At 57.8% G+C, this 105905-nt stretch carries 97 protein-coding genes and 4 pseudogenes; 26 read left to right on the forward strand and 75 right to left on the reverse strand.

What is annotated here, in order from left to right; all coding sequences use genetic code 11:
- The 13 genes from FJ145_12045 to FJ145_12105 all read right to left on the reverse strand — a co-directional run.
- Positions 1–2023 (reverse strand): hypothetical protein (locus FJ145_12045; protein MBM4262147.1); only part of this gene is annotated, 2023 nt, incomplete at its 3' end.
- Positions 2024–2081: 58 nt separating this feature from the next.
- Positions 2082–3431 (reverse strand): ABC transporter ATP-binding protein, encoded by a 1350-nt coding sequence (locus tag FJ145_12050; GenBank protein ID MBM4262148.1) that lies wholly within the window; start codon positions 3429–3431, stop codon positions 2082–2084.
- A complete protein-coding gene (locus FJ145_12055; GenBank protein ID MBM4262149.1) occupies positions 3428–4228 on the reverse strand; it encodes an ABC transporter permease in 801 nt (266 codons plus the stop codon). The genes FJ145_12050 and FJ145_12055 overlap by 4 nt, the downstream gene beginning before the upstream one ends.
- A 65-nt stretch (positions 4229–4293) precedes the next feature.
- Positions 4294–4851 (reverse strand): NUDIX hydrolase, encoded by a 558-nt coding sequence (locus tag FJ145_12060; GenBank protein MBM4262150.1) that lies wholly within the window; start codon positions 4849–4851, stop codon positions 4294–4296.
- Positions 4852–4870: 19 nt separating this feature from the next.
- On the reverse strand, positions 4871–6400 hold the full coding sequence (locus FJ145_12065; GenBank protein MBM4262151.1) for a radical SAM protein: 1530 nt from the start codon (positions 6398–6400) through the stop codon (positions 4871–4873).
- A 26-nt stretch (positions 6401–6426) separates the two neighbouring features.
- Positions 6427–7629: a CDP-4-keto-6-deoxy-D-glucose-3-dehydrase gene (locus FJ145_12070; GenBank protein ID MBM4262152.1), complete on the reverse strand. Its 1203-nt coding sequence runs from the start codon at positions 7627–7629 to the stop codon at positions 6427–6429.
- 5 nt (positions 7630–7634) lie between these two features.
- Positions 7635–8627: an alpha-ketoacid dehydrogenase subunit beta gene (locus FJ145_12075; GenBank protein ID MBM4262153.1), complete on the reverse strand. Its 993-nt coding sequence runs from the start codon at positions 8625–8627 to the stop codon at positions 7635–7637.
- 60 nt (positions 8628–8687) lie between these two features.
- Entirely contained in the window at positions 8688–9626 is a 939-nt protein-coding gene (locus FJ145_12080; protein ID MBM4262154.1) for a thiamine pyrophosphate-dependent dehydrogenase E1 component subunit alpha, read from the reverse strand.
- A complete protein-coding gene (locus tag FJ145_12085) occupies positions 9607–10569 on the reverse strand; it encodes a GDP-L-fucose synthase (GenBank protein ID MBM4262155.1) in 963 nt (320 codons plus the stop codon). Before FJ145_12085 ends, FJ145_12080 begins: the two co-directional genes overlap by 20 nt.
- 18 nt (positions 10570–10587) lie before the next feature.
- Entirely contained in the window at positions 10588–11664 is a 1077-nt protein-coding gene (locus tag FJ145_12090) for a kinase (protein ID MBM4262156.1), read from the reverse strand.
- A complete protein-coding gene (locus FJ145_12095) occupies positions 11654–12226 on the reverse strand; it encodes an HAD family hydrolase (GenBank protein ID MBM4262157.1) in 573 nt (190 codons plus the stop codon). The genes FJ145_12090 and FJ145_12095 overlap by 11 nt, the downstream gene beginning before the upstream one ends.
- Positions 12223–12951 carry a galactokinase gene (locus tag FJ145_12100; GenBank protein MBM4262158.1) on the reverse strand — a complete coding sequence of 243 codons (729 nt, stop codon included), beginning with the start codon at positions 12949–12951 and terminating at the stop codon, positions 12223–12225. Before FJ145_12100 ends, FJ145_12095 begins: the two co-directional genes overlap by 4 nt.
- A 144-nt stretch (positions 12952–13095) precedes the next feature.
- On the reverse strand, positions 13096–14034 hold the full coding sequence (locus FJ145_12105) for an NAD(P)-dependent oxidoreductase (protein ID MBM4262159.1): 939 nt from the start codon (positions 14032–14034) through the stop codon (positions 13096–13098).
- 230 nt (positions 14035–14264) lie between these two features.
- On the opposite strand from FJ145_12105, the pseudogene FJ145_12110 reads away from it, so the two are divergent.
- Positions 14265–14564, forward strand: a pseudogene (locus FJ145_12110) (putative addiction module antidote protein).
- 592 nt (positions 14565–15156) lie between these two features.
- On the opposite strand, the gene FJ145_12115 reads toward FJ145_12110, so the two are convergent.
- On the reverse strand, positions 15157–16326 hold the full coding sequence (locus FJ145_12115) for a hypothetical protein (protein MBM4262160.1): 1170 nt from the start codon (positions 16324–16326) through the stop codon (positions 15157–15159).
- A gap of 5 nt (positions 16327–16331) precedes the next feature.
- Here FJ145_12115 and FJ145_12120 point away from each other — a divergent pair, with 5 nt between their 5' ends.
- Both FJ145_12120 and FJ145_12125 read left to right on the forward strand, forming a co-directional pair.
- Positions 16332–16862: a hypothetical protein gene (locus FJ145_12120; GenBank protein MBM4262161.1), complete on the forward strand. Its 531-nt coding sequence runs from the start codon at positions 16332–16334 to the stop codon at positions 16860–16862.
- Between the two features lie 32 nt (positions 16863–16894).
- Positions 16895–17827, forward strand: a complete 933-nt coding sequence (locus FJ145_12125) for a glycosyltransferase (protein MBM4262162.1) — start codon at positions 16895–16897, stop codon at positions 17825–17827.
- 10 nt (positions 17828–17837) lie between these two features.
- Here the strand turns inward: FJ145_12125 and FJ145_12130 are convergent, their stop codons facing one another.
- The 11 genes from FJ145_12130 to FJ145_12180 form a co-directional block, all read right to left on the reverse strand.
- The gene (locus FJ145_12130; GenBank protein ID MBM4262163.1) at positions 17838–20186 is read right to left on the reverse strand and encodes an LPS-assembly protein LptD; all 2349 of its coding nucleotides are present in this window, start codon (positions 20184–20186) and stop codon (positions 17838–17840) included.
- A gap of 20 nt (positions 20187–20206) precedes the next feature.
- Positions 20207–21526 (reverse strand): bifunctional folylpolyglutamate synthase/dihydrofolate synthase, encoded by a 1320-nt coding sequence (locus tag FJ145_12135; protein ID MBM4262164.1) that lies wholly within the window; start codon positions 21524–21526, stop codon positions 20207–20209.
- Positions 21527–21624: 98 nt separating this feature from the next.
- Positions 21625–22443: a tryptophan synthase subunit alpha gene (locus tag FJ145_12140; GenBank protein ID MBM4262165.1), complete on the reverse strand. Its 819-nt coding sequence runs from the start codon at positions 22441–22443 to the stop codon at positions 21625–21627.
- 29 nt (positions 22444–22472) lie between these two features.
- Positions 22473–23693, reverse strand: coding sequence for a tryptophan synthase subunit beta (gene trpB / locus FJ145_12145; GenBank protein ID MBM4262166.1), 1221 nt, complete (start codon positions 23691–23693; stop codon positions 22473–22475).
- Positions 23650–24276, reverse strand: coding sequence for a phosphoribosylanthranilate isomerase (locus FJ145_12150; GenBank protein ID MBM4262167.1), 627 nt, complete (start codon positions 24274–24276; stop codon positions 23650–23652). The genes trpB and FJ145_12150 overlap by 44 nt, the downstream gene beginning before the upstream one ends.
- A 109-nt stretch (positions 24277–24385) precedes the next feature.
- Positions 24386–25165, reverse strand: coding sequence for an indole-3-glycerol phosphate synthase TrpC (gene trpC, locus FJ145_12155; protein ID MBM4262168.1), 780 nt, complete (start codon positions 25163–25165; stop codon positions 24386–24388).
- Between the two features lie 6 nt (positions 25166–25171).
- A complete protein-coding gene (trpD, locus tag FJ145_12160; protein ID MBM4262169.1) occupies positions 25172–26188 on the reverse strand; it encodes an anthranilate phosphoribosyltransferase in 1017 nt (338 codons plus the stop codon).
- Positions 26189–26272: 84 nt separating this feature from the next.
- Positions 26273–26992: a hypothetical protein gene (locus FJ145_12165; GenBank protein ID MBM4262170.1), complete on the reverse strand. Its 720-nt coding sequence runs from the start codon at positions 26990–26992 to the stop codon at positions 26273–26275.
- Between the two features lie 296 nt (positions 26993–27288).
- Positions 27289–27768, reverse strand: coding sequence for a LapA family protein (locus FJ145_12170; protein ID MBM4262171.1), 480 nt, complete (start codon positions 27766–27768; stop codon positions 27289–27291).
- A gap of 68 nt (positions 27769–27836) precedes the next feature.
- Positions 27837–28721, reverse strand: a complete 885-nt coding sequence (locus FJ145_12175) for an NAD(P)-dependent oxidoreductase (protein MBM4262172.1) — start codon at positions 28719–28721, stop codon at positions 27837–27839.
- Between the two features lie 26 nt (positions 28722–28747).
- Entirely contained in the window at positions 28748–29053 is a 306-nt protein-coding gene (locus tag FJ145_12180; protein MBM4262173.1) for a hypothetical protein, read from the reverse strand.
- Between the two features lie 531 nt (positions 29054–29584).
- Between FJ145_12180 and FJ145_12185 the strand changes: the two genes are divergently transcribed.
- On the forward strand, positions 29585–31003 hold the full coding sequence (locus tag FJ145_12185) for a UbiD family decarboxylase (GenBank protein ID MBM4262174.1): 1419 nt from the start codon (positions 29585–29587) through the stop codon (positions 31001–31003).
- Positions 31004–31056: 53 nt separating this feature from the next.
- On the forward strand, positions 31057–31524 hold the full coding sequence (locus FJ145_12190) for a hypothetical protein (protein ID MBM4262175.1): 468 nt from the start codon (positions 31057–31059) through the stop codon (positions 31522–31524).
- Between the two features lie 161 nt (positions 31525–31685).
- Here FJ145_12190 and FJ145_12195 read toward each other — a convergent pair whose 3' ends face one another.
- From FJ145_12195 to FJ145_12230, 8 genes are all read right to left on the reverse strand, one after another.
- The gene (locus tag FJ145_12195) at positions 31686–32555 is read right to left on the reverse strand and encodes a PEP-CTERM sorting domain-containing protein (protein MBM4262176.1); all 870 of its coding nucleotides are present in this window, start codon (positions 32553–32555) and stop codon (positions 31686–31688) included.
- 441 nt (positions 32556–32996) lie between these two features.
- Positions 32997–33665 carry a hypothetical protein gene (locus FJ145_12200; GenBank protein MBM4262177.1) on the reverse strand — a complete coding sequence of 223 codons (669 nt, stop codon included), beginning with the start codon at positions 33663–33665 and terminating at the stop codon, positions 32997–32999.
- Between the two features lie 17 nt (positions 33666–33682).
- Positions 33683–34636, reverse strand: coding sequence for an ABC transporter substrate-binding protein (locus tag FJ145_12205; GenBank protein ID MBM4262178.1), 954 nt, complete (start codon positions 34634–34636; stop codon positions 33683–33685).
- Between the two features lie 153 nt (positions 34637–34789).
- A complete protein-coding gene (locus tag FJ145_12210) occupies positions 34790–35812 on the reverse strand; it encodes an extracellular solute-binding protein (GenBank protein MBM4262179.1) in 1023 nt (340 codons plus the stop codon).
- Positions 35813–35829: 17 nt separating this feature from the next.
- On the reverse strand, positions 35830–36798 hold the full coding sequence (locus FJ145_12215) for a hypothetical protein (GenBank protein MBM4262180.1): 969 nt from the start codon (positions 36796–36798) through the stop codon (positions 35830–35832).
- Between the two features lie 182 nt (positions 36799–36980).
- Positions 36981–37412 carry a hypothetical protein gene (locus FJ145_12220; GenBank protein ID MBM4262181.1) on the reverse strand — a complete coding sequence of 144 codons (432 nt, stop codon included), beginning with the start codon at positions 37410–37412 and terminating at the stop codon, positions 36981–36983.
- Entirely contained in the window at positions 37400–38032 is a 633-nt protein-coding gene (locus tag FJ145_12225) for a cysteine hydrolase (protein MBM4262182.1), read from the reverse strand. The genes FJ145_12220 and FJ145_12225 overlap by 13 nt, the downstream gene beginning before the upstream one ends.
- Positions 38033–38064: 32 nt before the next feature.
- On the reverse strand, positions 38065–38271 hold the full coding sequence (locus FJ145_12230; protein ID MBM4262183.1) for a hypothetical protein: 207 nt from the start codon (positions 38269–38271) through the stop codon (positions 38065–38067).
- Between FJ145_12230 and FJ145_12235 the strand changes: the two genes are divergently transcribed.
- From FJ145_12235 to FJ145_12245, 3 genes are all read left to right on the forward strand, one after another.
- A complete protein-coding gene (locus FJ145_12235) occupies positions 38270–38986 on the forward strand; it encodes a hypothetical protein (protein ID MBM4262184.1) in 717 nt (238 codons plus the stop codon). The genes FJ145_12230 and FJ145_12235 overlap by 2 nt on opposite strands.
- Positions 38987–39082: 96 nt before the next feature.
- Positions 39083–41140, forward strand: coding sequence for an acetate--CoA ligase family protein (locus FJ145_12240; protein ID MBM4262185.1), 2058 nt, complete (start codon positions 39083–39085; stop codon positions 41138–41140).
- A 74-nt stretch (positions 41141–41214) separates the two neighbouring features.
- Positions 41215–42219 carry a DUF1028 domain-containing protein gene (locus FJ145_12245; protein ID MBM4262186.1) on the forward strand — a complete coding sequence of 335 codons (1005 nt, stop codon included), beginning with the start codon at positions 41215–41217 and terminating at the stop codon, positions 42217–42219.
- Between the two features lie 112 nt (positions 42220–42331).
- Here the strand turns inward: FJ145_12245 and FJ145_12250 are convergent, their stop codons facing one another.
- From FJ145_12250 to FJ145_12275, 6 genes are all read right to left on the reverse strand, one after another.
- Positions 42332–42958 carry a hypothetical protein gene (locus FJ145_12250; GenBank protein MBM4262187.1) on the reverse strand — a complete coding sequence of 209 codons (627 nt, stop codon included), beginning with the start codon at positions 42956–42958 and terminating at the stop codon, positions 42332–42334.
- A gap of 5 nt (positions 42959–42963) precedes the next feature.
- Positions 42964–43746 carry a YgcG family protein gene (locus FJ145_12255; GenBank protein MBM4262188.1) on the reverse strand — a complete coding sequence of 261 codons (783 nt, stop codon included), beginning with the start codon at positions 43744–43746 and terminating at the stop codon, positions 42964–42966.
- Between the two features lie 68 nt (positions 43747–43814).
- Positions 43815–44402 carry a LemA family protein gene (locus tag FJ145_12260; protein ID MBM4262189.1) on the reverse strand — a complete coding sequence of 196 codons (588 nt, stop codon included), beginning with the start codon at positions 44400–44402 and terminating at the stop codon, positions 43815–43817.
- A 127-nt stretch (positions 44403–44529) separates the two neighbouring features.
- Positions 44530–45486, reverse strand: coding sequence for an aldo/keto reductase (locus tag FJ145_12265; protein MBM4262190.1), 957 nt, complete (start codon positions 45484–45486; stop codon positions 44530–44532).
- A 50-nt stretch (positions 45487–45536) separates the two neighbouring features.
- Positions 45537–45974: a hypothetical protein gene (locus tag FJ145_12270; GenBank protein MBM4262191.1), complete on the reverse strand. Its 438-nt coding sequence runs from the start codon at positions 45972–45974 to the stop codon at positions 45537–45539.
- A complete protein-coding gene (locus FJ145_12275; GenBank protein MBM4262192.1) occupies positions 45974–46216 on the reverse strand; it encodes a hypothetical protein in 243 nt (80 codons plus the stop codon). The genes FJ145_12270 and FJ145_12275 overlap by 1 nt, the downstream gene beginning before the upstream one ends.
- A 183-nt stretch (positions 46217–46399) precedes the next feature.
- Here FJ145_12275 and FJ145_12280 point away from each other — a divergent pair, with 183 nt between their 5' ends.
- Positions 46400–46900: a hypothetical protein gene (locus tag FJ145_12280; protein ID MBM4262193.1), complete on the forward strand. Its 501-nt coding sequence runs from the start codon at positions 46400–46402 to the stop codon at positions 46898–46900.
- 186 nt (positions 46901–47086) lie between these two features.
- Here the strand turns inward: FJ145_12280 and FJ145_12285 are convergent, their stop codons facing one another.
- A complete protein-coding gene (locus FJ145_12285; protein MBM4262194.1) occupies positions 47087–47461 on the reverse strand; it encodes a hypothetical protein in 375 nt (124 codons plus the stop codon).
- Positions 47462–47603: 142 nt separating this feature from the next.
- Here FJ145_12285 and FJ145_12290 point away from each other — a divergent pair, with 142 nt between their 5' ends.
- Positions 47604–48446, forward strand: coding sequence for a hypothetical protein (locus tag FJ145_12290; protein ID MBM4262195.1), 843 nt, complete (start codon positions 47604–47606; stop codon positions 48444–48446).
- Here FJ145_12290 and FJ145_12295 read toward each other — a convergent pair.
- From FJ145_12295 to FJ145_12335, 9 genes are all read right to left on the reverse strand, one after another.
- Complete coding sequence (locus FJ145_12295; protein ID MBM4262196.1) at positions 48433–49272, reverse strand: hypothetical protein; 840 nt, start codon at positions 49270–49272, stop codon at positions 48433–48435. The two genes, FJ145_12290 and FJ145_12295, sit on opposite strands and share 14 nt — an antisense overlap.
- Positions 49273–49348: 76 nt before the next feature.
- The gene (locus tag FJ145_12300; protein ID MBM4262197.1) at positions 49349–50266 is read right to left on the reverse strand and encodes a branched-chain amino acid transaminase; all 918 of its coding nucleotides are present in this window, start codon (positions 50264–50266) and stop codon (positions 49349–49351) included.
- Between the two features lie 134 nt (positions 50267–50400).
- Complete coding sequence (locus tag FJ145_12305) at positions 50401–50670, reverse strand: HU family DNA-binding protein (protein ID MBM4262198.1); 270 nt, start codon at positions 50668–50670, stop codon at positions 50401–50403.
- A gap of 94 nt (positions 50671–50764) precedes the next feature.
- Entirely contained in the window at positions 50765–51823 is a 1059-nt protein-coding gene (locus FJ145_12310) for a Ppx/GppA family phosphatase (protein ID MBM4262199.1), read from the reverse strand.
- The gene (locus FJ145_12315; protein MBM4262200.1) at positions 51706–53109 is read right to left on the reverse strand and encodes a methylenetetrahydrofolate--tRNA-(uracil(54)-C(5))-methyltransferase (FADH(2)-oxidizing) TrmFO; all 1404 of its coding nucleotides are present in this window, start codon (positions 53107–53109) and stop codon (positions 51706–51708) included. Before FJ145_12315 ends, FJ145_12310 begins: the two co-directional genes overlap by 118 nt.
- 222 nt (positions 53110–53331) lie before the next feature.
- Positions 53332–55668 carry a type I DNA topoisomerase gene (gene topA / locus FJ145_12320; GenBank protein ID MBM4262201.1) on the reverse strand — a complete coding sequence of 779 codons (2337 nt, stop codon included), beginning with the start codon at positions 55666–55668 and terminating at the stop codon, positions 53332–53334.
- 45 nt (positions 55669–55713) lie between these two features.
- Positions 55714–56811, reverse strand: a complete 1098-nt coding sequence (dprA, locus tag FJ145_12325) for a DNA-protecting protein DprA (protein MBM4262202.1) — start codon at positions 56809–56811, stop codon at positions 55714–55716.
- A 276-nt stretch (positions 56812–57087) separates the two neighbouring features.
- The gene (locus FJ145_12330) at positions 57088–58485 is read right to left on the reverse strand and encodes a ribosome biogenesis GTPase Der (GenBank protein ID MBM4262203.1); all 1398 of its coding nucleotides are present in this window, start codon (positions 58483–58485) and stop codon (positions 57088–57090) included.
- Positions 58482–59384, reverse strand: coding sequence for a GTPase Era (locus tag FJ145_12335; GenBank protein MBM4262204.1), 903 nt, complete (start codon positions 59382–59384; stop codon positions 58482–58484). The genes FJ145_12330 and FJ145_12335 overlap by 4 nt, the downstream gene beginning before the upstream one ends.
- Positions 59385–59514: 130 nt before the next feature.
- On the opposite strand from FJ145_12335, the gene FJ145_12340 reads away from it, so the two are divergent.
- Complete coding sequence (locus FJ145_12340; GenBank protein MBM4262205.1) at positions 59515–60057, forward strand: hypothetical protein; 543 nt, start codon at positions 59515–59517, stop codon at positions 60055–60057.
- A 215-nt stretch (positions 60058–60272) separates the two neighbouring features.
- On the opposite strand, the gene FJ145_12345 is transcribed toward FJ145_12340, so the two are convergent.
- Positions 60273–61211, reverse strand: a complete 939-nt coding sequence (locus FJ145_12345; protein ID MBM4262206.1) for an aldo/keto reductase — start codon at positions 61209–61211, stop codon at positions 60273–60275.
- Positions 61212–61447: 236 nt separating this feature from the next.
- On the opposite strand from FJ145_12345, the gene FJ145_12350 reads away from it, so the two are divergent.
- Positions 61448–62320, forward strand: a complete 873-nt coding sequence (locus FJ145_12350) for a DMT family transporter (protein ID MBM4262207.1) — start codon at positions 61448–61450, stop codon at positions 62318–62320.
- A gap of 18 nt (positions 62321–62338) precedes the next feature.
- Here the strand turns inward: FJ145_12350 and FJ145_12355 are convergent, their stop codons facing one another.
- From FJ145_12355 to FJ145_12450, 20 genes and pseudogenes are all read right to left on the reverse strand, one after another.
- Positions 62339–62707: a DUF2007 domain-containing protein gene (locus tag FJ145_12355; GenBank protein MBM4262208.1), complete on the reverse strand. Its 369-nt coding sequence runs from the start codon at positions 62705–62707 to the stop codon at positions 62339–62341.
- 6 nt (positions 62708–62713) lie between these two features.
- Positions 62714–63061, reverse strand: coding sequence for a 4,5-dioxygenase (locus FJ145_12360; protein ID MBM4262209.1), 348 nt, complete (start codon positions 63059–63061; stop codon positions 62714–62716).
- A gap of 142 nt (positions 63062–63203) precedes the next feature.
- Complete coding sequence (locus FJ145_12365) at positions 63204–63398, reverse strand: hypothetical protein (GenBank protein MBM4262210.1); 195 nt, start codon at positions 63396–63398, stop codon at positions 63204–63206.
- Positions 63399–63742: 344 nt separating this feature from the next.
- Positions 63743–64753, reverse strand: a complete 1011-nt coding sequence (locus FJ145_12370; protein ID MBM4262211.1) for an ABC transporter substrate-binding protein — start codon at positions 64751–64753, stop codon at positions 63743–63745.
- Between the two features lie 165 nt (positions 64754–64918).
- Complete coding sequence (locus FJ145_12375) at positions 64919–69265, reverse strand: VWA domain-containing protein (GenBank protein ID MBM4262212.1); 4347 nt, start codon at positions 69263–69265, stop codon at positions 64919–64921.
- Positions 69266–69405: 140 nt separating this feature from the next.
- Positions 69406–70470 (reverse strand): DUF58 domain-containing protein, encoded by a 1065-nt coding sequence (locus FJ145_12380; protein ID MBM4262213.1) that lies wholly within the window; start codon positions 70468–70470, stop codon positions 69406–69408.
- Positions 70467–71474, reverse strand: a complete 1008-nt coding sequence (locus tag FJ145_12385; protein ID MBM4262214.1) for a MoxR family ATPase — start codon at positions 71472–71474, stop codon at positions 70467–70469. The genes FJ145_12380 and FJ145_12385 overlap by 4 nt, the downstream gene beginning before the upstream one ends.
- Before the next feature lie 273 nt (positions 71475–71747).
- On the reverse strand, positions 71748–73163 hold the full coding sequence (locus FJ145_12390) for a hypothetical protein (GenBank protein ID MBM4262215.1): 1416 nt from the start codon (positions 73161–73163) through the stop codon (positions 71748–71750).
- Positions 73160–73903, reverse strand: coding sequence for a hypothetical protein (locus tag FJ145_12395; protein MBM4262216.1), 744 nt, complete (start codon positions 73901–73903; stop codon positions 73160–73162). The genes FJ145_12390 and FJ145_12395 overlap by 4 nt, the downstream gene beginning before the upstream one ends.
- Complete coding sequence (locus tag FJ145_12400) at positions 73900–75879, reverse strand: hypothetical protein (protein MBM4262217.1); 1980 nt, start codon at positions 75877–75879, stop codon at positions 73900–73902. The genes FJ145_12395 and FJ145_12400 overlap by 4 nt, the downstream gene beginning before the upstream one ends.
- Positions 75880–75921: 42 nt before the next feature.
- The gene (gene greA / locus FJ145_12405) at positions 75922–76383 is read right to left on the reverse strand and encodes a transcription elongation factor GreA (GenBank protein MBM4262218.1); all 462 of its coding nucleotides are present in this window, start codon (positions 76381–76383) and stop codon (positions 75922–75924) included.
- Positions 76384–76713: 330 nt separating this feature from the next.
- Positions 76714–77823, reverse strand: coding sequence for an acyl-CoA dehydrogenase (locus FJ145_12410; protein ID MBM4262219.1), 1110 nt, complete (start codon positions 77821–77823; stop codon positions 76714–76716).
- Between the two features lie 245 nt (positions 77824–78068).
- Positions 78069–79286, reverse strand: coding sequence for a hypothetical protein (locus tag FJ145_12415; GenBank protein ID MBM4262220.1), 1218 nt, complete (start codon positions 79284–79286; stop codon positions 78069–78071).
- A gap of 438 nt (positions 79287–79724) precedes the next feature.
- Complete coding sequence (locus tag FJ145_12420; GenBank protein ID MBM4262221.1) at positions 79725–80297, reverse strand: CoA pyrophosphatase; 573 nt, start codon at positions 80295–80297, stop codon at positions 79725–79727.
- Positions 80298–80426: 129 nt separating this feature from the next.
- Positions 80427–81641, reverse strand: coding sequence for a hypothetical protein (locus FJ145_12425; GenBank protein MBM4262222.1), 1215 nt, complete (start codon positions 81639–81641; stop codon positions 80427–80429).
- A gap of 470 nt (positions 81642–82111) precedes the next feature.
- Positions 82112–82215: pseudogene (locus FJ145_12430) on the reverse strand (IS110 family transposase).
- Between the two features lie 264 nt (positions 82216–82479).
- Positions 82480–82566, reverse strand: a pseudogene (locus FJ145_12435) (transcriptional regulator).
- Between the two features lie 129 nt (positions 82567–82695).
- Positions 82696–83721, reverse strand: coding sequence for a hypothetical protein (locus FJ145_12440; protein MBM4262223.1), 1026 nt, complete (start codon positions 83719–83721; stop codon positions 82696–82698).
- A gap of 2 nt (positions 83722–83723) precedes the next feature.
- The gene (locus tag FJ145_12445; protein MBM4262224.1) at positions 83724–84860 is read right to left on the reverse strand and encodes a hypothetical protein; all 1137 of its coding nucleotides are present in this window, start codon (positions 84858–84860) and stop codon (positions 83724–83726) included.
- Positions 84861–85161: 301 nt separating this feature from the next.
- Positions 85162–85743: a CHRD domain-containing protein gene (locus FJ145_12450; protein MBM4262225.1), complete on the reverse strand. Its 582-nt coding sequence runs from the start codon at positions 85741–85743 to the stop codon at positions 85162–85164.
- Between the two features lie 271 nt (positions 85744–86014).
- On the opposite strand from FJ145_12450, the gene FJ145_12455 reads away from it, so the two are divergent.
- The 3 genes from FJ145_12455 to FJ145_12465 all read left to right on the forward strand — a co-directional run bounded on the left by FJ145_12455 (position 86015) and on the right by FJ145_12465 (position 89388).
- Positions 86015–87100, forward strand: a complete 1086-nt coding sequence (locus FJ145_12455) for a cupin domain-containing protein (protein ID MBM4262226.1) — start codon at positions 86015–86017, stop codon at positions 87098–87100.
- Between the two features lie 3 nt (positions 87101–87103).
- A complete protein-coding gene (locus FJ145_12460) occupies positions 87104–88162 on the forward strand; it encodes an ABC transporter substrate-binding protein (protein ID MBM4262227.1) in 1059 nt (352 codons plus the stop codon).
- A 167-nt stretch (positions 88163–88329) separates the two neighbouring features.
- Entirely contained in the window at positions 88330–89388 is a 1059-nt protein-coding gene (locus tag FJ145_12465; protein MBM4262228.1) for a cupin domain-containing protein, read from the forward strand.
- Positions 89389–89567: 179 nt separating this feature from the next.
- Here FJ145_12465 and FJ145_12470 read toward each other — a convergent pair whose 3' ends face one another.
- The 5 genes from FJ145_12470 to FJ145_12490 all read right to left on the reverse strand — a co-directional run bounded on the left by FJ145_12470 (position 89568) and on the right by FJ145_12490 (position 94281).
- On the reverse strand, positions 89568–90725 hold the full coding sequence (locus FJ145_12470) for an amidohydrolase (GenBank protein ID MBM4262229.1): 1158 nt from the start codon (positions 90723–90725) through the stop codon (positions 89568–89570).
- A 114-nt stretch (positions 90726–90839) separates the two neighbouring features.
- The gene (locus FJ145_12475) at positions 90840–91568 is read right to left on the reverse strand and encodes an SDR family oxidoreductase (GenBank protein MBM4262230.1); all 729 of its coding nucleotides are present in this window, start codon (positions 91566–91568) and stop codon (positions 90840–90842) included.
- An 85-nt stretch (positions 91569–91653) separates the two neighbouring features.
- The gene (locus FJ145_12480; protein ID MBM4262231.1) at positions 91654–91986 is read right to left on the reverse strand and encodes a zinc ribbon domain-containing protein; all 333 of its coding nucleotides are present in this window, start codon (positions 91984–91986) and stop codon (positions 91654–91656) included.
- A 249-nt stretch (positions 91987–92235) separates the two neighbouring features.
- A complete protein-coding gene (locus FJ145_12485) occupies positions 92236–93063 on the reverse strand; it encodes an NAD(P)-dependent oxidoreductase (protein ID MBM4262232.1) in 828 nt (275 codons plus the stop codon).
- A 147-nt stretch (positions 93064–93210) separates the two neighbouring features.
- Positions 93211–94281: an amidohydrolase gene (locus FJ145_12490; protein ID MBM4262233.1), complete on the reverse strand. Its 1071-nt coding sequence runs from the start codon at positions 94279–94281 to the stop codon at positions 93211–93213.
- A gap of 248 nt (positions 94282–94529) precedes the next feature.
- Here FJ145_12490 and FJ145_12495 point away from each other — a divergent pair, with 248 nt between their 5' ends.
- From FJ145_12495 to FJ145_12545, 11 genes and pseudogenes are all read left to right on the forward strand, one after another.
- Complete coding sequence (locus FJ145_12495) at positions 94530–95381, forward strand: xanthine dehydrogenase family protein subunit M (GenBank protein ID MBM4262234.1); 852 nt, start codon at positions 94530–94532, stop codon at positions 95379–95381.
- Between the two features lie 15 nt (positions 95382–95396).
- Entirely contained in the window at positions 95397–97715 is a 2319-nt protein-coding gene (locus FJ145_12500; GenBank protein MBM4262235.1) for a xanthine dehydrogenase family protein molybdopterin-binding subunit, read from the forward strand.
- Position 97716: 1 nt separating this feature from the next.
- Positions 97717–98178, forward strand: a complete 462-nt coding sequence (locus tag FJ145_12505; GenBank protein ID MBM4262236.1) for a (2Fe-2S)-binding protein — start codon at positions 97717–97719, stop codon at positions 98176–98178.
- 85 nt (positions 98179–98263) lie between these two features.
- Positions 98264–99316: a hypothetical protein gene (locus FJ145_12510; GenBank protein MBM4262237.1), complete on the forward strand. Its 1053-nt coding sequence runs from the start codon at positions 98264–98266 to the stop codon at positions 99314–99316.
- 123 nt (positions 99317–99439) lie between these two features.
- Positions 99440–100453: an extracellular solute-binding protein gene (locus tag FJ145_12515; GenBank protein ID MBM4262238.1), complete on the forward strand. Its 1014-nt coding sequence runs from the start codon at positions 99440–99442 to the stop codon at positions 100451–100453.
- Between the two features lie 65 nt (positions 100454–100518).
- Positions 100519–101508 carry an ABC transporter substrate-binding protein gene (locus tag FJ145_12520; protein ID MBM4262239.1) on the forward strand — a complete coding sequence of 330 codons (990 nt, stop codon included), beginning with the start codon at positions 100519–100521 and terminating at the stop codon, positions 101506–101508.
- A gap of 155 nt (positions 101509–101663) precedes the next feature.
- Positions 101664–101872, forward strand: a pseudogene (locus FJ145_12525) (DUF4160 domain-containing protein).
- A gap of 100 nt (positions 101873–101972) precedes the next feature.
- Positions 101973–102947 carry an ABC transporter substrate-binding protein gene (locus FJ145_12530; GenBank protein MBM4262240.1) on the forward strand — a complete coding sequence of 325 codons (975 nt, stop codon included), beginning with the start codon at positions 101973–101975 and terminating at the stop codon, positions 102945–102947.
- Positions 102948–103000: 53 nt separating this feature from the next.
- Positions 103001–103921, forward strand: coding sequence for an NAD(P)-dependent oxidoreductase (locus tag FJ145_12535; protein ID MBM4262241.1), 921 nt, complete (start codon positions 103001–103003; stop codon positions 103919–103921).
- Positions 103922–104264: 343 nt separating this feature from the next.
- The gene (locus tag FJ145_12540; protein MBM4262242.1) at positions 104265–105323 is read left to right on the forward strand and encodes a hypothetical protein; all 1059 of its coding nucleotides are present in this window, start codon (positions 104265–104267) and stop codon (positions 105321–105323) included.
- 455 nt (positions 105324–105778) lie between these two features.
- A partial coding sequence (locus FJ145_12545; protein MBM4262243.1) for an integron integrase occupies positions 105779–105905 on the forward strand: 127 nt, incomplete at its 3' end.

A 105905-nucleotide genomic window follows, 5' to 3' on the forward strand; every position in this document is an offset into this window, starting at 1 on the left:
CGATGAATCGCGCTTCAGTATCCTTCTCCAATTGGCTTATACGCAATGATATATTACTTTGATGCTCGGTGAGCGAGCTATATTTTTCGCGAAGCTCCGCAACCAGGACATCGACTGCGGTCAACTGCGCCCCTAAAGTCTTCCGGCCGGCCTCGCTGCGCTGGCCAACATGGGCAACTGTCCGCTCAATGGATGCTTGCTGAGCAGCAAGATATGCCTCTATCTCTGCCTGGCGTTGGGTCACATGAGCCAGTGCTTTCGCCTGCTGCTCCGCGAGGACGGTTTGTTCTAGGCGGCTCTCGTGTGTAGTTGCTTCATCAACGATGAATCGCGCTTCAGTATCCTTCTCCAATTGGCTTATACGCAATGATATATTACTTTGATGCTCGGTGAGCGAGCTATATTTTTCGCGAAGCTCCGCAACCAGGACATCGACTGCGGTCAACTGTGCTTCTAAAGCCTTCCGGCCGGCCACCAAGCCTTGCGGCTGGTTCTCCAAGTCAGGTAGCCTTCCGTGTAGGCTTTGTCTATGGAGCAGGCTGTCCACCGCCAAACGCGCGGCGTCCAGCGTCGGGGCTTCGAGCAAACTACCCTCGCCTATCATTCGCTTGCGGAGATCGACATCTCGAAAATCGACTGGCCCCAAGGCCATCGGTACGGCGAAAAACTTGGGATTGCAAGCCACCAGGTTGAAGCCTTGATAGTCTGTAGCAACGAGATACGGCTCTGAACTAGATTCTGGCGCGACGGCAGAAACATGCGCTGCCGAGCCGGCCAAACCCTCTTGGAGCTGGACGGGCAGAGACGATTGCTTTTCGAAGACTAGAGTTTTTTTCCGAACTTCGTCGATGCTATCAGCAACAAAGAGAATGGGCGGCAACTCGCGCTCCCCTAAGCGTTCAGAAAACAGTTCAAGGCGGCCGAGCTTCTTCGTGACTGCCAAAAACCGGTCGTCCGCCTTGACTAGATTGTAACAACCAAACTCCTCGATCAATTCGATATGCGGCACCGCAGTTTTCCGCTCGAACGCCAAAACCTTACTGCGAACCGCATCCAAGCTCTCTCCGATAAATATTATCGGGGCTAGATCCCGCTCACCAACACATTCCACTAAGAGATTGATCGGCCCGAGTTGCTTGGCAGCGGCAAAGAAACGATCGTTAAGTTGAATAAGATTGAAACCATCCGTTGCTCCGACGATCTGAGCCCGGGAGTTCTCCAGTTTGTCCGGCGAATCCACATGGCAAGGAATTTCAATGGGCCTTGAGTCAATCTCAACTCCAATCCATTGGGAACCTAAACTCCGGATCGCCCACACCCCCTCCCAGCTCGACACCTCGCCAAACTCAACCGCGACGGCCTCCGTTACCCCGGGATGATAGTGCATCGCGCCCTTCGACGATTCGACAAAGTCCTTGTTTAGATTGAGTGCCGCTAGGTGCTCTGCGGGGTCGACCTGCGTCTTTTTGAGCTCAAGATCATCTCCGCAAACGATTCCGCCGTCTCTCACTAACCGTTTTCCCTCCCTGATATCGGCTCGAACAGCTTCATACGCGTGCGACCCGTCGATATAAACGATGTCATAGCTCGAGCCCGGCAAAGCCGGTAGAATATCGCGCGCATCCCCCACGTGGTGATTCACCATGTGGGAAACGTTCGCCGCACGAATGTTATGAAGAAACAGGTTGAAGATCTTGCCGTCTCTGGCCGCCTGGTTCATCTTCCGATAGTGCGAGCCGGTCTCTATAGCTTCCTCGAAATACGGCTGCCATTTATCGACGCAGGTTACCGTCCCATCTCTCCCCAGCTTTTCCAAGGCCTTCGACCAGGTTATCGCCGAGGCACCTGCCCATGACCCAATCTCAAGAATTTTTATAGGCCCCATAGTTTTCAAGCGCGCTACCGTCCCCACGAGCGCTTCGAGATAGCCGTGCCGAACCGGAGGACTCTGCGTGGCGCGCAACACCGGACCAAAGTAGGGCTTTCCGGTTAGCAGCGCGTCAATCAGTTGATACTCTGACATATGTTCAGGCGAAAGAACTCGGACACTTGACAAAGAAAGCAACCATAAACCGCGCTCCCTATGTCAACACTTCAAAATTTGGCGCAAGATCAAAAAGCCCATCAAAAGCTCTCTCGGTTTCCAGCAACACCACGCAATGGGCCACGGAACGCCGCACGTCCAGCACAGCGCCCCCTCTCGTTCCATCGACTTGAGCCACTCCAATGTCGAAAAAATAATCACTCGGATTGACACTCAGTGAAAACGAAAACTTGTAGACTTGCAACTGGCCCGCCGTTACCGACTGGAGTTTCTCCCCCATCTGATACGTATTGGTCCCGAATATCTCAACCCCTTCGAGAGTCTTAACCGCAAAACCCAACACGGGCGACCGAATGCTGCGATGAAATAGGACCTTAACGTAAAGATCAACTTTCGCGCGAAAACGAAGGATCGCGACATCTCGCTGCCCGTCAGACTCGATGACATAGTCAATAATTTTCGCCTCACCGCTGCCAAAGCGCACCTCGTGCTTATTATAGCCTTGCCGCGTGTGACAAAGATCCTCCGGACTGGATGAGTCGAAAACATCTCCCAGCGTGGGAGCAACTTCCACGTTGCTCGGGATCGTCTCGGCCGATTGGGCATTGCGCAAAGCTCGCGATTTGGTCGAATCTTCAAACAGCAGATCATAGTATCGATCGATAACATGTGCCGGTTCGCCGCTGGTAATCAGCTCTCCGCCGTCGAGCAGAATCGCTCTGCCGCAATAACTCGTTACGAGAGAGGAATTATGGGTAACGAAAATCACCGTTTTTGCTTCGGTCTGAAGATCTGAAAGTCGTTGAAAACACTTGTGTTGGAATTTGGCATCACCCACGGCCAGGGCCTCGTCAATGATTATGACATCGGCACTGACGTGAACTGCGGCGGCGAAAGCCACGCGCAAAAACATACCGGATGAATAGGTTTTTATCGGCTGTTCAAAAAACTCTCCGATATCCGCGAACTCAATGATCTCAGGCATTCGGTTCAGCATTTCATTATGCGATAGTCCCATGAGCGTACCGTTCAACAGCACGTTTTGTCGTCCCGTAAACTCAGGGTTGAACCCGGCACCGAGCTCCAGAAGAGCGGAAACACGCCCATTCACCGTCACTGTGCCTGAAGTGGGCCGCAGTACGGAAGCCATGATCTGGAGCAGGGTCGATTTCCCGCATCCGTTACGTCCCAGGATCCCAAGCCCTTCGCCTTTTGCGATATCCAGACTAATGCCCTTCAGCGCCCAAAACTCTTTGTGGTAATTCTTGCGAAACGGATGAAGGGACTCCTTGAGACGCTCCGCTGGTGAGGCAAAAAGCCGGTATTTTTTTGTTACGTCTATGAGTGATACGGCGATGTCCCGAGCCATATTCGCAGCATTCCTCATAAAACATCGGCAAACTCGGCCTTGAGGCGCCTAAAGACGTAAACCCCCAGCAGCAAAAAGGACATGGCGATCATCCAAAAACGCAACGCCGCACTCCAATCATTCCAGAAAGGCTCTCCGATGAGAAGCGAGTTGCGGTACCCCTGCACGATATAGTAAGCCGGGTTGTAATCGGTTATCCAGTTGTACCGGGTGGGAAGCATATCCTTCATCCAGATGATTGGGGTAATCCAAAACCACAGATTGAGAATCACCAAAAGCCCCTGGCTCAGATCACGATGAAACACCTGAATCGAACTTACCAGCCACGACAGACCAAGAACAAAAACCCCAAGGGCCACATAGTAGTATGGCAATTGCAATAGATACAGGGTAGGTCGATGGCCATGGCTCCAAGTCACGATACAGAGGATAAGAAACAGCACAACGTGAGTGAATGTTTCGGAGAGCCAGTTGACAATCGGTAACACTTCCGTGGGAAAAGTCGTCTTTTTCACGAGATGTGAGTTGCCCGTCACAGCTGATACACTTGCCAGTAGAGTGTTGTTGAACAGAAGCCACGGGATGAGACCGCCAAGAAGGTAAAGAACAAACGGCATACCAGAAGGTCCGACCGCTTTGAAGCCGACGGAAAAGACAAACCAATAGATCAAGACTGTGACGATCGGATGAAAAATCGCCCACAATGGCCCTCCGATGGTCCCAATATAACGGGCTTCCAGATCGCGTTTTGACATAGCCCAAATCATCTCGCGATGTTTGTAAAGCGTCCCTAAAAAATCGGCTAGACGAGACACCCTTGAGACTCCCGCGCATCTACAATTCCCATTGATGTGTGCTTAAAGGCCTGTTTCGCGCAGGATTAGCGCGTGCTGAATTTAAAGTAAGCAGTCACCGTACAAGGGTCCTCTATCTTTGAACGACTAATCATATTCTTGACTTCCTCGGCGTCAAAAACGCGAAATTCCACGTGACCGGTTTCCGCCGGGAAGTACGGTCGAATCGACCGGCATCGCAAAGCTACATAGAGATGCACGCGCGCAGCCAATAAGCCGGCCTCCGGCGTCACCAAGCCAAGCGATCTCAGTTGCTCACGATCGCAACTCAAGCCAGTCTCTTCCTCCAGTTCGCGCAAGGCCGAGCCACTTTGATCGTTTTCACCGACTTCGATAAAGCCGCGCGGAATCTCCCAAGAATCGCTCTGAACCGCATGGCGGTAAACCCGCAGCAGGCCGATCTTGCCGTCAACAACCGGCAGCACCGCGACTCCGGTCACAAAATTCTCCGCCGCTACTTTGGGAGCGACGACAAGATAGTCGTTTACGGCAGCATGGCCGGGAGTCTGGACCGCGTCAAAATAAACGTGAAATCGGCTGTTCTCGCACACCAGCCGCCGTTTGGTTCTCTCGCCATTGACCATCACGGCTCTCGTTTTCCGTTCATACCAGCGCTGGCTCCGGTGCCGCCGCGAGGATTTTTCTTTCCAGTTTGTGCGCCGTCATTTCTCGGATATGGCGCAGCGTGGCGGCGCCGAACTTGGCACCGACCATCTGCAGATACTTGGGATTTTTGAAGTAGGCGTCAAACGCCTGATCGCGGAAGCGCAGCACCTCAGCGCCGGTAAGATACTTGGTCGGCAGCGGCAAGGTGTCGACGGCGTGCTGCGAGTAGCCGGACCATTGGTCTGGCAGCGGCCAGCCCTCTTTCGCAGCCGTTTGGTAGAGCTGCGAGCCGGGATAGGCCATGGCGGAATAAAAATTGGCGAACTCGCAATTAAGCTCAACCGCCATGTCGAGCGTCGCCTGCATGCTGTCATAATCGTCCTCAGGCAGGCCAAAAATATAATTGCCGATGACGTTGATGCCCGCGTTCCGGACCTTATCAATGGTATTAAAAATCAATTCCTGGCCAAACCCCTTATCGACGTCGTCGCGCACCCGCTCGCTGGCGGCCTCAATCCCGAAGGCAAGCCAGTTGACGCCGGCCCGCTTCAACTTATCGAGCATGCCGTCTTTGACGGTATCGACGCGAGCATAGGCCCAGATATTGAGATCCAAACCGCGCTCGACGATCGCATCGCAGATGCCCAGCACATGGCGCGCGTTCAGGACAAACATTTCGTCGGCGATCTTGATGTTGCGCACGCCGTAGTCGCGCGCCAGTTTTTCAATCTGCGCGACAATCGTTTGCGGCTTCCAGAAGCGGTAGCTATTGACGCTCTCATTCCAGCCCGCCTCTTTTTCACCGCTCTTAAACGGCGCTTGAATGCAGCAGAAGCTGCAGCGAAACGGACAGCCAAAGGTTGTGTAAAAAGAAGCGTAGGGCTGGCGTGGCACATCTCCGAAGCAGTGCCAGTTATGCGCCCGATACTTTTTCATCGGCAGAAGATCCCAGGCCATCTCCGGCATCTCGCTGTCGGGGTCTTTGACCAGCGGCGCCGCACCGTTTTGCACGATGCGCCCCTCGGCGCGGTAACAAAGGCCGCGCACGCGCCCCAACTCGACGGGCGTGGCAGACAACGCTTGCAGCAGTTCCAGCAACGTATACGGACCTTCGCCGTTGCAGGTGAAGTCCGCGTCGGTCTCCTTGAGGGTTTGTTCCGGCAGCGCCGCCACATGGCCGCCGACTAGAATGACTTTCTGGTCGGGAGCGAGCTGTTTGATGGCGCTACAGATCGCCGCCGAAGCCGTCATGTTCTGGGTCGACGCCGAGGGTTGGTGGCCGTAGACGATGATGGCGACCAGTCGCGGCGCCGCAGCGCTGACAGACCGAGCGGTTTCTTCGTAGCTGAACTCTTCGGCTTCCGAGTCGAGGATATCCACGCCAAAGCCGCGCCGGCGAATGAACGTGGCCATCAAGCCGGCCCAGACCGGCGACTCGACGGCCGCGAGATTGTCGCTCAACGACTGGTAGATTTGCTTGCGGCTGCCCGGGTGTATCAGCAAGAGATCTAGCTTTCGATGGGTCATAGGATTGGTCCGCTCACGCACCCGCTTTATAGCTCTCGGTCCTCCGGCACGGCGTTCAACAAACTCGTCAGCTTGAGAATTTTCTCCCGCTCGAGGGTCGGGTAGTTGCCGATATAGTAGCCATAGAAATGCACATGGTCGACTTTGGGATACTTCGAGTATTCCTGGTCGCCCAAGCGCTTTCGCAAATAGGGCTGGCGCAGCTGATTGCCGCCGCCGGAAGCGCCGCGGCGAAACTCAACACCGTGTTGGCGCAGCATCTTCTCGACGTTATCGCGGAACCGCGGATTGGCGCGGTTCAAAACCAATGTAAAAGCGTAGTTGCAGCTGCCCTCGGTGGCAAAATCCGTTTGGTACTTCTCGGGGTTGAGGGTTTCGAGAAACAAATTGAGATTGACCGTTCGCGCTTGGTTGTTTTCGTCGAGCCGCTTCAGCTGCGACCGGCCCAGCACCGCGTTGATCTCGGTGCTGCGCACGTTGTACGCCGGGAAGGCAAAAATGAAATCGGGATTGAGATCGCCGTGCTGGCTCGCATAAGCCTGCTTGATTTCCGCCGACTCGGCTTCGCGCACCATGCCGTGCGAGCGCAGCATGCGCAGGACCTGATAAAGGTCGCCATCGTTGGTCGAGATCACCCCGCCTTCGATGGTGCTCATGTGGTGCGCGTAGTAGAAAGAAAAATTCGCCATGAGCCCGAAGGTACCGAGCTTGCGGCCGTTGAACGTCGCACCGTGGGACTCGCACACGTCCTCGATCAAAGGGATTTTTCGCGCCGCCAATTCCCGCAAAAGTTTTTCGTCGAGGCCGTTGTAGCCAAGGATATGGGTCAAGAAAACCGCCCTCGTGCGCGGCGTGATTTTTTCCAACACCTGCGCCGTGTCCATGCCCAGGGAGCGCCGATCGATATCGACAAATACCGGCTCCAGACCGCACTGCAACACCGAGGCGATATCCGACACCCAGGTGAGCGTCGGCACAATAACCTCGCCCGGCCCGGCGGTTTCGCGCAGCGCCGCCATGGTGAGAAGATTGGCCGACGAGCCCGAATTGACAAAAACGCTGTGCTTAACGCCAAGCCATTCGGACCACTCCTTCTCAAACATTCTGACCTGGCTCGACTGCGTCAAAATTGGCGGCTCTTCCTGACGCATGAAATCGATCACCGCCTGGAAGTCCTCGGCGACGATGTTGTTCTGCATCAACGGCCAGTTGAGATTTTCAGCATTCATACAAACTAGAACGGTCCCTTGAACTCGATTTCACGCAGATCGGCGCGCTCATCGGACAACCAATGATTCGCCTTGCCGGTCACGAGATCGCGCACCGCGGCGGCGATGGTCCGGCCGTTGGGATAGTAAGCATCTTCGAGCGTCGGCGCCGGCGGGCAGGTCACCGGCGCAAAACCCAGCCGTTTTACCCGCACCGCGCGCTCGTGCTGCACCTGCTCAATGACGGCAGACACAATTTCGGCGCCAGCGCCGCAGCTAGTCCAACCGTTGTCGACGACACACAAACGGCCGGTCTTACGCACCGAGTTGGCGATCGTATCGATATCGAGCGGTTGCAGCCAAATCGGATCGATCACCTCGGCGCTAATGCCCACTGCTTCGAGGTAATGGCGCGCGCGCAAACACTCCAGCTGCATGTAGGAAATCCCAACAAGAGTGACGTCCGAACCCGTCATCGCGATGCGCGCTTTCCCGGGTGCAACCGCATAAAGAGGTTCTGGCACTGGCCCTTTTTGAAAGTGCAAAATCCGGTGTTCGACGTAAATCACCGGGTCGTTGTCGCGGATGGCGTGAATCAAACAACCTTTGGCATCGTAGGGCGTGGTCGGCGCAACGACTTTCAGGCCCGGGATGTTCATAAAAAACGAATAGAGCCCCTGCGAATGTTGCGCTCCTTGCCCCCAACTCTTACCGATCATCGCGCGCACGACGATCGGCACCTGCACCTGGCCGCCGTACATGTAGCGGCTCTTCGCGGCGATGTTCACCAACTGATTCATCGCCAGCATGAGAAAGTCCATGCGAATGTGGACGTGAATCGGCCGTAGGCCGCCGAACGCCAAGCCAATCGCCACGCCGGTCATCGCGTCTTCGGAAAGCGGCGTGCCGAAGACACGTTCGGCCCCATACTTCTCCAGCAGCCCGCGGGTGGTTCCCTGGATCGCTTTCGGATCGTCCACGTCCAAGCCAAAAATCAACACCGACGGATCGCGCGCCATCTCTTGATCCGTCCCTTCGCGCAGCGCCTCCACGTAAGAAAGTATGCGTTCTTGCGTCACCTAGAGCTCCACTACGTCGGTATACAGTTCCGTCACTTCGGGAAACGGGCTAGTTTCGGCGAACTCGAAAGCCTCTTCGATCTCGGCTTCGACTTCGGCCTCGATGCGCGCGCGCAACGCCTTGTCGACCCGCGCGGCCATCGTCTTCACCGGATCGCTGTCGAGCCACGGCTCCGCTTCGGCGCGCATGCGATAGCCCAACTGATAGTCTTCGCCGGGACCGACATGCTCTTTCCAGCGATAAGCGAAGCACTCGAAGAAAAACGGCCCGGGCTTGCCGGCGCGCAGCTGTGCCACCGCCTCGTGCACGCGTTCGTAAACACGCAGCGCATCGTTATTTTCAATGACCTCCGCCGGCATGCCGTAGGTACGCGCCTTCTCGGCGATATTGGCGAGCTTCTGGCGGCGCGACTGATGAGTGTGGATGGCGTAGAAGTTATTCTCGCAGATAAAAATAATCGGCACTCCCTTCAACGCCGCGAAGTTCATGCTTTCGTGAAACACGCCTTCATCGACGGCGCCGTCGCCGAAAAAGCTGGCAACCACTTGTTGGCTACCGCGCAGCTTGGCGGCATAGGCATAACCGACCGCGTTGGGAATGGTCGTGCCGACCACCGCGGATGCACCCATGGCGCCGGCGCCGAGATCGATCAGATGCATCGAACCGCCTTTGCCTTTCGCACAACCGGTGGCCTTACCGTACAATTCGGCGATCATCTTGCGCAGATCGCCGCCCTTGGCAAGGTAGAGCGCATGGCTGCGGTAGGTGCCGAAGGCGATGTCGTTGGGGCCGAGCGCTTCACACACACCGACCGATGCGGCTTCCTGACCGATGGAAAGATGCACCGGGCTCTTAATCTTATCGGTTGGATAGGCCCGGGCCACTTCCTCCTCTACCCTGCGAATGCGGTAGAGAGACCTATAAAACCGCTCGTGCATCGCCACCTCCTGCTACACTCGCTAGCTGCTGCAGATACCATTGGTAGGTCGCGCGCAAACCTTCGCGCATCGTCGTCCGCGCTTGCCAACCGAGCTCTCGCAGCCGGTTAGAATCTAGCAACTTTGCCGGCATGCCGTCGGGCTTGCTGGTATCGAAAACCAATGTACCACGGTAGCCGACCACTTGGGCGATGGTTTCGGCCAGCTCGCGTATCGACCAATCCTGCCCAACACCGAGATTGATGATTTCGCCGCCGTCGAAGCGGTCCATCAAAAAAACACAAGCGTCCGCCAAATCGGCTGCATACATGAACTCTCGCCGCGGTGTGCCTGTGCCCCAAATGACGACCTCAGGAGCACCGAGTAGCCGAGCTTCGTGGAAACGCCGGATCAACGCGCCGACGACGTGGGAATCGGCCTCGCTAAAATCATCCCCGGGTCCATAAATGTTGGCTGGAATCGCGCTGATGAAGTTGAGCCGATACTGTTGCCGGTACGCTTGGCACAAACCGAGTCCGGCCAATTTCGCCGTCGCGTAAGCTTCATTGGTCGGCTCCAATTTACCGGTCATCAAAGCATCCACGCGCATCGGTTGCGGGCAAAGCTTCGGATAGGCGCAGGAGCTACCGAGATAGAGCAGCTTGTGGACACCGTGCAACCGCGCGCTTTCGATGACGTGACACACCACCAACAAATTATCGAGCATCAACTCAGCCGGAAACTTCTGGTTGGCTGCAATGCCACCGGCCCTACCACCGATCAAGAAAACGTATTGCGGCCTGACTCGGGCAAAAAATTCGTCCACCCGGGCAGCGTCGGTCAAAGGCGGCAAGCCGCGCTCGTCGATGACACTCTTAAAGCCGGCGGCGGCAAGCTGCCGGCGGAGCGCATCGCCGACCAATCCGTGATGATCGGCGATCAAGATTTTGCCATGGGTTTCCATTGGGTCTGCGGCTTACCGCTAGCCTAACACGGGCTCAACGCATTCGTCGATTTCGCCGAGAAAATTATATTGCTGCGAAGCGCGCAATTTGTCTTCCACCGAATAATCCCGCTCAGGCTCGAAAAAAATAATTTGGCTGCCGGAGAATTCGAAATGGAACGGCACGTGAATAAATTTTTTAAGCGCGTCACGGACACGACGCTGCGCGCTCGGCGGCACGTAAAGCAATAAGAATCCGCCGCCCCCGGCGCCCAACAGCTTGCCGCCCAGCGCGCCATGATTGAGGGCGTGAGAGTAGAGCTCATCGACATGGGAATTGGAGACCTTGGCACTCAAATCGCGCTTGACCTGCCAGCCCTCGTGCAGCAGCTTGCCGAAGTCGTTGATGTTGTTTCCTTTGCTCAGGATGGCAATGCCCTCTTCGACCAAATGCTTCATGATGCGCAACTGGCTCTTCTTCGCCTCGACGTCAGTCACGTAGGTCTCGGCGATATTCGACGCGGTGCGTTCGATGCCGGTGTAGAACAGCATCAAATGATTGTTCAACTCGCGCATGCGCTCCGCCGACACCGTCACCGGGCGCACGGTGATCTCGCCATTTTGCGCGAAGCTCACGTGATTCAAACCGCCATGCGCCGCCAGCACCTGGTCCTGCGAGCCCACGGTTTCCTTGATCTTGTCTTGCTCGATTTCTATCCCTTCGAGAGCCAGTTGATGCTTGCTCGGCATCTGGCCTTTGAGCGCGTAGAGCGCGTGCAGCAAGCCGACGGTAAATGACGAGCTCGATCCCATGCCGCTGCGCGCCGGCAAGTCGCCGTCATGATGAATCTCCAGACCGCGATCGATGCCGACGTGGCGCAGCACTTCGCGCACTGCCGGGTGCTCGATCTCATCGGCGGTCTGGCAACTTTCGATCTGCGAATAAACGATGCGAATGCGGTGTTTAAAAAACGGCGGCAGATACCGGCAGGTCAAGTAACAATACTTATCGATGCTGGCGCCCAGCACGGCGCCGCCGTGCTCGTGGTACCACACCGGATAGTCGGTGCCACCGCCGAAAAACGAGATGCGAAAGGGTGTCCGGCTAATGATCATGGATCCGCTCTCCTCCTCCGCCCATCGATCTGCCGACGATCGCCGCCGCCTCAGCTAAATCCTCTACCACGTGGTCAACGACAAGGCGGCTCTGCGCCGCCACTTCGGCGCCGTAGCCAGTGCGCACGAGAAACGTCTCGGCACCGACCCGGCGGCCCATCTCAACATCGCTGGCTTTGTCACCAATGACGATAGTCTGGGCCAAATCGAAACTCAATTCGCGCGCTGCCTGCTCGATCATCCCGGTTTCGGGCTTGCGGCACAAGCAACGATCGTCCGGCACATGTGGACAAAAATAGATCGCGTCAATGGCGACCGCCTCTGCGTCGAGCATTTCCCGCAATCGTGCGTGAATCGCCGCCAAACGCGCCTCATCGAAATAGCCGCGCCCGACCGCCGATTGATTGGTCGCGATCACCAGTCCTAACCCGAGCGATTGCAAATGACGCAACCCGCGGGCCGCTCCTGCAAGCAATTGCACCTGATCGGGAGCGGAAAGATAGTTTTTTTCCTCTATGATTGTTCCGTCGCGGTCGAGAACCACAAAGCGCCGTTTGCTCATGCATGGCTCTTTGCGGCAAAAAAGGCTTCCGCCAAAGCGAAATCTTCCGGCGTGCCGATGTCCAGAAATCGCCCCTGGGTAACAAACCCCATGAGCCCCTGCCCAACCAGTTTCGGGAAAAAATCATACTCCAAAGAAACCATTTTGTCCAGCGGGACCATCTCTAGCACGGCGCGGCGCAAAATATAGACGCCCGCGTTGATTGAGCCAGGCCCCATGTTCGCGCTTTTTTCGCAAAACTGCCGGACGCGCGTTTCAGCATCAATCAACACTGAACCGTAACGGCTCGCGTTGCCAACCTCGGTCAGCAACAGACTCGCCACCGGCTGACCCTCGCAGTACCAATGCCAATACGCCTGCAAGTCCGCGTCGCAATAGGAATCGCCGTTGAGCGCAATGACCGGGTCCGACGTCAATAACGGCAGCGCAAAGCGCAAAGCCCCCGCGGTTCCCAAGGCCTGCGGTTCGCGCGCATAAAACAGTTTGAGTCCCGCGTACTGTGCGCCGAAAGCCGCTTCGATTTGCTCGCCAAGATAACCCGTGCACAGCACCACCGAGCGGCAGCCCGCCGTAGAAAGTTGCTCCAGGAGATAGGCCAAAAACGGCTTGCCGTTGACCTGGGCCATCACCTTGGGCCGATCCGCCACCACCGAGCGCAAGCGCGTGCCCAAGCCGCCGGCGAGGATCGCCGCGGTTACTTGGGAAAGATCGGTTGCTGGCGCCATCACTGGGAAGCAGCTCCGCCGTCAAACCACACTGCGCAACGAGCAGCAGAAACTCAAGCCTTGAGGCCAAGAGAAAATAACGCGGGTGTGCGAGCGAGAAGTGAAATCACGGTTGGCATCGCTGGCGAATAGTCGGCAAAGTCTTCAGATATTTTTAAACTCCGAGCGGCCCATCATGCGATAGCCCTTGAGCAACTCGACAATCCCTTGATCCAACGATCGTTTGGCTTCGAAACCGGCTTCGCGCAGCCGCTGGTTCGACACTATATAGTTGCGCTTGTCGGGGTCCGAGCCCACTTCGGAAAAATGAATATAGAAATTAGGCACATGCTTCTTGATGGTCAGCGCCAACTCCTCTTTGGAGAGATTGGCCGCGTCAAGACCGACGTTGTAGGGACGGCCCTCCATTTTTTTCGAGTTCTCGATGGCGTACGCGAAACAATCCGCTACGTCGCGGATGTGGATGTAGTTCCGCTTGAAGTCCTTTTCAAAAATGACGATGTAGCCGTCGGTCACCGCCGTGTAAGTAAAATGGTTGACCAACAAATCGAGCCGCATGCGCGGCGACAAGCCGAATACGGTGGCCAATCTTAAAGTCACCGTGTTGGGACTCTCCAACAGTAGCTTTTCCGCATCGCTCTTGGTCCGACCGTACAGCGAAATCGGCTCCAGCGGCGTGTCTTCCGTGCAATAAACATCGCCGGTTTGGGTGCCATAACCGCTGTTGGTGGTTGGGTAGACTACCAGCTGGCTCGGCGAGCGCAGCTTGTTGATCATGCGGACCGCATCTAAATTTACCGAGGTAGCAAGCAAGGGATCGCGGTCGCAAGCCGGGGCACCGACAATGGCCGCCAACGGAATAATCACATCGGCATTTTTCACCAAGCGTGAGATTAGCTTCTCATCGCGCACGTCGCCGTTGACAAAATCGAAATTGGGGTTGGCGCAAAAGTGAAATAGCCCATGCTGGCCGTATATCAAGTTGTCGAGCACGGTGACATCGTAAGGTCCGCTCAACAATCGCTCGGTCAGGATCGAACCGAGATAGCCGGCACCGCCGGTGATAAGCACGCGTAAGCTCACAAAAGTTCTTATTAGTTAAGAATTGGAATGTCAGGCTTTCAGACGAAATAGCTTTAGCACACGAGAGCTGGCGCGTAAAGCAAACTGGGCCAAAAATCTTTTGGGCCGCGCTGGCGTATGTACTACGTTCAACGCGGCACTGCGTTGATCATAATGCTCGGCGATGGCGACAGATCGACGCAGACTGCTGATAGCGCTAAAGCCGTGAAACTGCCAAAGACGATCAAGGAGTGAATGATGCCAAAACATCGCGCGTTGCGGATGTACCTGATTTGACTTCTCCGCACATCTCGACAGCCAACAGGCCATCGCTGAATACCTCACCGCGATTCTAGAGGAAAACGACCCTGCCGTGTTGGCCCCCGCTTTGGGTGACATTGCTCGCGCACGGAGCATGAGCGAGACAGCGAAAGCCTCTGTATCACTCGCGAGGCGATCTACAAGGCCTTGCGTCCAATGCACAACCGCGCTTCGATACCGTCAGCCGAGTTTGTGCAGCCCTGGGTGTGAAATTGATAATCCATGCCTAACGCATTCAACAGAATCGTTTTACGAAACTGAAAATTGCCCATTTATAGCTTATTGCGATTTTGTAAAACCTAAAGGAGACGCGACCTTTTTCTTTCCCCAAACGTGGATCGATTAATGGACAAAAGGAATCCGATTTCGAGAAAAACAGATTGAGTTTGTCCCGCTGGTCAGCGTCCCGTTCTGACTCCCCAGACGGGATTGCCTGCACATAGCGTTGGTAAAGCAATAATCAACGCGACGAGAACAAAGCGGCTGCGTGGCAGCTTGGTCATAATAAGTCTTCTCCCAAACACTCGTATCGTGCAATTGAGATTTCCGCACGGATGGCGGGTACGGAGAGAGACTTAAATCAAACCCACCAGCGATGTCCAATAATGCGGTGATAGGCGCGAGCGTTGGCGAGGTATCAGAAATTCTGTGTGTGAGGCATATTTAGAAAGAAGGAGGAGATATGCCGAAAAAACGGAGGAAGGGAATCGAAGGACGGGTAACGATCAAGCCGGAGTTGGTGGGCGGGTACTCAAGGAATACCGAGGCCCACAAAAAATCTGTCAAGCGCCTGACGAGGATAGTAGGAGGGCGGAGTCTTCTTTAATTCAACGGCACGTCCTGCGGTGCGCCGCCGTGGCCGACGACGGCGATGCTGCCATCGACGGATTGGACGATCGACCAGGCGCCGTTCAAGTAGACGGTGATGTCGACCCTGCCATCGCCGTCGAAGTCGGCCGGCACCGGCGTCCATGTCGGACCGCCGTGGCCGACTATTGTATTGCCGCCATCCGACGAGCGCTTGATCGAACATGTGCCGTTCAAGTACACCGCCACGTCGGCTTTGCCGTCACCGTCGTAGTCTGCCGGCACGGGAATATGTGTCGATCCGCCGAGCCCTTCGACGATGAGGCCATCAGCCATGCCCAAGATGGGCCACAGCCCATCGCGGTAGATCCCCACGTCGCTCTTGCAGTCGCCGTCAAAGTCGACGGCCGCCCGGCAGTGGGCGAACTTGGCGACGAAAACATCGGCGGCGCCCGCCGAGGTCAGCGCGGTTTGATTCACCTCGCCTTGGCCGAAAATGACGTTGGCGCCGGCGAATTGACCGGTGGCATAGATGCCCGAGTTATTGACGGCGATGCCCAAGCCCTTGTCGGTGCCGGTGCCGCCGATCAATTTCACCCAGCGAAACAGCCCCCGCGCGTCAAACTTGGCGACAAAAATATCTTCGACGCCGTTAAAGCCCAGGCTGGTCTCGTTCAATTCGCCGGGGCCGAACGTTGTGCCCTGGCCAAATCCCGTTAGATACACATTGCCGGCGCCATCGACCGCGATTCCCTGGCCGGAATCGTTGCTGCCGCCGATCGCGCGCTTGGCCCACTGCAAGAAGCCGTTGGTGTCATACTTGGCGATGAAAACATCTTCGTTGAAATCGCCGGTAAGCGAGGTTTGATTGGGCTGGCCCTCGCCGAAGATCACCACGCCCAGAAAAACTCCGGTAACGTAGCTGCTACCGACGGCATCGACGGCAACAGCGAGACCGCGATCGTTGTTGAATTGCCCGGCACGCCGGGCCCACTGCAAGAGCCCGTTGGCATTGTACTTGGCGATAAAGAAATCGGTGCTGCCACCCAATGGGGCGCTGAGCTGGGTTTGATTCGCTTCACCGGCGCCGAAGGTGGCCGTCAAACTGAAATTGCCGGTCACGTAGCTATTGCCCGATGCGTCGATGGCGATACCAAAGCCGATATCGCTGCTGCCGCTGCTGATTTGTTTTGCCCATCTTTGTCTTTTTCATCCTTGGCCATTTTGCGTTCTTGCTCTATGAGAAAATCAAAACCGCTCCCCATATCAACTTCGGCGAGCGATTTTTCGCCGCAGCTTGGGCAGTCATCATTGCGTTTTCTTTCTACAACGGCGGTTTCTTGCTTGGCTACGAGTATGACGGCTGGGTCAATTGGTGCCTTTACCTGTTCACTACGTTGAGCATTCCCTATCTATTTCCCTTGACCCGCGATTCCAAATTCGACAACTTTCTCGGTGAGTTCTCCTATCCGGTCTATCTGATTCACCCGGTGATCATTCAATTCGAGTTTCAGCATGTCGCCGTGCCGGCCGCGCTGCACTACGTCAACATCATTATTGACGTTTTCCTTCTATCGTATCTGATGATTCGTTGGATCGACCGACCGATCAACAAGATTCGCGCCCGCATCAGCGGCGCGGCTTGGGCAGGATCGGGCCCTTTACCGGGAGCCTCGCCAAATCAGGAGTCCGTTTTTCCTGTAAAGCTTTCGCGCAATTGAGTGACAACAAGGACGGCATCTGTTACAAAAGGATGTGTCATGGAAGACCGTATAGCAGAACCACGCGCATGCCAGCCGCCTTTACCATTATCATTCCCACGAAAAATCGCGCCGATTCGGTAGCTAAGCTGTTAGCAAGCATCGGCCGGCTCGAAGGCTTGGTGGCGGCGCTACGCCCGGAAATCATCGTCAGCGACAATGACTCGCACGACGAGACCGCACAGACACTGGAAACCATCGCGAAATGCTTTCCGGTAGCGCTGCGCAGGATCAAGAGTCAAAACCCGGGGAAATCGGCGGCCATCAACGAAGCCCTGCGCATTGCCGAGGGCAAAACGTTAGCGTTCCTCGACGACGACGTGATCGTTGACACGCAGTGGTTAGTGGAGGTCGAGAAATTTTGTGCAACCGAAAAGCACAAAGCCGGTCAGGGACGCATTCTCTTGCAGGCGCCGGAAGCCGACGATGAAAACCTACAAAAGCTGCTCCGGCGCTATCGCACGATTCCGTATGTAAACTTCAAACCCAGCACGGCGGAAGTCCATTCACTCAACGGCGCCAATTTCGTCATTGACCGCAAACTGCTGCAGAGTCTCGGCGGTTTTGATGAGCGGCTCGGTCCAGGAGCGTCGGGCACTTCAGAAGACGTGGAACTGGCGCAAAGAATCCACAAGGCGGGCTATCGGATCGGCTATATGCACGACGCCATCGTCCATCACAGCATCGATCGAACGCGTTTGACCGAGGAATATTTCAAGAAAGTTCATCGCCGCCAAGGTGCCAGCCGATCGCTGATAAAAGGGCGCGGCAGCGCTCATATCTGGTATGACCTGTGCCGCGCCTCGGCCGGTTACCTATTTCATAAGTCGTTTGGCGACGAACGAAAATCCTACCGCAACAAGGGCCGCGTCTATCACTACCTCGGCATGCTCGAGGCCAAACGCCGCCAAAAAGCCGGTCGTTAATCGCTGGCGTTTACTTGAGCGTGCTTTTCGACGCCCCTAGTCCGAGTAAGTTGAAATCGAACTTAAACGTCGTCTTCGACGGGTTGATGTTGTGGCGCAGACCGAGCGTCACCGACCAGCACTCACAGGTGGAGAGGACTTTCGACGCGGCGCTGAAACCGATGAAGCGGTTGTCACGCGCGTCGTAGGTGCTGCTAAAATAGACCAGCATGTTATCGAGCAGATGATAAAGCAGCGTCGAACTCAGGCTGCCGGCGATATTCTTGTTAAACGAGGCGCCCGGGCAGCGCGGGTCGACGGTGTGCCTCACGCAATCGGCGGGTCTATCGAGATCGACGTTGGCGTCCTCGACCAAGAAACCGTTGGGGCCGGCGCGTAGGAAAGAATAGGTCACGCTAAACATGTTGGGCCGATTAAAATCGAAATCTAGGCTGCGCTTGGGCAGTGGCCGCGGATCGACGAGCGAGAATGTCGTTCGCACGTTGGAGATATTCCACGACCCGGGGTCGATGCCGCCGAGTAAGGTCATGTTGACGAACGATGCCGGCGCGAACCGCAGGTCGATGCCCATGTCGGTCAAGCTATCGCCGCCGCGCCGCGCTCGGTCGATGTCGTAGCTGAGCGCAAGCTTCAGCGAAGCTAGCTCGCGCATATCGACGGTGCCAAAGGCGCTAAGATTTTCCGAATCTTCAGCAAAGGCCATCAACGGAGTGAAGGGTTTGCCCCAAAAACGGTTGGCCAGCGCAAACGTCAGCACATTGCGCCGGTTGACTCGGTCGACTGCATCCATGATCGGAATCCGGCTCTGATCGATGCTCGGGGCAAACAGGTAGCTCACTTCCGGTTCGATCACGTGGCGCACGCCTTTCACGCCAAGACCCGTCCAATCGAAGATCCGGCTCAGCGACGTCGCCACGTTGGCGCGCATCTCGACGGTCTCGCGGGAGACGTTGCGCGTCCCCGATTTCACCGGCGTATAGAGATGATAAAGGGTCTCGCGCGGCGCCACGCTGAGCGCGCCGAAAACATAGGAATTAAAGTTATAGGGTAAGGCCACCTCGGGGCGTATGTCGAGCCGCAGTGCGTCGCCTCCCCTGCGGCGCAGATAGTTCACCGTTTCGGTGCGCCAGCGAAACTCTAAAGGCAGGGTATCTAAAAACCGCCGCCCCCAAAAAGCCAGCTGCGGCGTGCGCTGCAACGTGACCGAGTCTTTCTGAATAAAGTCCTGATAGAACTTCAATTCACCCCGAAGGAAGGTGTCGCTCCATCCTCTAAAAACGCCCATGCGCGATTCACCGAAACGGCTGACGCGAATTTTTCCTTCCTGGAGGGCGGGCAAGTCGAAACGCTCCACTAGCTCGCGGGCGAAAAGGTCATCGCGGTAAGCGGCAAAATCGCTGTACGTGAGCCAATCGTAGGCCGTCATGTAACGGTGCGTGCCGATAATACTCCAGCGGTTCTTCGCGATGTCTTGATCGGCGATGGTGCGATTGACGACGTCGTCTCGCTCGTTCTTGCGCAAGTTCTCATTGAAGTAGGACGCGTTCAAGCGAAAATCGTTTTGATCGCGAAAGATCGTCCGAAACTCGCCCCATAGGCCGGCCCGGGCGCGGGACTCAACGCTGGCAGCGACCGTCATATCGGTGCTCTTGGAAATCGCCCAGAAAAACGGCTGCTGAAAGCGAAAACCCTCACGGGTGGAATGGCCAAAGTTGGGCGTGAGAAATCCGGTTTGCCTTTCGGTGCGCAGCGGAAAGAAAGCGTAGGGGAAGTACATCACAGGCACGTCCATGATGTAGAAGTAACCGTTCTTAATCGTGCCGAGCCCCTCCAGCGTCAGGTCCATCTGGTCGGCGGAGAATTTCCACGACGGCCGGCTGCCCGGCTCGCACAGACAGGTTGTGAAAAAGCCATCATCGACGTGGTACGACTGGCCTTCGAGCTTCTGCAGCCGGCGCCCCATCATGCTGATGTGGCCTTCTTCAATGAACAGATCGCCGTTGTGAATCGAGCCGGTCTCGCGTCCCAAGTTGAAGTCAATGGCGTCGGCGGAGCGTATTTTCCACTCGGGATCATCCAGTGAGACCTTGCCTTTGGCGCTGACGTCCTGGGTGGCGCGATTCACCTCCACTTCGTTGGCTTTTAGGGTTGTCTGATCGCGCTTGATCTCAACGTTGCCGCTGGCCTCGATGCGGTTGGCGCCGTTGCCTGACGACAATTTATCGGCGGTGACGTCGATCTTCTCGGGACCGCTGGCAGCGGAACGGCGCTGGCTGAGCTGAGCTTCGGCGGCTGACAGCGGCAGGAGATGCCCCAACGTAAGCGCTAAGACCAGTCGATAGAGGAGCTTCAGTCTCATTGTTGGTGAATTGAATCGATCTATGCCGCGCCCGCGGACAGTTTAGCGGCAATCGCCTGAGCTGCAGGGCGGATCTCACCGAGGAGATAAAGCGAGCCGGCGATCATCACGATGTCGTCGGCGTGGGCGCTAGCGACCAGCGATTCCAAGGCGTCCTGTGAATTTTCGATGACCTGACAGGGTCGCTTGGCTTTGACGTAATCCGCCAAACTAGCTGGGTCGGCGCTGCGCTCCATGGCAACTCGAGTGAAAACAAACTCCTGCGCGTGCGGCACGAGGGTATCCAAAATCAACCGCCAATCCTTATCCTGCATGGAGGCGAAAAGGAATTTTACCTTTCGCCCGCGACGAAAGCTTTCAAGCAGATCCGCCAGCGCCTTCGCCCCTTCGCCGTTGTGCGCGCCGTCGAGCACGATGGTTGGTGCCTCGCAGAGCACCTCGAAGCGCCCGGGCCAACGCACGGTGCGCAGTCCCTCCCGAATCACCGCCTCGCTGACCGGCACAGACGGTCCAGCGATCTCCAACGCGCTCAGCGCCACCGCGGCATTGGCTTTTTGATGCCGCCCGCGTAGCGCTACCGATAGTTCGAAATATTCCTCTTTTATACCCTTATAATCGAAGTGGTCATCTATACCCTTATAATCGAAGTGGTCATCGTTTTTCAAAGCAAAATTGTATTCTGAATTGAGAAAATAGCACGGCGCCCCTCGCTCATTTGCAATCTTTTTAACGACTTGCACCGCCTCGGCAGGCAGGGCGCCACAGGTAACCGGGACCCCAGCCTTAATGATGCCGGCCTTTTCCCGAGCAATCGAAGCCAGGTCCGAGCCCAAATAAGCCTCGTGGTCTTTTGAGATAGTGGTGATCGCCGAAGCGATGGGCCGCACCAAGTTGGTGGCATCTAGCCGCCCGCCAAGGCCCACCTCGATGACACCAACATCGATCTGCTGCCGGGCAAAGTGAACGAACGCCATCACCGTGACAAATTCAAAATAGGTGAGCGGAATACGGGCGCCATCGATTCGATCGCGAATTTCAGCGGTGAGGCTGACCACCTCATCGGGGGTAATCTCTTTCTCGCCAATGCAAATCCGCTCGGTAAACGAAACCAGATGCGGTGAGGTGTAAAGTGCCGTGCGATAGCCGGCCAGCGAAAGGATGCGATGCAAGATCGCCGACACCGAACCCTTGCCGTTGGTCCCAGCGATGTGGAACGAAAGAAATTTTTTCTCTGGATGGTCGAACAGACCGAGCGCGCGCTCCATGCGATCGAGACGCAGATCGATCTCGCCGCCGCGCAGGCCGTAGAGCCAGTTGAGGATTTCCGAGTATTTGTCCATGGCAATCGCGGCGCGTTGCTCGTCACGGTGCCTGTGGCCGTTAAGGAACTACGCGCTCACGAGCAGCAAAACATTAGTGACAAAGGACAAGCGCTAAGTCACGCAGCACGAACCCGCTTCGTCCGGCGCATCGCCCGCTTGAGCGAGGCGATAAATGCGCCCGCGCTTTTGGCCTTGGCATCGTATCCTTGCGCCGCTTCAATCTTAGCCACCAACGCGCTGCCGACCACCGCGGCATCGGCGAACTCGGCGATCGCCGCCGCCTGCTTGGGCGTCGAGATGCCAAAGCCCACGCCCACTGGCAATGAGACCGCCTTGCGCACTCGGGCGACGCGGCCACGCAGGTCGTCGTCGAGGGAGCGGCGCGCCCCGGTAACGCCGGTGACCGAAACATAGTAAACGAAACCACGGCCGCGCGGCGCCACCAGGTTGATTCTTGCGCCATCGCTGGTCGGCGCCAAAAGAAAGATCAAATCGAGTGCGCAGTCGTCGGTCCAACGTTTGAGCTCGCCGCTTTCCTCCGGCGGCAGGTCGACGCAGAGCACGCCGTCGGCGCCGGCGGCGGCCGCTTCGCGGCAAAACTTCTCCAGGCCGTAGCGAAAAAACGGATTGAAATAGCCAAATAAAATCACCGGCACCTGCGAGGTTTTGCGAAACTCACGCAGCGTCGAAAAAATCTGCGGCAGCGCCAGACCATTCTTCAATGCCCGCTCCGACGAGCGCTGAATCGTCGGTCCATCGGCGGTCGGATCGGAAAACGGGATGCCCAGTTCGATGCAATCGGCGCCGCCCGCTTCCAGCGCCCGCAAGATTTTCAAGGTCGTTGCAAGATTGGGATCGCCCGCCGTAATAAACGGAATCAGCGCCGCTTCACCGCGCTTTCGAAGCTCTGCAAAAGTTTTTTCAATGCGACTCATAAAGTCATAGAAGCCCGTTCAACGTCGTCCTACAGTTTCACTCCCAGATAATCCCCCACGGTCAACATATCTTTATCGCCGCGGCCTGAGAGATTGACGATGATGGTCTGCTGCTTGCGCATTTTCGGCGCGATGCGCATCACCGCGGCGATCGCATGGGCGCTTTCCAGCGCCGGAATGATGCCTTCGGTCTGGGCGAGATATTGAATCGCCGCAATCGCCTCGTCGTCGGTGGCAGAGGCGAACTGCGCGCGGCCGCAGTCGCGCAAATAGCTCAGCTCCGGCCCGACGCCGGGATAATCGAGCCCCGCGGCCACGGAATGGGTTTCGCGAATTTGCCCCGCGCTATCTTGCAGGACGTAGCTCTTGCTGCCGTGCAAAACGCCGACCGCGCCGCCCTGAATCGAGGCGGAATGCTTGCCGGTCTTGAGGCCGCGACCGCCCGCTTCGACGCCGATCATTTTTACCTGGCGATCGCGCACGAAAGGAAAAAACAAACCCATGGAATTGCTGCCGCCACCGACGCAGGCAACCAGCAGATCCGGCAGCTTGCCCTCTTTTTTGAGTATCTGCCGGCGCGCCTCGCGGCCGATCACCGACTGAAAGTCGCGCACCATCATCGGATAAGGATGCGGCCCTGCGACCGAGCCAATGAGATAATAAGTGTTGCGCACGAAGGTCACCCAATCGCGCAGCGCTTCGTTCATGGCGTCCTTGAGCGTCTGGCTGCCCGAGTCGACGACGCGGACTTTGGCGCCCAACAGTTTCATGCGAAAGACGTTGAGCGATTGACGGGCGACGTCCTCTTTGCCCATGAAGACTTCGCATTCGAGGCCAAAGCGCGCCGCGACGGTGGCTGTCGCCACACCGTGCTGGCCGGCGCCGGTCTCGGCAATGATGCGCTGTTTGCCCATGCGCCGGGCCAAAAGAATCTGGCCAATGGTGTTGTTGATCTTGTGCGCGCCGGTGTGGCAGAGGTCCTCGCGCTTCAGATAAATTTTCGCGCCGCCGAGTTTTTGCGTCATGCGTTCGGCGAAATAGAGCGGCGTGGCGCGCCCGGCGTATTCGTTCAAATAATAATTGAACTCTTCGTGAAACGCCCGGTCGCGCCGTACTTTCGCGTAGGCGCGCTCCAACTCGGTCAGCGCCGGCATCAAGGTTTCAGCGACGTAGCGGCCGCCGAAAATGCCAAAGTGACCGCGCCGGTCAGGCACCTTTGGCAGCAAGGATAAATTCTTTGAGCTTTTCATGATCTTTTTTACCTGGACTGCTTTCCACTCCGCTGCACACGTCGACGGCAAACGGCCGCACCTGGCGCACCGCTTCGACAACATTATCGACGTTCAGACCGCCCGAGAGTATCAGCTTGCCCGCATCTTGCCCATCGAGCCACTGCCAAGGAAACCCGGTTCCCGACCCACCGTACCCGGCCGACCAGGAATCGAGCAAGTAATAATCGGCCGGAATCGCGGTTATGACGGACAACGACTCTCGGCTCTTCATGCGCACGGCCTTGATGACTTTGAGTTCCCAGCCACGACAGTATTCGGCCGTTTCCTCGCCGTGAAACTGCACGGCGCTGTACATCTGCCGGTCACCTAACGCGCCGCACTCCAAGGTTGCCGTAACTTTCTCGCGCTCCTCGTTGACGAATAGCGCGACATTGAAACAGTTACGCGGCAATTTTTCCAATATCGAGCGCGCCGCCTCAGGGCTGATGCAGCGCGGACTCGGCGGATAGAAGTTAAACCCCAGCATATCGGCGCCGAACTCCAGCGCCTTTTCGGCATCGACGAGACTCGTGATACCGCAAACTTTGACTCTGACGTTCATACCAACTTGAAAGCAGCCCCGACGAAATCTGGAATCTGAAATTTGAGATTTGAAATTCCGAGCAATCGCAAGGACACACCTCGCTCGCCCCCCGCCGATGGTGGTATCTTCAACTGCGCAAGAGAGCGCTCAGCTTCTCCCCCGGCTGCGGCGCGCGCATCAACGATTCACCGATCAAAAAAACATGCACGCCCAATTTCTCGACGCGGCGAATCTGCTCTGGATTATCGATGCCGCTCTCGCACACCGCCGGCACTCCGGCAGGCAGACGCGGCACCAAACGCTCGGTGGTGCCGATATCGACGTTGAACGTCTTCAGATCGCGATTGTTGATGCCGATCAGCTGCGCGCCCGCTGCGCGCGCCGCCTCGAGTTCATCTTCGTTATGCACTTCGACGAGCACGTCCAGTCCAAGCTCGTTGGCCTGAACGCGCAGCTCGCCCATTAAATGGCCGTCGAGCATCGCCGCGATCAGCAAGATCGCATCGGCGCCGAAGCTTTTCGCTTCGGTCAATTGATAGGGGTCGAGCATAAAATCTTTGCGCAAAAGCGGGACCGAGACCGCGTCATGAATCTGCTCCAAGTAGTCCAAGCTGCCTTGAAAAAACTTTTCTTCGGTCAACACCGAAATCGCGCTGGCGCCGTGGCTCGCGTAGTCTTTGGCGATAGAGACCGGATCGAAATCTGCCCGAATCAACCCCTTCGACGGCGAGGCCCGTTTGATTTCGGCAATGATCCGCCGCGTCGTTCCCGTCAGGCTGCGCGCGAAGCCCCGAGTCGGCGCGGCAAACAAGCGCCGCGCGCGCAGTTTCTCCAGCGGCATCTCACGCTTGCGCTGGGCCACCGAGGCGCGCACGTGCTCGGTGATGTTGGCGAGAAATTCTGCCATGCCGGGTTAAGCTGCGTTGGTGAGCGCGACCAAGCGATCGAGCTTCTGGCGTGCTTTGCCGGAATCGATCGATTCGGCGGCCACGGCCATGCCGTCTTTGATGGTGGCGGCGCGGCCGGCGACGTAAAGCGCCGCGCCGCTGTTCAGCAAGATCACATCGCGCGTCGGCCCTTTGACGCCGTCCAGCACGCTCAGCACGATGCCGGCGCTTTGTTGGGCGCTGCCGCCATTGAGATCGCTCAACGGGCAGCGTTTGAGGCCAAATTCCTCCGGCTCGATGGTGTACTCTTTGACGGCGCCGTCGCGCAACTCGGCAACCTTGGTCGGTCCACAGAGAGAAATCTCATCCAAGCCTTCCATACCGTGCACCGCCATGGCGCGCGCGCTGCCAAGATTTTTCAGCACGTGGGCGACCAGGGCGACCAGCTCACCGCTGTAGAGTCCCAACAATTGATGGGTCGCCGTCGCCGGATTGGTCAACGGTCCCAAAAGGTTGAACACAGTGCGAATGCCGATATCGCGGCGCGGCTGCACGGCGTATTTCATCGCCTCGTGGAGCAGCGGCGCAAACAAAAAGCCAATGCCGATTTCGGCAATGCATTGCTCGACGCGCTCGCGCGGCGCGTCGACTTTGACGCCCAATGCGCCCAAAACATCGGCGCTGCCCGATTGGCTCGACACCGAACGATTGCCATGCTTGGCGACGTCGACGCCGGCGCCGGCGACGACGAAAGCGGCAGTGGTGGAAATATTAAACGTGCCCTTCTGATCGCCGCCCGTGCCGCAGGTATCGAGCACGGTTTTGCCGCCGACCTTGACCCGATGCGCTTTGGCGCGCATCACTTTGGCGGCGCCGGTAATCTCATCGACGGTTTCGCCCTTCATTCGCAAGGCGGTGAGAAACGACGCCACCTGCAACGGCGTTGCCTCGCCGGTCATGATCTGGTTCATGACATCGGTGGTTTCGGCCTCGGAAAGGTTGCGCCGATTGACCAGGTTTTCGATCGCTTCACGGATGTTCATAGCGGGGTGACCCAAGTTCCAAGCTCAAACGCCGGATCGGTCGTTGCAAGTTGTTGCAAGTGGAACTCTTAACTCTGCACGGGTTCATTTTGCCGTCGCGAAAGCTTCGGCGAAGTTCTCCTTGGTCTTTAGGCTTTCGCGCATTTTTTCCGCCTCTTCTTTGGAGCCGTATTTACCGACATTCACGCGGTACCAAAGCTTGCCCTTGTAGCGCACTTCGGTGAAGTAGGCGTTGTAGCCCTTATTCTTGAGCCGATCAACTACTTGCTTGGCCGACAGTTCGTCGGGATAGGCGTTGACTTGCACGCGCCAGCTCTTGCCGGCGTCCTTGCCTTCATTCTCCTCCGCCTTTGGCGAGTCGACGGGTGGCGTCTTCTCAATGGCTTTCTCTGCAGCTTTGGCGGCCAGCGTTTCTTTGGCCGGCGCCTTCTTTTCTTTGGTTTCCGCCTTTGCCGCAGCCTTGGGCTCCTTTGTCTCTTTGACCTCTTTGGTTTCTTTGGTCTCCTTGGCCTTGGCTTCGATGAGCGGCTGGGCTGCGGCGGTCTTGGTGTCACTTTCGTAGACGGTCTCTTCCTTCGGCGCGGCGACCGCTGGGGCGGCCGGAGCTGGCGCCGACGGTTTCACGGGTAGCTTGATCAGCGGTTCCTCGACCCGCAACATTTTGCGCGCTTCGATGCTCTTACCGACATACATGCCGAGAAAAAAGATCGCCGCCGAAGCCAGAGTGAAAGCACCACCCAGCAAGATCATCTGACTGCGACTGTAGTAAAACCGCTTGTCGCGTTCTTTGCGATTCTCTGCCATAGGCTTGTCCCTCTCCGCGTCTCGCTAACGTCAGCGCAGCGCCGACAGCGGCCCCGCCGCTGCCAAGCAATGGACCCTTCGGCGCCGCTGCCACGACTGCACCGGGAATCTCGTCCGTGAGTGATTTTCGATGATTAGCAAGTAGCGCAGCATTCGCTCACAAGGCTGGGCAGCGCGAAACTAACCCGCTTCACCCGTGAGAAACGTCAGCAAATACTGAAATTAATGAGAATTTTATAAAGGCTTCCGGGCCTCAAATCAACCGGCGCAGCAGCTAGTGGGATCGCAACAGCGCTTCATTTGCGCGCCATTTGCTCAAAGCGATCTTCGAGCTCGCCCAACGACGCCGCCAAAGCGTTGCCGGAATGTTCCACTGTCGTGCGCAGGTCGCGTTCGAGCCGGTCCATGCGCGCCGTCAGCTCAACTGTGGTGGCGTCATTTTTATCATGCAGCTTGCCCAGCTCCGCTTCTAGGAAAGTACGCAGCTGGCTAAACCGCGAGGCTTCGGCTTGGTCGGCCAGTTCGCGCTGCGCCTGCAACTGGCGCGCGTGACGGCGCCCTTCGAACATGACCGAAGATTGCAGATAGACGATGTAGATCAGAAACAGCAGCGTCAGTGCCGCGAACATGCCGAGCAAGATCAGACCGAGCGGTGCTTCAACGGCCGCAAACCCCAGCGACAGCGGCGTCGGCTGCATCACCGCGCTCCAATTGAGCGCGGCAAAGCCGGCCAGCAAAGCCAATAGCAAAACAATCAGCAACGTCCGCAGATACATGGTAGTCGGGTCGGTTCACAATCCGCGACTGAACGCTTCCCGCCTCGCTCCAAGCGCGGTTAGGGGACTCAGACGCCGCGCTTCTGCCCGGTTATGATGTCGTAGACGTTGCAAGCGATGCCGGTCGCTTCGTAGCCATCGGTGCCGGTCGCCTGGGCGATCGAAAACATTTGATAGGCCAGCGCGACAAACGGCATCGGCACTTCCATTTCGCGCGCCATGTCGAGGCCAAAGCCGACGTCCTTGGGCATCCACGACTTGCGCGGTTTGAACTTGCGGCTGGCAACTATTTCCATGATCCGGTCAATCGCCACAGAGTCCTGCTGGGAATTTTTCAAGATAGTGCGAAACGTCTCCTCGGTGAGCCCGCCCTTTTTCAGCCAGGAGCAGATCTCCGCCAGGCTCAAGTGCTGCACCGCTGCGAACATCGCCATGGCATTCTTCACCAACTTGGCGTTGCCGAGCTCGCCAACATGTAGGATTTTATTGCCCATGGCTTTAAACACGGGTTGCTGCTCATCGAACACCGACTTCGGTCCCGACAGCCAGAGTGACAAGGTGCCCGCCGCCGCCGCCTCTTCGACACCGCCGGCGGAACCATCGACCACGGTCCAACCTTTTTTGCTCAGCTCACCGCTAACGCCGACGATGGTTTTCTTGTCGATGCTGCTGAAATCGATCCAGGTTTTGGCGCCGCTCGCCGCTTCGTGCAAGCCGCCCTTGCCCAAACCGACGGCGCGCACCGCTTCATTGTAGGGCAGCATCGACAGCACCAACTCGCAGGACTCGGCCACCGCCTTGGGCGAATCTTTGAACTGCGCCCCTTGCCCTTCCAGCCCTTTGGCCTGCTCGCGGCGCAAATCGTTTACGACCAGACTGAAGCCCGCCTTGATCAAATTCGCCGCCATGCCGCTGCCCATGCCGCCCGTGCCGATAAATCCGAGTGTCTTCATGCTGCCTCCTTTAGGAAATTGCAGAGTCAATCCACCAATCGCACGCCGTTCGGCCACACGACCAAGACAACCGTATCGCCGATCGCACGCGGCGTATGCACCGATTTGGGATCTAGAAATACCAAATCGCCGCTTTCGAAAGTGCCGGTTTCATCGGCGATTTTTCCTTTGAGCACGAGGTAAAACTCGCCGCCAAGATGCTCGTGCTTCAGAAAAGCTTCCGGCGACGCATCGGCGCGCACGCGATAGAGCACCATCTCACGGCTTCGCGAGCGCACCAGCCGCGCCATCGACAAGCCATTGCCGAAGTCGCGCCACTGCAGGTTGTCCAAAGCTGCCTCGTTGAGCTCAAGACGCAAGATGTCATTGAGCGAGCGACGCAGTGCTGTTGTCGATGGCCCGTCCACGGGGCCTAGATATCACGAGCGTGGGACGAACTAAAGTATGTTATCAGTCGAAGGGTTCCGAAGCATTTTTTTCAGCAGCTCTCTATGCATCAGTCATTTAGCCGCGTTGACTCTTCTGAAAAAGCCGGATTTTTCCAACGCCTCGACAAACGAATTATCGTAGAAATCCTTCGGCAGCGCTTTCACCGCCTGGGGGTATTCCCTGTCGTCAAGGTAATTCAACCAATTGGTCAACTGTTCAGGGCGTAGCGCCAACTCGGCCACCCATTAAGGAGCGTAGAAGTTATAGGTATCGTCGATGATTTTTGAGTCTTCCGTCTGGGTAACCCAAGTCGGCGCGCAGCGGTTAAATTCTCCGCGCGCCTCCACATTTCGGTTTTCGCCCGCTAACGCGCCACGGGTCGCTTGTAACGGCAACAGCACGGATTTATAAATCAGCCTGCGAAAGGACCGATCATGAGCTACAAAGACGTCCGCGGGTGGATCGAAAAAGTACAGGCGATGGGCGAGTTGCAAGTCGTCGAAGGCGCCGACTGGAATCTCGAGATTGGCACACTCTGCGTGCTCGCTTCCAAGCACAAAGAGAACAGCCCGGCGCTCCTGTTCGACAAGATCAAGGACTACCCTGCGGGCTATCGCATTCTCGTCGGCTTTTTCGAAAGCTTGAAGCGTTCCGCGCTGACGCTGAATTTACCCGGGGATATCACCCGCGAGCGATTCATTCGCGCCTGCCGCGATCGGCTCGCCAAACAGCCGGCGATTCCGCCCGTGACCGTGAAATCAGGACCGATATTGGAGAATATCTTCACCGGCGATGACATCGATTTATTCAAGTTTCCCGTGCCCTTTTGGCACGAGCAGGACGGCGGGCGTTACCTCGGCACCGGCCATGCAGTGATCACCCGAGACCCAGACGATGGCTGGGTCAACGTCGGCTGCTATCGCGTCATGGTGCACGATAGAAACTCGATGGGCATGAATATCTCCCCCGGCAAACATGGCCGCATGCATCGGCAGAAGTACTTCGACCGCGGCCAACCCTGTCCCGTGGTCATCTGCTTTGGTATCGATCCGCTCCTGCACATGATCGCGACGCGGCCGGAGCCCTACGGCAAGTGCGAATACGACGCCGTCGGCGGCATCAAGGGCGAGCCGATGGAAGTGATTAACGGTGAATACACCGGCTTGCCGATTCCCGCCTACGCGGAAATTGCCATCGAGGGTGAGTTTCTGCCGGACCAAGGTAAAGAAGAAGGGCCTTTCAGTGAGTGGACAGGCTACTACGCCAGCGGCGAAAAGCTCGAGCCGCTCATCAAAGCGCACCGGCTCTACCACCGCAACGACCCGATCATCACGGCGTCGCCTGAGTATCGCCCGACCGCGCGCGCCGAGCATTGCTACGAATTACTCCGCGCCGCCTATATTCATGACCAAGTCGAAAAAGCCGGCGTGCCGGATATCAAAGCGGTGGCAAGTTACTTTCGCCGTTTCATGACCGTGCTGGCGATCCGCCAGCGCTACCCCGGCCACGCGCGCCAAGCCGGGCTGGTCGCGAGCCAATGTCAAGGCGCCGCTTACCTCGGCCGCTACGTCGTCGTAGTCGACGACGATATCGACGCCTACGACATTAACGATGTCCTCTGGGCCATGTGCAGCCGCGCCGACCCAGTGGACGCCGCGGAAATTCTCCGCCGCTGCTGGAGCGGCCCCCTCGATCCGATCATTCCGCGCGAGCGCAAGGGCTTCAGCTCGCGCATGATCATCGACGCCTGCCGGCCCTTTGAGTGGCGCGATAAGTTCCCGCCCGCGGCCTACATTACTCCCGAGCGCCAGCAAGCGGTGCTGCAGAAATGGCAGAAACAACTGTTTAGCTAGCTTCTCAACCTTTCTCCCAAGGCGAGCGTCTAAAGGAAAGGAAGGATGCGATCATGAAAACAAACCGAACTTGGCTTTTAACGCCGTTGTTGACCCTCGCCTTGTACGGATTGGCGGTTTCGGCGGAATCGGCGGCCACCAAGACCGCACCGGCTCCATCCTCCGAGACCAAAGAGGCGCCCCGAAAAACCAAAAAACCGACGGCGCTGAGATTTCGCGGTCAGATCACTGCCCTCGACGCTAAGACCGGGACACTATCCGTCAAGAGCGATGTCAGCGAAAAGAATTTTTCAACCCAAGATTCGGCCAAAGAATCGATCGCCAGGATGACCGTCGGCGACCGCGTGAAGGTCACCTACACCGACAAAGAAGGCAAGCTTTTCGCCAGCTCGGTGCGCCGGCTAAAAGTGAAAAACGCCAATACTACCACCAAGAATAACCAGACCGAGACCAAATCCGATAAAGAAGCCACCGCGCCAAGCAAAACTCCGACAAAGGACACCAAGGCAGCCGCCAAGTAGCTGGCGGTCGCTCGCAGTCAGCGGCGGCTCGCCATTCACTTCGTTTTTTGGGCCAAAAAAAAAGAAGGCCCGGATCTTTCGACCCGGGCCTGCCAGCCTTCCGAGGGTGTCGGACCCTGTTGCAAGTGTGAAGGCTGACGCGTTACCGGTTTAGCGGCGTGTTAATTTGCCGCCTCCGGAAGCTGTTGAATTTTCTTTGCACGATTGGCGTAGGCACGCAGTCCGATCAGACCCAAGCCTATCAGAATCATCGCGCTCGGCTCTGGCGTCTGCGGCGGATTACGGGTCGGACCGATGTCCGCGGTCAGGTTGCGAATCTTAAAGTATTCGTCAGCATCGCTGTTGCTATGGTCGGCGCCAATGATTAGGTACTGACCGCTGTAATCGCACGTGTTGATGGACGCAGTTCGATTCGCTTCAGAACCGGAGTTTCCCGACGTGCACTGCGCGAAGCCGTTGGTTGCCAGATTGGCATACGAGAGACCGGTGAAGTCGGCGAAGGACTTCCCGTTACCGCCGATCCAAACGTCAATGTCCGTGTCGCCGTTGAAGCACAAAAAGAGAAAACAATTGTAGGGAATCGAATCGAGGAACGCGCTGACCGGAATGAAGTTGGTGCCGGAGAACTGAAAAACAATGAGATCGTCCTTGCCGCTATTGTCAACCGCATGCTGCGGCGCGGAGAGATTTTCTACGCCCAAACCCGCGCCCGAAAATAGACCGAGATGGCCGGCCTGAAAGAGCCCGGTGCCATTGTTGTTAGCAGTTTGAAAAGCTCGCACCGTGACCGTTTCGCCTCCTGCCGTGAAAGTTCTCTCAGTGCTGTTGCCAGAACAAGTCGTCGCTGCGACGGTACATCTGAAATCCCACGTGATCGCCTCCGTATCCGTCGGTGCCGTTATCGCCATAGTCGTTGCAAAGGCGGCCGCCCACATTGTCAATCTGCCGAGTCTCCTCAGGTTAAACATTTGCCTTTTTCTCCTCCTAAATTTTTTCTCTCGGTGTGTGCCGCGCGATGTGAATCGACACATTGAGCAACGGCCATGCCAGCGCCAGCGCGACGCGGCATCCGCTCACCGAGCGGGAGAAAATATCCAATGGGCGTCAGGAGATACCGCAGGTACCCAGCTAACTTGGTGCTGTCACCTTGCGAATCGGCAACATCGATGAAGTTGCGGAGATAGCGCCCGAAGATCTCGATAGCTCGCTGTCAAGTCGGTATCTACTCAAGTGGTTGTCAGCCGGCGATCGATCGAACGACTTAGCAAAAACGGAGTTCCCCGTCTATCGAAGGAAGTCTTTGGGAATAACTACTGCTAGGCAGAAATGAACCTAAGGAAGATTCTCGTCGCTGTACTGCGCCAAGTTGCATGAGTGACCCTCCGGGATGTTGTGTTTTCATAATCGGGCATTTCACGGTTGAAGTCCAGAAGTTGCGACAAAAATGCATTAACTTTTTACAGCGAGCAGGTTTAGGCGTACCCGCGGTAGATGCCATCGAACTTGGCGATCTTAAAACGCACCATATGCGCCGCCGCCCCGCGCACCAATTGCTTCTGATGCTCGGTGTTGGCGTGCTTGGCGATGACGTCACTGGCCATTTGGGTATGTTCCTGATCGGCGACGGCGTGCACGGTGAAAAATTGAATCTGCTTATCGGTCAAGCCGTAGTGCTTGCGCAGCGCGTCGATATGCTCCTCGGAGTAGCGGCACACCATGGTCTCGTTGACCAAGGCCGAGGCGCGGTTCTCGGAAGCCGAGCCCAGCAACATGCCATGAATCGTTTTGCTGGTATGCGCCAGACACTCGAAGATCGGCGTCGCCTTGTCGAAATCGGCTTCTTCGAGGCCGATGGCAAGGCCGAATTTCTTGGCTAAATCCGGGTGGTACTGCTCTTCGTTCAGTTGATAAAGAAAATATTTAAACAGATCGGGATCGTGACCGTTCTTGACCATGCACAGGGCAAACCCTTTGAGCAGCGCGTGGTTGTGCAAGTAATGTTGCAACGACCAGCCTTGCAGGACTTTGAGCGACAGCTTGCCCGCCCGCAGCTGGGTGAAATAGGGCAGCTCCATCAATTTGTCGACGCCCGGTTGTATAATCTCTTTGATCACGGAATCAACGAATGCCTGTGTCGCCACAACCGGTTCCCTTCCCTCTATTTTCTTTCTCTCAGCACTTCATCGATGAGTGCATAGTCCATCACCTTGGCCGCCGGCACCTGCGTCGGGATCAGCTGCGCCGCAAAGGCTTGGTCGTAAATGTCTTGCAATTCTTTGATCGGAATTTTGCCATCCGCAGTCAGCCCGTTTTGCCATAGCCGATAGGAGTCCTCGGCGACCTTCGCGGTAATTTTCCATTTGTTCTGAATGTAGTTGACCATCCAATTTTTTTCGCGGCGGTTGAACTCCATCGCTTCCAGCGTCGCGCGCAGCACGGCTTTGACCCCGGCCGGATCCTTTTTCAACTTGGTTTCATGGGCGGCAATACCACCGGAGGCCGAGCGCAGATTAAACTCGGGCGCGCTGGCGACCTCGCGATAACCTTTTTGCACCATCACGACATTGTGCGGCAAGGACAACACCGCGGCGGCCACGTTGCCGCCCGCGAGGGCTTGCACGTTGTTCGACACCGAGCCGGTTTGAATATAGGTGACTTGATCCGGGTTGACGCCTTTGCGTTTGATCAGATCGCGAGCGACGATGTCTTGCAACGTTGCCAAGCGGTCGACCGCGACGGTCTTGCCGACAAGATCTTCGACGCGGCGAATGTCAGGGTTGCCGATAATCCAGAACAAAGTCCGATCATGGGTGACGAAGATGCCTTTGAAAGGCAGACCGCGCGCAGCCGCCACCAAGGGCCCGGTGATGCCGGTGAGAAAATCAATCTCGCCCGCAATGAGCGCGGAAGTCTGCACCGCGCCGGAGAGCTGAACCATTTCGACGTCGAGCCCATGCTTCTTATAAATGCCAGCGTCCTTAGCAACGAAGAACGTCAAAAAGGTCAGGCTGAAAGCCGGGTAGCCCATGCGCACTTTTTTTAGCTCTTGGGCGTGGCTGACAGAGAGCGATAGCACCAGGCTGATGACTACTAGCACTAAGCGACGCGGCACGTTGACTCCTTGCCAGAAAAAGGCCGGAAGCCACTCACCAAGAAACCCAGGAAGTTCGAAGGTTATCGTTACTCGATCCGCTTAACTTCGTGAATCTTCGTGAATCACTTCGAGGTGAGTGACTTTTCTGCGGGACCTGTTGGTATTTATTGTTCACTGAAAAATTTTTCGAAACTCTTTACGCTTCTCCGCCATCTGATTGGCGTCGGGCTCGTCCATCTCGACGAAATTGATTTTGTCGGCATCGGCTAGCGGCGGAAAAATACCCTTGCGTGTGACGAATTCACCGAACTTGGCCATCACCTTCAAACTTTCGTCGCTGTAAAAATAATCGAGAAACGCCTTGGCCGCATTGGGCCGGGCGGCGCGGCTGCTCATGGTGATCGCATGGCCATGGCTCAACATCTTATCTTGGCGCACGTAGTCGAGCGGCGCGCCTTTTTGGCCGAAGCTGATAACATATTTCAAATAGGTGATTGCGATCGGCGTTTCGCCGCTGGTCACCCGTTCCGCCGCCGGCAATACACCTTCGACGATCACCGGCTTGGTCGCGCCAAGATCACGCAAGAACTTCTCGGCCCGATCCTTGCCCATCAGTTTGTACAAACTCATCGGCCACATCACCGCCACCGCGCCGCGCGACGGATCGGGAAAGGCGACCTTGCCGCGATACTCTGGCTTTAGTAGGTCCTCCAGCGTTCTCGGCGCTCTATCGGGAGTGACAATGCTCTTGTTGTAGACGATGCCAACCACCGACGTGCGGTAGCTCGGCCCTAGTAGCGGATGCTGCTGATCGGCGGGAAAGTTTTTCGCCATCGGCGAATCATATTTCGCCAGCGCTCCTTCGGCGAGCAAGATCTCCATCGGCCCGGCATTGTTCAACACCAGATCGTAGTTGACCTTGTTGGCCTTCTTTTCGCTCGAGGCCCGTTCGAGCACCGTGGCGCCCGCCGCGCGCCAATAGTCGACTTTGATGCCGGTTTTCTTCTCGAAGCCTTGCTGGATGCCTTCGAATATATCGGTCTCCATGGAACCGTAGACGACGACTTTGCCTTCTTTCTTTCCCTCGGCGACAAGCCTGGCGTCCTGGCCGAAAGCCGTTGTCACGAAAACTAACAGAAGAACTGGCATCGACGTGCGCATCAAGCGCGCCCCATTTCCGCTTTCCGCTTTCATAATTCCGCGTTTGTTTCCTACGCTCCTAGCTCGACCGAGGTCACAAACGGCAGGCCGCTTGCCACCGTGCGCGCGCCGCCGTCGTCGACGTAGAGCAATGTTCCATCCGAGGTGCCGGCGATCATACCCTTGCCGTCGGGAGATTCGCACAGATGCATGACCCCGCCATTTAAATTATCGACCACCGTGTCCCAGGTTCTTCCCTTGTCGCTGCTGCGCAGGATCGCCGACATGGCGCCTTCTTCGCGAATCCAGAGATTTGGCCTCCCGCGTGCCGCGCCGACGTAGACCGTGCCGTCTTTATCTTCCGCCACCGAAATACCGTAGTCGTGCTGCTTGGGCGAGATATTTTCCCAATGGCCGGCGCGATCCGGACTGTGAAAACAGGCCTCGCCGCAGGCGAGAAACACATTGCCGCTATGCTGCCTCGAAGCGAGGATCTCGTGGATGTCCATGTCGGTGAGTCCTTCGTTGCACGGCTCCCAACCACGGCCGCCGTCGTCGCTTAGCACCATGCCGCCGACTTCAATGCCGGCGTAGAGGCGATTCTTGTTGCCGGGCTCGTAGGCGAGATAGCGCGTGCGCGATTGCAATTCTGGACTGGGCGGAAAGTTCGCGCCGGCGCTGTGCAAGCGCACGCCTTCGAGCTCTTCCCAGCCGCCGTTTTTGCTGCGCCACACCGCCGACGGAATCGTACCGACCATCACTCCGCCATTTAACGCCAACGCAGAGTAAAGAAACATCTTGGGAACTTGCGGATCGGCGCGCAGCCAATGGGCGCCAGCATCCTTGGTGTAGAACAGCCCCGAGTGCTCGGTGCCGGCGTAAATCGTTTTTGGATCCGCTTCATCCACCGACATACAGGTAAGCGTCCAGTAAGACAGGTCGCGCTTGGTCTGGGTGAACTCTTTGCCTTTTTGCTCGAAGCGATACCAGCCGGAAAATGTCGCGACATGGAGTGCTTTCTTGCCGTTTGTTTCGCTCATGGGAATCTCCTTTGGCAATGCGCCGAGAGAAATTTGACACAGTTCTAACGCGACTGGGGTAGGGTTGGCAAATGCAAGCTAGACATGGGGCAACAGGCACGAGGCAACAGTTCGAAACAAAAACGGATCCGGTACAACGCTCAGAGGTAGACGAACTACTGCCGAAACGCCCGCGGGCAAAATCAGCGCGGCCGTTGGCCGCCTTGGAGCAGGCCATCAACGTAGAGAATCGCTTCATCGATGCAGAGTTGAAAGCGGCGCGTGCTCGACGGATCGGCCCGTACGCTGCCGCGCGCCGCTCTCAATAGATCGAGGATCTCTTCCGACGCCAGCGCCACGCTGCCGTCGAGCGCGGATTGCCAGACTTCCTCCACCGGATCGTTTAGGGCTTCGGCAATAAAGCCCAGCGTTTCGGGCTCGCGCCTCTCCCAAGCGATGCGCACGAGAAACGCGCGGCACTCGGCGTCGTCTTCGCGGCGATAAACACCGATCAAAGCCGGCAACAGCTCGTCAGCGAATTCCAACAAAGCACCGAGCGCCGCGTCGTCATCGCCAGCGCGAAATAGGTCCAAGGCGCTGAGAATGCGTTCTTCCATGGTAATTAACGTTGCCAAATACTGATCAACTCTTGCGAGTCGACAACATCCGCGAATTTCTCGATCCGTTTCAACGCCGCATTGTGCCCCTCTTCAGTGTAAGTGCCCACGCAGTCGCGCACAACCACCATCAGGTGGCCGCGATTGTGGCCGTCGCGCACGGTCATCTCGACACCGCCGTCGGTGGTGCAGCCGATCATCACGACCGTAGTCGCAACTACATTGTGCATAATGGTTTCAAACTCGTTGCCGACGAACATGCTCGGCCGGCGTTTGTCGATGACAATATCATCCGGCGCCGGCTTGAACGGCTCCATGATTTCCCAGTTTTTGCTGCCTCTCAGTCTGCGCGGCTTCAACTTACTCGGGTGATCGACTTTTTCATTGATCATCGCTCGGCGAATCCACGTCACCGCTTCTTCTTTCCAAAGAAACGGCGTCTGGCGCGTGTAGACGGTTTTGATGCCGGCGTTGGCAGCGGCCGCAATCAAGGGCGGCGCGTTGCGGATCAGCGCATCTTTGTTGAAAGAGCCGCCGGCTTGGTCGTTCTGCATGTCCCAGACCAGCAAAACCGTGCGGCGGGGATCAGCGATCTCTCTTAACTCCGTGGGGATTTGGCGGCCTTCAAATTCCAGCATAGGTTTGCTCACTTTTCCTAACTGTCGCAGTTCTACAGGTGACCGGCGAACTTTTGCAAGCGCGGCTCATCCGGCAATCGTGCCTGAATCTTAATGCGGCTCAGCGTGCTGTGGCAATCCGCACCGGCGTGCTGACGCCGAGAAATGCCTGATAGTTGATCGTTACGGGCGCAATGTCCGGCAACCATCTTGCGATGGCAGACAAGCTCGATGAGGCTGCCCAGAGTCCTAAGAATCATGAGCGCGTTTGCTGCGCTTCTTTTTAGTCCCATCGTCGCAGGCGCCACCCAACTCACCTTCGAGCAGATTCGCTCGGGCGGCGTGGTTTATTCGGCGTTTAACGACGGCGTGGTGCCGCAGGACTACGGCGACCGCGTCACTGGGCTGACCCAGAATGTTCCAGGCGGCGTTTTCACCTACGGCAACTTGGGCGAGGGCTTTACCCCCAACATAGAAATAAGTTATGGGCCCTACCCGGAATCGGCCAGCGTGTGGTGGGACACCTTCGGCGATTTGAGCCATGTTCTGTGGAACAACGTCAGAGCCTCGTTTCAGATCACGCTGGTTGCCGATCCAGGTTATCTTGCACAACTACACGGTTTCGATCTTGCGGGATGGCCCAACTCTGATTACAGCATTGGCGGAATTGAGATCCTCGACGGCAACGGGAGTCTACTCTTCTCACAGGCCAACGTTCACGTCGAAGGCGACCTCAACGGGCCGCGCCACAGCCATTTTGAATTTGCCGAGCTACGCGCCGAGACGTTGCTTATTCACATCGACGCGACCAACTTGTACTCTTATTACTTAAACATTGGCTTCGACAACCTCCGCTTCAGTCAGCTTCGCGCCGGACCTAACCCCGCACCGGAGCGCACGCCTGAGCCCAACGCAGCAATACTCTTCTCCGTGGCTTTGCTTGTCGCGAAATTCGGCCGGCGGCGAAGAAGCTAATTCGTCTCTTTTCGAAATCCCACACCCCATTTCCGTTCTTGCAGTGGTGCGTTGTCTGTGCGATAGGAAACCCATCCTAAAATCGCGAGGCAACTCATGGCATTCACGGCAAAACCGGTGGAAAATCTTTTGCGCGCCAAATCGGTCGCAATTATCGGCGCATCGCAGCGCGGCGCCTGGCCGCTGGGCATTTATCGCAATCTCAAAGGCGCGCAATATCCCGGCGGGGTTTATCTCATCAACCCCAATTATCAAGAACTCTACGGTGACAAATGTTATCCGAATCTTGCCGCCTGCCCTGAAGTTCCCGATGAATTGTTGATCCTGATTCCCACCCGCGCCGTGCAAGGCGTGCTCGAAGAAGCCGCCAAGTTAGGCACGCGCTCGGCGACGATCTACACCGCCGGCTTCGGTGAAGGCGACGATGCCAAAGGCAGAGAGCGAGCGCAGCAGATGCGCGAGCTGTGCGACAAAACCGGCATGGTGATCTGCGGCCCCAACTGCATGGGTTCCTACTCTGTCGGCGAAGGACTCTGGACTTTTCCTACGGTCACACCATTGCTCAAGAAAGGCCCCGTCGGCTTGATCTTTCAGAGCGGCGGCTCGCTGGGCAACTGGATCAAAGGCGCCACCGAGCGTGGCATCGGTTTTACCTACGCGATCTCCAGCGGCAACGAAGTCAGCTTGGACCTCGTCGACTATCTCTCGTTCCTCGTCGATGATCCCGACACCAAAATGATCACGCTGATGATCGAAGGCATACGCCGCCCGGCTGAATTCATGGAAGTTGCCGAGCGAGCATTGCAAAAAGGCAAACCGATTCTCGCCGTCAAGCTCGGCCGCTCGGAGATGGGCAAGCGTCAGGCAATCTCGCACACCGGCTCGCTCGCCGGCGCCAACGAAGTGTTCGACGCCATGAGCAAACGCTACGGCATTGTCGTCTGCCCAACGCTGGAAGACATGACCGAGATCACGCTGGCGTTCATGCTCGGACGTTTCCCCAAAGGCAGCCGCGCCGCCATTGTCGTCAACTCCGGCGGCATGAAAGGTTTGATCTGCGACCACTGCGACGAGCTGAATACCAACTTGGCGCAATTGAGCGACGCCACCAAAGAAGCGGTGCGGCCGTTGATTCCGCCGGAGTTGGCAGTGGAGAATCCGTTGGAATGCGGTGTCGCCGGCTTCGGCGATGAAGCGGGCTTCATCAACATCGTAAAGTTGCACGCAGCGGACAACGGCGTTGATCTGATGGCGATCCACGGCGAGCTGCCGCGCGGCCAGACGCGCAGCGCCGATCTTTTCAAAAGCGTTCTCGAAGCGACCGACAAACCGGTGCTCGCCTTCGGCCGCTCGACCTACAGCTGCACCGACGAAAGCCGAGCGTTTCAAGAAGATGCCAAGATGCCCTTCCTCCAAGCGATCAAGCCAACGCTGCGCGCGTTAGCAGGCTTAGGCTTGTACGGCGAGCGCAAGCTCGCCGGCGTGCCAAAGCTCCCCGCAGCGAACGGCAACGTCGCCGATCTGGCCGGGGAGGGCATCAACAAGCTGCTGCAAAGCAAAGCCATTGGTCTGCCCAAACAGAAAGTGGTCAATGCTCCGGGTGACGCGGCGGCAATGGCGAAAGAAATCGGCTTTCCAGTGGCGCTAAAACTAATCGCTGCCGAGCTCGTGCACAAGACCGAAGCCGGCGGCGTAGTCTTGGGCCTCAAGAGCGAAGCGGACGTCCGCGCCGAAGGCGAAGAGCTCTTGGCGAAAGTTCCCAACGACAGAGGACAACTTCTAGTTCAGGAAATGGTCCAAGGCCCCGAAGTGCTGATCGGCGCCCGCACCGACCCACAATACGGACCATTCTTGATGGTCGGCCTGGGCGGCATCTTCGTCGAAGTCCTAAAAGATGTATCGATTCGCTTGCTCCCCGTCGACGAGAAAGAAGCGCGCGCCATGCTCAAAGAACTGCGCGGCTACAAAGTCCTCGAAGGCGTGCGCGGCCAAGCGCCGCGCGATGTCGACGCGTTGGTTAAAGCGATGGTCGGCCTGTCGCAAATCTTCGCCGCCCATCGCAACACGCTTTCAGACATCGAGATCAACCCGATCATGGTGCGCGAGCAGGGCAAAGGTGTGGCGGCGGTGGATGTGCGCTTGGTGCGAATGTAGCGATTGGCATAGCCGCAAAAAACTCAAAAAAGCAACTCGGAGTAGGGGCGCGATTTATCGCGCCCGCCGAAAATATGGCCAGGGGGCAATCGATGCGAAGAGCAGCGATGGCAGCAATTGCGGCATCTGGATTGGCGCTGACGGCCGCTACTGCCGAAGAGACGCCTACCCGGCAGTACGCGCCCGCGGACAGCACATTCTCAATCATCGCCGTGGAGAAGGACACGGGCCTGCTCGGCCTCGGCGTGCAGTCCAAGGCGCTGTCGATCGGCAACCGGGTGGTCACCGGCAAAGGCGGCGTTGCGATTGTCGCGCATCAGTCGTCCTCCAACCCGATGTACGGCAAGCTCGTCATCGACGGCATCGAGCGCGGCATGACGCCGCAGCAGGCGCTCGAGTTCGCGCTGCGCGCCGACAAGGAGCCCGACCGCCGCCAGGTCGCCGTCATCGACATCCAGGGCCGCAGCGCCGCGTGGTCGAGCAAGACGATCCCCGACTGGACCGGCCACAAGTGCACGCCGACCTACTGCGTGCAGGGCAACACGCTGGCCAATGGCAACGTGATCGAGGAGATGGGCAAGGCTTTCGAGGCCGCCAAGGGTCCCTTGGCAGAGCGCCTTTTGGCTGCCCTTGATGCCGGCCAGGTTGCAGGCGGCGACCGCCGTGGCATGCAGGGCGCGATGCTCAAGATCGTCAAGCCACTGGTGCGCGCCGACTACGACGACACGCTGCTCGACATCCGCGTCGACGACCACAAGCAGCCGCTGGTCGAGCTGCGTCGCATCCTGGGTGTCACGCGTGGCTTCGAAATGATTGGCCGGATCGGCCCGCTGATCGAGAAGAACGATCTCACCGGCGCCATGGCGCTCGCCGAGAGCGCACTCAAGGCCTCGCCCGAGGACGATTTGGCGCTGGTGGCCATGGCCGACATCAGCCTGCGCCAGGGCAACAAGGCGGCGGCATTGAAAGCGCTCGAGCGCGCCATCGCCTCCAACCCCGCGCAGAAGGGCCAGTTAAAGCGCAACAAATCCTTTGCCGCGCTCTATGACGACGCCGAGTTCCAGCGCCGCACCAAGTGACTTGAATCCACGACTCTCCACTCACCAGGATCCAAATCCCCTCGACGGCATCGCTGGCCCTTCCTAAAACGGGCGACCACAGAGGGGTCGCCCCTACATCACTTGAATGACGCTAGCGAGTCACGAGCCGATTCGGCAACTCATCTTTATCATCGGCTTGACGCGGGAAGTGCGCCGAGAGAATCTCGCCGCAGCGCTCGATCGCCTTGCAGAAAGCATCGCAGGCCTGGCCGCTCTTGATGCCCGCGGTAAGGATGTGGACGATTTCATCCCAAGTGCCGGCGGCGACTTTTTGGTTGATGCCGCGGTCGGCGAGGATTTCGACACGGTGTTCAAGCAGGGAGACGAGAATTAAGATACCGGTGTGCTCGCGGGTGAAGTGCAGCCCCTGTTCAGTAAACGCGGCGAGCGAGAGCATGTGCACGGCTTCGCTCGATCGCACCCGCGAGATGACCATGCGCTTGACCCAGCCGGTGCGGCCGATGAGAAAGCCTAACAACGCACCCAACACCGGCCACAACTGGAAGTAGTGCGATTCCCAAGGGTCGCCCCAGAACCATTCGATGACCATGCCGAGGAAAAGCCCGCAGACAAGGCCCAGCAGCTCGACCTCGGTGTAGCGCGCCGAGGCGGTCGTGATCATCGGCACAATTTCCCCGGCAGTCTTCCCTTCCGCGGCGACGACCGCTTGGCGAATGCGCTCTTTCTCTGGTTCGGTGAAGAACGTTTCTGCTTTCATGATCATCACCAGCTGTCAGAGGAGCCACCGCCACCAAAGCTACCGCCACCGCCGCTAAAGCTATCGCCGCCACCGCCACCGCCAAAACCACCTCCGCCGCCCCAACCCGACGGACCGCCAAAGATGATCGGCCCACCGCCGTAGCGCCGGCCGCGTGTCGACCAGACATTGCTCCGTTGGCGATTGCGTGCCGCGGCCACTGCGAAAATGGCAAAGACCGCAAAACAGATCGCCAGCATCACCAAGAAATTGATATCCGAACTCTGCTTTGCCGGTTGCCGTCGCGCCCCTTCTGGCAGTGGTTCTTTGCGCAGGACCTTCTGCACCGCGTCGATGCCAGCGACGATGCCGCCACCGTAATCGCCGCCACGGAAGCGCGGCACGATAAAGCTACTGGTGATCCGTTTGGCGATGGCATCGGGCAGCACGCCTTCGAGGCCGTAGCCCACTTCCAAACGCAAGCGGCGATCTTTGACGGCGACGACCAGAATGGCGCCGTTGTCGAAACCCTTTCTGCCGATCTTCCAATTTTCCGCGACGCGAATGCTGAAGCCTTCGATATCTTCGCCATCGAGCGTCGGCACTGTCAGCACGGCCACTTGATGGCCAGTGTCGCGCTCCAGTTGCGCAAGTTGAGATTCCAACGATTGCACTTGGCCCGCGCTCATGACGCCGGCGTAATCGTTGACCCTTCCGCGCAGCGCCGGCACGTCGAGCGCGTGCGCCCATGCCGCCGCCAAAACGAGAAAAAGGAAGGCCAGCGAAACGAATCGATGCTGGTTCAGCATCATACCGCCCGGCCTTCCCGTTTCTCGAAAACTATGAGTGCCAGTTGCGAGCGTAAACTAACCGTGCCTTAGAACTTCACCGGTGGCGGCTTCTGTGCTCCTTCGTCGGCACTGAAGTTTTCGCGCACCTTCATGCCGAGCAGGTATTGGGCGGTGAGGTTGGTTGGGAAAAAGCGCACCTTCTTATTGAATTCCGCAACGGTCTTTGTATAGCGGCCGCGCGCCACCGCAATGCGGTTTTCCGTGCCTTCGAGCTGCACCTGAAGATCGCGAAAGGCTTGCGTCGCTTTCAAATCGGGATACTGCTCGGCGACTACCAGCAGCCGCGACAGCGCGCCGGAGAGGTTGCGCTGCGCATCTTCGAACTTCTTGAACATTCCCGGGTCGCTCAACGCCTGGGCGTCGAGCTTCACTGAGGTTGCCTGGCTGCGCGCTTCGATCACCTTTTGCAATGTGTCCTGCTCGAACTTGCCGGCGCCTTTGACCGTTTCAACCAAGTTGGGAATCAAATCGGCACGACGTTGGTATTGATTCTGGACTTCCGACCACGCGCCCTTCACTTCCTCGTCGAGGCCCTGCAGTTCGTTGTAACCGCAGCCCGAAATCAGAAACAAACCCAGCACCACAGCCAAAGTCGACAATGAAATAATTCTCATGGAACCTCCCCCCCGCTTGTAAGCTTTCCCCTTCTATCCCACTCACTCTTGGCATGTAAAGCAAGCATTGGGAATAATTTGGCAAGAGAACCCGCGTAGAAAGGCGCAACCCCGGCGCTATCAAGGGTCATTGATTGCCGGTCAACCAGTTTGTGTTGCCGAACAGCATTGCCAGCCGCTCGCGCACCGCGATTGGCAGCGCCGGCCGACACAGCGACTCGACATTGGCTTTGAGATGCGCTGGATTGCCGGTGCCAGTCAAGACCACATCGACACCCGGCTCATGCCGGCAGAAACGATAGGCCGCGTCCTGGACCGAAACCGCACCGCCCTCTTGGATGACAAAGTCGAGCGGATCGTCGGGATTGATCGCATCCTTGGCGAGCGCGCCTTTCTCGATCAGTTCACCACAAAGTTTTTTCAGCCGCTCCGGCTGGCTCAGCGCGCGGCGCAAAGCATAGCTGATCAACGTGCCTACGCCGTTTGTCTTCGTCAGCGGGAAAACATTGTCGCGCGCGCAGGGATTCAAAAGATTGAACCCCACCATGACTACGTCCCATACCCCGTCGCGCACAGCGCGCTCGGCCATGGCGTGCGTCGAATCTTGGACAAACCGCTCGGTGATGCCGACAAAGCGAATTTTTCCCTCGTCGCGCAGCTTGAGCATGGTCGGTAGATGGCGGTTTAGCGCGTTCTCATAATCCTTCGGCTCGGCGCCATGCACGTGATAGACGTCGACATAGTCCGTGCCGAGGGTTTTCAAGCTCTGCTCGACGGCGCGGCGAATTTCCCCCGCGGGATCGGGGTGATCTTCGGTCCCAAGATTTTTCTTGGTGGGAATAACCACACCATCGCGGCGCACACCGGCGATTGCCTTGCCGACCACACCTTCGGTGCCGTACCACTCGGCGGTGTCGAAAAAATTGATGCCGAGATCGAGCGCGCCGCGCACATGGGCAATCACATAGCTTTCCGGATTGCTCTGATCCTTCAGCCCGGCCAAGCCCAACCGGCTCGGGCCGCCGCAGCCGAGCCCTGCGACGCTGACTTTAAGGCCGGTGCGGCCAAGGGTGGTGTATTGCATAGGTTCTTTTGCGCTTTTTGCGTCTTTTGCGGCCAACTCTCCTGCTTCAATTACTTCAGCCCTTCCCCCACCTTCCGTGCAAAGCTGAAATCGAAGATCCGCTCAGGCGCAACCTGCGGTGGCGGCTTAGCCCGCTGGGCGGCGGTGTTGATCATTTCGCGTTGCAGCTTCTCGTCGACGGTGCCGGATGCAAGGTAACCTTGCGTCGCCGCATCGAGGGCACGCTCGGCGAAGCGCTCGCGTTCCTTACCGAGCTCGACGCAATTGCGCTTGGTCAAAACTTCGACGCCGTATTTCCTGTCGCTCTTGAGCAAGCGGACCGCCCGCAGTGTGGCGCGAACGACTTTGGTCACGACTTCCGGTTTTTCGTTCAAGACGGTTTTGCTCGTAACCAGCCCACCCTGAACGGCGCGATAATAGTCTCCACCTGCGGCGATTTTTCTGAACCCCTCGTCTAGGGCGAGAAACGTGTTGGGAATTTGCAGCATCACCGATCCACGGGCACCGAGCCGCACTGCTCCACGCGAGACCCGCTCGGCGCGATATAGGCCATGCAAGCGGAGCGCCGTTCAAAGCTCCCGTCGCCGAAGAACAGCGAGTTCATCGCACAACCCCAATTGCCGAACCAGGAACATTCTTTTAAGTGCTCGGCATCCTGCGGAATCGCCGCGGTGTCGCGCGGATGGCCGGTCGGTCCGAAGGAACAGCCGGCGGTCAACGCGCAAAACATGAGAGCCGCCATCTGCGCGCAGCTGCACCACTGCCAAAACCCGTTGAAACAACGCGACGCCACAGAGGGTTTTATAGAACCTTCATCACGGAGCGTCAAATTACGACGGCAACACTGCCATTGACGCTGGCGCGAATGATTTGCTAGAGGTCATACAGTTTCGACGACAAAGGAGGATTGGCCATGAGTTTCACGTTGGAATCGTTTTCCGCGGAATGTCATCGCATTCTCGAACAAGATGGCGGGCGCACCGGCAGAGAGAAAGTGCGCGACTTGGTGCGGCAAGCACTCAAAGACGAGCAGTTCATCAAAACCTATATCAACGACAACACGCCCGACCGCAACGTCATCTACGAAGATGCCGAGCTCGGCTTCTGCGTCTGCGCCCATGTCAATCGCGAAGCTAAAGAAGCCAACCCGCACGACCACGGCCCATCATGGGCGATTTACGGTCAGGCGTTCGGCGAAACTGTGATGAGCGACTGGGAAGTTTTGGAACAGGCCGCCGAAGGCAAGCCTGGCAGAGTAAAGCGCGGCAACGTTTACACGCTCAAGCCCGGCATGGCGCATATCTATCACGAAGGCGACGTGCACTCATCCAGACGGGATCAGCCGACGGGCCTGCTGCGCATCGAAGGCAAGAATACCGCCAAGCTCAAACGCTATCCGTACAAGGCGATCTAAGAATTCGCTCACCTCAGAATGCTTCGACGGACTCGGCATGAACGCTTGTTTCCCGAATTTAACTCCGATTCCGTTCGTCCCTTCGGCGAGCTCAGGGCAGGCTCTGAGTTCGTCGAAGGACTCCGAATAGTTTTTCCAGCAGACTTATGAAAGGCCGACGCGCTGCGGTTCTGACGCAGCCCTCTCCTATTCTTTACTAAACTTTTTCGTATTGATCACCGCGCGCCAGTGCGTGCCGTGGCCGATCTGCGTGCCGCTGTCGTTCTTCGCTGTGACCGCGTAACGAATCTTGTTGCCCTTTACCTCTAGAAGCTCCGCCGTAATCGTCACGCTCTGGCCGATCTTAGTCGCAGCGGTGTGATAAACGTCGACGTGGATGCCGACGGTTTGCTCGTTCTCATCGAGAAACGGTTCGGTCAAACGCACGCACGTGCCTTCCATCAAGCCGATCATCGCCGGCGTCGAAAAAACGTCCGACTGCAGCTGGGTCGCGCGCATGCGCTCGCCGGTTTCGTAGGTTTGCGTCCGGGTGAGTCCCGGCATTAGCGATTCGGTTTTCATGAGTTTGTCCGTCCAACCATGCGGGCTCGTGTCCCATTTGATACTGAAACCCCGTGCCGCGTGCAAACGGTTGATTTCGGCTTTTCCGATGTTAGCCTGAACGGGTCGGCATGAAGGGCAACATAAAAACCGCATTAGCCGCATGCTCAGATGCTGCTTTGCCATTGCGCTGTGCGCCGCGATGGGCTGCGCCGGCGTGCAGACGATAGCGCAGGAGCAGCTTCCTGCGCTTGAAGCCAAGACCATTGCGCGATTCTTTTTTCCCAGCGCCGGCGGCGTGGCAGAAGGGTATCTGGCGCGACCGCCCGGCCAGGGGCCGTTTCCGTTAATCCTCTTCCTACACGGTCATAGTTGGGTCGGACGGGGCGCAGAGCAGCTGCTGAACGCGGCGCGAACAATTGCCGCCGAGCAGTGTTTTGCCAGCCTGGCGATCTCGCTCCCCGGCTACGGCGCCACCAAGGCCAACGGCGGTCCGTTAGACCAACAGACCCGCCAGGTCGTGCTGGACGCCATCGCCGCGGCAAAACGCTTGGACTGGATTGACGCTTCGCGCCTGTATTTCTACGGTCACTCGCGGGGCGCCGTGGTTGCCGCCGCCATGGTCAACGCAGTGCCGGGCGTCGAAGGTGCCATACTCCGCTCCGGCGCCTACGATCTACCCTACCTGTATCAGGAAACCACCAGCTGGTGGTTGAAAAAGCTGTTGAATCCCAAAGGCGAAGCTAATCCAAAATTATATAATCTGCTCGACGACGTTCCAGCCTGGAAAACCTCGACGTTGATTCTGCACGGCGAACAGGACTCGATCATCCCGCCCACTCAGGCGTTGCGATTGCGCGATCGGCTGCAAGCCACCGGCAAAAGCCATCGCCTGGTGCTCTACCCCGAGCGCGGCCACTGGCTTCGGCTAAATGAAACCAAAGAGCCGACCCTGGCGTTCCTACGCGAACGCTCGGGCTGGTCCTGCGCCACTAGCGATCGCTAAGCTCCGCTAGCATCTGCTCGGCTTTTTGTTTGTGTTTGGAATCGTCGGAGAACCGCACCGGCCGCTCACGAATCGACGCCAGCAGCGTGCGCGCCTGCGGCAAGTCATCCACCGCGGCGTAGCTGCGCGCCAGCTCAAGACGGCTGGCAATGACGTTGGGATTGAAGTGCAACGCCTGCTTTAGATACTCGATCGACTTCTCCATGCTCCCCTGCGGCAGTGAGCGGCCGTAGAGCACCGATGCAAACATCCGGCCCATCTTGCCAATCTCAGCCATCTTTCTGTGCCACACGCCGTAAGCATGGTAGGCAAAGCCGTTTTGCGGATCGAGGGAAATCGCTTTTTCGATAAAGTTTTTGATTTCGCCGGCCAGCTCGACCTGTTTCGCCACCGACGACTGTACGGCGATATTGCCCACCGAGACCGCCGTCCAGAAGTGTCCCCAGGTCGAGCTCGGATTGAGTTTGGTCGCTTTGCGAGCAAACCCTTCGGCAAGCCGATAGGCGCCGATGCGTTTTTGCTGCCAATCGGTCCCCGACTCCTGCACCATGTCGCCGATATCGATGTAGGCCCGCGCGAGCTTGACGTGGGCTTCGAAGTTGTTGGCATCGAACTGGAGAATCTTTTCCAGTTCGAGCGCCGCCTCTTTGGCTTTAAATTGGCTGTAGAGCCGATCCACCGTTTGGTGTAGGCGTTGAATTTCGGCTGCGTCACCACGGCAGCATCCGGGCTTCGCTTCTTCGCCACCGCCCTTTTCCGCGCTGTGCGCCCACGGCACCATGCCCGGCAAACTACTAACGAGTAGAAAGAAAAAGACCGGCCTCATAGCCTCACCTTAGCGCAATCGGCTTGCCTGCTTCATCGACCGCCACGTATACAACCAAAAACCCTAAGCGGACAGTCTACACGAGCGCCAGCCACTGGGTGTATTTCTCGTTTTTACCCTTGATGATGTCGAAAAACGCCGTCTGAATCTCAGCGGTGATCGGACCGCGGCTGCCGCTGCCGATCGTGCGATCGTCGACTTCTCGCACCGGCGTCAGCTCCGCAGCGGTGCCCGTGAAGAACGCCTCGTCCGCGATATAAAGCTCATCGCGGGTAAAGCGCTCTTCGACCACCTCGTAGCCGCGCTCCCGGGCAATCGTCATGATCGAGTCGCGCGTGATGCCGGGCAAGATCGACGTAAGCGGCGTGGTCTTGATCTTGCCGCCGCGCACGATAAAAATATTCTCGCCGCTGGCTTCCGACACGTAGCCTTCGGCATCGAGCATGATCGCTTCGTCGTAGCCGACTTTTTTCACTTCGGCTTTCGCCAATACCGAATTGATATAGTTGCCGGTGGTTTTGCTTTTGGTCATCATCACGTTCACGTGGTGGCGGGTGTAGGAAGATACTTTGGCGCGGATACCGTTTTTCAACCCCTCGTCGCCCAAGTAGGCACCCCAGGACCACACGGCGATGCATACATTCACCGGATTGTTAGGCGCATAGACGCCCAAGTCGCCAAGACCCAGATAGGCGATCGGCCGAATGTAGCACTCTTTGAGCTGGTTGGCGCGTATGACCTCCAGGGTCGCCTTTTTCAACTCATCCACCGAATAGGGCAGCGGAAAACCAAGGATTTTTCCGGAATCGGCCAATCGATGCATATGTTCTTGCAGGCGAAACACCGCCGAGCGGCCGTTCGCCAGTTGATAACAGCGAATCCCTTCGAAATAGCCGGTGCCATAGTGCAAACCATGCGACAGCACATGGACTTTGGCGTCTTCCCAAGGAATCAATTTTCCGTCGAGCCAGATCTTTTCAGTTTTTAGCGACATACGGTTTACTCTCAAAAAATTTGTTCGCGTTCACCGGGCATCTTACGCGGCCCGTTCTAGCTCGGCAAGAGCTCACAAAAAAGGCCATCACGGGTTGGGTGATGGCCTTCATGACTTTGTCTTTAGAGATCGAGTTAGAGACTCTTTTTCAAATCCGGCGCCGGCTTGAAGCCCACCGTTCGACTTGCCTTAATAGTCATCACCGCTCCCGTTTGTGGGTTTTTACCCTTGCGCGCTTTGCGCGAGCGGACTGTAAAAGTTCCGAACCCGGGCACTTGGAATCGCTTGTTTTTGCGGATCGCTCTGCAGATGTTTTCGAAGGTTGCGTCGACCGCTTCGTTGGCGACTCGTTTGTTGAGTTGGGTTGCTTTCGCCACCGCTTCAACGAGTTCAGCCTTCGTCATTCACTCTCACCTCCTCCCTCGGACAAACTCTAGCAGCACGAAACCACAAGACGCTGCAAACGAGCGCGAATAATTCCCGTTTCGTGACAAAATGTCAACAGTTTTTGATTTGCCAGAGGCGCTCGTGAAGTAGGCCGTAGCGCACACCTTGATCGCTGACGATCGCTCGAGTATTCGCCAGCACCACCATGATTCGTTCGATCAAACAGGCGCCGGCGTAAATGACGTCGGCACGCTTCGGGTCAAGACCTACTATTTGTTGCCGCTCGGCGATCGTTTTCACTTCAAACATTTTTCTTTGGCGGCGCACTTCTTCAAGCGTCAACTGGCTGCCGTGCACTTCGTTGTGGGCGTAACGGGCAAGTTTTTTTTCGATCGCCACCAGGGTCGTGAACGTCGCGGCGATGCCGACCAGAGTCAGCAGCTTGACCCTGCCCTGCCAGCGCGCCTGCAGCGGCGCCAATTGTGCGTCAATAGTTTCGAACAGCGCCGCCGTGTCTTCGCCGCGCACGGGATCGCTGGGCAGAAACCGCTCGGTCAAACGCACCGAGCCGACGTCGATGCTCAACGCCTCGGCGACGCCGTTATCGTCGCCACGGATAAACTCGGTGCTGCCGCCGCCGATGTCGATCACCAAAAGCTCTTGGCCGAGCAAAGAAAGACTTCTCTGCACCGCCAAGAACGAATAGCCCGCCTCTTGCTCACCAGAGATTACTTGCACATCGAGCCCAAGCTGATCGCGCCAGCGCTGCCGCACCTCGGCGCTGTTGGCGGCATCGCGCATGGCACTGGTACCCACCGCATGAAACTCTGCGACGCCGAGATTCTTGCATTGGTCGAGATAGCGCGCCAAAACCGCGCCGGCGCGCGCTTCGCCTTCGGCGCTGATCACGCCGGTGCGGTCGACACCCTGACCCAGGCGCGCGATCTCATGCAAATCGTCGATGATGCGAAAGCGGCCGGTGTCGCGCATCTCGGCGATCAGGCAAAGGATGGTGTTGGTGCCGACGTCGAAGAAGGCGGCGCGCTGCGGGCTCATTGGGTAGTTTCGAGTTTCGGGTTTCGGGTTTCGAGTTGTGCCCCCAAAATTACTGGAATTTTTGTCGCTGCAGCTCGGTTGCGATTGGGACCTTCGCCGGCTTCCGCCAGCCATTTTCCCATGTCGGCGAGGGCGCGGCGCGACAGCGCCTCTTTTTTCTCCTTACCGCGTAGCCGCTCACCCAGCGACGGCAGCAAACCGAAGTTTACATTCATCGGTTGAAAGCGCTTGCGCTCGGCATCGCTGATGTAGCGCAAGAGCGCGCCCATCGCCGTGGTTTGCGGCGGCAAGAGCGGTGCTTGGTCCGCCAGCAAACGCGCGGCGTTAATGCCCGCGAGCAGACCCGAGGCGGCGGACTCGATATAACCTTCGACACCGGTCATCTGGCCGGCGAAAAACAGTGTCTCGCGTTGACGCCATTGCAAAGTCGCACGCAGGTGCTGCGGCGCGTTGATAAACGTGTTGCGGTGCAGGCTGCCCAAGCGGACGAACTCGGCATGTTCCAATCCTGGAATCAGCGCAAGCACCCGACGCTGTTCGGGATAGGTCATTTTAGTTTGGCAGCCGACCAGATTATAAAGTGTGCGCTCGCGATTTTCCTGGCGCAGCTGAACGACGGCGAAGGGCCGCCGTCCGGTGCGCGGATCGCTCAGGCCGACGGCACGCATGGGACCGAAGGCCAGCGTGTCCTTGCCGCGGTCCGCCATCTCTTCGATGGGCATGCAACCTTCGAACGGCACGAAGCGCTCGAAGCTGTGTGTCGGCACGCGCTGCGCGGCCAGCAACGCTTCGATAAATTGATAGTACCGCTCGCGCGTCAGCGGCAAATTTAGATAATCATCGCCGCCCTTGTCGTAGCGCGCCGCCCGGAAGGCGATGTTCATATCGATCGATTCTGCCGTCACAATCGGCGAGATGGCATCGTAAAAATAAAGATGCGCTTCGCCGAGCATTGCCGTTAGCTGGCTCGCCAACGCCGGCGATGTGAGCGGTCCAGTGGCGAGGATCGTGACGCCTTCCGCGGGGATTTCAGAAATTTCTTTTCGCACGATGCGGACGTTCCGTAAGGCTGCGACCGCATCGGTTAAGGCAGCGGCAAACCTGTCGCGATCGACGGCCAACGCAGAGCCCGCCGGCACCTGCACCGCCTCAGCCGTGCGGATCACCAGCGAATCCATCAACCGCATCTCCGCTTTGAGCAAACCGGCAGGCGCCGAAAGCAAGTTGGATCTCAAAGAGTTGCTGCAGACCAACTCACCCAAGTTGCTTGTCGCGTGCGCTTCCGTGCCGCGCTCGGGGCGCATCTCGAATAATTCAACGGCAACACCCCGGCGCGCGAGCTGATAGGCCGCCTCGCAGCCCGCTAGTCCGCCGCCAATGATGCGAACAAATTTTTCCATAACTCTAATGAATGGAAGACAACGCGAGACTTGAGTCTATCGTGAGGCGAGCACCAGGTTCAAGCCGGCGAGCAGGCGCAAAACGTGCAAACCCGTTCAATCGCTAGCGCTCCGTTCGAGCCGTGCCGGACTTAGCACGTGATAACGGTTGCGACTTCAGAGATGGTTTGAACGGCTTGAACAGAGCGAAGCGGAAAAACGGTTGGAACCTAAGCCGTCGAATCACTGTTCGACGACTTGGATCGAATAGCCGCACTCTTTCTTATAGCAGCGGTGCGTCTTGCCGGTGCGCTTGAGAACTTTTTCGACCAAAATCGGGCTGTCGCAATCGGGGCACGGCGTGGGCAACGGTTTGTCCCAGGAAGCAAACTTGCAATCGGGATACTTGTCGCAGCCATAGAACACTTTACCCCAACGCGATTTGCGCTCTTTGATATTGCCCTCTTTGCATTCGGGGCACTTGATACCCAAATCCAGCGGCTTTTGCAGCGGTTGAATGTTTTTACATTCCGGATAGCCGCTGCAGCCGAGAAACTTGCCGAACTTGCCGAAGCGCAGGAGCATCGGCCGGCCGCACTGCTCGCAAGCTTCGTTGACTTCCTCTTCGACGGCGATCTCGATACCACCGGTCTCGTTGCGTTTGAAGTTCTTCGTGCTCTTGCATTCCGGATATTTCGGACAGGCGAGAAATTCGCCGTTGCGGCCCCATTTGACCACCATCAACGCGCCGCATTTCTCGCAGGCGATGTCGGTCGGAATCTCTTGGCGTTTGACATCGCGCATCTCCTTCTGGGCTTTTTTGAGATCGCGCTCAAAGGGCGTGTAGAAGCGCTTCATCGCCTTGGTCCAATTCTCTTTGCCCTCTTCGATCTTGTCGAGCTCGTCCTCCATACCCGCGGTGAATTCGACATTGAGAATGTCCGGGAAGCTTTCCACCAAAAGATCGTTGACCAAAAAACCCAAATCGGTCGGCGCCAACGACCGGCTCTCGGTCTGCACGACGTATTCACGGTCGAGAATGTTGGAAATAATCGCCGCATAGGTCGACGGCCGGCCGATGCCCTTTTCATCGAGCTCTTTGATCAGCGATGCCTGGGTAAAACGCGGCGGTGGCTGGGTGAAATGTTGGCGCGGCTCCATCGACAGCAGTTTGAGGATATCGCCCTGCTGCAAATCGGGCAGCAACCCGTCGCTGTCCTGTGTATCGTCGACCTCGTCGTTGTCATTGTTATTATTGTTGTCCGCGCCGTTGGCCTCCGCGGCGCGCTCGTCGCGCCCTTCGATGTAGACCTTCATGAAGCCGTCGAACTTGATCTGCTGGCCGGTGGCGCGAAACACCGCTTCGTTGACCGGAATCTCGAACGCGGTCTGATCGTACACCGCCGGCACCATCTGGCTGGCGACGAAGCGGTCCCAGATCAAAGAATAGAGCTGAAACATGTCGCGGCGCAGATGGCGGCGCACCCGTTCCGGCGTGTATTCCAGCGACGTCGGCCGAATCGCCTCGTGGGCGTCCTGGGCGTTTTTCTTCGAGCGAAAGGCGTTCGGTTTGTCCGGCAGATAATTTTTGCCGTACTGCGCTTGAATATGGTCGCGCACCGCCGCCAATGCGTCGTTGGAGATGCGCGTCGAGTCGGTACGCATATAGGTAATCAAACCGACCGCACCTTCGGCGCCCATTTTCACGCCCTCGTATAATTGCTGCGCCAGCTGCATCGTGCGCTTGGGTTGAAAGCCGAGCTTGCGCGCGGCCTCCTGCTGCAGCTTGCTGGTAACAAATGGCGGCGCCGGATAGCGGCGCCGCTCTTTCTTTTCGACGTCGCCGATTTTCCACTCGGCGTTTTCTATCGACTTGAGGATCTCCTGGACTTGCGGATCGTTTTCCAGACGAAACTTTTTGTTGTCGACCTTTTGGCCGCGCCACTGAGTCAGCTTGGCTTTGAACTGCGGCGGCAGGCGCCCTTCGAGTAGGGCCGTCAGCGACCAGTACTCCACCGGCTCGAAGGCGCGAATCTCTTTCTCGCGCTCGCACACCAGCCGCACCGCCACCGACTGCACCCGCCCCGCGCTCAAGCCGCGCCGCACCTTGTTCCACAACAGCGGACTAATCTTGTAGCCGACCAAGCGGTCGAGCACGCGGCGCGCGATCTGCGCGTCGAACTTGTTGCGATCCAACTCCTGCGGGTTGGAGATCGCATCCTGCACGGCTTTCTTAGTGATCTCGTTGATCAACACGCGATGCACGCGCTTGTGATTCTTCGCCACCTGACTGGCGATATGCCAGGCGATCGCCTCACCTTCGCGATCCGGGTCGGAGGCAAGATAAATATTCTCTTTGCCCTTGGCGGCTTTTTTCAGATCGTCGATGACTTTTTTCTTGGCCTGAATGACCGTAAAGTCCGGCGTGAAATTCTTTTTGACGTCGACGCCGAGTTTGCTCTTCGGCAAATCGACGACATGGCCCACCGACGCCTTCACCTGAAAGTCGCGGCCGAGGTACTTTTCCAACGTTTTCGCCTTTGCGGGCGACTCAACAATGACCAAATTTTTCGCTGCCATAACTAAATTCTCGTTCTTTAGAGGGACAAAAGGGATAAAAACCGGCTAATTTTCCACGGCATACCTTTTCCCCGGCAATTGACGGAGAAAACCGTGCAATTCTAGTTCCAACAGAATTTGCGAGACCTTTGAGGAACTTAGGCCGGTGCTTTCTATGACCTCATCGATGTGCAGTGCCTTATCCTTTAATAATGTAAATATTTGACGCTCTTCAAGAGCCGCATCCTCCGGCAGACTGCGCTGGCTCGGCGCCGGGGCGCCGCGGGTCACCAACTGTGGCGCAATCTCTTCGACAATATCGTTGACGTTCTCGACCAATTTCGCGCCTTGCCGTATCAATTTGTGCGAACCCCGGCTGCGGCTCGATCCTACTTCACCGGGCACGGCGAACACTTCACGCCCCTGTTCTAGCGCCAGCGACGCCGTGATCAACGAACCACTCTTCTCCGTCGCTTCAACGATCACAACTCCGAGCGACATGCCGCTGATCAAGCGGTTGCGCGCCGGAAAATTAAACGCTGCCGGCCGTGCTCCCATCGGCAGCTCGGACACCACCGCGCCGTTTTCACAAATGCGCCGATAGAGGTCGACATGTTCCGCCGGGTAGACACGATCCACGCCGCAGCCCAACACCGCTACCGTAACACTGCCTGTGTTCAATGCCGTCTCGTGCGCGATACCGTCAATGCCGCGCGCCATGCCGCTGACCACCGTGAAACCGAGCCCTGCCAAGCCGCGCGCCAAATCCCGCGCCACACGCCGACCGTAGTCGCTGGCGCTGCGCGTACCGACGATCGCCATGGCTTGGTCGAGGCAGCCCAGCTTTCCCCTGACGTAGAGCACCGGCGGCGGATCGGCGATCGTCCGCAACCGCGCCGGATAGCGCGGGTCGGCAAATGTTATCAAGTTCACACCGCCGCCGTGCGCCCGGCGCAACTCCTCCTCCACATCTCGCCACGCTGGAAACCGCAGCAATCCATCGATCGCCTCTTTGCCCAACCCGTCGATGCCGCTCAGTTCCGCCGCCGAAGCGGCGAACGCTTTTGTCGGATCGCCATAATGCTGAGCAAGTTTTTTAAAACTTACGCAGCCCAAACCTTTTACGCGTGTCAGCGCTATCCAAGTTGTCAGTTGCGATTGCATGCGCCGCGAACAAACGTTCCTTCTCGAACAAAGCTAAGCAAGCGTCAATCATATTCACTAAGCGTTTGTCAAACGCGGACCGACGCCTTCGAGACTAATGACCGCTTCGCCACAAAGAACAAATGATAGGACAGCAAAACCGCGAAGGCTAGACAGAGGCCGCAAAGAGCCCTGGGCACAAGCGGGCTTTCGTCAGAAAGTTTCTGTTTTTACGAAACTTTTTGGACGAAAAAAAAATTTGCAAGAGGCTCGCGATGGGGCCGGAGAGAAGGACCGTCAGGCTCTTTTGACCTTGCTATCTTCGCGGCGCGGACGCAGATGAATGCGCACCGGCGCATTCGCCAAACCCAACTGCTCGCGCAGCTGCGCGATGAGATAGCGCTGATAACTCTCCGGCACGGCGGCGGGCAAGTTAACAAAAAAGGTAAAAGTCGGCGGGCAAATACCGGTTTGCGTGCCGTAGTAGAATTTTACGCTCTTGCCACCGCTTGCCAGCGGCACCGTATGGGCGCGCACAATTCTCTGCAGCGCCTGATTGACCTGCGACGTCGAAACTTTTTGGCGATAGGCGCGCACCACCCGCGCCGCGGTTTCCTGCAACCGGCGCACACCGAAACCGGTGGCTGCGGAAATAAATGAGATTGGCGCGAATTCCAAAAACGACAGCCGATAGCGCACTTCATCGCGATACTCATCGACGTCACCGCCGGTCTGCGACACCGCATCCCATTTGTTGACCGCGAGCACGAGCGCCTTGCCGCGCTGCGCTGCGTAGCTCAAGATCTGCGCGTCCTGATCGGTGACGCCTTCGATGCCATCAATCACATGAATCACCAGATCTCCGCGGTCCACCGAACGAAGCGAGCGCGCGACGCTGAAGCGCTCAATGCGGTCGTCGATGCGTGCCTTGCGACGAATGCCCGCCGTATCGATAAGAATGCACGGCTCGCCCTGCAGAGAAAACGGCGTGTCGAGGGCATCGCGCGTGGTTCCCGGCGTCGCATCGACCACCGAGCGGTCGAAACCCAGCAAGCGATTGACCAGCGTCGATTTGCCGACGTTGGGCCGGCCGACGATGGCAACCCGCAGCGGCTCCGGCGTCTTTTCTTCCTCCGCAGCTTCGTCAGCTTCGTCGTCACGAGCGTCGGGGAAATGCTGCACCAGGTCGGTCATCAAATCAGGAATGCCGAGACCATGTTCCGCCGAAATGGAATACAACGGCTCCAGGCCCAACGCATAAAACTCGTAGAGATTTTCTTCACGCCGTTGCGAGTCAAGCTTGTTGACAGCGTAAAACACCGGCTTCTCGGTCTTACGCAGCAAGTCTACCGCTTCGCGATCCAACGGACTCAGGCCCATTTTACCATCGAACAAGAAGAGCACGACGTCGGCTTCAGTGACGGCGAGACGGCTTTGTTCCTGAACTTTTTCTTCGAGGCTACCGTCCGTCGAGGACTCAAAACCGCCGGTGTCGACCAGGAGAAACTTCTGCTTGCCCCACTCCGCATTGCCATAGTTACGGTCGCGCGTGACCCCGGGCATATCGTCGACGATCGCCTTGCGCTCGCCAAGCAAGCGGTTAAACAGCGTCGATTTGCCGACGTTGGGCCGGCCGACAATCGCCAGCACCGGCAAGCCGCGCGGGCGCGGGAATTGTTTCGGCGTGGCATTCATTTTACGGCCAAGCCCATTTCGCTAAGCGCGTTGGGGTCCTGTGTCCAACCCTCGTCGACGCGGACGAACAGCTCCAAGAATATCTTGCAGCCCAAAATCTTTTCCAACTCTTGCCGCGCTTGCTGGCCGATTTCTTTGAGCATCGAGCCGCGCTTGCCGATCAAGATGCCCTTGTGCGTGCTGCGCTCGGTGTGAATCGTCGCGCTAATCACGATCAGATTTTTTTCTTCTTTGTCGGCGAACTCGTCGATGGTCACGGCAACGCCGTAGGGGATCTCTTCACGGGTTAAGTTAAAAATCTTCTCGCGGATGATTTCCGCAGCGAGCATGCGCTCGGTTTGATCGGTATATTCGTCGCCAGGAAAGAGTCGTTCACCGATGGGCAAGTTTTTTTCGATCAGATCGAGCACCAAAGGCACCCCTTCGCCTTTAAGCGCGCTCACCGGCACGATTTCTTTGTCCGGCAAAAGCTCCGAGCAGCGTTGAATCGACGGCAAGAGCTTGCCCTTGGAGACGAGATCGATCTTGTTCAACAAAACCAGCACAAAACATTTCACCGCGCGCAGCGTTTCGGCAATGCGCTCGTCCTCCGGCCCGATGCGGGTATGGCAATCGAGCAGCCATAGCACGCCGTCCACTTCATGCAGCGTGTCGAGGGCGATATCGACCATGCGCTTGTTCATCAGCGAGCGCGCCTGATGAATGCCCGGCGTGTCGAGAAAGACCATCTGCGCAGTCTCGGTCGTGCGAATGCCGGTGATGCGATTGCGCGTGGTCTGCGGCCGTGGCGACACGATCGCCACTTTCTCGCCGAGAATCTGATTCAACAGCGTCGACTTGCCAACGTTGGGCCGCCCGACGATGGCGATGTAGCCGGAGCGAAACGAAGTGGAATCCATTCCCTCGTTGTTGGGATTTGTCTTAGTCATGAAATTTGCCAGCGAATCTGCATTATGACATTCTCGAACCGCGGTTCAAGGTGACATTGTGCCGGCCCACATTCGACTCACACCGCCAATGAAGCAACGCTTGACGCGCCGCACCCTCAACATGGTGCAGCGCGCGCTCGTCTGTTTTCCCGAACTGGAAAACACCGCGATCACCATCGGCTACACCCGCAAGCATCTCGGCAGCGCGACGGTCATCTACCGCAAAGGCCAACTGCACAAGCTGATCATCAGATTGCGAGTCCGCAAGGTGACCTACCACACCATCGGCCATGAGCTGACGCATCTCGTGCAAGGCCTAGCCTACGGCCAACGCGACGCCCGCAAGACCGACCCAGCACACATTCCAGTGGGCGAAACCCAATGCGATATCTGGGCCTTGGCGCGCGACCCGCTGTTTTTAGACGACCCGCCGACCTACATCAAAATGCCGCGCGCGATGCGCGAACACTGGTCCGACTACGCCGAAGCCGTGCGCGAAATGTGCATCGCCGCCATCGCAAGGCGCCCGACGCAAAGGCAATACATTCAATGGTTGGAAAAAGAGATCGCGCAGCTCGCCAAGAAGCCGCGCGTGGAAAAACCCAGCGGTCCGGCGCAGCTATTCCTGCCGTTTGTCGTATAACGGCAGGCTCACCGAACGCGACCAACGCCTTCCTTGCCGACCCAGCAAATTCATTAGAAGGAGAAGCAGTTCCATAAACCAATTATCAAAGCCTGCTATTTATTGACACTCTATTTTTTGCGTGAATGAATCCGGTGAATTTCGACCAACGTGACTAGCAACTTCGTTCTGGCATAACTCGCTTCATCGCGACTACGCGGGCTCAGCGCCGTCCATCACCCCTTCAGAATCCCGTCGAGCTCTTTCAACTGCGGCGCCGTAAGCTGCCAATCCGCCGCTTTGGCATTGCTCGCCAGCTGCTCGACGCGCTTGGCGCCGGTGATCACCGAGCACACCTTTGGCTGCGCCAAGAGCCAAGCTTGCGCCAGTTCGTTCAAACCGCGGCCGTGGTCTTTTACCCAGGCGGAGAGCTTGGTCACAAGCTGATAGTTCTTCTCGACCATCAGCTCCTGCACCGTGCGGGTGTTTTCGCCGCGCGAGCCCGCCGGCGCGGGTTTGCCGAACTCGTATTTGCCGGTGAGAAAGCCGCCGGCCAGCGGATAGTACGGCACGAAACCGACGTTGTGGGCGCGGCAATAGGGCAAGACTTCACGTTCGACGCCGCGTTTGATCATGTTGTACTCCGACTGCAGGACGACGAACTTGCTCCAGCCTTTCACTTCGGCGAGCAAGTTGGCGTGCGCCAACTGCCACGACGCGTAAACCGATGCGCCGATGTAGCAGACTTTGCCCATGCGAATCAGATCGTCCAAGCCGCGCAGGGTTTCCTCGATCGGTGTCGTGTCGTCCCAGCGATGGCAATAGTAAAGATCGATGTGATCGCTTTGCAGCCGGCGCAAGCTCGTTTCGACGGCCTGCATCATTTGATAGCGCGACGCACCCCAGCTGTTGGCGCTGTCTTTTTTTGGAAAGGAAAACTTGGTCGCCAGCACAACCTTGTTCATGCGGCCCTGCAGCGCGTTGCCGAGGGTTTCTTCCGAGCGGCCGTCGTTATAGACGTTGGCGCTATCGATAAAGTTAACCCCGGCATCCAACGCCGCGTCGATAATCTTCGTGACCTCGCCCTGCGGCACCTCTTTCGAGCCGAAACGATTGGTGCCTAATCCGATGACCGAAACGCGCGCACCGGCACTGCCGAGTTGGCGATATTCCATGAGCAGACTCCTCGCACTTTTCGCTGATTAATCTTGCGACTCTTAGCACCGGCGCTGGCAATCGGCAAATCATCCTGAAACCTCCACGTCCGGCTGGATTCTCTGTGCCTCTACACCTCACCGAGCTTCGATCTTGAACTCACCTTGGGCACGGGATATTGCATCCTATGCGCCGCACAAAACTCTTGCCGCTTCGTGCTTTCCACTTGCTACTTTGCCCTTAGCTATTTCGTCTGATGGAATTCTCCCCTCAGCTAGTGGCTCTTGCCTCGACCGCCGTCTACGCCGCCGGCAACCTCTACGCCCGCGTTGGGCTGGTGCACTCGACGCCGCTGGTGGTCACACTGATTTCTTTGATCGTACAGACCCTCATCGTATGGACGATTCTGCTGTTCCGGGGCGGCATTCCCAGCGCCGATCCCCGCGCGTTGACGGTCTTCGTCGCGGTCGGCGTCGCGCTGCCTTTCGTGCGCTGGCTCAGTTACACGGGCCTCGCCCGCATCGGCTCGGCGCGCTCTTCGTCGCTGCGCTCGACACATCCATTTTTTAGTGCCGCCCTGGCGATCGCTTTCTTGGGCGAACCGGCGCGCCACAACGTCATGGTCGGCACCGTGCTGATTGTCGCCGGAATTTTTATTACCTGCTGGGAATCGCGAGAGTACCGCGCGGATAGTAAACCGACTGACGTGCTATTTCCTTTGTCGGCGGCGTTTTTCTCCGGCATCATCCATCCGATCACCCGCTACGCGTTGACCGTTACCAACGAACCGCTGCTTTACTCAGCCGTGGTCGGCCTGTCAGCTCTCCTCGCGTTGTCCGGCTATCTGCTGATCACGGGCGGCATAGCAGATATTGTCTGGCCCAACCGCCGTGCATTGCGCTCATTTGTCACCGCGAGTCTTTTCGAAACCGGCGGTTTTCTCCTCTTCAGCGCTGCCGTTAGTCTCGGCCCGGTGGTGCTAATCGCGCCGATCATGGCAACCACACCCATGTGGGTGCTGCTCGGCTCGATCCTGCTCCTGCGCGACCTCGAAAAAGTCACGCTGCGCACGGTCATCGGCAGCTGCGCCGTGGTCGGCGGCACGATCCTGCTGGCGTTGAACAAGTAGTGACAATCTAAAAATGGACTAAGGCTTGCGCTGCGCGCGGGAAATGGGCACGACTTTGGCCGATGGTCTCTTTTTGGCCTCGCGGCTGCGGCCGCACTTCCAACATTCCAAAAACTGGCCTTCGATCACTTCATTGCAAGCAACGCAGTGCCAAGGTTTCTTTACCGAAGCGATGGGCGCCAGCGTTTTCTTCAAGATCGCCTTCGCTTTAAGCGCCTTGTTATCATCGATCACCCACAACTCGGGCCAACATTCAGTGGGCGGAATTTCGCCCGCGGCGCTGATCAAGTCGGTCTTCCTGGTAATGCACCGAATGCCGTAGCTCGCCAGCACGTTCTTCAGATGGGCGATCATCAAGAGATCCTTGGTGCTGTAAACTTTGGTCATCGCGCTTTACTGGGCGTGGCGGCGCAACACCGCTTCGTTCAACTTCAGTCGATCGCCGAGCCAAAGCGAGCGCACCATGTGGTCGCCATAGCCGTCGCCGGTGGAGGGATGAACCAGCACCGACAACCCCTCCCGGTTGAGCATCAGCCATGGGACAACTTTGCCGAACTCGTCGGGTGAAAAAACTGCCTGGTACATGGCATCCAGGTGCGGCCCCACCGGCTCGTCATGCCAGCTGCCCAATTGGACGTTAAACTGTGCCAGCCCCGCTCGCACCCGGGTGGCGGCGTCGCGCGTCGTTTTCGGATCGTAATAGATGTGCGCGTGATAGCCTTTTATGACTCGGTCGCCCATGACACCCTCCTGACGCGCTGTGATTTATTGCTTATCAAAGATCGCCGGTCGATGCCAAAGCAGGGGTGTTTTTGAGAAAAGTCAGTCTGTAGCCGCTGCCGGCGTTGCCGCAGGGCTCGGGAGAAGGGGGTGCGGTGGTAACTTAAGCTTTTTTCAGCTCGGGAACGATTTCATCGGGGAACAAATATTCTTCGCCGGCATTGCCGAAGTTGACCAGGATTAGCTGACGACCGAGGTTCTCGACCGTGCGCACGAATGTCCCCTCGCGCGGCAGCATAACGCCGGTTTTCTGCGACCGGATGGGTTTGATGGTTTTAAGCGGATCACCAGCCTTCATTCGTCTTACCTCCGTTGACGGAACTTTGACTAAATGGCCGTTGTCACCTTTTTGTCTGCGCCTATTTTTGACTATCGGCACTTGGATTTTCTCTCCTGGACCGGACCCTTTCGATCTATTAGACGTTGAAAATCGACAATTCTGATGAACCCACAGATTGCTTTGCATGCCCTGTGCCAATAACGACGCGGACAAAGGCTGTTGTAGACTCGGGAGGCACGGGCAACGTTGCAGCATCCAGGTTGAAAAATGGGGTTGCGCCAAAGCGAAGTGGCAAGCTGGGCGAACGCTGGAGCCAGAACACTGGCGACGAAAGCGGGTCTGGAGAGGGCTAACCTCCTTTTCTACTTGGTACCATACACCTTATCGAAGTATTTTTCATCATCGAGCTTCTTGAGCCAACTGTTGTCGACGATCTCTTCGGCCTTGACCGCAGCCGCTTTGGGGTTTTGCTCGGCAACGTATTTAATAACGATCTTGAACCCTTCTAGCGACGGGTAGGGCTTGCGGTCGAGCTCGTCTTGGGCCTCTAGATAAAAGTCCTCAGCCGCCTCGACGTTGGGCAGTCTCAGGCTTTTGGCAATCACTTCTTTGACAGCCTGTTTGTTTTCTTTCTTGAACATGTAGCCGTAGGCATCGATGGTCGCGCGGGCAAACCCGTCGACGATTTTTGGATTGGCCGCCGCATAATCTTTCTTCACCGTAAGGCCGGTATTTTGATAGGGCGTCTTGGCGGCGTGCATGTTGAGCAAGTTGTAATAGCCCTTACCGGTCATCACCTTGGTCGCCACCCGCTGCAGCATGCCGGCGTCGATCGCTTTGTTTTCCAGCGCGACCATGCGATCGGGATCGACACCGGTTTGAATCAGCGTGATGCCATCTCGTTTCAAGTCGAGGCCGAGGCTTTCCATCGCAATCAGCGCCGAAATATGCGACGAGCCGCCAAAACGCGCCGTGCCGATCTTCTTGCCCTTCAAATCCTGCGCCCGGCGAATGTTGGGCTGGGTTATCACCGAAAACGGCGAGGTGTTGCTCAAGCCCAAAAAGAAGCTCAACTTCTCCCCCGTCGCCGCCAGGCTCACCAGCGACGCCGGCGCATTGGCGGTGAATTGGATTTCACCCGCCTGAAACATCTGCGCCACCAGCGAGCCGCTGTTGACGAGAATCAATTGAACATCGAGCCCATATTTCTCATAGAACTTCTTGTCGCGCGCGACATAGAGCGGCGCCATATGCGGCGTCGGCGTCGACAAAGCGACGCGGACCTGTTGGAGCTTTTGGGCGTGGACGCGATCGGTGGCAAAGAACAAGCAGGTTATTAGGAGAATAAACGGCAGCCGATTTCGCATTTTCAATTCTGCTTCCTCAGGTACGGGTGATGCACCCTGATTGTCACGATTTCCGTAGTTCGCTTGTGCTCTGACGAAATGAAGAGATGTTCAATGGCGGCAGGTAGCTACTCGATTATTCGAACAACTTGGTCGTCACACTGTCCAATAGTAGCTTGAAGCCGTTGAGAGTCAAGCTCGCATCGGCCGCGCAGGCAAGCTCCGCAGGATCAAATCCACCAGAAACAACCCCAACCCCAACGCTGCCAATGGCCACCAGGTGGCTTGCCCCTGCGTGCCTTTGCCGGGCGTCGGTGTGTAGAGCCGCTGCAAACCAGCCTCATACTTCTCCGCGTCGAGCAGCTCGCCGCCGGTCTCTTCGGCCAGGCGGCTAAGCAGCGAAAGGTTCGGCTTGAGCTCGCGGTACTCCCGGGGATAAGGCGCGATGTAAGGCACGGTGGCGACTTGCAGCGGCGCGGCGCCGGCCTGTCCTTCGGCGTAAAGCGTCAAAAAATGAACGCCGCGCTGCGCCGGCGTGAACTTGCCTTCGTAGCGGCCGGGCGCGCTTTGCTGCAACCGCTGCTCTTGGGTTGCGCGGTTGGGCGACGCGATGCTCGCTTTCAAGTTGAGCTGGTTCAAGAATTTGCCGTCCTTGGTAACTAGATCGGTCACGACTTTGACCGCTTCGCCATCGGGGTGAAACTCCGTGCGCATTCTCGTGTCGAGCAGTTTACGCATGGCATCGCGGCTAAGCTGGCTCGCCCATTGCGGCAACGCCGGCCAACTCACCCACTCTTTGCCCCAACGGCCGCTCAAGTCCGAAGTAAACGCCGTCACGCGACCCAGGCCGTAGCGCCACGAAGCCAGCAGCGGGTCTTTGTCGGCCTTCATTAATAACTCGGCGCGGTTCTTCGGATAGGTCAGCACATAGCCGCGCAGCGGCGGGATACTATTCGGCGCAATCCCTTTCAGCGGCCCGTCCCCAGCGACCACCGTCGGTGCGACGCTCTTTTCGATCAGCAGATCGCGCGAGATCAGTAGCGTCTCCGTGGTAAAAATCTGCGGCACCGTCTGCGGATCGAGCGCCACGTAGCCGCGCCCCTTGCCGAGCTTGGCGATTTCCGCCATCAGCGCCACATCGGCGTCGTTGCCCACCGAGACCGTCGATACCGTGACACCGTCGCGCGCCATCTTGGCGATCAGCGCATTGAAATCGGCCTTGTCGGTGAGCCCATCGGAGAGCGCGATGACATGTTTGATCGCCGCCTGTTTGGTCGCCATCACGCGCGCGGCTTCGACCATGGCTTTATACATGTCGGTGCCGCCATCGGACTGCACGCCGGCAAGTTTTTCCGTGATCCACTCGCCTTTGCCGACTTGGCGAAACGGCAGCGCCCAGTCCCACTTGGCGTCGAAAGCTAAAATGCCGACCTGATCCGTCGGGCTCATGATATCGGCTGCCGCCAGCGCCGCGGCCTTGGCGAGATCGAGCTTGGTGCCGCCTTCGGGCCCGGCGCCCATGCTGCCGGATTTGTCTAAGACGAACAGCAAGGCGACGTGGGGCAGATCGAGCCGCGCCGGCGGCCGCATGTCCACGGGGAGAATGCGCTCCAGCGGTGTTCGATAGTAACCGCCGGCGCCGTAGCTCTGTGAGCCGCCGACCACCAGCAGTCCACCCCCCAGGTCGCGCACATATTTTTCGACGTTCTCCAGCTTGGCGTGGGTCAATTGAAAAGCCGGCACATTGTCGAGCACCAAGAGGTCGAATGCCGCCAATTCGGCCAAGGTCAAGCGCGCCGTCGCCGGCGTCGACTCGACCACGGCATAGCCCTGCACGCGCAAAACCCGCGCGAGCACGCCTTGACTCTCTTTCTCTGAGGACACGAGTAAGACGCGCGGCGGCCCTTTAACTTCGACAACCCCTTGCAAAAGATTGTTCTCCGCCAGCGTGTCGTCGGCCGACTCCACCGTCAGCTCGTAGGAATGGTTGCCGCGCTGCGTTAAGCTCTCGCGAAAACTGACAGTGTTATTGCCCGGCTTGAGCTCGATTTCTTTTTCATGCACGAGCTTGCCATCGCGCAGCAAACGGACCCGCGCCGGCGCGGCGCGGCCGCTCTCGATTTTACCTTCGACGGCAAAGCCCTCGGCGCTGTCGACCTGCTGCGGCAGAGTGAAATCGCTGAGATAAACTTCGTTACGGCCGCGCGCCAGGCTGGCGGGCAGCGTCCAGATTTGCGTTCCTTGGGCGCGCAAGAGCGGCGCAGCGCGCAACGCCGCGCCACGATTTTCGTTGCCGTCGGAAATCAAGAGGATTCGCCCCTGCCGGCCTTCGCCCACCTGCGCCACCGCTGCCTGCAGCGCCGCTTGCAGATCGGTCTCTTCGCGGTCCAAAGGTGCGCCGAAATCACTTGCCGGCGGGGTCTGCTTGGGAAGAAACTCCCATTCGGGCGCGCGGCCGAAACCGAGCAGGCCGGTGCGCGTGTGCGGATTCTTTTCGCGGTTCACGCTTTCGAGCACCGCCAGGGCTTTTTCGCGCGCCTCCTGGCCGACGCTGCGCGACAGGTCCACACTCAAGATCACGTCCAACGCATCCACCGAGGAAAATAGCTTTGGATTGATCCACGCAATCAGCAAAGCCGCCAATGCGCCGGCGCGCAGCAAAGCCGGATACAGCGGCAGGCGCGTGCGCCAAGCGAGGATCCATTCTATAAAAAGCAGCACGATGGTCGCGACCAGCAAACTCGGCCACAACGGCCAGCCGGTCTCGTTTTGCGCGGTGCTCTGGGCGTGGCTGGCGCCCGGCTGCGGGTGCAGCTGCGGCGGCGCGGCGATCTGCGATTCGTTTTCATCGAGCAAATTCACCGCCAAGCGGCCGGTGCGCCCAGAACTCTTGTACTCGTAAAAGCCGGCTTCGAAAGTATCGGCGAAAACAAACGGACTCGCGGCAATCTTGAGCCGTTCCTTTTTGCCGGCGGGCGTAAGCAGTTCGACATCGCTGTCGCCCGCCGGCAAGCGCAGCACAAACGGCGCGCCCGCCTGCGTGCTTTCCGCGGGGAACTCGCGGCGCTGCGGTTGAAACCATTCCAGAGCGTTATGAAACAAAACCGGAAAAGCGATCCGGAGCGGCAGATCGGACGCCGCCAGGTCGAAACCAAGAATCAGCGCGCGCAGCTTGCCTTGGTCGAGCGCCACCAGCAAAGGATTGCCTCCGGCGCGCGCTATCACGGTCGCTTCACCACCGACGGTGAGACGCGACATTTCTTGCACATGCAAATCGCCGAGACTCAGCGATTCGGCGACGGGATGCTTGGCCGCTAGCACCGGCGCGCCGGGGTTGGCGATCTTACCGTTGGCCCGGATCGGTCCCTGGGCAGGAACCGTATCGATCAGAATCACATTGCCCTGAACCGACGGCGGCACCGGCACGCGATCGAAAATCATGACATCGTAGTGCGAGTTCTCGGGAGCGGCTTCCCAGCTCTGTGTCGTCGTCACTTGCACATGGGAAAAAAAGCGCAGCAGGTTGCTCAGCAGCGGATTGCCCGGCCCAACGTACAAAAGCCGCAGCGGCGCGCGGTCGTTCAACGCCAAATAGGCTTGATTGTCGGTTGGGAAATCGTCATCGATCTCCAAACGCGCCACCAGGCTGCCGGTGAGATTGCCGCTAAGTGATCCATTGGCCGGATAGATCAACACGCGCCGCTGCTCGGCGCCAATCTCTACAGTCTCACGCAAAATCTCTTTGTCGCCGAGCTTGAGTGCCAGCGGCCCACGCACGGTTTGGGTCGTATAATTGCGCAGATGAACCATGATTTCCGCCGCCGCTTGCTCCGGATGGCGCCGCACTTCGAAGCCGACGATGCCGACATTGGCCGGCTGGGGTTTGCCCGCGTCGACTTTGATCAGGCGCAGGTGCACGGCCGGCCGAGTGAATTCTTCGGCGCCGGTGAAAGCACCGTCGCTGATCACGACGACCTGATCGGGACTGCCGCGCTTCAAAAAAGCATGGGCGAACAGTATGGCGTCTTTGACGCGCCCGGGCGCATCGGTGGCGTTGATGCTCTTAGCGATGTCGCGCAGCCGACGAGTGTCCGAAGTAAACGGCACGATCAAGCGCGGCTCGGCGCCAGCGCCAATCACCATCATCTTGCGGCCGCTTGAAAGTGAATCGACCAGCGCGGCAAATTCCTTGCGTGCCGCATCGAAGCGCGTGCCGCTTTTGCCTTTGGCTTTCATGCTCGCGCTCAAGTCGAGCACAACAACCATATCGCCCGATGTGGGCGCCAAATGCAGCAGCGCCGGGTCGGCCAACGCCGCGATCAGCGCGGCGGCAGCCAGCAGCTGCAAGATCAGCAACAGATTTTTTTTCAGCAGCCAACCCAGCCGCGTGCCAAGCGGCTGCTCTTTCAACAACCGTTCCCAGATGAACAGCGTGCTGGTGGAAAGCTTGGGCCCCTTGGGTTTGAGACTATGGAGAAAGACGATCAGCGGCAGCGCGCCGGCGAGTAACAAGAGAGCGTATGGGACTCCCCAAAGCATAAGTTGTGTACGAGACTCCTCGGAGTCCTTCGACAGGCTCAGGACGAACGGGTAATAGGAGGACTCAGAAAGGGCAAATTCCGTTCATGCTGAGCCCTTCGACCTGGCTCAGGACAGGCTTGTCGAAGCATGTTCCTTATTCACTTCACGCTGCTCACGCGGCGCAGCGCCTGCAAAACAAAGTCATCGAACGGCACGTCGGTGGTTGTTCGTAAGTAGTCGATATGCCGCGCCGCGCACACCGCTTCGATCTCGCCGAAATAGCGCTCCAACTCCTCGCGGTAGCGCTTTATCAATGTGTCATCGAGAAAAAACTTGCGCTCGCGGCCGTTCTCGACATCGCGCAGCGCGACGTCGCCGTAGGCCTCCGGCGAAAGTTCCTGTGGATCGACGATGTGAATCGTCAAAACTTGATGCTTTTTGTTGGTCAACTCTTCCAGCGCCGCACGCCAGCCGATGGGATCGAACAAATCGCTGACGATGATGACAAAACCTGGCTGCCGAAAAAGATTGGTGAACGAATGGACCGCCGCGCGCAGCTGCGTTTCACCACCGCACGAAAGCCGCGTCAGAAAACCAAATAATTTAAGAATCTGCTGGCGTCCCCGTCCGAGCGTCAGCGGCTTATGCAGTGCAGCGGAAAACGACGCGCCGCCGACGCGGTCGAGGTTCTTGAGGCCGATATAACCCAATGCGGCGGCGACCTGTTTTGCGTAGGTAAGCTTCGTTGGCGCACCCTGTGCCATCGACAGACTTGTGTCGACCAAGAGATAAACATTGAGTTCTGCTTCAGCCGTGAAGATCTTTAACAACAATTTGTCCAGCCGCCGGTAGACGTTCCAGTCGACGTAGCGCAGATCGTCGCCATGCTGATAGCGCCGGTAATCGGAAAACTCCAAGCTAAAACCGCGGCGCGAGGTCGCATGCTCACCCTTGGCATTGGCGAACGTCAGCCGCTTGGCGATCAGGCGCAGGCGCTCGAGTTTGCGCAGGAAGTCGGCGTCGAAAAGCGTTTCGGGTGTGGCGTTTTCTGTCTGTCGTCTAGCGTCTGGCGTCTGGCGTTCAGCTTCCCCCGGACTCGCCGACCTTGAGATCGCGCGAACGTCAGCGACGCGCCAAACCGCCTCTCGAGCCTTTCGCGCGGCACTGGCAAATCGCTCGGATCTTAACCCCAAACGCCAGACCCTAGACTGCAAACGCATCATTCCACTTCCTTGGTCTGCTCGATCACTTCGCCGAGAATTTTCTCCGCGTTGACGCCCTCGGCGTCAGCTTCCAAATTCAAGATCAAGCGATGGCGCAGGCTCGGCAGCAGCATGATGCGAATATCGTCGAACGAAACATTCGGCCGTCCGGCAAACAGCGCGCGCGCTTTGGCCGCGAGGATAGTGCTCTGCAAGCCGCGCGGGCTCGAGCCATACTGAACATATTTTTGCGCCGCGCCATTGACACCGTTGCCGTTGGACTGCAGCGCGTGGGTTGCCAGCACCAAACGCACCGCGTAGTCCTTAACCACTTCGGCGATGGGCACATCGCGCACCCATTGGCGCATTGCCAGAATGGTCGCGCCATCGAGCACTTCGCGCAGCGCCGCCGGCGCCGCCGCCGTGGTCAAGTCGGCGATGCGGCTCAGCTCCTCGCGACTGGGATATTGCAGCAAGAGTTTGAAAAAGAACCGGTCTACTTGGGCTTCCGGCAGCGGGTAGGTGCCTTCCATTTCGATCGGGTTCTGCGTCGCCAGCACCATGAAAGGATTTTCCAAGCGATGCACCTTGCCGCCGACGGTGACGCTCTGCTCTTGCATCGCTTCGAGCAAAGCCGACTGGGTCTTCGGCGTCGCCCGGTTGATCTCGTCGGCCAACACGATATGCGCAAACACCGGCCCGCGCTGGAATTCGAAAACCTTTCGCCCGGAGGGATCGTCGGTCAGTACGTTTGTACCGGTGATGTCGGCGGGCATCAGATCGGGCGTGAACTGTACGCGAGAAAAACTCAGGCTAAGAATTTCGCCCAAACTGCGCACCATCAGCGTCTTGCCCAAACCCGGCACGCCTTCGAGCAAACAATGGCCGCCGCAGACCAGCGCGATAAATACCTGCTCGATCAACTCTTCATGGCCAACGATGACCCGCGCCAGCTCGGCCTTGACTTGATCGAACGCCGCCCGCGCGCGCTCCATGCGCGATTCGATATCTTGAACGGATTCCATATGACCTCCTTCCCCTATGCCCCACCAGGAGTGATGGTGTGGTGGAGTATTGTTCCGCGCCCAGCGCTCCTCCACTCCGTTACGCCAATTACTACGCTCACTCGATCGAGGTGAAACCCTGGAGGAGCGAAGGCATCAGCGCCAAACTTTCGTAACACTGGCCGACTCTTGGCTTTGGCCTTCGACCCTTGCACCGCTCTTCGCAAGGCAGGGTGCGGCGTCGAGGCAATGCCTTGTTGCCTTCGCTCCGCAAGGGTTTTGCCGCGATCGTTCTCACTTCTTTCCTTCGCCCAACGACATGAAGTAATTCCGAATCGTTTCTTTCAGCGCCTCGGGCACACGCTCGCTGTTGAGATCCTGCTCGGCTTGGCGCCGGTACGAAGCCACGATCTCGTCCTGCGAAAGCGTGCTCTTGCCCGGCGTCGGTTTGCCTTTGAAGACCACGCCGCTGCTTTCTCCTGCGCCGATGGTGCCTTTGACCTGCGTCGACGGACCCACGGGAAACTGCGGCAGCGATTCTTTATCATCGCTCTTTTTCCCGGGCTCACTGCCGGGGCGGTTGCTGGGGTTGCGCCCCTTTTCGCCATCTTCGGGATCGCCCGCGCTGCTTTGTTGTTCACGCCCCGGCGCGCGTGCATTGGCCTCGCCCTGTTGGCTCTGCCCCTGCTTCATCGGCTGTTGAAGAAACTGCTCGGCATCGAGCAACGCGCGGCGATCGAGCTCACCGGCAACTTGCTTTTCCATTTTATCGAGCAGTGATTTCATCTCTTTCTGTCCCATCCCGCCGCCGCCCTTTTCTTCTTTGTCGAGCTGGCGTTTGAGCTGGGGCAGCGCTGCCAAGCGATCGAGCCAGGAACCTTCTTGCTCGCGCGCGCCGGTCCCATCGCCAAATAAATCGCGCGCCGCCTCCAGCTCGGCTTTGAGCTCGCGCAGGCTTTGCTCGCTCTGCGCGGCGTTCATGGCAGCGTCTTTGGCCGCCTGCTTGCCGGCCGCGGCGATTTTCTGCGCTGCCCCGGCCAGCTCTTTTTTCATCTGCGCATCGCTGTTTTGCTTATCGATACCTTGCTGCGCCAGTTTCTCCAGCTCCTTGCCCGCCTGCAGGCTCTCTTTTAGCCCTTCGCTTTTGGCCTTTTCTTGCAACTCGCGCGCGAAGGCTTTCACCCTGTGCGCCAGCGTCTGCGGCTCGTGCAAGCGAGAACCGGTGGAAGCGGAAACATCTAACCAAACCAACAGCAACCAGAGACCCAAAAGCGGTAGGACACTGTAGGCTTGCCAACTCCAGCGCCGTGGGAACGCCAGGCGCGGCTCAAAGGCCGAGAGTTTTTCGCTCGCCTGCTCGATCACCAACTGCCGCGCCGCTGTGGTTTCCCCGCCCCGCAGTGCTTCCCACGCCGTGACGGCGCGCTCGTCGAGATGCAGCGCTTTGTCCAACTGCACCAAGGCTCGGATGCGATCCTGAGCGCGCCAGCGTTGCTTGAAAACCACCAGCGCGCCGAACAAGAGCCCAAAGCCGATGGCGACCCACGGCGAAAATCCAGCGCCAAAAAGCGCGACTAGAAACAAGATCAGGATCGCCGCCGCCAGCGCGTAGCAGGCAAGCGCCGCCAAATTGAGCTCGAGCCGCTTGCGCTGTTCCCAGCGCAAAAACGCTTTTAGCGATCGCTCAAGCTTTGGCTCTTGATCGTTCACGCCAGCTCCCGCCGCAGCGCCCAGCGATGCATGAGCAAACCCAAAGCGCCGAGCAGCAAATGAAAGCTCAAATGGACCCACGGTGCTGGCAGCCGCCAGCCGAAAACATTCAACGGCACGAGTTCCTGCCGTCCCACATAAGCCAGCAGAAACGCCACCGGGTTAAGCGGCAAGTAGAATAGGCCGGAGAGCAGCAGCAAGCCAAAGAAGAAACAGCGAACAAAAACCTGGCGGCTTTCGGCGCGCCGATCCCACAGCACCAGCGCAACTAGGCCCCAGACACCGTACGCGAAGGTGTAGAAAAGCAGCAATGCCAAGGCGCCGCCGACGGTCACCAGCGGCGTGCGCGCAATCGCGGCGGCCCAGAACAGAAATGGCAGGCACAAACCCAGCGAGCAGAGAACATGCAGACCGAGAAAAGCCAATTGGCCGCGACCGATCGTCATCGGTGCGAGCTGCTCGTTCATTACCCAATGGCGCAGCGCCTTGAAGCGCCACGGCGCAAACTCCTGATTGGCCACACGCAACGCGAAATAAGCGACCAACAACAGCGTTGTCACTGAGGTGATTTTGAACAGCCCCGCCGAACCGGTCCAGGCTTGCACATCGAGCGACGGCAGATAGAGCGACAAAAAATGAATCGGCGCGAGGATCACCAGCAAATAGAAGTAAACCTGAAAGCCCTGGCCCTCAACGAAAAACACCGCGAGACTCTCGCGCAGCACCGGGTTATTTCTCATTCCTCCTCCACCCTGGCCAGTGGAATGATGGCGCGAAACAGCGCGTACTCCTGCTTGAGAATTTGCGGGTCGTCGATGCGCACGCGCGGCTCGGGGTCTTTGATCCAGCCGAAGAACACGGCGGCGCCGCTGCTCCAGCGCGCTTCGTTCTCGCGCGAAAAAAGCGAGCTGTGAAACAGAATGTCGCGGGTCTTGTCAGAGAAATGCAGGTCGCGAAAGTTGACGCCATCGGTCATGCGCTCGTCTTGTCCCGCCGGCTTCGTTAACGAAAAAGTTTTCGCCAAGCTGGCGCCGCGCTGAATCGCGCCAAGAGCGTAGCGCTGTCCCGGCACAAACAGCCAACAGTCGACCAGATCTTTACCGCTTTGATTGTCGATCTTCATCGCCAGTTTGTCGCCCTGCGCTTCGAACTGCGCGCGCAGCGGCAGCCGCGTCACCGCGCGCATGCGAAACAGCCTATAGTCCCACTCGCGCAGCGGCAAGTGATAGCGGCTGGCGCCGCTGCCGTCTTGGCGCACAACCACAGCATCGGCCTGCTCGCGCGCGCGCGCCGCCGCCGGCTGCAGGTCGATCCAGCCGCGCTCCGGCTGCAGCTCGTAGCTGCGGCTCTGGGTCGAGAACAGGGCGATGTTAGATTGCGATTCGACGAAACCTTCGCTGTTTTGCTCGGTCACACTCGACACCAGCAAGACGCCATCGGGAATTTTGCCGCCGCGGCTAAAATAGAGGTAGCCGCCCAGCGACGCCGCGGCGATCCAGCCGGCTAGACTCATCACCACAAGCCGCGCCGCCAACTCTTGACGCTGCCACAACCAGGTGACCACGCCGAGACCCGCGAAATAAACCGCCAACGCGATGAGCGCTGTGCCAGTTGGCACGTAGCTCGAAATAAACGACGGGTTGAGAATCAACTGGGTAAAGACCGCGTCATCCCATTGGCTGCGCACCGAAGACTCGTCGCCCGCAGCCGTTCCGACGAGCGATTGGACCAGGCTTGGCAGCCCCGCCCATCCCGAGAGAGGCGGCCGACCGATATCCAACGCGAAATAAACCACGCTGCCGCGCCCACGGCTTTGCTCGACATGCACCGGCAAACCCTGCGCTTCGGTGACGACTTTGCCTTGCGTCAACGTGGCGGTTTGCGCCCAAACATCGGCGACCGAGCGCGCCGGCTGATTTTTTTCCGCCGCAGTTGTGTACGTAATGCGCCGCGCGCCGCTCACTCGCACCGGCAGAAAGCGGCTGAGCGATGCTTCCTGATAAAGCGCGTAGTTCAAGCTGGCGAGTATCACCATGCGCCCGCCGGCGATCAACCAGGTGTCGAGGGCGTTGAGCTGGGCGCGCGACAGCTCGCGCAGCGACGCATCGTAAATAATCAAATGCGACACGCCGAGCAGCGCCCGCGCATCGCCCGGCAGCTCGGGCAAGGAGAGCGCCACCAAACGGTTCGTCGCGGCCGCGCCCAAAGCGAGCGACGGCAGCGCGCCGCCATCGCCCACCAACAGCATGAGCGGCGTCGGCACGAAGTTGCGGCGCAGGTCCAGCTCGCGCGCCGCATTGCCGGCCGGGCTAGTGAACTTGATCGCCAGCGGCCGGCTGATGAAATCGGGATCGATGGTAAACTGAACGGTCTTGCGTCCCTGAGAACCAAGAAAAACTTCGCGCCGATGGTCGATCGGATAAAGCGCGCCGCCCCTGGTCGCGCCGCCCTTCCAAGCACGCACTTCAAGAATGCCCTCGGCGGGACGGCCGTTGTTGCTGAGCTCGATTTCCAGTGGGAAAGGACGGCCGAGCTGAAACACGCCGTGGAAACCGACCCGCGCTTCGAGGAAAATATCGGCGCGGCAAAGATCCGGTAGGAAAGCCAAGAAAACCAAAAGGCCGGCAGCATAAAAATACTTGCCGGCCCATTTCACTGCAATGGTCAGCCAACTCGCGCTCGCTTTGTGCTCAGCCCTGGCGGCTGAAAAGGGCATACGGCCTTTCCAAAGAGGCCCGGCCCACGCGCGGCAGCGATCTTACTCTACATAGTCGACACTGAGGATATCGAAAGTACGGACGCCCGTGGGAGTGCGGACCTGAACTTCGTCCCCCTCGCTCTTGCCGATCAAGGCGCGGGCGATGGGAGAGCTGATCGAAATCTTGCCGTTCTTCGGTTCCGCTTCGTGATCGCCGACAATTTTGTATACCACCTTGTCGCCGGTTGCACCATCTTCCAGCGACACCGTCGCACCAAAGACGACTTTGTCGCCGGAGAGCTTGGTGATATCGATCACCTGCGCGCGCGCGATCTTGTCTTCGCACTCGCGGATCTGAAAATCGAGCAGCGACTGCCGTTCTTTGGCGGCGTGAAACTCGGCATTTTCCGAGAGATCGCCGTGACTGCGCGCTTCTTCGATGTCACGGATGTTGCGCGGCCGCTCGACGGTTTTTAAACGCTTCAATTCTTCCAACAGGAACTGGTAGCCTTTGGTGGTCATCGGGACGCTTGCGTCAGCCATTCCTCAACTCTCCTGGACGATAAAAACCAAAGGGGAGGCTCAGCCCCCTCTGGAAACCCATTAACGGATGCACGCCAGGACCGGCGCGCTGATGACAAAATAAAAACCCCTCGGAATCGCTCCCGAGAGGCCTTAAATATTCGGCATCTCCCAGCTGTTCAGTTCTGGGAATATTTTAGCATCGGCTTCGCTTTATGCAACCGAAGCCGGCGGGTGACCGCCGGCGGTGCCAAGCTCAAGGTTTTGGGGGTCCGATTTTGACATCGGCGGGATTCGTCTGCTGATTCTCGATCAGCTCACGGCCGCGCTCTAAGCCCGTGGATACAACACATCGACCATGGCGCGCTTGTGATACAACGGCGTGCCCAAGTGCTGATAGAGCGAGTTGGCCAACACGCTATGCGCCATCAGCGGGTGCTTGTAGTCAGTCCCCGGACCAGCCCACACCATGTGGGCAAAGTGACAAGTTTGATAGTAGCCTTCGCTGGCGATGGACTTGGCCTGGTGCGCGCTGGCGCGCGCGTCGATGCCGTTATCGAGCTTCCAAAGAGTTTCATAGGTGGTCCAGCGCGAGCCGTCGAGATGGATCGAGATATCGACGCAGTGATCCTGCACCCGTTGAAAGCGGCCAATCGGCTGGCCGAAAACAATGCGCGTGCGCGTGTACTCGTTGGTCGTCTCAAAAATCTCCTGGCACGCGCCGACCTGATAGGCACAGAGCATCGGCAAGGACTTGATCAAAGCGCGGTCGACCACGGCCCAGTCGCCGATCAAATTATTTGCCGCCACCACAACATTTTCAAAAGTCACTTCCGCCGCCCCAATCATGAAACCGGTGATCGGCTTGACGGTAACGCCAGGAGTATTGCGATCGACCAACGCCAGCGCCACGTCACCCCGCTCGGTTTTGGCCGCACAGATAAAACTCGTCGCCGCCTCGCCGTCGAAGACAAAGCGCTTTTTGCCGTTGAGGGTAAAGCCACTGGCGGCAGGAGCAAGCCGTGTCTCTACCGAGCGCGGCCCGAATTGAATCGGATCGTCGGAGATCGCGGGAATAACGATGGAGGTGCCATCGCAGATTTTCGGCAGCAGCGATTTCTTTTGCGCGTCCGAGCCGCCGGCAAGAACAATCTCCGCCGCCAACACGCCCGAAGAAAAGTACGGCCCCGGCAGCGGCCCACGTCCCAATTCCTCGAAGACGACACCGCAATCGGTGTACGCCGTCCCACCGCCGCCAAACTCATCAGGCACGGTCATGCCGAGCCAACCGACTTCCGCCGTCTTTTTGTACAGCTCGGGAATAAAAAACTTCTTAGTCCGATACCATTCCGTAACGGTGTAAGACGGCGCCTCGGACTTTATGAAATCCGACGTCACCTTCTTTAACATGTTCTGATCGTCGTTGAGTTTGAGATCCATGGGGAACTCCTATTTTTAAACCGCACAGAACGCCAAGGGGGAAGGGCGGGTTTGAAACCCGCCCCTACCTAGCAATTCTCATTGTGTCTTTGCGGTCATTCTCCGAATCCGATTTTTACTTTGCGTTCTTTGCGGTTAACAAATTCCGAATCCGAGCCTCTGATGTTTTGCGCCTTTTGCGCTTTTTGCGGTTAATTTCTTATCCGAACTTCGTGCCCTTCGCGCCTTCGTGGTGAGTCATTTTTTCACACCGTCGTCGGCGCTGCCTCACCGCCACTCGGCCGCCCCAAGCCCAATCGCCGCGCGATGATTAACCGATCGGTATCGAGCGTGCCGCCGCCGTGCAGCCAGCCCGGGCCGCTGCGCACGGTGTATTCGAAATCGTCCTTCTCATGCACGGTGTCGTCGGGCACCAGCGCTTCGAAGCCGAGAATTTTTTGCACGCGCTCGGAATTGCGCAACCGGACCATGCGCTGCCAATAGAGATATTGCGGCCCGCCGTAGGGATGCGGATCGCGCACATGGCGATGCCAGAAGTTGCGAAAGCCCATCAGCCGCTGCACGTCGAGATCGTTGATCACCTCGGCAAGCAGATCCCTGACGTCCTGATCTTCCATCAGGCTCTTGCTGTCGAACTTTGCTTTCTGGCAATGGGCGATCAGCCGTTTGATCAGGGGATTTTCCTGCACGCTGCCGCCGCCGCCATGCTCCAATTCCAGGTAGCTGTTCGCGACTTTCCAACCGTTGTTCTCGCCGCCGACGAGATTCTTCGCCGGCACGCGCACGTTGTCGAAGAACACCGCGTTCTTGATGCCCATCATCAAGTGCAAATGTTGAATCTCAATGCCGGGCAAGTTGGCGGGAATGTAGAGCCAGCCCAAGTTTTCATGGCGCTTGCCGCCCGGGTTGGTGCACACCAGCGTCCAGAGATAGTCCGGCGGCAAATGATGGCCGACGAGAATCTTCTGGCCGTTGACGACATAGTGATCGCCGTCGCGAATCGCTTTGGTCAAACAGGTCGCCACGTCGCTGCCGCCCTGCGGCTCGGTCAACACCTGCCAGACCGCTAGCTCGCCGCGCATCATCGGCGGCAGAAACTCATCCTTTTGCTCTTCAGTGCCGAACTTCATCAGCGCCGGCGCGACCAAGCGTGCCAGCGTGTAGAACACCGAGCCCAACGGCAAACCGTATTTGTCGATCTCGGTTTCGAGCACGAACTGGTGATCGAGTGTCATCCCGCCGCCGCCGTATTTCTTAGGATAGGTCGGAAACAGCCAGCCCTTTGCCCCGAGCTTGCCGGCAAGCCGACGGCGAAATTGATATTCCTCGTCGACTTCGCGCGTCGACCAGATCGCCGACCAGCGCAGATGCTCGCTGCCCTTCATGTTCTCCGCCAACCACTCGCGCACCTCTTTGCGAAACGGGCTGATCTCCGGGCTGTCGGGGGCTAGATTGAAGTCCATGGGTAACTCTCCTTCTTAACTTCAAGGCGTGACCGCACGATTTCCGTACTACTAAAAGCGCAGGCGAATGTCTAACGAATCGGAACCGGAGAATTTCAACCACAAAGGGTCACAAAAAAGCGGACGAGGAAATTAACCGCAATAGACCCAGAAGGCGCGGATTCGGAATTTGTTAACCGCAAAGAACCCAAGGAACGCAAAGTAAAAATCCGATTCGGAGAATAACCGCAAGAAGCGCAAAACGAACCAGGGGTCGATGAATCGCCGTCTTTACTACGTCAGAATTCTTCTTTGCGTTCTCTGCGTTCCCTTCGACTTTGCTCAGGACATGCTTTGCGGTTAGATTCTCCGGGTTCCGAATCCGTCGAAATCCATTTTTGCGACTTTTGCGTTTTTTGCGGCGATTCTTTTCTTTGGTGGCGGCTCTGCGGTTATGACTCAGACATCCCACTCCCCCGCCACCAACCGCGGGATCACCGGGTGCAAAATTCGATAGGACAAACCCCAAAGCCGATGCGGCCCGACTTGATAAAAACTAACCTGCTCAGATTTCTGCCAGGTCGAGAAACGGCCGATCATCTTGTCGTGCGCACCGGGCCGAGTGAGGTCGCTCAGCTTCACGTCGATAATCTCAGCAATCTCGCGCTCGGCGATCTCCCAGCGGCTCGGGACAGCAATGCGCGCTAAGTAGGGGAATACCCGATATCCCGTCGTCCGCGTCTGCGTCATCGGCAGCTCGCACAGCACGTCGGCGCGATCGATCGCCAACCCCAACTCCTCGCGCACTTCGCGCAGCGCCGTGTCGAGCATGGTCTCGTCTTCCGGATCATATTTTCCACCGGGAAACGCCACCTGATCCCCATGCACGCCGCCCGGCTTGCGCAAAATCATCACGATATGCAGCTCACCGTCGCTGGCGCGGTAGACGGGAATGACAATGGCGGCGTCGATCATGCTGATTTCTAACGTTGCACCACGAAGACGCGAGAGCACGAAGTTCGGAAAAAACATTTCTTTCTTCTCTTACCTTCGTGGCATTCGTGGTGAATATCTCCCCTCCGAAACTTTGCACGTTTGCCGGAGATTCTTCCGGTCGGTTGCGGCTGCACCGCGCTGGGCCCTTTGTGGTGAATTCTCCTCTTATACCGTCGTCGGCGCGGCTTCCTGCGACGGTCGCCCCAACCCCAAACGGCGCGCAATGATCAAACGGTCGGTATCGAGGGTGCCACCGCCATGGAGCCAGCCGGGGCCGCTGCGCACGGTGTATTCGAAATCGGCTATTTCATGGACCGATAGGTCAGGCACCAGCGCTTCGAAGCCGCAAATCTTCTGCACCCGTTCGGAATTGCGCAGGCGAACCATGCGCTGGTAGTAGAGAAATTGCGGCCCGCCGTACGGATGGGGATCTTTCACGTAACGATGCCAAAAGTTGCGCAGCCCCATCAAACGCTGCACGTCGAGATCGTTGAGCAGATCGGCAATGACATCGCGCACATCTTGATCTTCCATCAAGCTCGCGCCATCGAATTGCGCCTTTTGGCAATGCTCGATCAAGCGTTTAAGCAACGGATGTTCCGCGACGCTGCCGCCGCCGCCGTGCTCGAGCTCCAGGTAGCTGTTGGCAACTTGCCAGCCATTGTTTTCGCCACCGACCAGATATTTCGCCGGCACCCGAACGTTGTCGAAGAACACGGCGTTCTTGATGCCCATCATCAAGTGCAAATGTTGAATCTCAATGCCGGGCAAATTGGCTGGAATGTAGAGCCAGCCCAAGTTTTCATGGCGCTTGCCGGCGGGATTGGTGCAGACCAGCGTCCAAAGAAAATCCGGCGGCAGATGATGGCCGACCAAGATCTTCTGGCCGTTAACAATGAACTCGTCGCCATCGCGTATCGCCTTGGTCTGGCAGTTGGCGACGTCGCTGCCCCCCTGGGGCTCGGTCAGCACTTGCCAAATCGCCAACTCACCGCGCATCATGGGCGGTAAAAACTCTTGCTTTTGCGCCTCGGTGCCGAACTTCATGAGCGCCGGCGCGACCAATCGCGCCAGCGTGTAGAATACGGCGCTCAGCGGCAAGCCGTAGCGATCGATCTCGGTTTCAAGGACGAACTGATGATCGAGCGTGAGCCCGCCGCCACCGTATTGCACCGGGTAAGTGGGAAACAGCCAGCGCTTCTGCCCGAGCTTGCCCGCGAGCGCGCGGCGAAATTTATACTCCTCGTCATTCTCGCGCGTCGACCAATTGCCCGACCAGCGCAGATGCTCGCTGCCCTTCATATTTTCCGCCAACCACGCGCGCACCTCTTGGCGAAACGCGCTGATCTCCGGCGTATCCGGTTGCAAACTAAAATCCATCAGTAGCTCTCCTGTTCCGCTGTCTCTCGCCAAGCCTGCATCAAAGTCATCGGGGGCGCAACCCTTACCTAATCGGTTTCGAATTTCGGATTTTGCTATTGGGCTAAACGACGCTAACCCAACCTAAGGGTCTGATTTGTCACGCCTGACCGACGATGGATAAAACCCCGCACTTTGGATTTCCACCGCAAATTCGGCGTGGATTCCGCTACATTCAATTTCCAACAGAGCGACCGTAGATATGGCGTATATCGCGCTCCGACGTGAAGTCTTGTCGGATCGCGCGGGCCTGGTGTCACGTGCTTATGAGCTAAAAGTCGACTCGACCCCTTTGTGTGGGACCCCTTTGTGTGTGTGTGTGGCTTGTGGTCCATCAGTCCGTCGACCAGCCAGTACCAGTTGAAGGTTGACTCGACGACGATGCCTTCGCGTGATTCCCGGTACGCCGCCAGTTGCTGCGTGATCAACGCCAGATCATTCGGCAAGCGCTTCTCATAGACAACGCGTCCTCCTCGTCGCTCAACACCACCACGTTGTTATTCGAGTGTAGATCAATAGCTCCGTACAATTTCATCTCCGTTTCCTCCTTCGGCACAAATTTCATTCCTCAAATTACTGCCTACTGGAGAATTCGGCTAGATGATTATCAAGTCGGCTTTTAGCTCTTAAACGGAGAATCCAATAGGATCGCGCTTTGATTTCCACTTTCTTTTGGCTGGGAGTCGGCGTGTGCCTGTAAATCAAATACTCGTTCCGTTGGAACACATAGAAGCCGGAGTTTCGTTGTGCGTCAAGCAACATGCTTTCACTGCTGCGGCGGACGACGCTAACCGCGGAGTCAGATGCTGGCAAGACGCTCAACGGTGTCCGGGTAACGCTTCACGAGACTGATCAGCGATACGGCCTGCGCGTTTGGAATTATACGCAAGTTACCTATGATACCCTGGGCGGGGAAAGCCCCAATCAAAGAATACGGAGATGTAAAATCTTTTCGCGCAAAAAAGGCCCGAGTGAAAACTCCTCGGGCCTTTGACATCAAAGCAACGATTAAGTATTAGACCCCCCCAAACCCCTCATCCTGCGCTTCATCCAACAACCACGGATCTTTGATCTCGGTGGTCGGTCCCTTGCCGCTCAGCACGTTGGCGACTTCCCTCGCCGCGTGGCTTTGGCAATCGATGTACGACTCGTCCGAGTTTGCTGAGGTGTGGCAGGTGACGATGACATTGGGCAGTGTTAACAGCTTGTGATCGGCGGGCAGCGGTTCCGGCTCCGTTACATCCAATGCTGCACCGCGCAACTCGCCGGCGACCAGTGCGTCGAACAGCGCGTCGCTGTCAACCAGGCCGCCGCGGGCGCAGTTGATCAAGTACGCCGTGTTTTTCATCATTTTGAACTGCGGTGTGCTGAACATTTTTCTCGTGCCCTTGGTCAGCGGCGCGTGCACGCTGATGAAGTCAGAGGTCTTCACCAGCTCGTCGAAAGAAACCATTTTCACGCCCATCTGCTCGGCGATCTTCGGATCGAGATAGGGGTCGTAGGTCTGCACGTTCAAGCGCATGCCCTGGGCGCGCGGCGCCACTTGCTTGCCGACGTGGCCCAGGCCGACGATGCCCATGGTGCGGCCCTGAATGCGATAGACGGGGCCGCGATAGGCGTGCAACTCGGCGGTGTGGCGCTTCCACTTGCCCTCATGAACGTACTGGTTCATGCGCATGAGCTTGCGCGAAATCGCGATCATCAAACCGATGGCCTGCTCAGCGACTTCGATAGAGTTGCAGCCAGCCGCGTTGCAGATCGTCAAGCCGTATTCCTTCGCCGCCGCGAGGTCCATGCGGTCGACGCCGACGCCGGTGCGCGCGACGACCTTGACTCGTTTCATCTTGCTGATGGTGTCTTTGGACAGCGGCACCGAGCCGTGCATGATGATGCCGTCGGCGTCCTTGGACATCTCGACGACGTCGGCCTCAGTCACCGGGCGGCGGATGGTCATGTCGGCGTCGATCTCTTTCAAGATCGGCCGAATCAGACTTTCCGGTACGTCGTTGCTGCCAAAATAAACTACGTGAAACTTAGCCATTGTTAGTTAACCTCCAGGCCGTACATGCGCACCGGATTGTCCCACAAGATTTTCCGCCGCGCTGCTTTGGAAAGGTGATCGTTCTTGGTCATGTCGCCGACGGTGCGATCGGGAAATTTGCCGATGCAGTCGCTGTGCGGATAGTCAGTCGCAACCACGAGATAGTCCTCGCCGACATGCTCGACGTAGGCTGGCGCCAATTCTTCGCCTGCTTCGCTGCTGGTCCAGCACTGGCGCTTAAAATAATAGCTCGGTTTATTCTTGGTCACCGCCTCACGCCCCTGGCCCTCGTGCTCCCAGTGCTCGTCCATGCGCTCCAACCAGAACGGCACCCAGCCGCAGCCGGACTCGAGATGGGCGACTTTTAACTTGGGAAATTTCTCTAACACGCCATCAGCACACAAGTTCAAACAAGCGAGCATCTGTTCCAACGGATGGCAGGCGATATGCCGGCCAAATTCGCTGTAGCGGTCCGAGCCCGCCTGCGGCAAAGCCGTGCGCGCCCCTTCGTGGACGCAGACGGTCATGCCGAGATCGGCCGCGGCGGCATAGACTGGATCGTAGTCGGGGCTCGCCATGGTGCGGCCGCAAATCTTGTTGGGCCGCCAAAAAATACCGACCAGCCCGAGTTTTTTGGCATGCTCCAATTCTTGCACCGCGCGCTTGGGATCTTGCAGCGGAATCAGGCAGACGCCGTAGAGCCGCTTGTCGCTCTCGCTGCAGTAATCGGACATCCAGGTATTGTAGGCCCGGCAGATCGCGGCAGAGAGTTCCGGATCGAGGTTGTCACGCCACATGATGTAGAGACCCACCGTGGGGAACAGCACGCCGAGGTCGACGCCTTCTTTGTCCATATCGCGCACATTCGACTTGGCATCAAACTTCGATGCCAACGCCTCAGCGAAGGTCTCGCGCCAGCGCTTCGACGCGGCGAAAGTAAAGCCGTAATCTTCCTGCTTGGCGGCATCGCGCAACTGGTCGGCGTCGGAAATTTTTTCGCCGTCGACTAACCGATAGGATTGATTGGGCCCGCGAATTTCCACGCGGCTGCGAAATTTTTCCGGCAAATATTTGGCGAACAAATCCGACGGCTCGAGCACGTGGCGGTCGGCATCGATGACTTTGAATCCATCTCTCATAGTTAACTCCTTTCGCGATTGGCGCGGCGACTGGCCCGACGATTTCTGTTTGCGACAACCATAAATAGGACGACTCGCCGCGATGAGTCAACCGCGCCCACGGCCACTCCGACGACCGAGTGAATCGACTACGATTGACAATAATAGGGCACCGGCGTAGGTGAGTCGCATGAAGACCCAACGCAAAGTTTTTTCTCTCTCGATCGTCGTTCTGCTGGTTGGACCCAAAAAAAGAGGCCCGGTCTCTCGTGAGCCGGGCCTCTAGTGAGCGGCGAAATCCGCTGCAGTAACCGTGAAAAATCTATTTGCGCTGAGATACCAAACCGGTCAACAGCGCGCCCAAACCAAGCAGAAGCAGAGCAGACGGCTCTGCAACCCGCTGCAGAAACCCTCGGATTTCGCCGCCTGGAAATTGGCTTGAATGAATATTGAAATAAGCTTGGCCGCTCGCAAGTCCTGCGGCCAAGGCAGCTTCGGCTCCAGCACCAGTGCCACCATTGTTGGTCAAAAATGCAGGCCGGTATGTCGTCGTTGCTTCCGTGTTTAAGGTGTTTTGATAAGTTCCAGAAGTGACTCCTAATGGAAACCCCGGCAACGCGCCTACCCCAGGAACCGCGACAGCCACATTTCCTGGAGGGGCTACACAGCAATGAATATGCGCATCGCTGGTGTTCGCCACCAATCCACTAAAGCTCGCCTGGATAAAAAGGGTATTGGCATCAGTGTCGATGATGACAACCGCATTGCCCGTACCCGGCGAGTTGTTCGATGGGTTTTCCGCAGCGCCGGTGAGGTTCACCGCATATCTGATTGGCACCGCAAGGCCTGTCGAGGCACTCAGCATAAGAGCTGCTAAAACAAGCGGGGTAATTAGTCGTTTCATAGGCAGTCCTCCTCCAGGTTGTTTCTTCAGACGGGGCCAATCCTAGTTGCGACAGGATGTGATTGTCAAACAAATTGTAAATAGGCCTCAGCAAAATTTTTAACACTCGATCGGAGGATCATACGGAAATCCCCGATCGAGTCTGTAAGATTTATTGACAAGTAAGAGCAGCCGACAAGAATCCTTTTTAAGTCGGACTGCTTGACCGCTCGCTGGCGCCATACTAAAGATCAGCAGAATTTACTTAGCCAAATTGAGAGGACTTACAATTATGGTTGCACCCAATCTCAAACGTGCCGGTAACGAGCTTGGCGCTAGAACGACATATGAACTATTTCTCGAGCGCGAGGGCATTCCTGCTCTTGGCGGTTTTCACATCGAGGACATCAATAAGGTGGACCTCGCACGGTGGCCGCGTGTCGACGGGCGCGGTGTGTATTTGAACCTCGAAGGATCCGAAGGCGTGAACAATTGTTACATCTGCGAGATCGCGCCCGGGAAAGCGCTCGCGCCGCAAAAGCACATGTTCGAGACACTCTTGTTTGTCGTCAGCGGCCATGGCGCCACGACCATCTGGCAGGAGGGTGGCAAGAAACAAACGTTTGAGTGGGGCGAAGGCGCGCTGTTCTCGCCGCCGCTCAACGCGACCTACCAGCACTTCAACGGCGCCGGCGACAAACCGGTGCGGCTGTTGGCAATGACCAATGCGCCGACGGTGTTGAACCTCTACCACAACATCGATTTTGTTTTTAATTGCGACTACAAATTCAGTGACCGCTACGCTGGCGAGGAAGATTTTTTCAGCGGCAACGCGAAAATTCCCGGCGAGGGTTTTCACGACACCAATTTCATTCGCGACGTGCGCAGCTATGAGCTGCCCGAGCGCAAAGACCGCGGCGCCGGCGGCAAAATGTTGATGATCGAGATGTCTAACAACGTCATGTCGGCGCATATCTCGCAGTTTCCAGTCGGCACCTACAAAAAAGCCCACCGCCACGGCGCCGGCGCCCACGTGATTATTCTCAAGGGCGAAGGTTTCTCGGTAATGTGGAAAGAGGGCGACGACATCAAGCGCTACAACTGGCGCGCCGGCAGCTTGATGGTGCCACCCGAGCGCTGGTTCCACCAACATTTCAACGTCGGCCGCGAGCCGGCGCGCTATTTGGCGCTGAAGCCGTTTAGCAGCCGCAAATTCCCCGGCTTGAGAAAGCAATGGGGCACTTCGGAAAGCGTCAAGAACGGCGGCGACCAGATCGAGTACGAGGATGAGGATCCGCGCATTCGGCAGATGTTCGAAGAGCAAGCCGCCAAGCGCGGTGTCGTAAGCCAGATGACCGGCGTGTACAAGGCGGCATAGACGATGTTCCGATTCGGATTGCCTCGCGCAAAGGCGCAAAGGCCGCAAAGTTCGGAAAAAAACTATTCTTACCTTTGCGTCCTTCGCGTCCTTTGCGCGAGGCAATTTCTGCGGCTGCTCATCTTCTTCTTAATCGCACTTTACCCACTCACCCACACCGCAGAGGCCGCCGATAAAGTCCGCATCGCGGTGACCAATCTTAACATGTCGTTCCTCCCGACCGGTGTCGCATTGCGGCGTGGCTTCTTTCGCGACGAAGGGCTCGACGTTGAGATTATCCGCATGAACACGCCGAATACGCTCGCCGCCATGACCACCGGCGACGTCGGCTATACGCTGTTGTTCGGCTCGGTCGTTCGCGCCGCGCTGCGCGGTTTGCCGATTCGCGCGCTGGCGAGCCTACTCGACAGCCCGACCTACGCCCTGATCGCGCGGCCGGAATATAAGTCGCTCAAAGATCTCAAAGGCAAAACCATCGGCATCGCCAACTTTGGCGGCACGGACGAAGTGCTATCACGCATGTGGTTCCGCAACGCCGGCATCGACGCCGACAAAGAAGTCAAGTATCTCGCCCTCGGTCCCGATCGCGCCCGACTCGCGGCGCTCAAAGAAAACATCGTCCAAGTGTCGATCATTTCGCCACCGGGGGACACGCTTGGTAGCCAGATGGGCTTTCACGTGCTGACCCGCGCGCACGAGCAGTTCAACTTTCCCTTCATCGGCATCGGGACGAATTTGAAAGCGCTCAAAGAGCGACCGCAGGAGGTAAGAAAGGTCGTCAAATCGCTGGTGCGCGCCAACCGTTTCATCCGCGACGACAAAGAAGGCGCGGTGCGCGTGCTGGCCGATTGGGCGAGACTCGAGCGCGAGCACGCCGTGGCCTCCTGGGAGTCGACGTGGAAAGTCTTCAGCGCCGACGGCACGATTCCGGCGGACGGTCTGCGCCTGGTCTTGGACCAAGCCAAGGCGGAAATGAAACTGGCGAAGGAACTGCCGCTGAGCGAAATCGTCGACCCGGCGCCGCTGCAAGACGCGCAGCGGGAGCTGGGGATAAGAAAGTAAGATTCACCACGGAGTACGGGGGCACAGAGTCCGGATTAGAACAACCACGAAACACACGAAATACGTGAAAGGTTTCGAATTTATTTTCGTGTGTTTCGTGTATTTCGTGGTTACTCCTAATCCGAACTCCGTGTCCTCCGTGCCACTGTGGTGAATCAGGAGCATCTATGACCGAAGAACAACAATTACGCGAACTGGACGAGCGGCTGCGCAAGCTCAGCGTCGATGGACTCTGGTCGCAGCCTTCTGAGGCCGACAAGGCGACCTACAGTAAAGATCCGCACACCACTGTGCTACCGCATGTCTGGAAGTGGCCGGAGATGTACGACGCGATTCAAACCGTCGCCAACATGCACGGCCTCGACGGCAAAGCGGAGCGGCGCGTCTTGCGCCTGATCAATCCTGCTTACTTGAACAACACCAATCGGCGCCAACGCACGACGACGCACACGATGTTAATGACGCTACAGCTCTTGAAGCCCGGCGAGATCGCCCACGACCATCGCCACAATTTCGCTGCGTTCCGATTTATCTTAAAGGGCAGCGGCGCCTACACCGTCGTCGAAGGTGAGAAGATTCCCATGGAAGCGGGCGATTTGATTCTCACACCGTCGATGACGTGGCACGGCCATCGCAACGGCAATGAAGCCGTGGTGTGGTTGGATGGCTTGGACAATCCCCTGCTGTTCCTGCTGCAGTCAATTACCTGGGAGGCCCATTCAGATCGCATGCAGCCGATGAAAAACGAAGCGGAGCACACCGCGCCGCGGCTTGGCATGACACGCGCGACCTGGGAGGCGACAAACGACAGGCCCAGCTACAACCTGCACTACAAATGGAGTGACACTTACGCGAATCTAAAGCGTCTCAGCGCCGGCCCGTGCAGTCCTTACGATGGTGTTTCTCTGGAATATGTCAACCCTGAGGGCGGCCACACAATGCCAACCATGTCCTGCGGCATTCAAATGCTGCGCCCCGGTGAAGTGACCAAGACGCACCGGCACAACTACAGCACCGTCTACCACGCTTTTCGCGGCAACGGCACGATGATCGTCAACGGCGAAAAATTTGAATGGGAACAGGGCGACTGCTTCGTCCTGCCGCTTTGGGCGTGGCACAGCCACCAGAATCGTTCGAAGAGCGACGATGCGATTCTGTTTTCCGTCAGCGATCGGCCGGTGATGGAGGCGTTGAAGCTGTTTCGCGAAGAACCCGGCGAGGGATAGCTCTACCAAAGTAGTGTAGGTCGGGTTAGCGCAGCGCAACCCGACAAGTCACGCCCAAAGTCTACGAATCGGAATGTTGGGTCACGCTCACGCTAACCCACATATTCGGCCCGCCTGTCCTGAGGTTTTTATCGGGAGCAACCGATTTAACGTGTTCGCCTTCAGCGGTTTGAACTCGTTTAGGACAAGATTCTCGGTCCAAACAACTTCACCGCATTGTCCCAGAGAATTGTCCGCTTTGCATCGGCCGACGTGATCTGTGCGTCAAACATCGGCAGAGCCTTGGCGGGTTCAACGGCGTCGGCATGCGGATAATCTGTGTTCCAGACGATGTTTTCGCCGTTCAGTTCGCTCACTACAAAGTTGAGGGCTCGCTCGTCGCTATCGCAGGAAATCGTGCACTGGCGCATGAAATATTCGCTCGGCAGCATGCAGAGCCTTTCCGACTTACCCATGACGCTGTTGCGGCCGTGCGTATGATCGTCCATGCGGCCGAGCCAAAACGGCAGCCAGCCGGCGTTCGATTCGAGAATCGCCAAACGTAGTTTCGGAAACCGTTCGAGCAGGCCGGTGAAGATAAAGTGGCCGAGGGTCGCCATGTTGTCGCACGGAAAACCAAGCGCATGATTCAAGCCGCGCAGCGCCAGCTCCATGTCGTCTTTGCGATGGCCTTCCAATTTTCGAAACGGCTGGAAGCGGCGCTGACGATTTTCACCGTGGCAGGCGATGGGAAAATCGAGCTCGCAGGCAAGCTGCCAGAGCGGGTCGTACTGCGGCTCGTGCAGCCACTTGCCCTCGGGCAGGTAAGGATTGCGCACCGAAACCGCGCCCAACTCGGTGACAGCGCGGCGCGCTTCTTTAACCATCTCACCGACATCGGAGCCCGGCAGCACGGCGACAAACTTGAGCCGCTTGGGGTCGGCGCTGCAATACTCATGGCACCAATTGTTGTAAGCCCGGCACATGGCAGCGCCGAGCTGCAAGTCTTTGAGCGCCACACGATAGGCGAAGTTGCCGTTGTTGCCGGTCGGCAAGAGCACTTGGATATCCCATCCAAACTGATCCATGTCGCGCAGGCGAATGGCCGGCGACCACCATTGCCGGTAGGCTTCGCCATATTTTTCTTCCATCGCCCGCCGGGCGCTCTCAGGCGGCGCCGCTTGGATCTCGCCCTTGCCGATGAATTCCCCATCGGGCTCGTACACCATGATGTTGCCATCCATAAAGGCAACTTTGGGGACCTGATCGCGGTATTTAGCCTCGACATTGCGCGTCCAAAGATCCTGCGGCTCGTGCATGTGCCCGTCGGCGTCGATAACGTTGAATCCGTTCCACATCGCGACCTCCAGAATACCGGATTCGGATCAATTAACCGCAGAGAGCGCAAAGAACGCAAAAGTTCCGAAATCTCATCTTTGCGGCCTTTGCGTCTTTGCGCGAGTTTTTTCAGATCAGTCTACGGCCACTAACTTGCCACTCTGGTGCTCGACCGTTTTCCCGGTCATCTCCATGCCCGCTTGCGCGGCGAGGACAAAGCCGTTGCCCAGTGAATCCGGCGCCGGCAAGCGCTGGCGCGCTTCCTCAGGTGCGTCCTCGGTCGCAATCGCTTGCTTGGGACTGAAGGCAACGACGCAGACGTTCCACTCGCGCTCTTCCTCGGCCATGTATTTCGTAAAGGTGCGGATCGCGTCTTTGCTGACGACGTAGGGCGACGCGCCGTGGTTCTCCGGGCGCCCGCCGCCCCAGAGATTGACGATATTCCCCGAGCGCCGCTCCTCCATAAATGGCACAACGTACTTGGAACAGAGAAACGTGCCGCCAAGATTCGTTTGAATCACGCTGTTCCAAAAATCGTAACTGAGATTTCTCACCCGCGGCCACTTCGGAATGCCCCAGTTGAAATGGGGCACGATGCCGGCGTCGTTGATCAACGCGTCGATTTGGCCGAAGCGCGTGGCCGTTTCGTGCATCAATCGGCGCACGTCTTTTTCATCGCGCACGTCAGTCGGCACGGCCAGCACTTCGGCGCCCAATCCTTTGATTTCCCCTGACGTTTTGTGCAGCCGCTCGGCATCGGCGTCGGCCAACACGACCTTCGCGCCCGCCTTTGCCAGTGTATGCGCCGCGTGACGGCCGATGCCCTTGGCGCCGCCTGTAACGATGACTACTCTTCCCTGCATGATATAAGCCTCCTAATTTAATGTTTCAAAAATCTCGGGCAAAATCTTTATTGCGTAGTTGCGCAATTGCGCAACTATGCAAGTATCAGCTTTCGTCCGGCTCACCGTCGGCGCCGCTTTCGATCATTTCTTCAAAATCATCAGGCAGCGGCTCACCAGTTTCATCGGCCATCGTCTTACCCATCTCTTTAGCCCAGCGCGCCATCGCCTTGGGATCGTCCATGTCGCCCAGCTGACTCAAATCGGCGATATCTTCAATGGATCGCTTGGACCGCGCCCGTGCGGGGCGCGAGATTAACTTGCGCAGTTTTTTACCGCCGCATCGGGTGCATTCTGGCTCGTTCGAGTCAGCCACGACGCCAACGAGACAAGAGAAGGGTTTCTTACAGTCAAGACAAAGGTACTCGTAAATCGGCATCTCCACGCGCTCCCAGTTCTCGTCGAGCAGTCGGCCGAAAAACTCTTCGGAGCCCTTCGACTGAGCTCCGGGCGCACGGATCGGAGGTGGAATCTTTGCAGAAAGTCCGTTCATGCTGAGCTTGTCGAAGCATTCTTACGAGTTTTCAGCAGCCCGCAGCGATATTTCCCCTCAGAGCTTAAGCGGGCGCGATGAATCGCGGCCCTTGCTACGCCGGATCTCTCTGCTTTCCGCTCTCTCGGCGTCTCCCTACTTTCGCCAGCTGTGCACTGGCTGCCAACCCAGCAACTCCTTGGCGCGCGTGTTCGAATAGACGCCTGCGCTGCCGGTCAGCGCGCGCGCTTTGTCGCCTATCGCCGGTTTGACACGCGGATAGAAATCGCACAGCGGCTCGGCGATGGTGCTGTCGTCGGCAACGGCGAACATGATCGTGCCGCCGCGCAGCGGCCGTTTGACGGCTAAACCAAACGCCACTGCCAAATCGCGCGCGTCGACGTAGCTGTAAGCCTGAAACCCGGACGGCTTGCGGCCGCCGGATTTGCTCATCTCTTCGAGCTCATCGGGTGTCACCACGCCGCTCGGCCTAAGGCTGACAGTCACCAATCCCTTCAGCGCGTAGGAGCGCGCGATCGTCTCGCCGATCTCTTTCGACAAGCCGTACACATCCACCGGGCGGAGCGGATGGTTTTCATCAATCGGCAAATAGTCGGGCATGAAGTCTTCGCTGTAGCTCCAGCCCACTATCGCATTGCTACTCGCGGAAACGACCCGTTTCACACCGAGGCGAAAGGCGGCGTGATGGACATTGAACGTGCCGATCACGTTGGTCTCATAAACCAAGCGGGTCGTCGCGATGTTGGGATTGTGAATCGCAGCAAGATGAATCACCGCATCGGCGCCGTGCATCGCTTCCATCACTTGGCCAAGGTCCTGAATATCGCCGATGAGATATTTCACCGCGCCGCGCTCGGGCCCAGGGATTTGGTCGAGCACCGTAACTTGATGCGAAGCACTGACCAACTCCTGAACGAGATAGCGGCCAATTTTGCCTTGTCCACCGGTGACGAGAATCTTCATGGCTTTGTGGCTGTATTCTTTACCTCCCTTTGAAAAAGGGGGGTAGGGGGGATTTTCGTCGTCGCGAAAAAAACAAATCCCCCTCGATCCCCCCTTTTCCAAAGGGGGAAGCAACGCACTTCGTGCATCGATACGGTCTCGGCATTTCTACAGGCTGTAGAGAGCGCGCGGATTGTCGCTGACAATCTTCGCCGCAACGGCTGGGGTCAACCGTGCGTCGCTGCAGACACCGTTCAACGCGCCCAGCTCCGTCGCGCTATCGGCATGGCCGTAGTCGGTGCCGACGACGAGGTTATCGTCGCCCGCGGCTTGAATGATGTAGGGCAGATCGTCGCTGGTTTCGACGCCGACGTAGAAGCGGCTGTCGCGCAGCAGGTTCTTCGTGTCTAGCGTGCGGCCTTGCAGTTTGTAGCGCTTGTCGAGGTCGGTCATCACATAGGGCAGCCACTGGGCGCTGACTTCGAGAAAAGCGATTTTCAGCTTGGGAAAGCGTTCGGGAATCTTGTCCATGATGAGATTGTGAAACGCCCCGACGATGACCAATTTAAATTTGGCAAAGCCGATGGTCTCATACTTGTAATAATCGAAGAGTGCCGTGCTGCCGGTGGCGGAATGGATGCAGATCGGCAAGTCCAAGCGGCTCGACGCGTCATAGAGCGGAAAGAAATAGCTGTCGCTCAACAGTTTTTCGCATTCCGAACCGCGGGAAAAGATGCCCACCGCGCCGTTTTCTTTGGCGAACTTGGCCTCTTCGTAGACCTTGTCCATGCTGAACAGTGGCAGTACGGCGACCCAGCGCAGCCGTTCTTTGGCTTGCTTCCAGATGTCGGCCATCCAGCGGTTGTAACTGCGGGCGAGGGCGAGCTCGATTTCTGGACGCTGCGTCAGCGGAATGATGAAGACCGTTGGGGAAATCACTTGAATGTCGACGCCCAGCTCGTCCATGTGTTTGAGCCGCGCGTTAACGTCGCGCAGCTCGCGCGACGCCATCGGCGTGTTCTTGCCGACGTTGCGCGATTTCAAGCGCAGCGTGCCGTCGACCAACCAGTACTCGTCATTAGACGAGCCGTCGTTGGGGCCCACCACTTGCGGGCGAAACTTGCGTTCCGCACCGTCCATGTATTCCCAGGTTTTCTCGGTCTCCAGCACGTGCGCATCGGCGTCGATTTTGATCATAGGAGTTTCTCCGACAAAAGGGTTGACTGCTGCGGTTCTCATAACACCCGCTAAAGTACCGCGTCAATGATTCTCCTTGACAGCACCCCGTTGTGTGATAGGTAGCGGGCACAGTCCTGGATTCTGCTGAAGACCCAAGAATGCTTCGACAGGCTCAGCATGAACGGATTTTTCATGAGCGATTGCAACTCCGATTCCGTTCGTCCTGAGCCTGTCGAAGGACTCCGGATGGGTTTTTCGGCAGAATCTGATTATCCACGGGACTAATTTCCCTTCGGGTGTTTTTCGCCATGCAAAGTTTCGAACTTGCCGAACCGCACACGCTCGAAGAAGCGTGCCGCCTCTTGAGCGATGACAGTGACGCCAAAGTAGTCGCCGGCGGCACCGCCCTGCTGAATCTCATCAAGCACGGCATCTTCATCCCAAAGACTCTGGTCAATTTAAAAAAGGTGAGCGCCGCCGGCGCCATCGCGTACAATGAAAACACCGGACTCAAGATCGGCGCACTGGCAACTATTTTCGACGTCGAGTCCGACCCGCTCGTACGGCAGTATTATCCCGCGCTGGCAGAGGCCTGCCATCTGGTCGCTAACATTCGTATCCGCAACATGGCGACCATCGGCGGCAACTTGGCGCATGGCGACTATCAGTCCGATCCGCCGACTATTTTGGTCGCCCTCGATGCCAGCGTCGAGCTGATGCGCAAAGGCGGCACACGCCTGGTGAAACTCGCCGATTTCTTGCTCGGCAGCTATGAGACGGCGTTGGAGCCAGGAGAATTGGTGTCGGCGCTGCTGGTTCCGCCGCTTGTCGGCTGGCGCAGCACCTATGTCAAATTTACCACCGGCTCGTCGGAAGAACGGCCCGCCGCGGGGATCGCCGCGCTGGCGCGTATGGAAAATGGCAGTTGCCGCGATCTACGCTTGGTTGTCGGCGCCGTTTCGCCCCGCCCGGTGCGCATTTTTCAAGCAGAGGAGATGGCCAAAGGAAAAGAACTCACTCCCGCTCTGCTGGCCGACATCGGCGCCGAAGCGAGCCGGACGGTGGATCCCATCGATGATTTGCGCGGCCCGGCCGACTACAAGCGTCATCTTGTCGGAGTGCTCGCGCGGCGCGCCTGCGGCGCAGTCACCCAAGCTTGAGAGAGAGTCATCGTCGTGGCTGTCATTGGCACTGACGTAACCATGGTAGGCGGGCGCGCCAAAGTAACCGGCGCGGTGAACTACACGCCCGACCTCGAATTTCCTCGCATGCTCCATGCCAAGGCGCTGCGCAGCCCCTACCCGCACGCCAATCTGCTGCGCGTCGACACCGGCAAAGCGCTCAAACTTACGGGAGTCATCGCCATCGTCACGCGCGACGATCTTGCGGGACTCAATCCCTATTTCGGCCCGGTGGTCGACGATCAACCGGTGGTGGCCACCGAGCGCGTGCGCCACGTCGGCGAAGTGGTCGCGCTGGTGGCGGCCGAATCGCGTGAGATCGCCGAAGAGGCGCTTGGCTTGATCGAAGTCGATTACCAAGAATTGCCCGCGGTGTTCGATATTTTCGCCGCCGTGAAACCGGACGCGCCGGTGCTGCACGCGCAGCGTCACGAAACCACCGCCGGGGTGCATCGCGAAGAATTTAACTTTCAAGTCGGCGGCAATATTTGCAGCGTCTACCGCTGCGAAGACGGCGATATCAAAAAGGGCTTCGCTGAAGCCGACGAAATCTTCGAAAACACTTACACGCTGCCGCCGGTGCAGCATGGCCACATCGAGCCGCACGCAGCGACGGCATACTGGGAGCCGAGCGGGAAGCTGGTGCTTTATTCTGCGAGCCAAAACCCCTCCGGCGTCCAAGAACAGCTGGCGCAAATTTTCAAACTGCCCGAGAACCAAGTTCGCGTCATCGTGCCGCTCGTCGGCGGCGGCTACGGCGGCAAAACCCACGCGCGCCTGGAGCCGGCACTGGCGCTGCTGGCGCGCAAAGCGCGCCGCCCGGTGCAGTGGGTGCTGACGCGCGACGAAGTTTTTCTTACTGGCCGGCGCTACGGCGCACTAGTCAAGATCAAAACCGGCTTCAAGCGCGACGGCACCATCGTCGCGCGCCAGGTCGAAGCCTTTTATGAAATCGGCGCCTACGCGCTCAACGGCCCGGTCAACGCCAAGACCGGCTGCTACGTCTCGAGCGGGCCCTATAATATTCCCAACCGCAGTCTGACCACCTACTCCGTCTACGCCAATTTACCGCCCACCGGCCCTTACCGCGGCGTTGGCGTGTCCCACGTTTGTTGGGCCTACGAGTCGGAGATGGACGACATCGCACGGCGGCTGAATATCGATCCACTCGAATTGCGCTTACGACATCTGGTCCGCGAAGGCGACCTCTTCGTCACCGGCGAAAATCTGGTTTCCGTCGGCATCACCGATTGTCTGCGCAACACGGCACAGGCGATCGGCTGGCAAGGCAAACAAGAACAAGCGGCACCGGCAAGCGGAAAAACACTGGTGCGTGGCAAAGGGCTTGCCGTAACGATCAAAAGCACGACGACACCGACAACCTCGTCCGCTAACGTGCGCTTGAACGCCGACGGCTCGGCGGTGCTCCTCACCAGCAGCGTCGAGATGGGTCAGGGGCTGCTCACTTCGGCGGCGCAAATCGTCGCCGATGAATTGGGCTTGGGTTTCGACAAAGTCACGGTCAGTTCGCCCGATACCGAGATTACGCCCTACGACAAGTCGACCAGCTCGAGCCGCACGACGTTTCACATGGGCCAGGCAGCGCAAAAAGCCGCGCGTGAGATCAAGAATCAACTGCTCGAAGTCGCCGCGAAGAAGCTCGAAGCCCGCGCCGAAGATTTGGAGCTGCGCGACGGCGCGGTCGCCGTGCGCGGCGTGCCGGACAAGAAGATCTCCATCGCCGATATCTTCAAAGCGCGCTTCGGCTCCACCGTCGGCAGCATGTTCGGCGGCCATTGCTTCAAATCCGACGGCGGCCTGGATCCGAAAACCGGCAAGGGCAAAGCCGCGGCTTTCTGGTTTTTCTCCGCCTGCGGTGCCGAAGTTGAAGTGGATGTTGAAACCGGCAAGGTGCGCGTCTTAAACACCGTCACCGCCGTCGACGCCGGCAAAGCGATCCATCCGCGCCAGTGCGGCATGCAGAACGAAGGCTCGCTGCTCTCCGGCATGGGCTCGGCGCTGTTCGAAGAAATGGTTTACGACAACGGCCAGCCGATCAACAGCAACTTTTTGGAGTACATGCTGCCGTCTCTGGAAGATCATCCGGGCGGCTTTCGCTCGATCATCGTCGAGACGCCGCATCCCGATGGTCCCTACGGCGCCAAGGGCGTCGGCGAAGCGGCGCTGCCGCCGGTGGCGCCGGCTATCGGCAACGCGATTGCCAACGCGCTCGGCGGCGCGCGCGTGAGAGACTTGCCGATCAAGCCGGATAAGATTATCGCCGCGCTCAATGCTTTGAAGGAGAAACCCTAGCGTGGACATTGCTATCTCAACGACGATCAACGGCCGCGTCCATGATCTCAGCGTAAGACCAAACCAGACGCTGCTCGATTTGCTGCGCGATGATTTGTCGCTTAAAGGCTCGGTCGAAGGCTGCGGCGCCGGCGTCTGCGGCTCCTGCACGGTATTAGTCGATGGTCGCCCGGTGAGTTCCTGTCTAATGCTTGCGACCAATGCCGCAGGGAAAAAGATCACGACCATCGAAGGGCTCAGCCAAGACGGCAAGCTCGACCCGGTGCAAGAGGCGTTTCTCAAACACCAGGCGTTTCAATGCGGCTACTGCACGCCGGGCATGATCATGGCGGTGAAGGGCTTGCTGCTCAACAATCCGCATCCGACCGAAGAACAAGCGCGCGACTATCTATCGGGGAATCTGTGCCGCTGTGGCACCTACGTCGAAGTGCTCGCGGCGGTGAAGGAGTTGGCGACCGGCTGAAGCCGGTCGCGTTCAAAAGTTCAAGGTTGTCAACTCGGTTCTGGGTTTAATCGTTTTCAAACAGAAACAAATTGGAGGATCTGCCATGGCTTCTCCCGTTCGCATTTACGCTGGCACCCAAGAAGGTTTGTTTGTCTGGCGCGCGCAGAGCGGCGGTTGGGAAACCGTTAATGTCGCGTTCAAGACCGGCACCATCGATGGCATCGATGGCTTGCGGCGCAAGCCCAATGTGGTTTTTCTTTGCGTCACCCAGGATGGTCTCTATCGCACCGATGACGCCGGCAAAAGCTGGCGCCGGGTTTTCGAAGGCAACGTGCGCACCGTTACCGTCGACCCGACCAACGAAGAAGTGATCTACTGCGGCGTCGAGCCGATTCACCTCTATCGAAGCGAAGATGGCGGCAAGAGTTGGGAAGAATTAACCGGCGTGCAAGCGCTGCCGGCGGAAGTAAAGAAAAACTGGAGCTACCCGCGCCCACCGCACCGCGAGCATGTGCGCCACGTTTTCGTTCACCCAGACGATCCGAACATTCTGCATGTCTGTCTGGAACATGGCGGCATCATCCGCAGCTTCGACCGCGGCACGACTTGGCAGGACGTCAGCCGCGGCATCGATTATCTCGACATTCATCATTTGAGCAGCGCACCAGGACGCAAAGATCTTTTTTTCGTCGCCACCGCGCGCGGCTTTTTCAAAAGCACTGATCCAAGTAACGGCTGGCAGCGCGCCGAGAATGGTTTCACCCGCGACTACTTTCACGATTTCGTCTTTTTGCCGGGAAATCCCGGCGCCATGCTGGTGGCGACGGCGGATAAATCGCCCGGCTATTGGGACCGCCCCGAGCGCGCCCAGGGCGCGGTCTTTCGCAGCCGCAACCAGGCCGAGAGCTGGGAGCGCGTCGGCGTCGGCCAGTGGCTGCCCAACGATATGAAACAGATGGTCTGGGCGCTGGCACAGCACCCCGAAGACCCATCGATCGTCTACGCCGGCCTGGGCGCCGTGTCGCGCGGCCGCTCGGCGGACGCCAGCCAAAAAGGCGAAGGCGATATCCTCGTCAGCGAAGACCAGGGGGACAGCTGGGAGAGATTGCCGTTGGATTTGCCGGCCGATCGCGTGCTCTGGATCGCCGCGGAATGATTTGGATTATTCACCACGGAGACACGCAGAGCGCGGAGTTCGGAAAGGGTCTATTTTGAAATCCTAACTCTGTGCCCTCTGTGCCGTTGTGGTGAGTCTTTGTTAGGCTCGAGCGGAGGAGTCATGAAGTTTCTTTTCACCTCGCTGTTGATCTTTGTATGCTTGGCTTCCACTTTGTCTGCCCAATCGCCAGAGCTCATTCAAGCCGCCAAAAAAGAAGGTGAAGTCGTCGTCTTCGGCTCGCTGGAAAACGACGTCGCGGCGGCGATTAACAATGGCTTCGAGGCCAAGTACGGCATCAAGCCGAAATATTTTCGCGGCTCGTCGACGGTGATCATCGACCGCATCACTACCGAACATCGCACCGGAAAGATCAGCTCAGACGTGGTTTACACCACCGCCGAGCCGATGAAATTCATCAATCGAGAAAAGGGATTGCTGACCCGCTACCTTTCGCCTTCGGCCAAGAATTACGAGAAAAAACTGATCGACGATTTCTTTGGCCCCAACTATCGCAGCGTCATCATTGGCTTCATCTTCAACAAAAGTATGATCAAGCCCGAGGACATGCCGAAATCCTACGAAGATATCGTCAACCCGAAGTGGAAGGGCAAGATCGCCATGGGCAATCCGACGCTGCACGACACGACCATCGACTGGCTGGCGAGCCTGCATCACGTGTTTGGCTCGCAGCAAAAGGCCAATGACTGGATCAAGCGCTTGGCGGCCCTGGAGCCGCTGCTGCTCGATTCCATGGTCCCTGTAGGCGAGCGCGTCGCCTCGGGTGAAGTGCCGATGGGCGTTGCCTATCCCAAGTACGTCCAAGTCTGGGGCAAAAAAGGCGCGCCCCTCGACTACGTCAAAGGCCTGCCGGTTTACTTGGGTGACGGCAACTACATAGGCCTGACAACAAAAGCCCCCAACCCCAACGCGGCGAAGCTTTTCATCGACTACTTCCTCGGCGAGGAAAGCTCGCAGATCATGGCCAGCGCCGGCGAGTTCGTTAATCGCCAAGGCATCTACCCGCCGATGCCCGGCGCCGAGCAGGTGGTCGCGAAATTTGTGCAGATGAACGCCATGAGCGCCGACGAATACCGCCAGAAAAAAGAGGAGTACCGGCAGATTTTCAAGCGCTAGACGAGCACATCGACAACGGCGGTTTCGCAACTCGCTCTAACCATTTTTCTTTACGAAGGATACCCATGAGCAAGCCCGTTTGTACTTTTGGTTTTCTCTGCGCCGTCATTCTGCTGGTCATCTCTCCCCTTTACTCTGCGCAGACGCCACTAAAATCCCGCGCTGCCTACACCGTGATCTCCGGCATTCTCACGCCCATCTGGCTGGCGGCTGAAGAGCGCGCGTTTCAAAAATACAATCTCGACATCGAATTGGTCTTCATTTCCGGCTCGCCGGTTACGCTTCGCTCCCTCGTCGCCGGAGAAATCGACTTCGCCGCGCCGGGCGCCGAACCGGCCGTCAGCGCCATCTTGGGCGGCGCGGACTTGTCGATCGTCGCCTTCGTCGCCAACCGCACACCGATTAGCCTCTATGTCGAACCGGCGATTGCAAAAGTCGAAGAGCTCAAAGGCAAAACCGTCGCTCTTACCAGCTTTGCGTCGAGCGGCGCGTATTTGCTCAAGGTCTGTTTGGGCGAAGTGCGGCTGGAACAGCGCAAGGACGTTCAGGTCACCCAGTCCGGCGGCTATGTCGAATCGCTCGCGGCCTTGCAGTCCGGACGTGTGCAGGGCGCCATGTTGGCCCCGCCCATCAGTTACCGGGCAGAAGCTTTGGGCTTCAAAAAAATCTGGAGCGGCCTCGGCGTTGAATACCCCTCAACAACCATCGCGGTGAGAAAGTCCTACCTGACGAAATCGCCAGAGCCGGTCGGACAGTTTCTCCAGGCCATCGCTGACGGGGTACATCTATTCAAGACCGACCGCGAAAAAGCGCTCAAGGTGATGGCGCAATACACCAAGCTGAAAGATCGGACCATTCTGGAGAAAACCTACGCCGACAACAAAGACGTTCATAACCAAATGCTGCTGCCAACGGAGTCCGGGATAAGAACTATCCTCGAAGTGCTCGCACCAGTAAATCCGAAGGCCGCCGGGGCCAAACCGGAAGCTTTCATCGATGCCGGTCCGTTGAAAAGATTAGAGGAGCGTGGCTTCTTCAAAAAGTTTTCGAGCTAATCCCATTTGCATTGGTGCGACCCGACTCTGCCGCCTTTGCGCGAAACCGTATCCTTGGTACTATCGAAAACTGTATTAGGGCGACATGGATGAAAAAGATCTCGAAAGTTGGGGTTTTGCCGCACTATCGGTTGGAATTGGAGTTTGATCTTTTCATGCCTGAGACTAGCCGTTTTTTTGGTATCGTGATCAAAATGTTTTCAATGATCGCAACCCGCCGCACTTTCACGCAGAATATGGGAGTGCGGTTGCGCTCATAGACATCCAAACCTTGTCGGTGTTCTCAGGTTATCTTCCGCCGCGGGTACTGGGACTTGTAATTGAATGGGCAACATTGCACCGACAAGAACTTCTCGCAGACTGAGAAAGGGCCCGTGCACGTGAGGAGCTGAAAAAGATCGCGCCGCGCGAATGATGACAACCGCAGCTATCGCCCTTGATCTATTGCCCTGGAGACCAAACTCATGCTCCTGCTTGTTTCGTTGGTTTTGCTATCGCTAGCATGCACTCCGGTTTACGCCCAGGAAAAAATCCGCGTCGGCTTGGGCTCCATCAGTTTACAATCCGGTCTGGTGCACATCGGCAAGGACCGCGGGTTGTTCGCCAAGTACGGGCTGACGACGGAGAGCATCTACATTCCTGGCGGCTCGACCAACGTGCAAGTGCTGGTCTCGGGCAATCTCGATCTGTCGCAGCTCTCCGGCGCGCCCGGGGTGGCGGCGAATCTCGAAGGGGCAGACATCGTCTACTTCGCCGGTTTGCTCGATAGACTGAACTATCAGCTCATCGCCCGGCCGGACATAAAGAACATCGAACAATTGAAAGGCAAAAAATTCGCGGTCAGCCGCTACGGTTCTTCCGCCGATTTCGGCATGCGTGCCATGCTCAAGCGCGTCGGCGTCGATCCAGTGAAAGAGGCGACGATCTTGCAAATCGGCGACGAGCCGGCGCGCATCGCCGCAATCACGTCCGGCAACGTCGACGGCACGGTGGTCAACGCGCCTTTTGGCACCGAAGCGGAGCGCTTGAAGCTCAGCGTCCTCGCCGACTCGGTCAAAATGAATATTCCCTTCTTCAACACCGGCCTCTTGGGCAGCAAGCGATACTTAGACCGGCAGGACGCCAAGGTGATGAACTTCCTGCGCGCCTACTTGGAAGCGATTAAAGTTTTCAAGGCCGAGCGCGACTACTCGATCAAAGCGCTGGGCCAGTTCACTCGCGTGCAAAACGTCAAGGCGCTGCAGGACGGCTATGATTATTTCGTCACTCAGCTACCCAACGTCCCCTATCCGTCCGCCGAAGCAATGCAAGCGGTCGTCGCGCAGATCGCCGAGACCAACCCGCGGGCGCGCGGCATCGACGCGAAGAGTTATGTCACTGATCGCTACCTGAAACGGTTAGAAGAAGAAGGGTTCGTCAAAAGACTCTGGGGGAAATAAATTGTTTCGTTCAACAGTTCAAAAGTTCAACGTTCAACGTCGGGGACGCAGAAGTGGAAACCTTAGGCTTCATCGGTCTTGGCACCATCGGCGGCACCATCGCCAATAACTTGCGCAGTGCGGGCTATCCGCTGATCGTGCACGACATCCGCCCCGAAGCGGGGCAGCGGCTCGTTGAGGCCGGCGCGCAACGCGGCGAATCGGCGGGCGATGTTGCCCAGCGCTGCAAAACCGTTTTGACGTCTTTACCGAGCCCGCGGGAGGTCGAGGAAGTCGCGCTGGGCGCGGACGGATTGATCCAAGGCATCCGTGCCGGCAGCCTCTACATCGATCTGACCAGCAGTCATCCGGATCTCATCCGGCGCATCGACGCTGAGTTTCAATCGCGCGGCGCGCAGGTGCTCGACGCGCCGCTGATTGTCGGTGCCAAAGGCATCGCCAATAAAAGCGTGCAGATATTAGCCTCTGGTGAACCAGCCGCCTTCGAAACTGCGCGACCGATTTTCGAAGCCTTCGGCGACACGCTGGTCTACACCGGCGCCCTAGGCACCGGCACGGTCATCAAGCTGGCGCACAACTTAGTCCGCCGCGGCATCGGCCTGGCGATCGGCGAAGGCATTGTCTTGGGCGCCAAAGCCGGCGCCGATCCTGAGCTGCTCTGGAAATGCATGCACTGGGGGTTGGACGTGCAATTACAACAAATGGCCAAGACGCTGCCGGAAACAGTGTTTACCGGCGACTTCGAGAAACCATCGGGCTTCAACATCGCGCTCGCGCGCAAGGATGTGGGTTTGGCCACCGAGCTAGGCCGCCAGCAGAATGTGCCGATGCCCATCGCGGCACTGGTGGAGCAGATTATGACCCAAGCGATCGGCCGCGGCTGGGGTGCTCAGAGCACGCTCTCGCTATTTCGCTTGCAGGAAGAAGCGGCCGCAATCGCGGTGCGTAAATCGGGGGGAATGGACGCGGAATAACTCACCACGAAGGACCTTGCGCGGCGTAGCCGCAACCAAGCGCTCCGGAGCATTCACCACGGAGGACACGGAGATCACAGAGGCAAGAAAGAGGCATTCGGAAATTGTTCACAAAGCTTCTTTGCTCTGTCTTCTTCTCCGTGCTCTCTGTGCGCTCCGTGGTGCATTGTCCGAGAGTTTTCGCAAGCCGGCAAATTTTCAACTATATTGGCACGAAGAGCACAAAGGTAAGAGAAGATAATACCGTAGACTTTCTTTCCGAACTTCGTGTCCGGAGCCTGTGGCGAGCAAGTCGAACCACGCGCTTCGTGGTGCGTGTTCCGAGAAACTTGTTGGAGGTTTTATGGAACAACTCATCCGGTTGGCGTTCTTCTTATTTCTGCTCGCCTTATGGGTCGTGTCGCCGCCACCGCCGGCATATTCTCAAGCCGATTTCTACAAGGGCAAAACCATCAAGATCGTCCGCGGCGGCGGGCCGGGCGGATCGGGGGAGTTCCAGACCCGGGCGCTGGTCAAATTTCTCGAAAAATATATTCCCGGCAGGCCGCACATCGCCGTTGAGTTCATCGAGGGCGCGGCGGGACGCAAAGCGGCGAATGTTATTTACAGCACGACCAAGCCGGATGGCTTGACCATCGGCTCCATCGGCGCGGGACTCGTCGTCGGACCGATCTTGAGTCTACCGGGCAGCAGCTACGATCTCGACAAATTCATTTACCTCGGCTCCACCGACAGCGGCGATCCCTATGTGTTTTACACAAAGGCTGAATTAGGGCTGGACAATATCAACAAAGTGCGCGGCGCTAGCGGGCTGCGGTTCGGTGCCCACGCGGTGGGCCATCCGGTCCATGTCACGGGACGGATCATTGCGCACTTGCTGGGGCTCAAAGATCCTAGATTTGTCACCGGCTTCACCGGTCCGGAAATTTATATCGCGATCTCTCGCGGTGAGCTCGATGCCCACGCCACGGGAGCGGCCCGCTTCGTCATCGAGCAGGCCGAGTGGATCGAGAAAAAACAGGTCCATCTCCACGCGACACTGACGGTTCCCAAAGGCCGGCACCATGCGACGTTCGCCAAGCTGCCGGACTTCGACAGCTTCGCCAAGACCGACATCGATCGCAAGCTGCTCGACATGTTCCGCGCCTTTCAATATCCGCGCTGGCCCTACATCTTTCCTCCCGGCACGCCCAACGACCGCGTGCAGATCATCCGCGAAGCGATGCGCAAGTCCTTCGCCGATCCGGAATTTCCCGTCGAATTCAAAAAGCTGATGGGCGACGGCCCGGCGCCGATGGGCGGCGAAGAGCTGGAGCGCGCGATCAAAGAGCTGCCGCGCGATAAGGAAGTAGTACAGCTGTATCAGAAACTTGCCGGCGCCGACCCGCTGCCGGCGCGGTGAATCGGCTTGTGAGACTCCGATGGCTCTGCGCCGCTGAAGCAAATTCTCTAGCTTCGGGGGTTCGGGAGTTTCGGGGGTTCAGCGGGGTTCGGGGTCGGACCAGGGCAACTTATCGAATCCGCTTTTGAAACGGTTTGAACCGAGCCCTTCGACAGGTCTCAGGACAGGCTCCGCGATTGAACGGCTGGAACGGTTTGAATCCAACCATTGTCGGTCGGAAGCCATCGCGGTCGGCAGCTTGAGTTTTGTTAATGGTGCGAAGAGGGAACTCGGATTCAAAGTGGCGCATCGCGAAGTGGCGCGCTGGAAGGGAGCTGTGCGCTTGGTGAAGAAAGCGAAGCTTACGGGCTTAATTTTGGGCGTAAAAGTGAGGCTCTAAGCCTAGAAAACACCCGATTTTAGAACGAAAATCCCGAAGCTACGGCAACTTAGCTTGGTCCGACCCGGCCCCTGACTTGCGACAGCACCAGCATGATCTTGACCAGGACTTGGGCCGAGTCGTGTTGCCCAACGCTTTGGATCGAAAATATCCGAACGCAGGCAAAGAATGGGCATGGCAGTGGGTTTTTCCCGCAACACGAT

Source organism: Deltaproteobacteria bacterium, from assembly GCA_016874755.1.
Lineage (GTDB): Bacteria > Desulfobacterota > Binatia > UBA9968 > UBA9968 > DP-20.

Excerpts from the sequence above, each read along its gene's own strand:
- FJ145_12050 (MBM4262148.1), bottom strand. The coding sequence starts at position 3,431 with ATGAGGAATGCTGCGAATATGGCTCGGGACATCGCCGTATCACTCATA.
- FJ145_12060 (MBM4262150.1), bottom strand. The coding sequence starts at position 4,851 with ATGGTCAATGGCGAGAGAACCAAACGGCGGCTGGTGTGCGAGAACAGC.
- FJ145_12065 (MBM4262151.1), bottom strand. The coding sequence starts at position 6,400 with ATGACCCATCGAAAGCTAGATCTCTTGCTGATACACCCGGGCAGCCGC.
- FJ145_12070 (MBM4262152.1), bottom strand. The coding sequence starts at position 7,629 with ATGAATGCTGAAAATCTCAACTGGCCGTTGATGCAGAACAACATCGTC.
- FJ145_12075 (MBM4262153.1), bottom strand. The coding sequence starts at position 8,627 with ATGGCGCGCGATCCGTCGGTGTTGATTTTTGGCTTGGACGTGGACGAT.
- FJ145_12080 (MBM4262154.1), bottom strand. The coding sequence starts at position 9,626 with ATGCACGAGCGGTTTTATAGGTCTCTCTACCGCATTCGCAGGGTAGAG.
- FJ145_12085 (MBM4262155.1), bottom strand. The coding sequence starts at position 10,569 with ATGGAAACCCATGGCAAAATCTTGATCGCCGATCATCACGGATTGGTC.
- FJ145_12090 (MBM4262156.1), bottom strand. The coding sequence starts at position 11,664 with ATGATCATTAGCCGGACACCCTTTCGCATCTCGTTTTTCGGCGGTGGC.
- FJ145_12095 (MBM4262157.1), bottom strand. The coding sequence starts at position 12,226 with ATGAGCAAACGGCGCTTTGTGGTTCTCGACCGCGACGGAACAATCATA.
- FJ145_12100 (MBM4262158.1), bottom strand. The coding sequence starts at position 12,951 with ATGGCGCCAGCAACCGATCTTTCCCAAGTAACCGCGGCGATCCTCGCC.
- FJ145_12125 (MBM4262162.1), top strand. The coding sequence starts at position 16,895 with ATGTGTCATGGAAGACCGTATAGCAGAACCACGCGCATGCCAGCCGCC.
- FJ145_12130 (MBM4262163.1), bottom strand. The coding sequence starts at position 20,186 with ATGAGACTGAAGCTCCTCTATCGACTGGTCTTAGCGCTTACGTTGGGG.
- FJ145_12135 (MBM4262164.1), bottom strand. The coding sequence starts at position 21,526 with ATGGACAAATACTCGGAAATCCTCAACTGGCTCTACGGCCTGCGCGGC.
- FJ145_12140 (MBM4262165.1), bottom strand. The coding sequence starts at position 22,443 with ATGAGTCGCATTGAAAAAACTTTTGCAGAGCTTCGAAAGCGCGGTGAA.
- trpB (MBM4262166.1), bottom strand. The coding sequence starts at position 23,693 with ATGAAAAGCTCAAAGAATTTATCCTTGCTGCCAAAGGTGCCTGACCGG.
- FJ145_12150 (MBM4262167.1), bottom strand. The coding sequence starts at position 24,276 with ATGAACGTCAGAGTCAAAGTTTGCGGTATCACGAGTCTCGTCGATGCC.
- trpC (MBM4262168.1), bottom strand. The coding sequence starts at position 25,165 with ATGGCAGAATTTCTCGCCAACATCACCGAGCACGTGCGCGCCTCGGTG.
- trpD (MBM4262169.1), bottom strand. The coding sequence starts at position 26,188 with ATGAACATCCGTGAAGCGATCGAAAACCTGGTCAATCGGCGCAACCTT.
- FJ145_12165 (MBM4262170.1), bottom strand. The coding sequence starts at position 26,992 with ATGGCAGAGAATCGCAAAGAACGCGACAAGCGGTTTTACTACAGTCGC.
- FJ145_12170 (MBM4262171.1), bottom strand. The coding sequence starts at position 27,768 with ATGTATCTGCGGACGTTGCTGATTGTTTTGCTATTGGCTTTGCTGGCC.
- FJ145_12175 (MBM4262172.1), bottom strand. The coding sequence starts at position 28,721 with ATGAAGACACTCGGATTTATCGGCACGGGCGGCATGGGCAGCGGCATG.
- FJ145_12185 (MBM4262174.1), top strand. The coding sequence starts at position 29,585 with ATGAGCTACAAAGACGTCCGCGGGTGGATCGAAAAAGTACAGGCGATG.
- FJ145_12190 (MBM4262175.1), top strand. The coding sequence starts at position 31,057 with ATGAAAACAAACCGAACTTGGCTTTTAACGCCGTTGTTGACCCTCGCC.
- FJ145_12195 (MBM4262176.1), bottom strand. The coding sequence starts at position 32,555 with ATGTGTCGATTCACATCGCGCGGCACACACCGAGAGAAAAAATTTAGG.
- FJ145_12210 (MBM4262179.1), bottom strand. The coding sequence starts at position 35,812 with ATGAAAGCGGAAAGCGGAAATGGGGCGCGCTTGATGCGCACGTCGATG.
- FJ145_12215 (MBM4262180.1), bottom strand. The coding sequence starts at position 36,798 with ATGAGCGAAACAAACGGCAAGAAAGCACTCCATGTCGCGACATTTTCC.
- FJ145_12225 (MBM4262182.1), bottom strand. The coding sequence starts at position 38,032 with ATGCTGGAATTTGAAGGCCGCCAAATCCCCACGGAGTTAAGAGAGATC.
- FJ145_12235 (MBM4262184.1), top strand. The coding sequence starts at position 38,270 with ATGAGCGCGTTTGCTGCGCTTCTTTTTAGTCCCATCGTCGCAGGCGCC.
- FJ145_12230 (MBM4262183.1), bottom strand. The coding sequence starts at position 38,271 with ATGATTCTTAGGACTCTGGGCAGCCTCATCGAGCTTGTCTGCCATCGC.
- FJ145_12240 (MBM4262185.1), top strand. The coding sequence starts at position 39,083 with ATGGCATTCACGGCAAAACCGGTGGAAAATCTTTTGCGCGCCAAATCG.
- FJ145_12245 (MBM4262186.1), top strand. The coding sequence starts at position 41,215 with ATGGCCAGGGGGCAATCGATGCGAAGAGCAGCGATGGCAGCAATTGCG.
- FJ145_12250 (MBM4262187.1), bottom strand. The coding sequence starts at position 42,958 with ATGAAAGCAGAAACGTTCTTCACCGAACCAGAGAAAGAGCGCATTCGC.
- FJ145_12255 (MBM4262188.1), bottom strand. The coding sequence starts at position 43,746 with ATGCTGAACCAGCATCGATTCGTTTCGCTGGCCTTCCTTTTTCTCGTT.
- FJ145_12260 (MBM4262189.1), bottom strand. The coding sequence starts at position 44,402 with ATGAGAATTATTTCATTGTCGACTTTGGCTGTGGTGCTGGGTTTGTTT.
- FJ145_12265 (MBM4262190.1), bottom strand. The coding sequence starts at position 45,486 with ATGCAATACACCACCCTTGGCCGCACCGGCCTTAAAGTCAGCGTCGCA.
- FJ145_12270 (MBM4262191.1), bottom strand. The coding sequence starts at position 45,974 with ATGCTGCAAATTCCCAACACGTTTCTCGCCCTAGACGAGGGGTTCAGA.
- FJ145_12275 (MBM4262192.1), bottom strand. The coding sequence starts at position 46,216 with ATGTTTTGCGCGTTGACCGCCGGCTGTTCCTTCGGACCGACCGGCCAT.
- FJ145_12280 (MBM4262193.1), top strand. The coding sequence starts at position 46,400 with ATGAGTTTCACGTTGGAATCGTTTTCCGCGGAATGTCATCGCATTCTC.
- FJ145_12285 (MBM4262194.1), bottom strand. The coding sequence starts at position 47,461 with ATGAAAACCGAATCGCTAATGCCGGGACTCACCCGGACGCAAACCTAC.
- FJ145_12290 (MBM4262195.1), top strand. The coding sequence starts at position 47,604 with ATGCTCAGATGCTGCTTTGCCATTGCGCTGTGCGCCGCGATGGGCTGC.
- FJ145_12295 (MBM4262196.1), bottom strand. The coding sequence starts at position 49,272 with ATGAGGCCGGTCTTTTTCTTTCTACTCGTTAGTAGTTTGCCGGGCATG.
- FJ145_12300 (MBM4262197.1), bottom strand. The coding sequence starts at position 50,266 with ATGTCGCTAAAAACTGAAAAGATCTGGCTCGACGGAAAATTGATTCCT.
- FJ145_12305 (MBM4262198.1), bottom strand. The coding sequence starts at position 50,670 with ATGACGAAGGCTGAACTCGTTGAAGCGGTGGCGAAAGCAACCCAACTC.
- FJ145_12310 (MBM4262199.1), bottom strand. The coding sequence starts at position 51,823 with ATGGCTGGCGGAAGCCGGCGAAGGTCCCAATCGCAACCGAGCTGCAGC.
- FJ145_12315 (MBM4262200.1), bottom strand. The coding sequence starts at position 53,109 with ATGGAAAAATTTGTTCGCATCATTGGCGGCGGACTAGCGGGCTGCGAG.
- topA (MBM4262201.1), bottom strand. The coding sequence starts at position 55,668 with ATGGCAGCGAAAAATTTGGTCATTGTTGAGTCGCCCGCAAAGGCGAAA.
- dprA (MBM4262202.1), bottom strand. The coding sequence starts at position 56,811 with ATGCAATCGCAACTGACAACTTGGATAGCGCTGACACGCGTAAAAGGT.
- FJ145_12330 (MBM4262203.1), bottom strand. The coding sequence starts at position 58,485 with ATGAATGCCACGCCGAAACAATTCCCGCGCCCGCGCGGCTTGCCGGTG.
- FJ145_12335 (MBM4262204.1), bottom strand. The coding sequence starts at position 59,384 with ATGGATTCCACTTCGTTTCGCTCCGGCTACATCGCCATCGTCGGGCGG.
- FJ145_12345 (MBM4262206.1), bottom strand. The coding sequence starts at position 61,211 with ATGGAATATCGCCAACTCGGCAGTGCCGGTGCGCGCGTTTCGGTCATC.
- FJ145_12350 (MBM4262207.1), top strand. The coding sequence starts at position 61,448 with ATGGAATTCTCCCCTCAGCTAGTGGCTCTTGCCTCGACCGCCGTCTAC.
- FJ145_12355 (MBM4262208.1), bottom strand. The coding sequence starts at position 62,707 with ATGACCAAAGTTTACAGCACCAAGGATCTCTTGATGATCGCCCATCTG.
- FJ145_12360 (MBM4262209.1), bottom strand. The coding sequence starts at position 63,061 with ATGGGCGACCGAGTCATAAAAGGCTATCACGCGCACATCTATTACGAT.
- FJ145_12365 (MBM4262210.1), bottom strand. The coding sequence starts at position 63,398 with ATGAAGGCTGGTGATCCGCTTAAAACCATCAAACCCATCCGGTCGCAG.
- FJ145_12375 (MBM4262212.1), bottom strand. The coding sequence starts at position 69,265 with ATGCTTTGGGGAGTCCCATACGCTCTCTTGTTACTCGCCGGCGCGCTG.
- FJ145_12380 (MBM4262213.1), bottom strand. The coding sequence starts at position 70,470 with ATGATGCGTTTGCAGTCTAGGGTCTGGCGTTTGGGGTTAAGATCCGAG.
- FJ145_12385 (MBM4262214.1), bottom strand. The coding sequence starts at position 71,474 with ATGGAATCCGTTCAAGATATCGAATCGCGCATGGAGCGCGCGCGGGCG.
- FJ145_12395 (MBM4262216.1), bottom strand. The coding sequence starts at position 73,903 with ATGAGAAATAACCCGGTGCTGCGCGAGAGTCTCGCGGTGTTTTTCGTT.
- FJ145_12400 (MBM4262217.1), bottom strand. The coding sequence starts at position 75,879 with ATGCCCTTTTCAGCCGCCAGGGCTGAGCACAAAGCGAGCGCGAGTTGG.
- greA (MBM4262218.1), bottom strand. The coding sequence starts at position 76,383 with ATGACCACCAAAGGCTACCAGTTCCTGTTGGAAGAATTGAAGCGTTTA.
- FJ145_12410 (MBM4262219.1), bottom strand. The coding sequence starts at position 77,823 with ATGGATCTCAAACTCAACGACGATCAGAACATGTTAAAGAAGGTGACG.
- FJ145_12415 (MBM4262220.1), bottom strand. The coding sequence starts at position 79,286 with ATGGACTTCAATCTAGCCCCCGACAGCCCGGAGATCAGCCCGTTTCGC.
- FJ145_12420 (MBM4262221.1), bottom strand. The coding sequence starts at position 80,297 with ATGTTTTTTCCGAACTTCGTGCTCTCGCGTCTTCGTGGTGCAACGTTA.
- FJ145_12425 (MBM4262222.1), bottom strand. The coding sequence starts at position 81,641 with ATGGATTTTAGTTTGCAACCGGATACGCCGGAGATCAGCGCGTTTCGC.
- FJ145_12440 (MBM4262223.1), bottom strand. The coding sequence starts at position 83,721 with ATGGCTAAGTTTCACGTAGTTTATTTTGGCAGCAACGACGTACCGGAA.
- FJ145_12445 (MBM4262224.1), bottom strand. The coding sequence starts at position 84,860 with ATGAGAGATGGATTCAAAGTCATCGATGCCGACCGCCACGTGCTCGAG.
- FJ145_12450 (MBM4262225.1), bottom strand. The coding sequence starts at position 85,743 with ATGAAACGACTAATTACCCCGCTTGTTTTAGCAGCTCTTATGCTGAGT.
- FJ145_12455 (MBM4262226.1), top strand. The coding sequence starts at position 86,015 with ATGGTTGCACCCAATCTCAAACGTGCCGGTAACGAGCTTGGCGCTAGA.
- FJ145_12460 (MBM4262227.1), top strand. The coding sequence starts at position 87,104 with ATGTTCCGATTCGGATTGCCTCGCGCAAAGGCGCAAAGGCCGCAAAGT.
- FJ145_12465 (MBM4262228.1), top strand. The coding sequence starts at position 88,330 with ATGACCGAAGAACAACAATTACGCGAACTGGACGAGCGGCTGCGCAAG.
- FJ145_12470 (MBM4262229.1), bottom strand. The coding sequence starts at position 90,725 with ATGTGGAACGGATTCAACGTTATCGACGCCGACGGGCACATGCACGAG.
- FJ145_12475 (MBM4262230.1), bottom strand. The coding sequence starts at position 91,568 with ATGCAGGGAAGAGTAGTCATCGTTACAGGCGGCGCCAAGGGCATCGGC.
- FJ145_12480 (MBM4262231.1), bottom strand. The coding sequence starts at position 91,986 with ATGCCGATTTACGAGTACCTTTGTCTTGACTGTAAGAAACCCTTCTCT.
- FJ145_12485 (MBM4262232.1), bottom strand. The coding sequence starts at position 93,063 with ATGAAGATTCTCGTCACCGGTGGACAAGGCAAAATTGGCCGCTATCTC.
- FJ145_12490 (MBM4262233.1), bottom strand. The coding sequence starts at position 94,281 with ATGAGAACCGCAGCAGTCAACCCTTTTGTCGGAGAAACTCCTATGATC.
- FJ145_12495 (MBM4262234.1), top strand. The coding sequence starts at position 94,530 with ATGCAAAGTTTCGAACTTGCCGAACCGCACACGCTCGAAGAAGCGTGC.
- FJ145_12510 (MBM4262237.1), top strand. The coding sequence starts at position 98,264 with ATGGCTTCTCCCGTTCGCATTTACGCTGGCACCCAAGAAGGTTTGTTT.
- FJ145_12515 (MBM4262238.1), top strand. The coding sequence starts at position 99,440 with ATGAAGTTTCTTTTCACCTCGCTGTTGATCTTTGTATGCTTGGCTTCC.
- FJ145_12520 (MBM4262239.1), top strand. The coding sequence starts at position 100,519 with ATGAGCAAGCCCGTTTGTACTTTTGGTTTTCTCTGCGCCGTCATTCTG.
- FJ145_12530 (MBM4262240.1), top strand. The coding sequence starts at position 101,973 with ATGCTCCTGCTTGTTTCGTTGGTTTTGCTATCGCTAGCATGCACTCCG.
- FJ145_12540 (MBM4262242.1), top strand. The coding sequence starts at position 104,265 with ATGGAACAACTCATCCGGTTGGCGTTCTTCTTATTTCTGCTCGCCTTA.